This is a genomic window from Methanoculleus sp. 10 (genome assembly GCF_913757945.1).
Classification (GTDB): domain Archaea; phylum Halobacteriota; class Methanomicrobia; order Methanomicrobiales; family Methanoculleaceae; genus Methanoculleus.
The window spans coordinates 1-113535 of record NZ_CAJYDP010000006.1 but is presented as its reverse complement, the minus strand read 5'-3'; the positions used below and the strand labels follow the sequence as shown (position 1 = coordinate 113535).

124 protein-coding genes and 1 tRNA gene (1 of these 125 only partly in view) are annotated in these 113535 nt (G+C 55.1%); 61 read left to right on the top strand and 64 right to left on the bottom strand.

Annotation, left to right across the window (positions count from 1 at the left end):
* Window positions 1-126: the start of a thioredoxin gene (gene trxA / locus QZ408_RS08505; protein WP_292490868.1), read on the bottom strand. 291 nt of this gene lie to the left of the window's left edge; only the first 126 of its 417 coding nucleotides appear in the window; its start codon is at window positions 124-126; its stop codon lies beyond the left edge, outside the window.
* 112 nt (window positions 127-238) lie between these two features.
* Here trxA and QZ408_RS08500 point away from each other — a divergent pair.
* A tRNA-Met gene (locus tag QZ408_RS08500) sits at window positions 239-313 on the top strand.
* An 802-nt stretch (window positions 314-1115) separates the two neighbouring features.
* Here the strand turns inward: QZ408_RS08500 and purF are convergent.
* Genes purF through QZ408_RS08485 form a run of 3 tightly spaced genes read right to left on the bottom strand, consistent with a single transcriptional unit; the run spans window position 1116 to window position 2983 of the window.
* Entirely contained in the window at window positions 1116-2549 is a 1434-nt protein-coding gene (gene purF / locus QZ408_RS08495; RefSeq protein WP_292490867.1) for an amidophosphoribosyltransferase, read from the bottom strand.
* Between the two features lie 9 nt (window positions 2550-2558).
* Window positions 2559-2741: a 50S ribosomal protein L37e gene (locus QZ408_RS08490; RefSeq protein WP_292490866.1), complete on the bottom strand. Its 183-nt coding sequence runs from the start codon at window positions 2739-2741 to the stop codon at window positions 2559-2561.
* Between the two features lie 14 nt (window positions 2742-2755).
* Window positions 2756-2983: an LSM domain-containing protein gene (locus QZ408_RS08485; RefSeq protein ID WP_292490865.1), complete on the bottom strand. Its 228-nt coding sequence runs from the start codon at window positions 2981-2983 to the stop codon at window positions 2756-2758.
* Between the two features lie 108 nt (window positions 2984-3091).
* Between QZ408_RS08485 and QZ408_RS08480 the strand changes: the two genes are divergently transcribed.
* The 4 genes from QZ408_RS08480 to QZ408_RS08465 all read left to right on the top strand — a co-directional run bounded on the left by QZ408_RS08480 (window position 3092) and on the right by QZ408_RS08465 (window position 4855).
* Window positions 3092-3589, top strand: coding sequence for an RNA-binding protein (locus QZ408_RS08480; protein ID WP_292490863.1), 498 nt, complete (start codon window positions 3092-3094; stop codon window positions 3587-3589).
* 50 nt (window positions 3590-3639) lie between these two features.
* The gene (sepF, locus tag QZ408_RS08475) at window positions 3640-4017 is read left to right on the top strand and encodes a cell division protein SepF (protein ID WP_292490861.1); all 378 of its coding nucleotides are present in this window, start codon (window positions 3640-3642) and stop codon (window positions 4015-4017) included.
* A complete protein-coding gene (locus QZ408_RS08470; RefSeq protein ID WP_292490860.1) occupies window positions 4017-4544 on the top strand; it encodes a ZPR1 zinc finger domain-containing protein in 528 nt (175 codons plus the stop codon). The genes sepF and QZ408_RS08470 overlap by 1 nt, the downstream gene beginning before the upstream one ends.
* Before the next feature lie 74 nt (window positions 4545-4618).
* Window positions 4619-4855, top strand: coding sequence for a hypothetical protein (locus tag QZ408_RS08465; protein WP_292490859.1), 237 nt, complete (start codon window positions 4619-4621; stop codon window positions 4853-4855).
* A gap of 122 nt (window positions 4856-4977) precedes the next feature.
* Here the strand turns inward: QZ408_RS08465 and purM are convergent, their stop codons facing one another.
* On the bottom strand, window positions 4978-5970 hold the full coding sequence (gene purM / locus QZ408_RS08460) for a phosphoribosylformylglycinamidine cyclo-ligase (RefSeq protein WP_292490858.1): 993 nt from the start codon (window positions 5968-5970) through the stop codon (window positions 4978-4980).
* Window positions 5963-7351, bottom strand: coding sequence for an aspartate kinase (locus QZ408_RS08455; RefSeq protein WP_292490857.1), 1389 nt, complete (start codon window positions 7349-7351; stop codon window positions 5963-5965). The genes purM and QZ408_RS08455 overlap by 8 nt, the downstream gene beginning before the upstream one ends.
* A 72-nt stretch (window positions 7352-7423) precedes the next feature.
* On the opposite strand from QZ408_RS08455, the gene tfrA reads away from it, so the two are divergent.
* Both tfrA and tfrB read left to right on the top strand, forming a co-directional pair.
* Window positions 7424-9061, top strand: a complete 1638-nt coding sequence (tfrA, locus tag QZ408_RS08450) for a fumarate reductase (CoM/CoB) subunit TfrA (protein WP_292490856.1) — start codon at window positions 7424-7426, stop codon at window positions 9059-9061.
* Window positions 9058-10521 carry a fumarate reductase (CoM/CoB) subunit TfrB gene (gene tfrB, locus QZ408_RS08445; protein WP_292490855.1) on the top strand — a complete coding sequence of 488 codons (1464 nt, stop codon included), beginning with the start codon at window positions 9058-9060 and terminating at the stop codon, window positions 10519-10521. The genes tfrA and tfrB overlap by 4 nt, the downstream gene beginning before the upstream one ends.
* 99 nt (window positions 10522-10620) lie before the next feature.
* On the opposite strand, the gene QZ408_RS08440 is transcribed toward tfrB, so the two are convergent.
* A complete protein-coding gene (locus QZ408_RS08440) occupies window positions 10621-10833 on the bottom strand; it encodes a KTSC domain-containing protein (RefSeq protein WP_292490854.1) in 213 nt (70 codons plus the stop codon).
* Window positions 10834-11691: 858 nt separating this feature from the next.
* On the opposite strand from QZ408_RS08440, the gene QZ408_RS08435 reads away from it, so the two are divergent.
* The 6 genes from QZ408_RS08435 to QZ408_RS08410 all read left to right on the top strand — a co-directional run bounded on the left by QZ408_RS08435 (window position 11692) and on the right by QZ408_RS08410 (window position 15447).
* Entirely contained in the window at window positions 11692-12774 is a 1083-nt protein-coding gene (locus QZ408_RS08435) for a DegT/DnrJ/EryC1/StrS family aminotransferase (protein ID WP_292490853.1), read from the top strand.
* Complete coding sequence (locus tag QZ408_RS08430) at window positions 12774-13688, top strand: Gfo/Idh/MocA family oxidoreductase (RefSeq protein WP_292490852.1); 915 nt, start codon at window positions 12774-12776, stop codon at window positions 13686-13688. The genes QZ408_RS08435 and QZ408_RS08430 overlap by 1 nt, the downstream gene beginning before the upstream one ends.
* Window positions 13689-13850: 162 nt before the next feature.
* Complete coding sequence (locus QZ408_RS08425) at window positions 13851-14045, top strand: hypothetical protein (RefSeq protein WP_292490851.1); 195 nt, start codon at window positions 13851-13853, stop codon at window positions 14043-14045.
* Window positions 14046-14478: 433 nt separating this feature from the next.
* Entirely contained in the window at window positions 14479-14712 is a 234-nt protein-coding gene (locus tag QZ408_RS08420; RefSeq protein WP_292490850.1) for a hypothetical protein, read from the top strand.
* Window positions 14709-14981 carry a type II toxin-antitoxin system RelE/ParE family toxin gene (locus QZ408_RS08415; protein ID WP_292490849.1) on the top strand — a complete coding sequence of 91 codons (273 nt, stop codon included), beginning with the start codon at window positions 14709-14711 and terminating at the stop codon, window positions 14979-14981. Before QZ408_RS08420 ends, QZ408_RS08415 begins: the two co-directional genes overlap by 4 nt.
* Before the next feature lie 220 nt (window positions 14982-15201).
* Complete coding sequence (locus tag QZ408_RS08410; RefSeq protein ID WP_292490848.1) at window positions 15202-15447, top strand: type II toxin-antitoxin system MqsA family antitoxin; 246 nt, start codon at window positions 15202-15204, stop codon at window positions 15445-15447.
* Window positions 15448-15826: 379 nt separating this feature from the next.
* Here the strand turns inward: QZ408_RS08410 and QZ408_RS08405 are convergent, their stop codons facing one another.
* The 13 genes from QZ408_RS08405 to QZ408_RS08345 form a co-directional block, all read right to left on the bottom strand.
* Complete coding sequence (locus tag QZ408_RS08405) at window positions 15827-16120, bottom strand: hypothetical protein (RefSeq protein WP_292490847.1); 294 nt, start codon at window positions 16118-16120, stop codon at window positions 15827-15829.
* Complete coding sequence (locus QZ408_RS08400; RefSeq protein ID WP_292490845.1) at window positions 16117-16302, bottom strand: antitoxin VapB family protein; 186 nt, start codon at window positions 16300-16302, stop codon at window positions 16117-16119. Before QZ408_RS08400 ends, QZ408_RS08405 begins: the two co-directional genes overlap by 4 nt.
* Before the next feature lie 1024 nt (window positions 16303-17326).
* The gene (locus tag QZ408_RS08395; protein WP_292490844.1) at window positions 17327-18697 is read right to left on the bottom strand and encodes a transposase; all 1371 of its coding nucleotides are present in this window, start codon (window positions 18695-18697) and stop codon (window positions 17327-17329) included.
* 196 nt (window positions 18698-18893) lie between these two features.
* Window positions 18894-19223 (bottom strand): type II toxin-antitoxin system PemK/MazF family toxin, encoded by a 330-nt coding sequence (locus QZ408_RS08390; protein WP_292490842.1) that lies wholly within the window; start codon window positions 19221-19223, stop codon window positions 18894-18896.
* Entirely contained in the window at window positions 19220-19411 is a 192-nt protein-coding gene (locus QZ408_RS08385; RefSeq protein WP_292490841.1) for a hypothetical protein, read from the bottom strand. The genes QZ408_RS08390 and QZ408_RS08385 overlap by 4 nt, the downstream gene beginning before the upstream one ends.
* Before the next feature lie 104 nt (window positions 19412-19515).
* Window positions 19516-19749 carry a hypothetical protein gene (locus tag QZ408_RS08380; protein WP_292490840.1) on the bottom strand — a complete coding sequence of 78 codons (234 nt, stop codon included), beginning with the start codon at window positions 19747-19749 and terminating at the stop codon, window positions 19516-19518.
* 304 nt (window positions 19750-20053) lie between these two features.
* Entirely contained in the window at window positions 20054-22963 is a 2910-nt protein-coding gene (locus QZ408_RS08375; RefSeq protein ID WP_292490839.1) for a hypothetical protein, read from the bottom strand.
* Window positions 22960-23277 carry a hypothetical protein gene (locus QZ408_RS08370; protein WP_292490838.1) on the bottom strand — a complete coding sequence of 106 codons (318 nt, stop codon included), beginning with the start codon at window positions 23275-23277 and terminating at the stop codon, window positions 22960-22962. Before QZ408_RS08370 ends, QZ408_RS08375 begins: the two co-directional genes overlap by 4 nt.
* Window positions 23270-23446, bottom strand: a complete 177-nt coding sequence (locus QZ408_RS08365) for a hypothetical protein (RefSeq protein WP_292490837.1) — start codon at window positions 23444-23446, stop codon at window positions 23270-23272. Before QZ408_RS08365 ends, QZ408_RS08370 begins: the two co-directional genes overlap by 8 nt.
* A gap of 460 nt (window positions 23447-23906) precedes the next feature.
* A complete protein-coding gene (locus tag QZ408_RS08360; RefSeq protein ID WP_292490836.1) occupies window positions 23907-25061 on the bottom strand; it encodes an ORC1-type DNA replication protein in 1155 nt (384 codons plus the stop codon).
* A gap of 85 nt (window positions 25062-25146) precedes the next feature.
* Window positions 25147-25479, bottom strand: a complete 333-nt coding sequence (locus tag QZ408_RS08355; protein ID WP_292490835.1) for a hypothetical protein — start codon at window positions 25477-25479, stop codon at window positions 25147-25149.
* Window positions 25476-25697 (bottom strand): hypothetical protein, encoded by a 222-nt coding sequence (locus QZ408_RS08350; protein ID WP_292490833.1) that lies wholly within the window; start codon window positions 25695-25697, stop codon window positions 25476-25478. Before QZ408_RS08350 ends, QZ408_RS08355 begins: the two co-directional genes overlap by 4 nt.
* A 183-nt stretch (window positions 25698-25880) precedes the next feature.
* Window positions 25881-26123, bottom strand: a complete 243-nt coding sequence (locus QZ408_RS08345) for a type II toxin-antitoxin system HicB family antitoxin (protein ID WP_292490831.1) — start codon at window positions 26121-26123, stop codon at window positions 25881-25883.
* 224 nt (window positions 26124-26347) lie between these two features.
* Between QZ408_RS08345 and QZ408_RS08340 the strand changes: the two genes are divergently transcribed.
* The 3 genes from QZ408_RS08340 to QZ408_RS08330 all read left to right on the top strand — a co-directional run bounded on the left by QZ408_RS08340 (window position 26348) and on the right by QZ408_RS08330 (window position 30205).
* Window positions 26348-27337, top strand: coding sequence for an ATP-binding protein (locus tag QZ408_RS08340; protein WP_292490830.1), 990 nt, complete (start codon window positions 26348-26350; stop codon window positions 27335-27337).
* 135 nt (window positions 27338-27472) lie between these two features.
* Window positions 27473-29731: a S8 family peptidase gene (locus QZ408_RS08335; RefSeq protein ID WP_292490829.1), complete on the top strand. Its 2259-nt coding sequence runs from the start codon at window positions 27473-27475 to the stop codon at window positions 29729-29731.
* Window positions 29732-29896: 165 nt separating this feature from the next.
* Window positions 29897-30205: an NAD-dependent epimerase/dehydratase family protein gene (locus tag QZ408_RS08330; RefSeq protein ID WP_365995876.1), complete on the top strand. Its 309-nt coding sequence runs from the start codon at window positions 29897-29899 to the stop codon at window positions 30203-30205.
* Between the two features lie 292 nt (window positions 30206-30497).
* Here the strand turns inward: QZ408_RS08330 and QZ408_RS08325 are convergent, their stop codons facing one another.
* From QZ408_RS08325 to QZ408_RS08305, 5 genes are all read right to left on the bottom strand, one after another.
* A complete protein-coding gene (locus QZ408_RS08325) occupies window positions 30498-30788 on the bottom strand; it encodes a hypothetical protein (protein WP_292490827.1) in 291 nt (96 codons plus the stop codon).
* Window positions 30785-31036, bottom strand: coding sequence for a hypothetical protein (locus QZ408_RS08320; RefSeq protein WP_292490825.1), 252 nt, complete (start codon window positions 31034-31036; stop codon window positions 30785-30787). Before QZ408_RS08320 ends, QZ408_RS08325 begins: the two co-directional genes overlap by 4 nt.
* Window positions 31037-31332: 296 nt before the next feature.
* Window positions 31333-31767 carry a DUF86 domain-containing protein gene (locus tag QZ408_RS08315; RefSeq protein ID WP_292490824.1) on the bottom strand — a complete coding sequence of 145 codons (435 nt, stop codon included), beginning with the start codon at window positions 31765-31767 and terminating at the stop codon, window positions 31333-31335.
* A 2-nt stretch (window positions 31768-31769) separates the two neighbouring features.
* A complete protein-coding gene (locus QZ408_RS08310) occupies window positions 31770-32198 on the bottom strand; it encodes a nucleotidyltransferase domain-containing protein (RefSeq protein WP_292490823.1) in 429 nt (142 codons plus the stop codon).
* Window positions 32199-32239: 41 nt separating this feature from the next.
* Window positions 32240-32503, bottom strand: coding sequence for a hypothetical protein (locus tag QZ408_RS08305; RefSeq protein WP_292490821.1), 264 nt, complete (start codon window positions 32501-32503; stop codon window positions 32240-32242).
* A gap of 343 nt (window positions 32504-32846) precedes the next feature.
* Between QZ408_RS08305 and QZ408_RS08300 the strand changes: the two genes are divergently transcribed.
* The gene (locus QZ408_RS08300; protein WP_292490820.1) at window positions 32847-33965 is read left to right on the top strand and encodes a PDDEXK nuclease domain-containing protein; all 1119 of its coding nucleotides are present in this window, start codon (window positions 32847-32849) and stop codon (window positions 33963-33965) included.
* 70 nt (window positions 33966-34035) lie between these two features.
* Here the strand turns inward: QZ408_RS08300 and QZ408_RS08295 are convergent, their stop codons facing one another.
* From QZ408_RS08295 to QZ408_RS08275, 5 genes are all read right to left on the bottom strand, one after another.
* Window positions 34036-34350: a hypothetical protein gene (locus QZ408_RS08295; protein WP_292490819.1), complete on the bottom strand. Its 315-nt coding sequence runs from the start codon at window positions 34348-34350 to the stop codon at window positions 34036-34038.
* A 121-nt stretch (window positions 34351-34471) separates the two neighbouring features.
* Entirely contained in the window at window positions 34472-35731 is a 1260-nt protein-coding gene (locus tag QZ408_RS08290; RefSeq protein ID WP_292490818.1) for a transposase, read from the bottom strand.
* On the bottom strand, window positions 35709-36140 hold the full coding sequence (gene tnpA / locus QZ408_RS08285) for an IS200/IS605 family transposase (RefSeq protein ID WP_292490817.1): 432 nt from the start codon (window positions 36138-36140) through the stop codon (window positions 35709-35711). Before tnpA ends, QZ408_RS08290 begins: the two co-directional genes overlap by 23 nt.
* 5 nt (window positions 36141-36145) lie before the next feature.
* The gene (locus QZ408_RS08280) at window positions 36146-36694 is read right to left on the bottom strand and encodes a PIN domain-containing protein (protein ID WP_292490816.1); all 549 of its coding nucleotides are present in this window, start codon (window positions 36692-36694) and stop codon (window positions 36146-36148) included.
* Entirely contained in the window at window positions 36694-36879 is a 186-nt protein-coding gene (locus QZ408_RS08275; RefSeq protein WP_292490815.1) for a hypothetical protein, read from the bottom strand. Before QZ408_RS08275 ends, QZ408_RS08280 begins: the two co-directional genes overlap by 1 nt.
* A gap of 537 nt (window positions 36880-37416) precedes the next feature.
* On the opposite strand from QZ408_RS08275, the gene QZ408_RS08270 reads away from it, so the two are divergent.
* The 7 genes from QZ408_RS08270 to QZ408_RS08245 all read left to right on the top strand — a co-directional run bounded on the left by QZ408_RS08270 (window position 37417) and on the right by QZ408_RS08245 (window position 43322).
* A complete protein-coding gene (locus QZ408_RS08270; RefSeq protein WP_292490814.1) occupies window positions 37417-37719 on the top strand; it encodes a hypothetical protein in 303 nt (100 codons plus the stop codon).
* Between the two features lie 546 nt (window positions 37720-38265).
* Window positions 38266-38571 carry an NAD-dependent epimerase/dehydratase family protein gene (locus tag QZ408_RS08265; RefSeq protein ID WP_365995874.1) on the top strand — a complete coding sequence of 102 codons (306 nt, stop codon included), beginning with the start codon at window positions 38266-38268 and terminating at the stop codon, window positions 38569-38571.
* 302 nt (window positions 38572-38873) lie between these two features.
* On the top strand, window positions 38874-39878 hold the full coding sequence (locus QZ408_RS08260; RefSeq protein ID WP_292490813.1) for a DegT/DnrJ/EryC1/StrS family aminotransferase: 1005 nt from the start codon (window positions 38874-38876) through the stop codon (window positions 39876-39878).
* Window positions 39879-40664 carry a Gfo/Idh/MocA family oxidoreductase gene (locus tag QZ408_RS08255; RefSeq protein ID WP_365995822.1) on the top strand — a complete coding sequence of 262 codons (786 nt, stop codon included), beginning with the start codon at window positions 39879-39881 and terminating at the stop codon, window positions 40662-40664.
* The gene (locus tag QZ408_RS14880) at window positions 40651-40794 is read left to right on the top strand and encodes a hypothetical protein (protein WP_365995820.1); all 144 of its coding nucleotides are present in this window, start codon (window positions 40651-40653) and stop codon (window positions 40792-40794) included. The genes QZ408_RS08255 and QZ408_RS14880 overlap by 14 nt, the downstream gene beginning before the upstream one ends.
* Complete coding sequence (gene wecB, locus QZ408_RS08250) at window positions 40791-41855, top strand: UDP-N-acetylglucosamine 2-epimerase (non-hydrolyzing) (RefSeq protein ID WP_292490811.1); 1065 nt, start codon at window positions 40791-40793, stop codon at window positions 41853-41855. The genes QZ408_RS14880 and wecB overlap by 4 nt, the downstream gene beginning before the upstream one ends.
* Before the next feature lie 21 nt (window positions 41856-41876).
* Window positions 41877-43322 (top strand): nucleotide sugar dehydrogenase, encoded by a 1446-nt coding sequence (locus tag QZ408_RS08245; RefSeq protein WP_292490810.1) that lies wholly within the window; start codon window positions 41877-41879, stop codon window positions 43320-43322.
* Window positions 43323-43864: 542 nt separating this feature from the next.
* Here the strand turns inward: QZ408_RS08245 and QZ408_RS08240 are convergent.
* The 5 genes from QZ408_RS08240 to QZ408_RS08220 form a co-directional block, all read right to left on the bottom strand.
* Window positions 43865-44446: a PIN domain-containing protein gene (locus QZ408_RS08240; RefSeq protein WP_292490809.1), complete on the bottom strand. Its 582-nt coding sequence runs from the start codon at window positions 44444-44446 to the stop codon at window positions 43865-43867.
* Complete coding sequence (locus QZ408_RS08235) at window positions 44446-44871, bottom strand: hypothetical protein (RefSeq protein ID WP_292490808.1); 426 nt, start codon at window positions 44869-44871, stop codon at window positions 44446-44448. The genes QZ408_RS08240 and QZ408_RS08235 overlap by 1 nt, the downstream gene beginning before the upstream one ends.
* A gap of 128 nt (window positions 44872-44999) precedes the next feature.
* Window positions 45000-45413 carry a hypothetical protein gene (locus tag QZ408_RS08230; RefSeq protein WP_292490806.1) on the bottom strand — a complete coding sequence of 138 codons (414 nt, stop codon included), beginning with the start codon at window positions 45411-45413 and terminating at the stop codon, window positions 45000-45002.
* A 34-nt stretch (window positions 45414-45447) separates the two neighbouring features.
* Window positions 45448-45765 (bottom strand): hypothetical protein, encoded by a 318-nt coding sequence (locus QZ408_RS08225; protein WP_292490805.1) that lies wholly within the window; start codon window positions 45763-45765, stop codon window positions 45448-45450.
* Window positions 45766-45840: 75 nt separating this feature from the next.
* Window positions 45841-46347 carry a hypothetical protein gene (locus tag QZ408_RS08220; RefSeq protein ID WP_292490804.1) on the bottom strand — a complete coding sequence of 169 codons (507 nt, stop codon included), beginning with the start codon at window positions 46345-46347 and terminating at the stop codon, window positions 45841-45843.
* A 182-nt stretch (window positions 46348-46529) separates the two neighbouring features.
* On the opposite strand from QZ408_RS08220, the gene QZ408_RS08215 reads away from it, so the two are divergent.
* The 3 genes from QZ408_RS08215 to QZ408_RS08205 all read left to right on the top strand — a co-directional run bounded on the left by QZ408_RS08215 (window position 46530) and on the right by QZ408_RS08205 (window position 48849).
* Complete coding sequence (locus tag QZ408_RS08215; RefSeq protein WP_365995815.1) at window positions 46530-46748, top strand: hypothetical protein; 219 nt, start codon at window positions 46530-46532, stop codon at window positions 46746-46748.
* A gap of 230 nt (window positions 46749-46978) precedes the next feature.
* Window positions 46979-48292: an HD domain-containing protein gene (locus QZ408_RS08210; RefSeq protein WP_292490802.1), complete on the top strand. Its 1314-nt coding sequence runs from the start codon at window positions 46979-46981 to the stop codon at window positions 48290-48292.
* Window positions 48289-48849 carry a hypothetical protein gene (locus QZ408_RS08205; protein WP_292490801.1) on the top strand — a complete coding sequence of 187 codons (561 nt, stop codon included), beginning with the start codon at window positions 48289-48291 and terminating at the stop codon, window positions 48847-48849. Before QZ408_RS08210 ends, QZ408_RS08205 begins: the two co-directional genes overlap by 4 nt.
* 87 nt (window positions 48850-48936) lie before the next feature.
* Here the strand turns inward: QZ408_RS08205 and QZ408_RS08200 are convergent, their stop codons facing one another.
* Together QZ408_RS08200 and QZ408_RS08195 are read right to left on the bottom strand one after the other, a co-directional pair.
* Window positions 48937-50064 (bottom strand): hypothetical protein, encoded by a 1128-nt coding sequence (locus QZ408_RS08200; protein ID WP_292490800.1) that lies wholly within the window; start codon window positions 50062-50064, stop codon window positions 48937-48939.
* 5 nt (window positions 50065-50069) lie between these two features.
* Window positions 50070-50342 carry a hypothetical protein gene (locus QZ408_RS08195; RefSeq protein ID WP_292490798.1) on the bottom strand — a complete coding sequence of 91 codons (273 nt, stop codon included), beginning with the start codon at window positions 50340-50342 and terminating at the stop codon, window positions 50070-50072.
* A gap of 189 nt (window positions 50343-50531) precedes the next feature.
* On the opposite strand from QZ408_RS08195, the gene QZ408_RS08190 reads away from it, so the two are divergent.
* Window positions 50532-52337 carry a hypothetical protein gene (locus tag QZ408_RS08190; protein ID WP_292490797.1) on the top strand — a complete coding sequence of 602 codons (1806 nt, stop codon included), beginning with the start codon at window positions 50532-50534 and terminating at the stop codon, window positions 52335-52337.
* A 64-nt stretch (window positions 52338-52401) separates the two neighbouring features.
* On the top strand, window positions 52402-57480 hold the full coding sequence (locus tag QZ408_RS08185; protein ID WP_292490796.1) for a hypothetical protein: 5079 nt from the start codon (window positions 52402-52404) through the stop codon (window positions 57478-57480).
* Window positions 57481-57658: 178 nt separating this feature from the next.
* Here the strand turns inward: QZ408_RS08185 and QZ408_RS08180 are convergent, their stop codons facing one another.
* Window positions 57659-58393 carry a hypothetical protein gene (locus QZ408_RS08180; protein ID WP_292490795.1) on the bottom strand — a complete coding sequence of 245 codons (735 nt, stop codon included), beginning with the start codon at window positions 58391-58393 and terminating at the stop codon, window positions 57659-57661.
* Between the two features lie 194 nt (window positions 58394-58587).
* Here QZ408_RS08180 and QZ408_RS08175 point away from each other — a divergent pair, with 194 nt between their 5' ends.
* Window positions 58588-59016: a RyR domain-containing protein gene (locus tag QZ408_RS08175; protein WP_292490794.1), complete on the top strand. Its 429-nt coding sequence runs from the start codon at window positions 58588-58590 to the stop codon at window positions 59014-59016.
* Here QZ408_RS08175 and QZ408_RS08170 read toward each other — a convergent pair.
* Window positions 59001-60929: an NAD-binding protein gene (locus tag QZ408_RS08170; protein ID WP_292490793.1), complete on the bottom strand. Its 1929-nt coding sequence runs from the start codon at window positions 60927-60929 to the stop codon at window positions 59001-59003. The genes QZ408_RS08175 and QZ408_RS08170 overlap by 16 nt on opposite strands.
* A 201-nt stretch (window positions 60930-61130) precedes the next feature.
* Window positions 61131-61532 (bottom strand): TIR domain-containing protein, encoded by a 402-nt coding sequence (locus QZ408_RS08165; protein WP_292490792.1) that lies wholly within the window; start codon window positions 61530-61532, stop codon window positions 61131-61133.
* A gap of 419 nt (window positions 61533-61951) precedes the next feature.
* Here QZ408_RS08165 and QZ408_RS08160 point away from each other — a divergent pair, with 419 nt between their 5' ends.
* From QZ408_RS08160 to QZ408_RS08140, 5 genes are all read left to right on the top strand, one after another.
* Window positions 61952-62674 carry a glucose-6-phosphate isomerase family protein gene (locus QZ408_RS08160; RefSeq protein WP_292490791.1) on the top strand — a complete coding sequence of 241 codons (723 nt, stop codon included), beginning with the start codon at window positions 61952-61954 and terminating at the stop codon, window positions 62672-62674.
* Between the two features lie 69 nt (window positions 62675-62743).
* On the top strand, window positions 62744-62968 hold the full coding sequence (locus tag QZ408_RS08155) for an NAD-dependent epimerase/dehydratase family protein (protein WP_292490790.1): 225 nt from the start codon (window positions 62744-62746) through the stop codon (window positions 62966-62968).
* A gap of 262 nt (window positions 62969-63230) precedes the next feature.
* On the top strand, window positions 63231-63527 hold the full coding sequence (locus QZ408_RS08150) for a glucose-6-phosphate isomerase family protein (protein WP_292384074.1): 297 nt from the start codon (window positions 63231-63233) through the stop codon (window positions 63525-63527).
* Window positions 63528-63556: 29 nt separating this feature from the next.
* Complete coding sequence (locus tag QZ408_RS08145; protein WP_292384071.1) at window positions 63557-64990, top strand: ATP-binding protein; 1434 nt, start codon at window positions 63557-63559, stop codon at window positions 64988-64990.
* 98 nt (window positions 64991-65088) lie between these two features.
* Window positions 65089-66000 carry a hypothetical protein gene (locus QZ408_RS08140; RefSeq protein WP_214076871.1) on the top strand — a complete coding sequence of 304 codons (912 nt, stop codon included), beginning with the start codon at window positions 65089-65091 and terminating at the stop codon, window positions 65998-66000.
* 223 nt (window positions 66001-66223) lie between these two features.
* Here the strand turns inward: QZ408_RS08140 and QZ408_RS08135 are convergent, their stop codons facing one another.
* On the bottom strand, window positions 66224-67165 hold the full coding sequence (locus QZ408_RS08135; protein ID WP_214076872.1) for a hypothetical protein: 942 nt from the start codon (window positions 67163-67165) through the stop codon (window positions 66224-66226).
* Window positions 67166-67320: 155 nt separating this feature from the next.
* On the opposite strand from QZ408_RS08135, the gene QZ408_RS08130 reads away from it, so the two are divergent.
* Window positions 67321-67869 carry a hypothetical protein gene (locus tag QZ408_RS08130; RefSeq protein WP_214076873.1) on the top strand — a complete coding sequence of 183 codons (549 nt, stop codon included), beginning with the start codon at window positions 67321-67323 and terminating at the stop codon, window positions 67867-67869.
* Window positions 67870-68015: 146 nt separating this feature from the next.
* On the opposite strand, the gene QZ408_RS08125 is transcribed toward QZ408_RS08130, so the two are convergent.
* The gene (locus tag QZ408_RS08125) at window positions 68016-69644 is read right to left on the bottom strand and encodes a DUF6398 domain-containing protein (RefSeq protein ID WP_292490789.1); all 1629 of its coding nucleotides are present in this window, start codon (window positions 69642-69644) and stop codon (window positions 68016-68018) included.
* Between QZ408_RS08125 and QZ408_RS08120 the strand changes: the two genes are divergently transcribed.
* Window positions 69558-70190, top strand: a complete 633-nt coding sequence (locus tag QZ408_RS08120; protein WP_349680900.1) for a reverse transcriptase N-terminal domain-containing protein — start codon at window positions 69558-69560, stop codon at window positions 70188-70190. The genes QZ408_RS08125 and QZ408_RS08120 overlap by 87 nt on opposite strands.
* Here the strand turns inward: QZ408_RS08120 and QZ408_RS08115 are convergent.
* The 7 genes from QZ408_RS08115 to QZ408_RS08085 form a co-directional block, all read right to left on the bottom strand.
* Window positions 70103-70492 carry a type II toxin-antitoxin system VapC family toxin gene (locus QZ408_RS08115; RefSeq protein ID WP_214076875.1) on the bottom strand — a complete coding sequence of 130 codons (390 nt, stop codon included), beginning with the start codon at window positions 70490-70492 and terminating at the stop codon, window positions 70103-70105. The genes QZ408_RS08120 and QZ408_RS08115 overlap by 88 nt on opposite strands.
* A complete protein-coding gene (locus QZ408_RS08110; protein WP_292490788.1) occupies window positions 70489-70818 on the bottom strand; it encodes a hypothetical protein in 330 nt (109 codons plus the stop codon). Before QZ408_RS08110 ends, QZ408_RS08115 begins: the two co-directional genes overlap by 4 nt.
* 98 nt (window positions 70819-70916) lie before the next feature.
* Window positions 70917-71150: a hypothetical protein gene (locus QZ408_RS08105; RefSeq protein WP_292384064.1), complete on the bottom strand. Its 234-nt coding sequence runs from the start codon at window positions 71148-71150 to the stop codon at window positions 70917-70919.
* Window positions 71151-71505: 355 nt separating this feature from the next.
* Window positions 71506-71766: a type II toxin-antitoxin system HicB family antitoxin gene (locus QZ408_RS08100; RefSeq protein ID WP_292490787.1), complete on the bottom strand. Its 261-nt coding sequence runs from the start codon at window positions 71764-71766 to the stop codon at window positions 71506-71508.
* Window positions 71767-71814: 48 nt separating this feature from the next.
* Window positions 71815-72033, bottom strand: coding sequence for a type II toxin-antitoxin system HicA family toxin (locus tag QZ408_RS08095; protein WP_292490786.1), 219 nt, complete (start codon window positions 72031-72033; stop codon window positions 71815-71817).
* 270 nt (window positions 72034-72303) lie between these two features.
* Window positions 72304-72504, bottom strand: coding sequence for a hypothetical protein (locus tag QZ408_RS08090; protein ID WP_292490785.1), 201 nt, complete (start codon window positions 72502-72504; stop codon window positions 72304-72306).
* Window positions 72505-72699 carry a hypothetical protein gene (locus tag QZ408_RS08085; protein WP_292490784.1) on the bottom strand — a complete coding sequence of 65 codons (195 nt, stop codon included), beginning with the start codon at window positions 72697-72699 and terminating at the stop codon, window positions 72505-72507.
* Between the two features lie 469 nt (window positions 72700-73168).
* Here QZ408_RS08085 and QZ408_RS08080 point away from each other — a divergent pair, with 469 nt between their 5' ends.
* The 12 genes from QZ408_RS08080 to QZ408_RS08025 all read left to right on the top strand — a co-directional run bounded on the left by QZ408_RS08080 (window position 73169) and on the right by QZ408_RS08025 (window position 87183).
* Window positions 73169-73471, top strand: a complete 303-nt coding sequence (locus QZ408_RS08080; protein ID WP_292490783.1) for a hypothetical protein — start codon at window positions 73169-73171, stop codon at window positions 73469-73471.
* Between the two features lie 29 nt (window positions 73472-73500).
* Window positions 73501-74853: a mannose-1-phosphate guanylyltransferase/mannose-6-phosphate isomerase gene (locus QZ408_RS08075; protein ID WP_292490781.1), complete on the top strand. Its 1353-nt coding sequence runs from the start codon at window positions 73501-73503 to the stop codon at window positions 74851-74853.
* Window positions 74854-75194: 341 nt separating this feature from the next.
* On the top strand, window positions 75195-76226 hold the full coding sequence (gene gmd / locus QZ408_RS08070; protein ID WP_292490780.1) for a GDP-mannose 4,6-dehydratase: 1032 nt from the start codon (window positions 75195-75197) through the stop codon (window positions 76224-76226).
* Entirely contained in the window at window positions 76211-77290 is a 1080-nt protein-coding gene (locus tag QZ408_RS08065) for a hypothetical protein (protein WP_292490778.1), read from the top strand. The genes gmd and QZ408_RS08065 overlap by 16 nt, the downstream gene beginning before the upstream one ends.
* On the top strand, window positions 77287-78225 hold the full coding sequence (locus tag QZ408_RS08060) for a GDP-L-fucose synthase (protein ID WP_292490777.1): 939 nt from the start codon (window positions 77287-77289) through the stop codon (window positions 78223-78225). The genes QZ408_RS08065 and QZ408_RS08060 overlap by 4 nt, the downstream gene beginning before the upstream one ends.
* A complete protein-coding gene (locus tag QZ408_RS08055) occupies window positions 78222-79490 on the top strand; it encodes a UDP-glucose/GDP-mannose dehydrogenase family protein (RefSeq protein WP_292490776.1) in 1269 nt (422 codons plus the stop codon). The genes QZ408_RS08060 and QZ408_RS08055 overlap by 4 nt, the downstream gene beginning before the upstream one ends.
* Window positions 79490-80356 (top strand): UTP--glucose-1-phosphate uridylyltransferase GalU, encoded by an 867-nt coding sequence (gene galU / locus QZ408_RS08050; RefSeq protein ID WP_292490774.1) that lies wholly within the window; start codon window positions 79490-79492, stop codon window positions 80354-80356. The genes QZ408_RS08055 and galU overlap by 1 nt, the downstream gene beginning before the upstream one ends.
* Entirely contained in the window at window positions 80353-81279 is a 927-nt protein-coding gene (locus QZ408_RS08045; protein ID WP_292490773.1) for an NAD-dependent epimerase/dehydratase family protein, read from the top strand. Before galU ends, QZ408_RS08045 begins: the two co-directional genes overlap by 4 nt.
* A complete protein-coding gene (locus tag QZ408_RS08040; protein ID WP_292490772.1) occupies window positions 81276-82112 on the top strand; it encodes an ABC transporter permease in 837 nt (278 codons plus the stop codon). The genes QZ408_RS08045 and QZ408_RS08040 overlap by 4 nt, the downstream gene beginning before the upstream one ends.
* 1 nt (window position 82113) lies before the next feature.
* On the top strand, window positions 82114-83370 hold the full coding sequence (locus tag QZ408_RS08035; RefSeq protein WP_292490770.1) for an ABC transporter ATP-binding protein: 1257 nt from the start codon (window positions 82114-82116) through the stop codon (window positions 83368-83370).
* An 8-nt stretch (window positions 83371-83378) separates the two neighbouring features.
* On the top strand, window positions 83379-86072 hold the full coding sequence (locus QZ408_RS08030) for a Coenzyme F420 hydrogenase/dehydrogenase, beta subunit C-terminal domain (protein WP_292490769.1): 2694 nt from the start codon (window positions 83379-83381) through the stop codon (window positions 86070-86072).
* Between the two features lie 91 nt (window positions 86073-86163).
* Complete coding sequence (locus QZ408_RS08025) at window positions 86164-87183, top strand: glycosyltransferase family 2 protein (protein ID WP_292490768.1); 1020 nt, start codon at window positions 86164-86166, stop codon at window positions 87181-87183.
* Window positions 87184-87341: 158 nt separating this feature from the next.
* Here QZ408_RS08025 and QZ408_RS08020 read toward each other — a convergent pair whose 3' ends face one another.
* Window positions 87342-88406 (bottom strand): IS5 family transposase, encoded by a 1065-nt coding sequence (locus tag QZ408_RS08020; RefSeq protein WP_292490767.1) that lies wholly within the window; start codon window positions 88404-88406, stop codon window positions 87342-87344.
* Between the two features lie 503 nt (window positions 88407-88909).
* Here QZ408_RS08020 and QZ408_RS08015 point away from each other — a divergent pair.
* The 5 genes from QZ408_RS08015 (at window position 88910) to QZ408_RS07995 (ending at window position 94024) form a co-directional block, all read left to right on the top strand.
* Window positions 88910-90037 (top strand): IS256 family transposase, encoded by a 1128-nt coding sequence (locus QZ408_RS08015; RefSeq protein WP_292490765.1) that lies wholly within the window; start codon window positions 88910-88912, stop codon window positions 90035-90037.
* 350 nt (window positions 90038-90387) lie between these two features.
* Window positions 90388-90813: a hypothetical protein gene (locus QZ408_RS08010; RefSeq protein ID WP_292490762.1), complete on the top strand. Its 426-nt coding sequence runs from the start codon at window positions 90388-90390 to the stop codon at window positions 90811-90813.
* The gene (locus QZ408_RS08005; RefSeq protein WP_292490761.1) at window positions 90810-91919 is read left to right on the top strand and encodes a DegT/DnrJ/EryC1/StrS family aminotransferase; all 1110 of its coding nucleotides are present in this window, start codon (window positions 90810-90812) and stop codon (window positions 91917-91919) included. Before QZ408_RS08010 ends, QZ408_RS08005 begins: the two co-directional genes overlap by 4 nt.
* Window positions 91920-91940: 21 nt before the next feature.
* A complete protein-coding gene (locus tag QZ408_RS08000; protein ID WP_292490759.1) occupies window positions 91941-92702 on the top strand; it encodes a class I SAM-dependent methyltransferase in 762 nt (253 codons plus the stop codon).
* Window positions 92703-92767: 65 nt separating this feature from the next.
* Window positions 92768-94024, top strand: a complete 1257-nt coding sequence (locus tag QZ408_RS07995; protein ID WP_292490757.1) for a hypothetical protein — start codon at window positions 92768-92770, stop codon at window positions 94022-94024.
* A 3-nt stretch (window positions 94025-94027) separates the two neighbouring features.
* Here QZ408_RS07995 and QZ408_RS07990 read toward each other — a convergent pair whose 3' ends face one another.
* Window positions 94028-94240 carry a hypothetical protein gene (locus QZ408_RS07990; RefSeq protein WP_292490755.1) on the bottom strand — a complete coding sequence of 71 codons (213 nt, stop codon included), beginning with the start codon at window positions 94238-94240 and terminating at the stop codon, window positions 94028-94030.
* On the opposite strand from QZ408_RS07990, the gene QZ408_RS07985 reads away from it, so the two are divergent.
* From QZ408_RS07985 to QZ408_RS07975, 3 genes are all read left to right on the top strand, one after another.
* Window positions 94151-94540 carry a glycosyltransferase family 4 protein gene (locus tag QZ408_RS07985; RefSeq protein WP_365995872.1) on the top strand — a complete coding sequence of 130 codons (390 nt, stop codon included), beginning with the start codon at window positions 94151-94153 and terminating at the stop codon, window positions 94538-94540. The two genes, QZ408_RS07990 and QZ408_RS07985, sit on opposite strands and share 90 nt — an antisense overlap.
* 174 nt (window positions 94541-94714) lie before the next feature.
* Entirely contained in the window at window positions 94715-95551 is an 837-nt protein-coding gene (locus QZ408_RS07980; RefSeq protein ID WP_292490752.1) for a glycosyltransferase family 2 protein, read from the top strand.
* Window positions 95541-96467 (top strand): glycosyltransferase family A protein, encoded by a 927-nt coding sequence (locus QZ408_RS07975; protein ID WP_292490751.1) that lies wholly within the window; start codon window positions 95541-95543, stop codon window positions 96465-96467. Before QZ408_RS07980 ends, QZ408_RS07975 begins: the two co-directional genes overlap by 11 nt.
* Before the next feature lie 213 nt (window positions 96468-96680).
* On the opposite strand, the gene QZ408_RS07970 is transcribed toward QZ408_RS07975, so the two are convergent.
* The 9 genes from QZ408_RS07970 to QZ408_RS07930 all read right to left on the bottom strand — a co-directional run bounded on the left by QZ408_RS07970 (window position 96681) and on the right by QZ408_RS07930 (window position 106703).
* A complete protein-coding gene (locus QZ408_RS07970; RefSeq protein ID WP_292490749.1) occupies window positions 96681-98339 on the bottom strand; it encodes a hypothetical protein in 1659 nt (552 codons plus the stop codon).
* Window positions 98340-98662: 323 nt separating this feature from the next.
* Complete coding sequence (locus QZ408_RS07965; RefSeq protein WP_292490748.1) at window positions 98663-99529, bottom strand: glycosyltransferase family 2 protein; 867 nt, start codon at window positions 99527-99529, stop codon at window positions 98663-98665.
* A gap of 125 nt (window positions 99530-99654) precedes the next feature.
* A complete protein-coding gene (locus QZ408_RS07960) occupies window positions 99655-100731 on the bottom strand; it encodes a polysaccharide deacetylase family protein (RefSeq protein ID WP_292490747.1) in 1077 nt (358 codons plus the stop codon).
* A gap of 99 nt (window positions 100732-100830) precedes the next feature.
* On the bottom strand, window positions 100831-101880 hold the full coding sequence (locus tag QZ408_RS07955) for a hypothetical protein (protein ID WP_292490746.1): 1050 nt from the start codon (window positions 101878-101880) through the stop codon (window positions 100831-100833).
* The gene (locus QZ408_RS07950) at window positions 101868-102908 is read right to left on the bottom strand and encodes a hypothetical protein (RefSeq protein WP_292490745.1); all 1041 of its coding nucleotides are present in this window, start codon (window positions 102906-102908) and stop codon (window positions 101868-101870) included. The genes QZ408_RS07955 and QZ408_RS07950 overlap by 13 nt, the downstream gene beginning before the upstream one ends.
* A 204-nt stretch (window positions 102909-103112) precedes the next feature.
* Window positions 103113-104066, bottom strand: coding sequence for a Gfo/Idh/MocA family oxidoreductase (locus QZ408_RS07945; RefSeq protein WP_292490744.1), 954 nt, complete (start codon window positions 104064-104066; stop codon window positions 103113-103115).
* Window positions 104067-104097: 31 nt separating this feature from the next.
* Window positions 104098-104577: an acyltransferase gene (locus QZ408_RS07940; protein ID WP_292490743.1), complete on the bottom strand. Its 480-nt coding sequence runs from the start codon at window positions 104575-104577 to the stop codon at window positions 104098-104100.
* Window positions 104577-105650, bottom strand: a complete 1074-nt coding sequence (locus tag QZ408_RS07935) for a DegT/DnrJ/EryC1/StrS family aminotransferase (RefSeq protein WP_292490741.1) — start codon at window positions 105648-105650, stop codon at window positions 104577-104579. The genes QZ408_RS07940 and QZ408_RS07935 overlap by 1 nt, the downstream gene beginning before the upstream one ends.
* Window positions 105651-105665: 15 nt before the next feature.
* Window positions 105666-106703, bottom strand: coding sequence for a DUF354 domain-containing protein (locus QZ408_RS07930; protein ID WP_292490740.1), 1038 nt, complete (start codon window positions 106701-106703; stop codon window positions 105666-105668).
* A 66-nt stretch (window positions 106704-106769) separates the two neighbouring features.
* Here QZ408_RS07930 and QZ408_RS07925 point away from each other — a divergent pair, with 66 nt between their 5' ends.
* On the top strand, window positions 106770-107912 hold the full coding sequence (locus QZ408_RS07925) for an ATP-grasp domain-containing protein (protein WP_292490739.1): 1143 nt from the start codon (window positions 106770-106772) through the stop codon (window positions 107910-107912).
* Here the strand turns inward: QZ408_RS07925 and QZ408_RS07920 are convergent.
* From QZ408_RS07920 to QZ408_RS07910, 3 genes are read right to left on the bottom strand one after another with little or no spacing between them, the layout of a single operon-like run.
* Window positions 107900-108580 (bottom strand): PHP domain-containing protein, encoded by a 681-nt coding sequence (locus tag QZ408_RS07920; protein WP_292490738.1) that lies wholly within the window; start codon window positions 108578-108580, stop codon window positions 107900-107902. The genes QZ408_RS07925 and QZ408_RS07920 overlap by 13 nt on opposite strands.
* A complete protein-coding gene (locus tag QZ408_RS07915; protein ID WP_292490737.1) occupies window positions 108577-109341 on the bottom strand; it encodes a hypothetical protein in 765 nt (254 codons plus the stop codon). Before QZ408_RS07915 ends, QZ408_RS07920 begins: the two co-directional genes overlap by 4 nt.
* Window positions 109338-110891: a glycosyltransferase family 2 protein gene (locus QZ408_RS07910; protein ID WP_292490736.1), complete on the bottom strand. Its 1554-nt coding sequence runs from the start codon at window positions 110889-110891 to the stop codon at window positions 109338-109340. Before QZ408_RS07910 ends, QZ408_RS07915 begins: the two co-directional genes overlap by 4 nt.
* 979 nt (window positions 110892-111870) lie before the next feature.
* Between QZ408_RS07910 and QZ408_RS07905 the strand changes: the two genes are divergently transcribed.
* A complete protein-coding gene (locus QZ408_RS07905; RefSeq protein WP_292490735.1) occupies window positions 111871-112020 on the top strand; it encodes a hypothetical protein in 150 nt (49 codons plus the stop codon).
* Window positions 112021-112029: 9 nt separating this feature from the next.
* Window positions 112030-112593, top strand: a complete 564-nt coding sequence (locus tag QZ408_RS07900) for a GNAT family N-acetyltransferase (RefSeq protein ID WP_292490733.1) — start codon at window positions 112030-112032, stop codon at window positions 112591-112593.
* A gap of 233 nt (window positions 112594-112826) precedes the next feature.
* Here QZ408_RS07900 and QZ408_RS07895 read toward each other — a convergent pair whose 3' ends face one another.
* The gene (locus tag QZ408_RS07895) at window positions 112827-113096 is read right to left on the bottom strand and encodes a type II toxin-antitoxin system HicB family antitoxin (RefSeq protein WP_292490732.1); all 270 of its coding nucleotides are present in this window, start codon (window positions 113094-113096) and stop codon (window positions 112827-112829) included.
* Between the two features lie 91 nt (window positions 113097-113187).
* Between QZ408_RS07895 and QZ408_RS07890 the strand changes: the two genes are divergently transcribed.
* Entirely contained in the window at window positions 113188-113334 is a 147-nt protein-coding gene (locus QZ408_RS07890) for a hypothetical protein (RefSeq protein WP_292490731.1), read from the top strand.
* Window positions 113335-113535 lie beyond the last annotated feature (201 nt).

The window sequence follows — 113535 nt, the reverse complement described above, 5'->3', positions numbered from 1 at the left end:
CTGAAACGTACCGTCGGTGATCTCGATGACCCCGCCCCGGCCGCCCTGGATCCGGGCCTCGAGCTCCCTGAGGCGCTCTTCCCGGAGGCGCTGCAGTTCGTCGTCCATCGGTCGGTTCTCTTCCATGCGGCGGAGGTATGATGCACGCCCTATTAAAGATTGGGAGGGCGACGGCGGCCGGAACCTCAGATAACTATATATCCCCGGAAGCACAATGGTATATACCTCACAGATGAGCAGCGAGGTGGGGTAGTCAGGAAATCCCGGCGGGCTCATAACCCGTAGACCGATGGTTCAAATCCATCCCTCGCTATCTCCTGTTTTGCACACGCTTTCCCGGTATTGCGCCCGCTCTTCTCCTCCCCCAGGACGTCCCCTCCGATGAGCCGGCGCGCACGCGCCCGGCAGGCCCGGAACCGGTCCGGCCACGCGCGGGATCTCGCGGTTGCAAGCGATGCCCCGGACAAAATAGTACCCAAAAGTCCCGCTCCGGCAGCCCCCGCCCTGGCCGCGCTTCACACCGGTAGCATACTCATACGCTTCTCCGGCAGCCCCCACCCCTCCCGGGGGCGAGGGCAGTCAGGGCGATACCCGGTGGGAAGCCGTGCCCGGGGAGCGGCGCTGACATCGGTTTCCCGGGAAGGATGAGGAGAGCCGACCCGGGGTGGGATCTTCCCGGGATCTCCCCGTGCACTGGACCGTGGTGGCTATCGCCACGGGGGGAGGGGCTGACGGGGAGGGGGCTCGTCCCCTCCCCTGTCTCTGGCTCGTGTCTTCAGCGTCCAGACTCAAATTCTACAGATTGCCATACGCCTGTAACCCCCTCCCGGGGGCGAGGGCAGTCATGGCGATAGCCAGCGGGAAGCCGTGCCCGGGAGCGGCGCTGACGCCGGTTTCCTGGAAAGGGCCGGGAAGGGCCGGGAAGGGCCGGGAAGGATCGAGAAAGATCAGCAAAGATCAGGAAAGGACCGGCAAGACCCGGCCAGAACCTGGCTCCCCGGGGGATCTCTCCGCGTATCGAGATTGAGCCGCGAAAAGGGAGAGCAGGCGCGGGCACCGCCGGGAGCCCCCCCGCCCACCGGGAACGGGAAGCGCCCCGCCGGCACCTGCACAGGCTACGACGTCTGCTGCTTCCCGAAGGTCGAGAGGTTGGACTGGTGCGTGCCGGCCACGTAGTCCACGGCACAGTGGCAGCTCTTCTCCCCGTGGATCTCCACCGGGTAGCACCCGGTCAGGCACCCGGTGCAGAGGTCGCGCTCGCCGCACCCGATCGCGCCCATCAGGTCCTCAAGCGGTATGTAGGTGAGCGATGTCGCCCCGATGCTCTCCCGGACCGCCTCGACGTCCCTGCTGCTCGCGATCAGTTCCGTGCGGGTGGGCATATCCACACCGAGGTAACAGGGGGCGATGATCGCCGGAGAGCCGACCCGGAGGTGGATCTCCTTTGCTCCCGCCTCGCGGATCATGTTCACGATCCGCCGCGACGTCGTCCCCCGGACGATGCTGTCGTCGACGAGGATCACCCGCCGGCCCTTGAGGTTCCTGCGGACGGTGTTGAGCTTGATCCGGACCGCCCGTTCCCGCTGCTGCTGGGTCGGCATGATGAACGTCCGGCCCATGTAACGGTTCTTCATCAGCCCCTCGACGAACGGGATGCCGGACCGTTCGGCGTAGCCGGCGGCGTAGGCGGTCCCGGAGTCGGGGACCGGGCAGACGATCTCGCCCTCGACGGGATCTGCATCGTAGAGTTTCTGCCCGATCCGGCGCCGCACGTCGTAGACCAGCGTCCCGTCGATGACCGAGTCGGCGCGGGCGAAGTAGATGTACTCGAAGATGCAGTGCGCCCGCCGGTTCGCGGTCGCGATCTGGATCGAGGAGAGCCCGTGTTCGTCGATCCGGACGAGTTCTCCCGGCCGCACGTCCCGGACGAGCGTGCCGTCCAGCGCATCGATCGCCACGCTCTCCGAGGCGACGATGTACCCCTGGTCGATCCTCCCGATACAGAGCGGTTTGATGCCGAGCGGGTCGCGGAAGGCGTAGATGGTCCCGTTTAACAGCGCGACGGCGGCATAGGAGCCCCGCAGGCGCCGCATGCAGAGCCGGACGGCGTCCTCCATGCTTTTTGAGGTCCGGAGCGCTTCGGCGATGAGGTTCCCGATGATCTCGGTGTCGGTCGTCGTGCAGAAGATCTGCCCCCGGCGCTCGTACTCCTCCCGGAGTTCGGCCGTGTTGACCAGGTTGCCGTTGTGGGCGATCGCGAGGTTGAGCCCCTGGTACCGGAAGTTGAACGGCTGGACGTTCTCCGGCACCTTCGACCCGGTCGTCGGGTAGCGGACGTGGCCGATCCCGACGTTGCCCCGCAGTCCCTGCAGGGTGTGGCTGTTGAAGACCTCGGCAACGAGCCCCTGCGCCTTGTGCGTGTACAGGGTCGTGCCTTCAAAAGTAGAGATCCCCGCGCTCTCCTGCCCCCGGTGCTGGAGAGCGTACAGGGCATAGTACAGCGGAAAAGAGACACCGCCAGCATCGACGATGCCAACGATACCACACATGATCCAGCTCTAATGCGTCGGTACCTTTGCCTTCTTCTCCGTCCAGCGGTAACTGCGGATCCTCGGGCTCCTGCCGAACCCGCAGGACGCACAGACCTTGTGCTGTGCGTGGAACGATATCTTGCCGCAACGCCTGCAGGCGATATGGGTGCGCTTCTGCCGTTTGCCCATCGAGGGTGTGCCTTTTGACATGAACTCTCACCTACTCATTCAACTGAAGGGGTTATGTAAATTACGTTGTCGCCGCGGACGATCAGCGTGCCGAGTTTCTGCGCCGTGCCGCCGGTTTCTTCTTCTGCCTTATCCAATACCAGATTCATGTGAACGTCGTATCCCTGGAGGATCCCCCGGATCTCCCTTCCACCTTTGAGGCTGATGATGACGGGCTGACGATTCAGTACCTGATCTAAAATATCCAACGGTCTTGGCGTCATATGATTACCCTGTGCCGTCCTTTCTGGAGTAATATATTTGAGTGAGGAAGCTACTTAAATATAACCGCACTGTTGCGGGGAGCAATCCGCCCCCGAGGTCAGGGTTCCATGCCGAAGTTCACCGTAAAAAAACGCCATGTCATCAGGAAAACGCAGATAGCCGGGCTTCTCGACCGACTTAGCGGCGAGATCGGTCCGTCGGCCGAACAGTTCCGGTCCGACCGGATCGAGCGGGTGGAGACGGATGCCCCCGTCGAGGTCTACCTTGTCGATAAAAAACCGCTCCTGATGGCCTCCGGGGACTGGGCTTTCCCCACCCTGCGGGGCCTCATCGAGCACCCGCTCCCCGAGCGGCGGGTGGTGGTCGATGCCGGCGCGGTCAGGTTCGTTGTAAACGGCGCGGACATCATGCGCCCCGGGATCATATCGATCTCGCCGGACGTCCGGGAGGGGCGCCCGGTGCAGGTCGTCGAGGAGCGCTACGGGAAACCGCTCGCTGTCGGGGTTGCGCTCTCTGACGCCGCCGATATGGAGCGGCAGGAGAAGGGCAAGTCGGTCAGGAGCCTCCACTATGTCGGGGACGATCTCTGGAATCTTGAGATCTGACGCGGAAATCAAAAGATACTATTAAATAAAATTCTTCCCTCATTTTTTCTATGGTTAAAAAGCTCTTTGACAGCATCCTCGGTAAAAGCCCCGTCAGGGATCAGGACGAATACATGGAGCTCGACCTCGCCTCCTACGAGAGTGCGACCGAAGAAGAGCCGGCATCCATGTATATCAAGATCGCCACCATCGCCGACCTCAAGGATACCCCCCGTGTCAAAGACGAGGTCTACAACGGCAACATCGTCATCGTCGACATCGGGCGGCTGAAGATGGACAAGGTGACGTTCGAGCGGGTCTTAAAGGACCTCCGCGACGTGGCAAAGGATGTGAACGGCGACATCGTCGGTCTCGGCGAGCAGAAGTACGTCGTCATCACGCCGATGTCCGTCAAGGTCTCCCGCGAGAAGATCGGCGGGGGCCTGTAGTGCGGGAGACCAGCCCGGGAACCTGCCCGGCGTGCGGGGCCGGGATCCAGATCGTGCACCACCGCATCGATATCCCCCACTTCCCCGACCTCCTGCTCGTCGCGATCGCCTGCGACGCCTGCGGCTACCGGCACACCGATACCATCATCCTCGGGGAGCACGACCCCGTCCGGTGGACGGTGCGGGTCGAGGAGCCCGGCGACCTCGCCACCCGGGTGGTGCGGAGCACGACGGGGACGATCCGGATCCCGGAACTCGGGCTCGCGGTCGAGCCCGGGACCGCCTGCGAAGGGTTCGTCACCAACGTCGAGGGGGTCCTCTCCCGCTTCGAGCAGGCGGTGGCGACCATCCTCGCGAACCCCGAGAGCGACGACGAACTGGCCGCCGCGCTCCGGATGCAGGAGACGCTCGCCGCCGCACGGGAGGTGGCCTTCCCCTTCACGGTCGTCCTCGAGGACCCCGCCGGGAACAGCGCGCTCGTCGGTGAGAAGGCCGAAAAGGTGCCCCTCGATCGGAGCGAAGCCTGAATTTCTCTTTTTTCTCCAGCAGAGGGTTAATCTAAAATAGGACCTCCCCCCATACCCGGCGCCGGGTGAAAAGAATGGCACGAACGATATCTGTGCTGAAGTGGGAGAGCGAACAGGACGTCGATAACGCCATCCGCGACATCAGGGCGGAGATGGACCAGAAGGGGGGGCTCACCAAGGATACCGAACGGGCGATGCAGCACTCGTTCCAGGTGGCCGATCCCGACCTCATGAACTACTTCCTGCGGACGGTCAGGGAGCAGGTCCCGGGGGCGCTGCACTACTTTGAGGAGCGCGGCGGCGGGGCGTGAGTAGCGGGGCGAGCGACGGCCCGTAGGACTGCGCGTGTGACCGGAGGGAGGGTGAGCGTTGCGGATAGCGCCGCACGGGCACCCGGCACGCAAAAATCAGAAGACGAGAGGGACCCTTGCAATCATCGGATCTCGACGCCCTCGAGCCGGACCCCGGGCTCCTCCGTCACCTCGCCGACCACCCGGGCGCCGGGGACGATCGATCGGATCGCGGCCACGCTCTCCTCCGGGGCGACGAACGCGTAGCCCATGCCCATGTTGAAGGTGCGGTACATCTCCCCATCGCCGATGCCACCGGTCTCCTGCAGCCAGCGGAAGATGGCCGGGACCTCAAGCGGGTCGGTGAGGGAGAACCCGTATCCCGAGAGCCTCCCGAAGTTCAGGAGACCGCCGCCGGTGATGTGGCACATCCCGTGGACGGCGCAGGCCTCCGTCACCCGGAGCACCTCGGCATAGATCCGGGTCGGCGTCAGGAGTTCTTCCCCGAGGGTCTTCCCGTTTGAGAGGCGCGTGTCGTAGGACGCGTGCTTCTCGACGACCCTGCGGGCGAGCGTTAAACCGTTGCTATGGATGCCGCTTGACGGGACGCCGACGATCACGTCGCCGGGGACGATCGATTCACCAGTGACGACCTTCTCCTTCTTCTGGACCCCGAGGCACGTCCCCGCGAGGTCGAGGCCGTTCACGAGCCCCCGGAGGGTCGCGGTCTCGCCGCCGACGATGTTCATGTTCGCCTGCCGGGCGCCTTCGTTCAAACCCTGCCCGATCTGGGCCATCTTCTCGACCGAGAGGGCGTCGGTCGCTATGTAGTCGACGAACGCCACGGGTTCGAGGTTCATCACGTAGAGGTCGTTGACGTTCATCGCGATGCAGTCGATCCCGACCGTCCGCCAGTCATGGAGCGCATCGGCGACGAGCATCTTCGTGCCGACGCCGTCGACCGCGAGCGCGAGGACGAAGGGGCCGCAGTCGATCAGCCCGGCAAAGTGCCCGACCTTCCCGAGCATCGGGAACGTGCCGGTCCTCCGGTAGGTGAGGGTCTCGATCAGCGCCCGCACCGCCCGGGCCTCGAGGTCGATATCGACCCCCGCCTCGCGGTAGGTATGTTCAGTCATCAGAGTTCTCCGAAAGCCGGAATTCGTCGTGCAATACCTGGAGCGCCCGTTTGCCGTCGCCGCCCCTGACGACGAACGAGACGTTCACCTCCGAGGAGCCCTGCGAGATCATCATGGTGTTGATTCCCGCCCGCCCGAGCGCCGAGAAGATCCGGCCGCCCGTCCCCGGGGTGCCGGCCATCCCCGCGCCCACGACGGCGACCGCGGCGACGTCCCGGTCGTACGTGACCTCCCGCACGACGCCCTGCTTCGCGATCGGGGTGAGGGCCGCGATCGCGGCCTCAAGGTGGGACTCGTCGACGATGAGGGAGATGTTGGCCTCGCTTGAGCCCTGCGAGATCATCATGACGTTCACCTCCCGCTCCGCGAGCGCGGAGAAGATCGTCTTCGCGACGCCGGGGCGGCCGATCATCTGCGCACCGTTGACGTTGACCAGGGCCACCTTCTCGATCAGGGCGATGGCCTTGACCACCCTTTTTTCCCGGTGCTCGTCACGGAGGATGATCGTCCCGGGGTGGTCGGGCCGGAAGGTGTTCCGGACCCGGATCGGTATATCCTTCTGCATCGCGGGTTCGACCGACCGCGGGTGGAGGACCTTCGCGCCGAAGTAGGAGAGCTCCATCACCTCAAGGTAGGAGATGTCGTTGAGGACCCGGGCGTCCTTGATGATCCGGGGGTCCGAGGTCATCACCCCGTCGACGTCCGTCCAGATCCAGATCTCGTCGGCATCGATCCCGGCGCCGATGACGGCGGCCGAGTAGTCGGAGCCGCTCCGCCCGAGGGTGGTGACGACCCCCTGCTCGGTCGCCCCCATAAAGCCCATGACCACCGGGACGGAGTCGGCAAGCAACGGCACGACCCGGCTCCGGATGCTCGTCTCGCTCGCGGGAAGGGCACGGGCGTCCCCGTGGTTTGCCGTCGTGACGATCCCGGCCGCGGCACCGTCGAGGGCGACCGACGGGATCCCCCGCTGCCGGAGGGCGGCCGCGACGATCGGGGCGGAGAGCCGTTCTCCAAAGGAGATGATGTAGTCGCGGGACCGGGGAGTCAGTTCCTTTAAGGTGTGCACGGCGGTGAGGATGTTCTGCAGCCGGGTGAGCCGGTCGTCGATGACCGCCGTCACCTCGCCGGCGTAGTCGGGGGCCACTTCCCCGAGGAGCCGGGTGTGCCGGGCCCGCATCGCGGCGAGGAACGTCCCGAGAGGGGGCTGTTCCTTGCTTTTTACGACTTCATCGGCCATCGCGATGATCTGGTCGGTGATCCCCGAGCATGCTGATACGACCAGGGCGACCTCGTCGCCTGCCCTGTGATGTGGTTCTACGATATCTGCAACCCGCCGGATACAGTCGGCTTCCCCGACGGAGGTGCCGCCAAACTTCATTAAAAGCCTCATTCTGGCTCACGCGTCCCCTGCAATTACTTTATGATAGTATACAACGCACAGACTAATAAGATGCTTGTAGACGAGATAGTGGACGCGCACGTGCTGGTTATCGGAAGCGGCGGCGCCGGGGCGCGGGCTGCGATCGAGGCCTCACGGTACGGCGGCGTGGTCCTGGTCTCCAAGACCATCGCCGGAAAAGGCGGGTGTACGACGATGGCAGAAGGCGGTTTCAACGCCGTGTTGCGGGATCAGGACTCGATCAGCGTCCACCGCGAGGATACGCTCAGGGGCGGGGCGTACCTCAACGACCCGGCGCTCGTGGACGTCCTCACCCGGGAGGCGCCGGAGCGGCTCACGGACCTCGTCCGGTGGGGGGCGGTCTTCGACGTCACGGAAGATCGGCAGGTCGCGCAACGGCCGTTCGGGGGGCAGCGGTTCCCCCGGACCTGCTACGCCGGGGACCGGACCGGCCACGAGATGATGATGACCCTCCTTGACCGCCTCGACGCGACGGATACGCAGCTGTACCAGGAGGTCTCGGTCGTCGACCTCGTAACGGACGAGAACGGTGCGGTCGCGGGCGCCGTCGCCCTCGACCGGGACGGGGACGCCGTCCTCTTTTTGGCCGACGCGACGGTGCTTGCGACGGGCGGCGGGACGCAGGCCTACGATATATCCACGAACTCCGCCGCCGGGACCGGGGACGGGTTCGCCATGGCCTACCGCGCAGGGGCGGAGCTGATCGATATGGAGATGGTCCAGTTCCACCCGACGGGCGCGGTCTACCCCTACGACGCCCGCGGCCGGCTGGTGACGGAGGCGGTCCGGGGCGAAGGCGGGATCCTCTTGAACGCGCGAAGGGAGCGGTTCATGCAGCGCTACGACCCCGACCGATTGGAGCTCTCGACCCGGGACGTGGTGGCCCGGGCGATCGCGACCGAGGTGCTGGAAGGGCGCGGGACGAGCCGCGGCGGGGTCTACCTCGACGTGACCCACCTCCCGGCGGAACGGATCGAGGCCCGGCTCCCGGTGATGCTCGAGCAGTTCCTCGCCTACGGCGTGGATATCCGGCGGGAGCCGATGGAGGTGGCGCCCACCGCCCACCACATCATGGGGGGCCTCCGGATCACGCCTGAATGCCGGACGACCATTCCGGGCCTCTTCGCCTGCGGGGAGGTGGCCGGCGGGGTGCACGGTGCAAACCGCCTCGGCGGGAACGCGCTCGCGGATACGCAGGTCTTCGGGAAACGGGCCGGCGAGTTCGCCGGAAAGGCGCCGGAACGGGGCGGCCACCTCGACCCCGCCCGGGCCGACGGGGTGCTCCGGATGCTTGACGCCTTCTTTGAGGGGGCCGTGAGCCCTGCGGACGTGCGCAAGGACCTGAAACTGACGATGTGGAACCAGGCCGGGATCTTCCGGAGCGCCCCCGACCTCCGGACGGCGCTCGGGCATATCAAGCGGCTCGCCGACCAGCGGCTCTTCGCCGCCTCGGCCGCGAACCTCCTTGACTGCTGTACGGTCCGGAACATGTGCACCACGGCATCCCTGATCGTCCGGTGCGCCCTGCTCCGGCCGGAGAACCGGGGAGCCCATGTCCGGCGGGACGCTGAAGTCGTGACCGTGGCCGACCCGGCGACGTCGCCGTTCGGCCACACCTACGTCTCGCTTGCCAGGGAAGGGATCGAGCGGCGGGAGGTGCCGGCATGAAGGCGATCACGATCCGGGTCTCCCGCTACGACCCGGCCGTGGACGCGGAGCCGCACTTCAAGGAGTACACAGTCCGGCTCAACGAGGGCGCCCGGGTGCTCCACGCCCTCCACGCGGTCCGCGACGGGCACGACCCGACGCTCGCCTACCGCTACTGCTGCGGGTCGGGGCAGTGCGGGAGCTGCGCCGTCAGGGTGGACGGGACGCCCGTCCTCGCCTGCATGGCGGAGGCCCGCGACGGTATGACGGTCGAGCCGCTGGCTCTCCCGGTCCTGCGGGACCTGACGGTGGATATGACCCCGGTGATAGCAAAGATCGCCCGGATCTGCCCGGCGCCGGACGCAGAGCTCCCGACACGGGAGGAGATCGAGGCGATCAAGCCGCTCCGGGACTGTATCGAGTGCCTCTCCTGCGTCTCGGCCTGCCCGGCGCTCCAGGTGACGGAGTTCGCGGGGCCGACGGTGCTCCGGCAGGAGATGCGCCTCGCGCTCGATCCGCGGGACTCGGGGGACCGGATCTGCGACGCGATCGAGAAGGGGCTCTTCTACTGCACGACCTGCAAGCGCTGCCTGGAGGTCTGCCCGAAGGAGATCGACGTCCCGGGGAAAGCCATCGAGAAGCTCCGGGAACTCGCGAACCGGCGCGGGCTGACCCTCCCCCGCCACCAGGAGGTGGCGCGGCTGATCCGGGAGACGGGCCGGAGCGTCGAACGGACCGAGCCGACGTTCCTTGAGCAGGTGCCGGAGGTGATCGAGCCCGACGGCCCCGTCCGCGGCGAGGTGGGGTTCTTCGTCGGGTGCATGTTCAACGGCCGGGTGCCGCAGACGGCCCTCGACGCGATGGAGGTCATGAAGCGCAACGGGATCCGGGTGATCGTCCCCCACGACCAGGTCTGCTGCGGTTCGCCGCTGATCCGGACGGGGCAGACGGCGGACGTCGCGGACCTGAAGAAGAGAAACATCGAGGCCTTCGCCCGCCGGGGGATCGCGACCGTGATGACGATCTGCGCCGGGTGCGGGGCGACGCTGAAGAACGATTACGAGACGCCGTTTGCGGTGAAAGACGTCACCGAGATCCTGACGGAGTACGGGATCGAGCCCCCGGCGAAGCTCGACGTCCGGGCGACCTACCACGACCCCTGCCACCTCCTCCGGGGCCAGGGGATCCGCGAGGAGCCGCGGGCGCTTCTCGTCCAGGGGGTCCGGGAGTTCGTGGAGATGCCCGCGGAGTGCTGCGGCGCCGGCGGCGGCGTCCGGTCGGGGGTGCCGGAGGAGGCAAGAGCCCTCGGGGCGAAGCGCAACGAGGCCGTGAAGGCGACGGGTGCGGATGTGGTGGTGACGGTCTGCCCGTTCTGCGAGTTCCATATTGCGGATTGTACGGATACGCCCGTGAAGAACCTGGTGACGGTCCTCCTCGAGGGCTACCGGAAGAAGGATGCGGAGCAGAAGGGCTCCGCCTGAATCTTTTAACTCTGCGGTCTCAACAAAAAAGACCTTTTTTTATCTCCGCGGGGTTCTCGGGTCGGAGCGTGTAGACCCCCGGCGCACGCGGGGGATAGTTCACTCAATCTTCCGGTAGGGGTAGCGGTCCCTGATCTGCCGGGCGAAGTAGTCCCTGTGGGAGGAGGCGGTCACCAGTCCCTGGTGAACCGTTGCAGGGATGTCCAGGTACTGGTAGACAGAGCCGTTCGTGAACTCGATCTCCAGGGTGCCGGGCCCGGGGTCGTATCCGACCGACCGGAGGTTGGTGGAGTTAACCGGTTGTCGTATCATGCGCTGGGAATATATCTTTCGGGCATACATAGTTTTCCTTTTGTCCTTTTAGCGGCAGTCGCAACATTTTTGCCCCTCATCTCGATTGCCCGGCAATATTACGTCTATACCGTTTTTTTGGTGGTACACGATCAGTCCTTAACCGACCAGCAGCCTCGGGTGTGGCCGGCGTAATTGTGCGTGTTCCCGGGAGCATGCAGGTGTGCGCTGTCCGGAAGCCCGAACCGGCCTTTGCGGAGGGAGGGGACTGCCGGCGGTTGACCGGGACGATCTCCCGGGTTTCCCCTTCGACCCGGCGAGCCGTTCTTTGAGGGGGCGACCGCGGCGGAGGTTGTGCGCACGACGAAAACGGGCGACTTGAGGAGACCGTATCGATGGCATACTACAGCAGGTGCTACATGGTGCTGGCCCTCCTCTGTGAAACCGGCGTGAACTACCCCACCCTGAAGGGTGGGGTCTTCCCGCGCCGCCCCCTTCACCCCCGCAAGATAAAAGAGAGCCGTGTGCGGGCTGAAAGTGAACGGGACGCCGTACCGTGGAGTCGGCGCGCTCATGACACTCGCATCAATATTGGGTCGCGGCAGCCGCCATCATGGTGCGTCCGGGCAGTTCAAATGCGCCCGTATCTTCAGTGCGCTTTTTCTATGGGCATGATGTGGGTGGTATAGACGAGGTTGTTGTCCGGATCGATATTGTAGATCACTGTGAGTGAAGCGCCGGCAAGGCGTAATGAACCCTCCGTTCCCGTCTCATTCGGAGGGTTAAGGGTTTCCCCATAACTTTTCGGTCAAAAATGCAAACTCACATATAAACGTAAGCGAAAGAAACATGACATCTGCTTCCGGAGTTGGAAATTCCATGCACATCCCTATCGCCCAACCAACCCTCGGGGACGAGGAGAATACTGCTGTTCTCGCCGTCCTCGCCTCCGGCATGATCGCCCAGGGCCCGGTCACCGCCGCGTTTGAGGACGAGTTCGCCGCCTACTGCGGTGTCCCGCACGCCGTTGCCACGAGCAACGGGACCACCGCCCTCCACGCGGCGCTGCTCGCGGCCGGGGTCGGGCCGGGGGATGAGGTGGTCGTCCCGGCGTTCACGTTCTTTGCGACCGCATCAAGCGTCTCGATGTGCGGGGCGGTGCCGGTCTTTGCCGACGTCGATCCGGCGACCGCCACGATCGACCCGGCCGACATCATCGTCAAGATCACCGAGAAGACAAAGGCCGTGATCGCCGTCCACCTCTACGGCCAGCCCTGCGACGCCGCGGTGGTCAACAAGATCTGCGATGCTCGGGATCTCATCTTCATCGAGGACGCCGCCCAGGCCCACGGGGCCACCTACCGGGGGCAGAAGACCGGCAGCCTCGGCGACCTCGCCTGCTTCTCCTTCTACGCGACGAAGAACATGGCGACCGGGGAAGGGGGGATGGTGACGACGGCCTCGGCCGAGTACGATGCCCGCCTCCGCCGGATCATCAACCACGGCCAGAGCGAGAAGTACCTCCATACGGAGCTCGGCTACAACTACCGGATGACCGACATCAACGCCGCGATCGGGAGGGTGCAACTTGCGAAACTTGACGGTTTCAACCGCCGCCGGCAGGAGAACGCCGCCTATTATAATGCTCACATCACGGCGCCGGGGCTCGTGCTCCCCTCGGTCGCGCCCGGCCGGACCCATGTCTGGCACCAGTACTCCCTGCGGGTCACCGGCGCCTTCCCTCTCTCGCGGGACGAGCTGATGGCCTACCTCCGCGAGCACGGGATCGGCTGTGCTGTCCACTATCCCATCGCCCTCTCCCGGCAGCCCTTCTACGCCGGGGCTGTCGCCTGCCCGGTCGCTGAATCGCTCGCGGCCTCGGTCCTCTCGATCCCGGTCCACCCGGGGGTTACCGACGAGGGACGGGCGTATGTCTGCGAGACGATCAACGGGGTGGTCTAATGGACGCAGGCGTCATCGGCACCGGGACGATGGGCAAAAACCACGTCCGGGTCTACTCGGAGCTCAAAGAGGTCGGGACGACCTATGTCTACGATCCAAACACAGAGGCCGCAGAAGAGGTCGCTGCCGCGACGGGGGCGGAGGTCTGCTGCTCGATGGAGGAACTCCTCGCGAAAGCCGGGTGCGTCTCGGTCTGTGTGCCGACCCCCTACCATTTCGCGACGGCACAGCGGGTCCTCGCCGCCGGGGTGCACGCCCTGATCGAGAAGCCCCTCTGCCCTACGTCGCGCGAGTGCGAGCAGCTGATCGGGCAGATCCCGGAGGGGCTGACCGTCGGCATCGGGCAGATCGAGCGGTTCAACCCGGTCGTCGCTGAGGTCGCGCGGGTCGTGGAGGACCCCGTCTACGTCGCCTTCCACCGGCACAACCCGGCCTCATCAAGGGTGAACGGGAGTTCGGTCGTCGAGGACCTGATGATCCACGACATCGACGTCGCGTTCAACGTCCTCTTCCCCGGCCGGGCATACACCGCCCACGCGAGCGGCACCGGGGACGTCGCCGCGGCCCTTATGTCCTTCGGAAGGACGCCGGTCTACCTCTCGGCCTCCCGCAAGGCCTCGAAGAAGGTCCGGTCGATCTACATCGAGGAGGAGGACCGGACGATCGAGGGCGACTTCATGACCCAGGAGGTCTATGTCTACCGAAAGCCCGAAGCCTACGGGCAGGAGAACGGGCTCTACCGCCAGGAGAACATCATCGAGAAACTCCTGGTGAACAAGGTTGAGCCGTTGAAGATCGAACTCGCGACGTTTGTGCGGGCCGCCCGCGACGGGAAACCCTTCCCGGTGACCCCGGAGCAGGGGCTCGGAAACGTCCGGATCTGCGAGGCGATCTACCGAGATCTCTCGGCATGAAGGTCCTCCCGGTCGTCGGGGCCCGGCCATGAGTCTTGCATCGCCCATCGAGGAGCACGACCCGATCCGGCGGACCGCGGCCGGCGCCCTTTGCGGATGTTCCGACGGTCGAGCACGTCTACGGCCTCCGGCGGGACTCCCCCGCCGGGGTATAAGGTTGCGATGCCCGACCGGGGGAAGCCGGAACTGCTCGGGAAGGTCGTCGGTATGGGGAGGTTCCCCTGCACCCCGGACTTTGCGAAGGCCATGGCATGCGGCGTGGTGACCCTTGCCACCCAGACGCCGTTTGCGGAGAAAAAGGATCTTCTGCCTGATTCTTTGCTGCTTATCGCCGGGGGTGCCCCGGGTCAAGGGTAGTTGATGCGGGATGGAGAGAGTGCCTCAGACCTGGATGCCTGCCCGGGCAAGCCCCTCCTTGATGGAGACGAGCTCCCCCCGATATCCCCGAACTCGTCATCGAGGTGCTTCCGGTATCGCTCCGGAGCCCGACAATCTCTTCTTTTGTCTCTCTCGCGATCTGGAGGGTCTGGTCCTGGTTATCCAGCATCCGGTCGAATTTCACATCCATGCTGTGCAGTACATTCTCGGCGTAACCCATCCGCTCGAATATCTCCTCCCGGATGCCTCCCCGGATGATCCTACTGGACCCGGACACCGTCTCCTGCGCCGACATGACTACCGAACCTTCAGGGGCACTCAATTATTGTTATCGATGGAGTCTCCACCAGTCTACTGTGTATCCGTTCACATCGTGGAAACCTTCATCGTGTAGACATGAGTATACGTCTGTATGACAAGCGTCACAGTCAGGATCGACTCCAACCTCCGGGACCGGCTCAACGCCCTGAAAACCCATCCCCGGGAGTCATATAACGAGGTGATCGGGCGCCTGGTTGATATGGCGGTCGATGAGGAGCCTCTCAGCGACGAGGCGATCCGGGATCTCGAACGGTCGCTTGAAGATCTTCGTGCCGGGAGAGTCTACACCCTGGATGAGGTCATGGCGGAGCTGAAGGGGGAATGACCTATCAGGTGGTCATCACCGCGACGGCCCGCCATAATCTCAGGAACATTCCACGGTCCATAGCAATCCGGATAGGTGAAGAAATTGCATCGCTCGCCGACGAGACCGACCCGAAAGCACACCTCAAAAGACTGAAAGGTCCGGATAACCCACCGTTTTATTCGCTCCGGGTCGGGGATTACCGGGCGGTTCTTTCGATCATAGATGACCTCCTGGTGATCAATGTCATCGCTGTCGGACGCCGAAGCAAGATTTACCGGAGGTTCTGACCGGGGTATCGCTACAGGGGTGCCTGCGGACTCAATTGGTGCCCGGACCCGCGGGGAAGAGATTGCTTCGCCGCAAGCCTCCGGCGATGCGGATTCTATCAGAAAATCATATCCACGCAATGAAATTAACGCAAAAACCCAGAATATCCTTCAATATCCCGGTCATCCCCGCCTACGTGCCGGACGACGAATACCGGATCGATATGCGAGCGAGGAGAGAGTGATTCCTGAGCGGTGCACGTTCTGTAAAGGGACCCTGCAGGAAGGAAAGACCGAATTTATTGCACGGGCCGGGGAGGGGGTCATCGTCATCCGGGATGTCCCTGCCTACATCTGCGACCGGTGCGGCGAGGCGTATTACACTGCAGAGGTCTCCCGGAAGATCGATGCCGTGATGGTGGATGCCCACAGCGGCAGGCTCTGCTGCCGGCCTCTCGCGGCAGGCGAGGTTGAACTCACCGGGTGAAGAGGCCGGCAGATTCGCCGGGAGATACAGTACCTTCTGGACCGGCGGCAATACTCAGCAGCCGGTCGCAAGGCAAGCATTTTTCCACCGGGATTTCTGCATATAGTCCTTACGGTCAGCCTTTTTGGGTCTTCCTCCCTATAGTCCTCCGGGAGGGTTATCAGGATGACCGATGCGAAGACCACCCGGGAGCTCGGTCTTACGAGACGAACCGGGACGTGAAGTGGATCTGTGAGACGCGACGGGCCGCAGGGTGCGATGGTCCGAAGGAGCGGAGCTTGAGCACCGTCAGGTGGGAACGGAGTTCGAGCACAGGAGGTGCGAAGGTGCGAGTTGCGACTTGAGGAGTTCGAGAGCCGGCTCCATGCTCCATGGGAGGCTAGAGCCTGCCGTAGTGTTTATGCGCCTGCTCGATGGTCATCAGGTGGGTGATCTCGACCCAGTCCCTGTCGGCATCGGTATGGACGATATAGAGCGCGGTGAACGATCGGCCGATATGGAGGCGAAATACCTCCATGCCATCCGTATTCAGGCGTTCTTTATCTCCCCCGCTGCCGGGATACGGATCGGTCTGCAAAACAGCAAGTTTTTCCGTGACGATGCGTTGCGACTTCTCAGGTAGCGCATTCAGGAAGTCAGCCGCCGACCGCCTGAACAGAACGGCGAACGTCACAGTGAGATCTCCACGAGTTCCTCCGTCTCCTGGATCCGCTTGATATCCTCGACAAGCCGCCGCTTCTTTTCATGCTCGATCATCTCCTCTATCAGTTCCGAGAAGGTCATCCCCGGCTCCCGCATACCGGAGAGGGCGGCCCAGACCTCTTCCCTGACAATGATGCGCTTTGTGGCATTCATGGCATCTATGACATACGTACTGTCGACGGAAAAAGATTGCTGCTGGAGCGGTACTCTCCGGCAGCTTCGCCATTCGGTCGCCAGAACGAAGCCGGATACTCTTTAGTACAACACCACGACGTCATCATCGACAACCTCGCCACCAGCTGGCGGGAAAATATCGGGCACCTTCTCGCCGGGTGACGTTCGTCGAGGGGAGCATCACCGACCTCGCTCTCCTCACGGAGACGCGATGGCCCAGGGGGCCGGAGCGGGAGCACCGGTAGGAACGACGTTCCTTCAGGATGCGACGGTTCGTCAGAATCGGAGCTGGAGAAACCCGGAAGGGTTTCGGGAACGGAGTTTGAGCACCGGAGGTGCGAAGGTGCGAGTTGCGACTCGCGATGGTTCGTGAATGCGACTGCCGTCCCGGCAGGAGCTTGAGCACCGAAGGTGCGAACGGAGCTTGAGAAAACGCGAAGCGTTTTCGGGCCGGAGTTCGAGCACCGCCAGGTGCGAGAGAATCGTGTTTCCATCATCAGCGCCGGCGCCGGCGGGGTCGTGGGCGGGGTGGTGGCGGTGATCGTGCGGGTGCTCGGCGGGGGGGTGAGATATTGAAAGGCCGAATGATTATAGGAGGAATAGAAGGCATGAGAAACTCTAATCGCCTTGCTCGCGCTCCCAAATAGGTTATATGTATTCGCAAAATTATAGTTCAGAAACGATAAGGGGTACTATTAGTACAAGTGTCACAATCAATATGTAAAATGTATCAAATGAACTCATCCCAAAACTCTCCAGACCATCACGGTACATGCTAGCTGAATCAACCCGAAGAATGAGGTCTCATAAGCGTTCATATCGGGGAGTAATCTTCTTAAATGCCTCAATCCAACTGAAGAATCGTTCAACCGCACTGCGCTTCTTGTAGAGTTCCCGATCAAACCAGAATGGCCTCCCTCGTTTTGGATGAAGGCGGCGCGTGGGAAAGACAACGCTCCTTGCCCGATTCCTGCAGACTGTCCCGGGTTTTTACTTCCTGGCCTCAGAAGAAGGGACGGCAAGGAATGTCCAGGATTTCTCCCACTATGCAGGGGAGTACCTGAACGATCCGGATTTCGAGCGGAGTCGATATCCCGACTGGGAGACCGTCGTGAACTACCCCCCGCTTGCGCAGGGGGCTTCCTGCGAGTGCCCGGGTCTCGGGGATCCTCGGGCCTGTTTGTCGCAGAGTACCGGCGAACTGCCGGTAGCCCGTCCACAAGGCATTCTGTGATAGGAACCGTACCATGATGTTGACCGCACTGTTGTGGTCGCGATCGATGCAGTTCCCGCAGGCACAGTCCATAACGCGTTTCCCGAGCGGCATCTCGTGAACCGCTCCGCAGACACAGCAGGTCTTCGTCGTGTACTGTTCATCGATTGGTATTACTCTCTTACCTGCAAGGGCTGCCTTGTAGGTTAACAATCCGATGAACCGTGAGAGGTGTCCCGCGTTCTGGGTGGCGCGGTTGAGCCCGGGCGTGGCCTGCTTTGACTTCGGCATCTGCTTGACGGAGAGGTCTCCGACCAGGATCGTGGCGGCCCGGGTGTTCGAAACGAGGTTCCTGCTCAGTTTGTGCTGGAAGTCTCTGAGCTGGTTGCTCCGCTTCCGCTCCATCGTCCGCTTGACGCGGTTGAGCCGCTGCCACTTCCGGCTCTTCCTTTTGCAGTGGTCCCTCCGGGCCTGCACGGCATCGATCTTCGGGTTCCAGTACCTGTCGGGCCGGGCATTCCTGACTTCAAGAAACCTGCCGGAGGTGTTGACTGCGACGTGCTTCGTGACCCCGAGGTCCCAGGCCTGGTAGATCCCGTTGTCAACGTACTTCTGGTCCGGCTGAACCTCGTGGACGATGGAGACGTAGTACGCTTTCTTCAGGTCATCGTAGAAGAGATCCACTTGTTTGACGTTGAGGAACGTCCGATCTTCGGGCAGATCGAACGCCAGCGGTACATCGTTGTAGAAGTGCGAGAACCGGATCCGGCCCCCGGCGATCGCAAACCCGCTCTGGTTGTAGCGGAGCGTGCAGAAATGATCTCTCCCCTTGAACCCCGGGGGGTTGGCGTCTTCGTCGCCGTTCTGCCGGAGCGCGAAGAACGACTTGAAGTTGTCGTCCAGCGATTTGAGGGTGGTCTGCAGAACTTTGGAGTAGACCCACTGGTACTCGGGATACTTCTTCTTCAGGTCGGGAAGAGCGTTCGCCTGCTGCACATACCCGATGTACTGCTTGTCGGCCCGATCCTTGTTCTCCTGATAGTTCTGGTTCCGTTCGGCAAGAGCGAAGTTGTAGAGTAACCGGCACTTTTCGGAGAGGTGCCAGAGCACATCGGCCTGATCGGGTGTCACCTGAATCTTGATCTTGGTGGCAAGGTGCATCTGAATACTCTCCTGTCGGTTATCCCATGAGGAATCTCTCGTTCTTTGCTATAAAGAAGAGCCGTGCAGGGTGAACGTGAAACAAAACGAAGGGGCGCCGCTCCCATCCCCCCGCGTGCGCAGGGGGTCTTCCCGCTCCGCCCCTTCAACCCCGCAGAGATAAATGAAAGTCTGAAAGATCGACCTTCGCCCCGGATTAGATCCTGAACAGTTTGGCGAATTTTCCATTGACCTCTGCCCGGAGGCCGTCATCAAGTTCTCCAAGTTCGCCGACCATCAGGTCTTTCAAGACCGTTGCGATCTTGTCCAGTCGGATCACCGAATCAACTTTGAGACCGCTCTTCAAGAAACCTGCGTGGGAGGTGGTCACCATAACCCCTGCCGGACCCGCTCCGGCATAGATCTTTGACGAGATGAAGGCAAGGACAACGTCGCGGTCACCCTCATAGAGGACAAGTGCAGGGCGCAGCTTGGTTGCCGTGAGGTCAGTGAAAGGAAACGGTACCAGAACGATCGTCCCTTTCATCGGTACACAGCCCTGATATCCCTGATGGTATAGAGGTCGGGCTCCTCGGAGAGAAAGGCAGAGAGCGACCGCTCAGAGAGTTTCATCATCGCCATGCTCTCCCGCTCATCGAGGAGAAGCTCGATCTTTTGGTTGAGCTCCCTGATGCTCTCCTTGATCTCCCTGAGGTCTGCTTCAATGCTGGTCATGAGTCTCCTCACAAGAATTATACAGATGATCGGTGAGGTATCCCATCAACCTTTGCGTCCTAGGATCGCCGATACAACCTGCCCAATTCCAGGTCCATTTCTTTTCAAGGAGACGCTGAGCGAGGGCTATCCTCGATCTCTGTCAGGGCAAACGTGAGCACGGTTGCGGTGCCTCCGGCAGGCTCCAGGTCAAACTCCGGCGACTTACCCTTTGCCCAGGGGATGACCCCCCCCAGATCCAGCATCCATCTCCCGATCGTTGAACTCCTGAGTTCAGGGCAGGTTGTCCAGAATTTTTCAGACAGTGAGACGTCGACAACCTCCCCGTTATCGAGCACGACCTCTACCGAACCCCACTCCCTCCGGAAGTGGCGGTCGCGGTCATCGTATGGGATCCGGATGCCGTATCCCGTGCCGACATGCTCGTTTTGGGTACCACGGGACCGGATACTCTCATGGTCCCTCTATGCAGGGATATACCCGGCCCGCCATAACCGCAGGGTATGCTGTTACAATGGTGTAACACCCCGGTGGAGTATCCGGTTGACGGATTCTCAACAGCCCTTCACCTTCTTTCGGGGCCCTCCGGCTCGCTCATCCGCCTTTGAGCCCCTCTGGTGAGGCATCTTCCGCTCTACCGGATCACCGCACCCCCGCCCGCCCGTTCCACTCCCGGACGAGCCGGGCGTAGCAGCCTTCGCAGACCTTTGCCTCCCGCGACCGGTAGACCGCCTTCAACTCCTTGCAGATGTCGCACCGGCCGAGGTCGACCTTCGTCCGCTCGAACGTCCGGTGGTCGAGGACCCCGGGGAGCGGTTGCACTCTTGACCGTTTTGCCGCTTTGAGGCAGGCGTAGCAGAGGTACTTCTTCTCGCCGCCGCGTTTAATGGAGGATGTCGGCCGGCGGCCGCAGATGTGGCAGGATTCGTCCTTCTCCACCGGGAGCGGGATGTAATCGGCGGGGTTGACCGGAGCAGTCGTTTGCACCTTTGCACCCATGTTGCACCCAACTTTGCACCCGGGAGAACCGCGGGATGCGGTCGGCTCCGCGATCGACCGGATGTTCTTTGATATCTCCGGTATGGTTGCACCAGTGCGGATTTCACAGGGACCGGAGGCCGGGTCACCCGCCCCTGCCGGGATGCTCTCCGTTCCCGGCAACGGGTGCAAATGACCGCCCTGATCGGTACATATCTCTGTACATCCCTCTCCAATACCAGAATCCTCCCCACTATGGCCGCTCTCTTCGCTTGCACTTTCCCCGGAATTCTGGTGCAAGGTGGGTGCAAAGGTGCAACCATGCGGATCGCCGTCTCCATCACCGGGGTCGTCGTCCAGCCAGACGGAGGCCCGGTTGCTCCAGGCCCGGTAGACCTCGGGGTTGAACGTGAAGTACTGCTCCCGGCGGCGGACCGTGACCCCGTACTCGCCGCCCTCCGTCACGGTGGCGTCGTAGAGGCTGATCGCGGGGCACTTCTCCAGGAGGCCGGCATACGCGGCCCGGCTGTTGTTGTAGCCGTGGAGGAGCCGCCGGGTCTGGTAATAGGAGAGGCCGAGGGCGTTCTGGAGCTCCCGGACGGTGAAGACCTCGACCCCCATGCTCCCGACCGTCGCAAGCGCCGCGGCCTCGTTCTTCGTCAGTTTGGTCTCCTGGCCGCCGGCTTCGCCGTTGAGGGCGCCGTAGAGGTTGGCCGCCGCCGCGAAGTCTTCTTCCCGGGCGATCACCGCCCCGTCGCCGTCGCGGTCCCGCTGGAGAAAGAAGAGCCGGGCCCGGCACTTGATCAGGTCAAAGAGCATGCCCGGGTTCCGGCGGTTCTGGGTTGTGGAGAACTGGATTCTCCGGGCAAACGGGATCCGGACGGGGAGGACCTCCTCTTTGACGACCTCCCAGATCGCCCGGCAGGTGAGGACGTCGTCTTCTCTATGGGACTGGCCGGCCGCCTCGGCCTCTTTCATGTGGTCGAGCACCCTTCGGTCCTGGCCGGCGGTGTCGTCGATCCAGACGGTGAGCATCCGGTTCATCACCTGGTCGTCGCCGATATCCTCGACCTTCGCGAGCCACCAGACGCACCTCTCGGGGATGGTGCAGACCCGGAGTTTCCTCTCGGTCGTGAGGGTCCGGTGCTCGATCGGCTCGCGGAAGTTCGTGGTTGCGGATTTGAGGACCTCCTGGAGGTCGTCGGAGAGCGAGACGTCGTCGAAGAGGAGGACGGTCCCCGGCCGGAGGCTATCGTCGTAGTAGAGCGCTTTGTCGGAGACGGTGCCTTTGAGTTTGTAGGCCGCCGGGATGAGGTTCTGCATCGTTGCGCAGGCGTGGGTTTTGCCCTTCCCGGAGTTGCCGGAGACGGCGACGTGGAGGCCGTTCGTGTTCTCGACGGACTGCGAGGCGATGGAGATCGCGAGGCACTCCGCGACGGTGCGGTCGCCGACGTGGGCTTTGTTGAAGGTGTCAAGGAGGAAGGCGAGCGGGTCGCCGGTCCGGAGGATATCGAGCGCACGCTCGCGGTGCCCGTCGGGAGGGGAGTACTGGTTCTCTGTATCCGGCGGCGTTCTCCGGGTCTTCTCCCGGGGCTCATACATCCCCCGGAGCTCGGGCCAGCGCTGCGCCCCTCCGCCGCAGGTCTGGTGGTGGCAGCCGGCGAAGACGGCACCGTTTGCGAACTGGATGGCAAACGCGCCGTCGTTATGGGCCGACGAGAACGGGCACTCGGCGAGGGCGTAGAGGGTGCCGCCCTGGTAGGGTTTCGTGCTCCGGACGGCGATGCCGTGCTCCGCGAGCCAGAGGCCGAGGTCGATGCCGGCGGTATTCTTCGATCGGAGAGGTTCCTCCCGGGGGAGGAGCCCGGCGAGGTGCCGGAGCCGATCTACCGGGACGATCTCGATCGCTTCTGGAACCGCGAGGACCTTCGCCCGCCGGTGCGGCCGCTCCGGGGTGTTGTCGCCCTTCCGGGATACGGTCCCGTAGAGTTTCCAGATCCGGGCGGCGTTGTGGTTCGCGGTATCGACGGTGATCACATCGTTTGAGAAGAGGGCGTCGAGGGTCGCGAGCGCTCCTTTCACGAGCGCGGTCGAGGGTTCATCGTTCGGGAGGTCCACCCGGTAGAGGAGGTGGGCGCCGTTCCCGGAGTCGGCTTTGATGGGTTCGCCGAACCCCTGCTCCGCGAGGTAGCCTGCGATCCTCTCCGCGGCAGCGATGGCCGCGTCGTGCTCGGCGTCGGTCGACGAGACCCCGCTCGGCCGGACCGGGTCGATGTCGATTGGGAACCAGCGGCGGCGGAGGATGTCGGCGTCGGCCGTGGTGGCGTCTTTCCGGGAGAGGCGCAGCTTGATCCGGTTCGCCCGCCGGGCGAGGAGGGCGGGGTTTGGGGTGTTTAAGGTGACGTAGATCCCGGCGACCGCCGGATCGGCGTCGAGGGCTTCTGCGGCCCGGGCGAGGGCCGCGTAGTCGTCGAAGTAGCCGGAGTGGGTGACACCGTCGGCGAGCGCCCGGACCTCGACCACCCCGCCGCCGGGGGCGAGGATCTCCACCGTATGGTGAAGGTCGCCGTTCATCCCGTCACCCCCGGCACGAGGGGAAAGAGCGGAGCGCTCGCCGCCTCCCCGCGGGCGACGCGCCGGAAACTGACGAGCGGGATGATGCAGGAGCCGACGCGGGTGTGGAGCACCACCGCCCTGCCTGAGGGGTTCATCGCTGCGTGCCCCTCGATGGCGATCCCGCTCTGCGAGCGGTCCTCGTAGACCGGGACCACCCTGCCGGAGGAGAGCAGGCTCCTTGCGTCCTCCGCCTCGATCCGGTAGCGTTCGGCATCGACGGCGATCCGGAGCGCTCCCCCAGTCCCGTGGGAGAGGGTGCCGGGCTCAGTCATGGCCGGCCGCCCCCTTTCCGGTCACGGTCGTGACCGTGTAGAAGTGGCATCTCGTCCGGACGATATGGATCTCCCGGATTGCCCTGCCGTGCCGGTTGATCTCGTCGGCCGTGACCCGCGGCACCAGGTAGAGCGGGACCCGGTCCGGTCTGCACTCCCCCCGGCTCATGGGGGGCACGCTCCCGGGGTGAGCATCCTTATATCGTTGCAGTGCCGAGTACCATTGGCGGCCCGGTGCATCCTGGTGCTGTGAACATTTGGTTGTGCCTGGTTGCCACCGCAGATCTCGTCGTGCTCTCTTCTCGATCCCACCGGGGTCCGGATGCCCCCGCGGATCATCGGTCTCCCGATGCCCCGGCACAGGGGATACCGCTTCGCGAAGGTGTCGTCCCGGGTTACGGGTCGTAATTTCCGTTTCATGCGTAACCTCTCTCTTGCAGTTTCGCGGCGCCCTTCGGGGAAAAGACGCCCGCATGCACCGCGTAATTCAGCGTGAGGGGGAGGGGCTTAAAAACGTATGCTACGTAGGGCGATGGTGAAACGAGGCGCTATTTAACCGTTTCTTTATGGGAAACCCATGATGTGGCCAAAAAAGAGGCAGATCGGGTATTCCCCGACAAAAAGGGGCATTATGGTGCGCCGGTTTTCCCGGTCCTTCCGCAGGCGGCGAGCACCTGCTCGGGGGCGAAGCGGAGCAGGACCTCCCGGGTCCGCCCCCGGTCGGTGCGGAGTGCGAGATCGATGAGGCCCGCTTCCTCAAGCCGCCTCAACCGTGTCCGGTAGGTCGTCTCCCCGGTCGGGATATACTCCTGCGTCGCCTCATAGATTGCTCCCGACGTCATGTCCGCACCGGTGTTCTGCGCCAACTCCGCGATCCGGTAGAGCAGGGTACGCTCGCCCTCCGAGAGGTCCGCGGCCCGCTTCTGGAGGGTGGGCGTGATGATCGACCGGGAGGCATCCATCACATCCTTCCGGGTGGCGGTCCGGCGCCCGGCATTCTCCGCGTTCTCGGCCGCCACCCGGACGAGGTCGATCCCGATCCGGATATCCTGTTCTCTCGCGGTGAGGTCCGCGATGAGGGTCACGTTCGCCTTCGGCATCACGTTCGGATAGAGGCCCTGCCGGATCCGGTCGCCGAGGATCTCGAGGATCTCGGGCTTTGCGTAGGGCGGGAAGTTGACCTCGGTCGGGTGGAAGACCGACCGGACCCGCTCGTCGACCCCGGTGGAGAGGTTCAGGCGGAGGTCGCTGGAGATGGCGAAGACGCCGGGCTTCCTGACGTCCCACCCTTCGTAGAGGCGGAGGATCCGGTAGAGGAGGTCGTTGAACTGCCGGGCCTCGTAGAGGTAGTTCGCGTCGTCCAGGCAGACGAGGAGCGCGGCATCCCGTTCGCTGAGACGTTTGGCCGCCAGCCGCACGACCTCGTCGATGTGCTTGCCGGTCGAGGGGGGCGTGTAGCCGACGACCGCCTCAAAGATGCACGCAAAGACGGCGAACGGCGTCCGGTGCTGCTTGCAGTTGATGTACACGGGGGCGATCTGCTGTGTCGTCTCCTCGATCTCGGCAAACAGCCGGCGGGCGGTGGTGGTCTTCCCCGTCCCCGGCGGGCCGCGGAGGACCGCGCTCCTCGGGCTGCCGCCCCGGAGGGCCGGCCGGGCGAGGAGGGCGAGTTCGCGGATCTGGGCGTCGCGGTGGTGGAGAACGTCGGGCATGTAGGTGAACTCGAAGACCTCGCGGTCGCGAAAGAGCGTCTGGTCGTAGCGAAGGATCTCTCTCTGCCTCATAGCTACGTGATCAGGAGACGGGGGTATATGTGCCCGCGCCGTGCGGGGTGAAAGTGAGAGTGAGGGGTTGCCGGAAAAGCCGCCCTCAGTACCCAAACCGGCGATCGTAGCCGGTGTGGTCCAGCCATTCGATGATGACCGCGATGGTGTCGCCATCGCTGGTCACGGTATACATCAGCCTCCAGGATCGGGAGAGGTTGTACTTCCAGAGGTTCTTTATCGGCGGGTATCGCTGCCGATAGATCTCCGGGATCTGCCTCTTTGGAACCTGGACGCCGCAAAATGCGTTGGCGGATATCGCCTCGAAGGCCCTGTTCAGGAGGGCGGCCAGTTCCCGATCGTCCTGTCGGGTTGACGCCGACAGGGTCTCGAAGGTTTCTTTCACCTTCGTATCGGCAAAGAAGATTGCCGCCTTCATCGGACCCGCAGGTCTTCACGGGCCAGGTACCACCGGGTGAACTCCGGGTCGTAGATCCAGCAGACCTTGCCCTGTGCATCGATGGCGATCTTACCCGACTCCAGGAGGTACTCGATGATCGTCTTGAACGTCTGGTACATGACCTTCCGCGGCAGGCGTTCCCAGAGGGCCCGGCGGCGGTAGTCACCGCTATGCTCCCGGATGAAGTCTTCGACCATTTTGATCGTATCAAGTGTGGGTGAATGGGCAGATCCGGCGCTCGCAGACATGATCTCACGATTGTTGTATGAAGATATATAACAAGGGGTTCCGGCCGCGGTCATCTCTTGAGGGTCGTCACGCTCCCGGGATAGCGAGTACTGCTTCCCGAAAAGGCGCCGGCACCGTCTGGTTGTACGATCTCAGGTCCAGGTTCGTGTGCCCCGACCGCCCGGTTCCGGGATCTCCCGCCCCTCCCCCGGGGCGGTATCGAGCCAGAGGCCGATAGCCACCTTCACTTCAGAGAGCGCCTCTTCTTCGGTCTCGCCGAAAGAAGGCGGGCGAGGAGCGGCGGCTCTCGACGCTCGGCGCCGGGGCCGGGGGTCGTGGGCGGGGTGGTGGCGGTGCTGGTGCGGGTGCTCGGCGGGGGTGAAGGAGGGGATCATGGATCCCTTCGTTAGTCAGGAGGAGGAGTTGCAGAAATACAATGGCCATCGTAATGAAAAAGAATATAAGTTAGGGATTGCACGCAATTAAATCGCAGCACTGGTAAGCACAATCTAACCTCTTCGCATTAAGATAGATATATAATTATTAAACCCATTCACATCATTTAATAGACAGAACGTTTGGTTCACCCGTTTAGATAGCCGGATCAGGTTGAGACGAAATGAACTCTGATGACATCGAAAGATTGTTTCAAGCCTTCGTTACGAAAAATGAGGAGTTATTCCATCAAGTAGCTCAGAGCATAATTGAACATGAAGAGCAACTGAACCACCACCTCGTAGCAACGAAACTGAGGACAATTATCAATAATCAATCGGTACATCAAAGTGCCCTTCCATATCGTACGCTGCCCATCCCCCGCGATAATGAAAAAGGATTCCAGTTATTGGAAGTTAAGCGACCATTTAGCGATTGGTCGGATTTGATCGTTTCCACAGAGTTAGAAGAGAGACTTCGGGAGATCCCGCTTGAAATTAAGAATCGAGATTTATTATCCAACTATGGATTAAAACCCAGAAGTAAGCTGCTATTTTATGGACCTCCGGGAACGGGGAAAACACTCTGTGCAAAAGTTCTATGCTCAGCCATTGGCTACCCACTGATAGTCGTAAAATTTGAATCGGTTGTTTCTTCATTTTTGGGTGAGACCGCTGCCAACATAAGAAAAATCTTTGATTATATTGATAAAGGGAAGTGGGTTGTACTTTTTGATGAGTTTGATATTATCGGTAAAAAACGTGACGACCCAAGTGAGCATGGAGAGATTAAACGCGTAGTCAATAATTTCATGTTAATGCTTGAAGATTATCAAGGCGGCAGTGTACTCATTGCCGCTACAAATCATCCCCAATTATTAGATAGGGGGGTCTGGCGGCGGTTTGACGATATTATCCGGTTTGAATTGCCAGATAAACAGTTGAGGACACGCTTATATGAGAAGAAGCTGAGTGTAATCCCTGTCGATTCTGCAGTAGACTTTGATGTATTTGCAGGCGAAAGCGAGGGTTTCTCAGGTGCAGATATTGAACAAGTTGCCATCCGAGCAATGAAAAAAACATTGCTGAGTAAAAAGAAAAGAGTTTCAAAGGAGGACATTGAAGAAGCAATACTAAGGCAAAAGGAAATTGTTTCGGCTCAAGAGAAGGTATAGTTAATGTCAGAGCATCTTCGATTACCGTTGTATGGGGGGCATGCGCTGGCGAAAGGGGGAGGAGGGGGAGCTCCCCGGCCCGATCGAGAGGAAAAAAAGGATTTCGCTGAAGTTCAGGTTTATAATCTGAATCAGATGCAGAGTGAGCATCAAAAGAGAAAGACACAGTTCTCAGAGTATTTTGACCCGAACCTGATATTTAGAATTGAGCTCCGATCTGAGATCGGTGAGAAGGAACTGAGCGAGTTCCTGAGTCGTTGTGATATCCAATACATCTCTCCATCTCCTGCAAAAGATGGTGGTCTCCGTTACAGGGTGTCTCTGGCGGAGAAGGGGGATTTTGGGAAAATAACTGAGAAACTTGCCCGGTATGGTCAAGAATCTAAGAACAAGACTTTTTTTAATGTTGTAGAGTCGTTTGAACCGATTCCTCCAGAGGATAAGATAGGCGAGAGATTGGCCGAGAGACCGCTGGTTGGTGGCGAGATTGCGTATCTTGATGTCGAACTCTGGAGGATGGAAACCCCCCGGCTTAAGGATGTTCTCAAGGGAATTGAGAAGTTACTCAATGAAAAAGGCGGTGAGGTCACCGATCAGATCACCACACAAAGTTTCTGCCTCATGCGGGTGAAGATAGACAAGGAAATGCTAAATGAGTTACTGTCCTTCCCCGAGGTGAGTTGTGTTGATCGACCTCCCCGTCCCACCTACTTTCGTCCGGGCGAACTCCGCATATCGTTGAGTGAGGTCGATACCGGTTCTCCTCCCGACCCGGGAGATCCGGCGATCATTGTCCTTGACAGCGGTATATTATCGGGCCATCCTCTCCTCAAAAATGGTGTTGGAGATGCAATAAGTCTGTTTTCAGGATATGACGGGATAGATGACGTGGGTCATGGCACCATGGTTGCAGGTGTCGCGCTGTATGGTGATATCAAGGAGTGCGCTGACACAGGGTGTTTCCACCCGCCTGTGTGGATACTGTCAGCGAAGGTGATGCGGGGGGTAAGAGACCCAGAGACTGGAGATATAGTTGCAAGCTATGATGAGGAGCACCTTCTCGAAAATCAAATCCTCCAGGCGCTCCAGTCATTCACAGAACGATACAATAACGCGCGTGTAGTAAATATCTCGTTTGGCGATCCCGCACTGTGTATATCCGGGGGGAAGCAGCAATCGATGCTTGCATCTTTTATCGACGAGCTGGCTCATGAGCACCATCTTATGTTCGTCATTGCAACCGGGAATAACGACGAGATGGATTTCCCGGACAAATACCCTCATTATCTCTACGAAGATGGCGAGAGGTGCAGGATTGTAGATCCAGCATCGTCCGTATACGCCCTGACTGTCGGGTCTATAACACAGGATTACGTCTCATATAAGGCCGAGGGAATTCTTGCTCCGCACCAAGGTTATCCATCTCCGTTCACCCGAGCAGGACCCGGTTTGAACGGGATGATCAAGCCAGAACTCGTTGAAGCAGGTGGAATGCGGCCATACAACGTGCAAACTCCTTATCTCATGGAGATTGCAGAAACAGGTATCTTTGTGGTGAACCCACAGTGGATGGAGGAGAGTAGCCTGCTAACTACGGAGTGTGGGACCAGCCTTTCTGCTCCGAAAGTCGCCAACTACCTGGCCCGGTTGTGCAAGAGATATCCCGGCTATACCTCAAACACGATCAAGGCGCTCTTACTCGCTTCTGCCCGTATCCCTGATGATCGCCCTAAATCTCTAGACATTAATGTACATGGAGCCTCCACAAAGGAGGCTGAACCAATTTATAACGTTTATGGCTTTGGTCAACCAAATCTCGCGTATGCTGGAGATTCCGATTTTAATAACGTGCTCCTTTTTGCAGAAAATAAGATAAAAGTCAGAGGGGTTCACTACTACTATCTTTATCTCCCTGATACATTCATCGGTATGGAAGGGGAGCGTGAAATTTCTGTAACACTCGTATACAACCCGCCCGTCAGAAGAACTCGCATGGGGTATATGGGGACACAAATGGAATTCACCCTATATAGGAACACAGACATCCAGATCATTGCAGCTCGCTCTCCAGAAACCGTGTTCTCAGAATCAGCGAATGATGAGGAGGTGGAAGATAACGAAGGCAGCGGTAAAATTCCTAAAATAGAACTATACCCTAAAATGACTCTCCGCTCAAAGGGCATCCATCAAAAGGGTACGCGAGTCTATAAGAAGACACCAAAAATTGATGTAGCAAAACCCCTGGTTCTTGAGGTCTTGTGTAGAAGTAAGTGGGTGGACAATGAGGAGTTCAGACAAGACTACTCTGTGGTGGTCACTCTTCGCCACTCTGCACGCATCGATCTGTATAACCAGATAAGGGAGAGAGTTGCGCCAAGGGTCCGGATACAATGAAGTAATTATGAGGATATGCGGATGGGGGCAGTCCACCCCGCCAGCCCCATTCAGAAAGCCCTAAACCAGCCCCCGCCATAACCTCTTTATGCGCTCCATCGTCACCGGCGGGGCCGGCCTGGCTCAAACCTTGCAGACACCTTAGCACAGCACCACGCCGCCGCCATCATCGACATCCTCGCCACCGGGCCGGCCGGGAGAAGATCGAGCACCTCCTCGCCGGGTGACGTTTGCCGGGGGAGCATCACCGACCTCGATCTTTTGATGGAGACCTTCCCGGGCGCGGACGGCATCTTCCACCAGGCGGCGATCCCCTCCGTGCCCCGGTCGGTGAAGGACCCGCTCGCCTCGAACGAGGCGAACGTGACCGGCACCGTGAGCGTGCTCGTCGCGGCGAAGGACTGTGGGGTGCCCGCCGTGGTTGCCGCTTCGTCCTCCTCGGTCTACGGCGACACCCCGGTCCTCCCAGGGTGAACGGGGCACGAAGGCTGTTTTACATTGGTGATAGTGGAGCATGCGACCGCCACATGCCTGCTGTCCGCAATTGCCCGGATACTGCTATCGGGATCAGGGCACTTTCCTTCGATCTTTGACAGTTTTGCTCGTTGAGTATCGGTTTTACTCATCTCCCTCAGTCAGGCTTCTGTCCGGGATTGTCCGCAATTAACCGGAATGATGGATTGAGTGGATATTTCCGCACCCACCCCTCCCGCTTCACTACAAGTATGCCTAGCTCAGCAAGGGTGGATAGAGTGCGCCAGGGGGTTCAAATTCGTCCGTATCTCCGATGGGCTTTTTCGATGGACATGATGTGGGTGATATAGACGAGGTTGTTGTCTGGATCGATAGTGTAGATGACCGTGAACGAACGTGCGACATGGAGCCAGTATGATTTCCGTCTTTTATCTGTATGGAGGTTTTCTTTATCTCCATCCTGACCGGGGTATGGATTATCCTGCAAAATTTTCAGTTTTTCTTTGATGATACGTTGATCTTTGGCCTCGAGGGAGTTTAAAAAACCAAGCGCACGCTTATCCACCATGAGGCGGAATGTCACAGATCTAACTCCACGAACTCGTTTCGTGCCATGACTTCTTCGATATCATCCGTGAGCCGTTGTTTTCGTATGAAAATGGCCCACGATCTTTTCATCCGGTATGCCTGTGGCCCCAGGGGCCTCATGTAGTTTTTTACCTTCTCCACCAGCCTCGCAAGAGTCTCGTCGAGTGTCTCGCCCGGGCGCCTGAGATCCAGGATCTGGTTATAGGTCTCTTCCGATACGGGGATGTTCTCCGCAACAGACATTGAACCATCTCCTGTGCTGATCATGGATATACTTTCTTCAACCGGGAGGAAGAGACGGCGCGCGGAGAGGGCGGGGGAGGAGCGACAGGCCGCAGGGAGAGCGAACGTTTGAGCACCGCAGGAACGACGTTCCTGTGGAATGCGATGGGCCGGAGCATGAGCGCCGTCAGGTGCGAGCCGGAGCGTGAGAAGCCATCAGGCTTCGGGAAAGGAGCTTGAGAGACCCGAAGGGTTTCGAGGGCGGAGCAGTGAAAGGGGTGAGGAGATCCTCCCCGGCTCACTCCAGCGCGCAGCCGTCACTCCGGGAGGAGGCGATCCCGGAGCATTGCCCGGACCAGATCCCGGTATCGATTCACCACCGGAAGGTCGTCCTGGAGCACCCCGTAGACCTCGTCAAGATCCAGCCGGCAGTAGAGGTGGACCAGAACATTCCGAAAGCCCGCGAGGTCTGAGAGCTGGGCCCCGAGGTCTTCCGGGATCAGCCCCTCATCACAGAGAATTGTAAAACTTTCCCGGTAGGTTTCGGGCCGCCGGGAGCTCGAGGCCGCGACCAGATGGTTGGCGATATCGATCGATGCCTGGATGTTGACGAGGAGCGCATGCAACACCATATTCCTCTTATCGCGGTCGGTCCTCAGGTCTTCGAGGCTGATGGACCGGTAGCGTTCCCAGTCTCGAGCTGCCTCGTCCAGTTCCCGGAGGTGAGCGAGGACCCCTTCGTCCCTGACCATTCTCAGGCCCTCGTGAGCAGAACCCGGTCGAACCAGTCGAGCGTATCCGCATAGTCGAGGTACCGGGAGAGCACGCCCGCCTCGTACCGGACCCTCCGCTCCCTGTCGCGCAAGAATACGGGTCGGCCGCTCTTGATGACCTCGTACTGGAAAGAGACCGGGGCGGTGTTGAGGATCTTCACGTCAGCCTCAAAGCGGTAACAAAACCCTCGCTCAAGTTCCCGCTCGATCTTCCGCGCGAACCGCATCGCCTGGTAGGGGGTGGGCTCGCCGGTGACGAGGATTGCCACGTCCACGTCGCCGAAATCCCCCTGCGAGAACGTTCCGAAGACATATCCCACCTCGATCTCGTCAAATCCGGCGAGGACCGTGTGGATGGTGCGGAGAACTGCTTCTCTCTCCTCCGCATCCAGCAGGTGGCGTCGTCTCATATCGTTGTATCTCTTCCGCATCGCATATCATTCTTTCCCGCTTACCGGCAGATCCCCCCCTTCCCGTCGCAGGAGAGGGGCCGGCAGTTGACGTAGACCGGGACGACCTGCCGGGTCTCCTCCCCGAACGCGGAAAAGACCCGGCGGACGGTGGTGGTCTTCCCGGCCCCCGGCGGGCCGCGGAGGAGGAAGGCGAGTTCCTTGACCTGGGCGTCGCGGTGGTGGAGGTGGTCGGGCATGGAGGCGAAGTCAAAGACATCAGGATCTCTGAAAAGGGTCTGGTCGGCGCGGAGGAGACGTTTCATAGGAGAGGCTGGAGAAGGGGGGGATTGATAAAGGCTGGCCGTGCGCGGGTCGAAAGTGAAGGGGGGAAGAGTCCCCTTCACGCCAGGGCGGGCACGCCGTCGGGATAAACGCATCCGTCATCGGGAACAGAGGGCATCTCACCGCCACGTTTATCGGTTCTCCTCTCGATCTCCTAGTAATCGGGTGAAACCGGCGATGCTGATGGGAGTGGGAGGAACTGCTCGGGGCAAGATCCCCCGGCATTACGCCGATGAGGACCTCGATCGAGACACTCCTGGGGCCAGGCCCCAATGGAGCCTCAACCGCCTGTCTTGAACGGGAACGGATAGAGGAGGAGATACATTGGAAAAGCCAGCAGGGAGAACGGCCGGAAGAGAACTGGAAGTGACTATTTCTCCTCTCATCAGAGAGATCCGGGATATCGTCCAGAAAGCCCGCCTGACCGTAGCACAGAACGTCAACTCGATACAGGTCGTCACCAACTTCGAGATCGGCAGGCGGATCGTCGAACATGAGCAGCAAGGGAAGCCGAAGGCGGGGTATGGGAAACAGACCGTGCAGGAGCTTTCACGCCAGCTGACCGAAGAGTTCGGGAGAGGGTTTTCCAAAAGAAATCTTGAGTATATGCGCCGATTTTACCTTGAATACTGCGGATCGGCTTCCCCGGCAGTGCCGTGTCAGTCAGATACGGCCGTTTCTGCCGGGCAACCAATTGCGCAAACACTGTCTGCGCAATTCACCCCCCGGTTTGCTCTCAGCTGGTCCCACTATGTCTTCCTGATGAACATCGACAACCGGGAAGAGCGCCGGTTCTACGAGATCGAGGCTCAACAGAACCGCTGGTCGCTCTCGGAACTCAAACGGCAGTTCGACGCCGGCCTGTATGAGCGGCTTGCGCTCAGCCGGGACAGGAGCGGTGTGAGGGCCCTCGCCCACACCGGCCACGTCATCGAGAAGCCACAGGATATGCTCAAAGACCCGTATGTTCTTGAATTTCTCGGCCTGGACGAGAAGGCCCGCTACAGAGAGATCGATCTCGAATCGGCCATCATCGACAAACTGGAGACGTTTCTCCTCGAGCTGGGCAAAGGCTTCCTCTTCGAAGCGCGACAGAAGCGGCTTACCTTCGATGCCGACCATTACTTCGTGGACCTTGTCTTCTACAACCGTATCCTCCGATGTTACGTCCTGATCGACCTCAAGATTGGAAAGATTACCCACAGCGATCTCGGCCAGATGCAGATGTATGTCAACTACTATGACAGGGAAGTCAAACTCGATGACGAACATCCGACCGTCGGGATCATCCTGTGCAAGATGAAGAACGACGCACTGGTAGAACTCACTCTCCCGAAAGATGCCAATATCTACGCTTCCCGGTATCAGGTCTATCTTCCTTCAAAAGAGGAACTCAAGAAAAGACTGATCGAATGGTCGGAAGACGCGCCGGGGGCAGAGTGATTACCTGATGATGCTGACCCGGTTCAATTAAGGTTACATAGGGTCGAAAGTGAAAGGGGGGTCTCCCCTCTCACGCCAGCGCGGGCACGCCATCGGCCCAGGTCTCGACCGCGGTCCGGATGGCGTCGTCCTCTCCGGACGAGATCCGGACGGTCTTTTTGGTGAAGGTGACGTAGTAGTCGTCACCCGAGGTGTCGTGGCACTTGAGCTGGGCGTAGTAGGTCTCGCCGGGGCCGTTGCGGAGGGCATCGGTTGCACCCATCGCGGTCGCAAGGGCCGCGTTATCCAGCACCTCCGCGGCGTTCGCCTCATACGCGGCGATCGTCGGGGACTGGAGCGAGACAGTCCCGAGGCGCTTGCCGGTATCCTCGTCGACGAAGTTCACTCATCAAGGTGTAGTGCTCGCGGTTCCGGACGACCGGGTCGACGAGCACGCCATCGGACCCGGTATACCCGATGCACCCGAAGGGGTTGTCGGCGATGACCGACTGGACGAGGGTGGTGAACTACCCCCCGCTTGCGCAGGGGGCTTCCTGCGAGTGCCTGGGGATCGCGGGGACCCTCAGACCTGTTTGTCGCAGATTACCGGTGAACTCCCGGTAGCCCGTCCACAGGGCATTCTGTGATAGGTATCGGAGCATGATGTTGATCGCGGCGTTCCTGTCGCGGTCGAGCACGGTACCACACTCACAATGCATAACACGGTCTCGAACGGTCATCTCTGCGTGGATCTTCCCACAGCAGTAGCACGTCTTGCTCGTGTACTCTTCGCCGATCTCTATTACCTGTTTACCTGCAAGGATCGCCTTGTAGGTCAGAAATCCGGCAAACCGCGCAAGGTATCCGGTTCCTTGCGTAGACCTGTTCATCTGCCTCGTTGCCGACTTGGACTTCGGCATCTTCTTCACGGAGAGATCCCCGATGATAATCGTGCCAGCTTTGGTGTTCTCGACAAGTTTCTTACTCTGTTTGTGCTGGAAGTCGTTGAGCTGGTTGCTCCGCTTCCGTTCCATCGTCCGTTTGGCCGCATTGTAACGGATCCAGCGTCTGCTTGGCTTCGGGTCTTTGCTCTTCTTCCGGCAGTGGTCCCTCCGGGCCTGCACGGCCTCGATCTTTGGGTTCCAGTACCGATCCGGTCGACTGTTCTGCACCTCGATGAACTTACCCTGGCTGTTGACCGCCGTCTGCTTGATCAGCCCGAGATCCCAGGCCTGATACTGCCCGTTCTCGACGGGGGTCAGGGGGATGACTTCTTCGACCACGGCGAGGTACCATTTTCCTTTGCAGTCCCGAAACACCTCGACCTGTTTGACCACCCCGAACTCCCGCTCGGGGATCGGGAAGGACAGTTCTCCCTGATCGGGGAGGTTGTGCGACAGCCGGATCGCAGCGTTGGTGACCTTGAACCCGGACTGGTTGTGCTTCAGGGTGGTGAAGTAGTGTCGTCCCTTGAAGCCCGGCGGGTTGGCGTCTTCGTCGCCGTTCTTGCGGAGCTCGAAGAATGACTTGTAGTCGGCATCAAGGGTCTTGAGCGTCATCTGCAAAACTTTGGCGTTGACGAACCGTAACTCGGGCCACTCTTGCTTCAACCCGGGGAGGTCGTTCTGCTGTTTGATGTAGTTGACCCCCGTGACCCCGGCAGCATAGGCATCCCGCCGCTCGTTGAGGGCCCGGTTGTACAGTTTCCGGTTGATCTCGGATAACTCCCACAGGACGGCTTCCTGCTCCGCAGTAGGATAGATCCTAATCTTCCGGGTCAACTGCATACCGGTCCTCGGCCTGACGGTCTACATACTTCTTCAGGATATCGAGCGTCACCTGCCCAGTCGTGGCAAGGAAATAGGATCTCGACCAGAACGCATCGCGCCAGAGCACCTGCTTGACTTCCGGGAAGTTCCGCCGGATCTCCCGGGAGGTGATGGTCTTGAGGGCGTTGATGTACTTCGGGAGATCCAAGGTGGGACCGGCTTTGAACAGCATGTGGAAGTGGTCCGTGCTGCACTCGATGTTGGTGACCTCAACCCCGAAGGTCTCGGATATACCGTGGATCTTGGTCTTCAGGAGATCCACATACCGGTCATCGACAAAGACCTTTCTCCGGTACTTGACACACTGTACCAAGTGGTAGTGCAGGGCGTAGACCGAATGGGCCCCCTTGTCAAGCCGGTAGTCCATAGTTGCTATTTGGAAGGGGTAACTATAAAGATTCCGGTTGGCACGAGGACGGCTCTCATCCCCCAGCTTGCGCAGGGGGACTTCTCGCCTATTAAGTTAAAATCCCGGTCGTTCGTCGCGAAATAGTCGATATCGTGCTTGCGTGCAGCTGCAGCGTGCAGTGCGTCAGAGAATAGCAGTCCATACTGCTGTGAGATCTGGAGTGTATCGCTCAGGAGATCGGATGTATCGAGAACTATGAGGTTATACTGTTCCAGCACTTCTCTGGTCATGACGTACGGGGTGCTTAATTTGGTCAAAACGCCCGGATGTTTCTTCATATAGGCAATCGCCTCCCGTGGTGAGAGATGCTTCTCAATATACATCTGGGTGAGAAGGGCTTTGTGAAAGAACTCGTCGACAACAGTGGAATTAATATAGCCCGTAATATCTTTGGTCTGCACTTTTTCGAGAAGTGTCTCGCACGATGAAGAGAACCGCGTGGTGGTATAGGCATAGAGGAGGATATTGGTATCAAGAAATACCGATCCCTCCTCCAGTTCGGAGAGGTTCATCAGTACAACTCTTCAAGATCTTTTTCGGCCAGTTTCAGGACATATTCCTCAGGAGCATAGAGTTTTGTCATCGATTTAGGCCGTCTTTTCAACCTGACTATCACTCTCTCTTCCCCCGGTTTCAGGGGTTGATCGAGCCGGATTGTCGTATTATCGATCAATGTTCCCTCGACCTCTACCGGCATAGGACTACTCCATGAGATCACTATGAGAGCCGGGAAGATAAAAGGTTCTTTCGTTATCGTGCCTGGGTGTATATGCTTCTCTTCGCTGGATAGCCAGAACGACATTGGTTCATGTGAGGTGCACACTCAACTGCGGCATCAACGACTGTCTGGGCGTAGGCATCACCCGACAGGGTCGGCGCTCGCCCAAGGCCGGGAAAGGGATTTAGAGGCGCAAAGATCGCCCGGAACACGCCGGGCGGGTCTGTCCCGTGAGGCGGCCCTCGCCACGGGGGTCGGGGTTGCCACGGGACCTTGGGGAGTTCTTTCCGGCGCAGGTACGGTGGTTTTGCCGGAGACCGGGGAGGGGAATACGAAAGGCCGGGCCCGGAAGCATCTGCTCCTGGGGGCATTCCCGTAGCGGTTGTCACCCGGGAGAACGCTCCGCTCACCGCACCCTCCCACCCGTTCCACTCCCGGACCAGCCGGGCGTAACCCTGCAGGATCCGCCGGACCTGGTGGTATGACAGCCCGGTCGCCTGCTGCAGCATCCGGACGGTGAAGGTCTCCCAGCCCATGCGGGCGATGGTGGCAAGCCCCGCAGTTTCGTTCCTGGTCATCTTCGACTCCTGGCTCCCGGTCTCCTGGTTGATCGCGCCGGAGAGCCGGGCGGCGGCGTTAAAGTCCTGCCGGGCGCTCCAGCGAATGGAGGCGCAGGACGCGAGGGTTCGTGAGTGCGACTGCCGTCCCGGCAGGAGCTTGAGCACCGCAAGGTGCGAGAGCGGCGGCTCTCGACGGTCAGCGCTCGCGGGCCGGCGGGGTGGTGGCGGTGATTGTGCGGGTGCTCAGGCGTGGGGGTAGATCGCTCTTCGCGTTCTGCAGAGGTTCCATCACCCGAGGTCGATCCTGGCCGCCGGGGTTGACCGGTTTCCCACTTTTACACTCGTTTGCACCTCATTTGCACCCTGATTTGCACCATACAAAACCCCGTATTGCGCCCTATTCGCCGATCTGGTGGAGATACTCGGGTATCCCCGTGATGTTTGCACCAGCGTGGATTTCACAGGCACCCCCGCCCGGGTCACCCGCCCCTGCAGGGAGGCTCTCCGTTCTTGGTGTAAATGGTGTAAATGACTACTCTGATCAGTACCTATCTCTCTCTATCTCCCCCCAATAGAACAATCCTCACCGTCCCTGCCGGCATCTTTGTTTGCACTTTTCCCGAAATTCCGGTGCAAACCTGGTGCAAAGGTGCAACCATGATTGCGGGAGGATTTCCGGTCCCGCCCCATTCAGAAAGCGCTAAACCGGCACTCAACATAACCTCTTCATGCGCTACATCGTCACCGGCGGGGCCGGCCTGGCTCAAACCTTGCAGACACCTTAGCACAAAACCACGACGTCGTCATCATCGACAACCTCGTGACCGGCCGGCGGGAGAAGATCGAGCACCTCCTCGACCACCCAAGGGTGACGTTCATCGAGGGGAGCATCACCGACCTCGACCTCCTCATGGAGACCTTCCCCGGCGCGGCCGGCATCTTCCACCAGGCGGCCATCCCCTCCGTGCCCCGGTCGGTGAAGGACCCCCTCGCCTCGAACGAGGCGAACGTGACCGGCACCGTGAGCGTCCTTGTGGCGGCGAAATACTGTGGGGTGCCGGCCGTCGTCGCCGCCTCTGTCTACGGCGACACCCCTCTTCCGGGATCGTGAAACGTTCGGGTTCACGTCCGTCCTCCACCACCCACCGGAGGTGAAGAACACCGGGCATCACCCCGGAACCTAAGTACCCGCCAGACCGCTGCCCATATACGCTCTCCATCCCCACTCCATTCCAGGGAGCGTTAAGGATTTCTACATAACTTTTCCATCAAAAATGCAAACTCCTATATTAACATAAGCGAAAGAAACATGACATCTGCTTCCGGAGTTGGAAATTCCATGCACATCCCTATCGCCCAACCGTCCCTCGGAACGAGGAGAACGATGCTGTTCTCGCCGTCCTCGCCTCCGGCATGATCGCCCAGGGTCCGGTCACCGCCGCCTTTGAAGATGAGTTCGCCGCCTACTGCGGTGTTCCCCATGCCGTTGCCGTCTCGAACGGGACCACTGCCCTCCATGCGGCACTGCTCGCCGCCGGGGTAAAGCCCGGTGACGAGGTGATCGTCCCGGCATTCACGTTCTTTGCGACCGCGTCAAGCGTCTCGATGTGCGGTGCCCGTCCGGTCTTTGCCGACGTCGATCCGGCGACCGCCACGATCGACCCGGCCGACGTCCTCGCAAAGGTCACCCCGAAGACGAAGGCCGTGATCGGCGTCCACCTCTACGGCCAGCCCTGCGACGCCGGGGCGGTCCGGGATATCTGCGACGAGAAGGGTCTCGTCTTCATCGAGGACGCCGCCCAGGCCCACGGGCGGAGTACCGCGGGAAGCGGGCGGGGCGCTCGGCGACCTCGCCTGCTTCTCCTTCTACGCGACAAAGAACCTGGCGACCGGGGAGGGGGGATGGTGACGACGGCATCGGACGAGTATGATGCGCGGTTGCGCCGGATCATCAACCACGGCCAGAGCGAGAAGTACCTGCATACCGAGCTCGGTTACAACTACCGCATGACCGATATCAACGCCGCGATCGGGAGGGTGCAGCTTGGAAAACTCGACGGCTTCAACCGCCGCCGGCAGGAGAACGCTGCTTACTATAATACCCATATCACGGCGCCGGGGCTGGTGCTCCCCTCGGTCGCGCCCGGCCGGACCCACGTCTGGCACCAGTACTCCCTGCGGGTCACCGACGCATTCCCCCTGTCGCGGGACGAGTTCATGGCCTACCTCCGCGAGCGCGGGATCGGCTGCGCCGTCCACTACCCCGTCGCCCTCTCCCGGCAGCCCTACTACGCCGGGGCCGCTGCCTGCCCGGTCGCGGAATCGCTCGCGGCCTCGGTCCTCTCGATCCCGGTCCACCCGAACGTCACCGACGAGGCCCGGGCCTACGTCTGCGATACCATCAACGGGGTGATCTAGATGGACGCGGGCGTTATCGGCACCGGCGTCATGGGCAGGAACCATGTCCGGGTCTACTCCGAACTCAAAGAGGTCGGGACGACCTACGTCTACGACCTGAACACGAAGGCCGCCGAGGAGGTCGCCGCCGCCACCGGGGCGGAGGTCTGCCGCTCGATGGAGGAACTCCTCCGGAAGGCCGACTGCGTCTCGGCCTGTGTACCGACCCCCTACCACTTCAAGACCGCGGGAGAGGTCATCGCCGCCGGGGTGCACACCCTCATCGAGAAGCCCCTCTGCCTCACCGTGCGCGAGTGCGAGCAGTTGATCGGGCAGATCCCCGACGGGCTGACGGTCGGCGTCGGGCACATCGAGCGGTTCAACCCGGTCGTCACCGAGGTTGCGCGGGTCGTGCGGGACCCCCTCTACGTCGCCTTCCACCGGCACAACCCGGCCTCATCGAGGGTGAGCGGGTCCTCCGTCGTCGAGGACCTGATGATTCCACGACATCGACGTCGCGTTCAACGTCCTCTTCCCGGGGCGGGAATACACCGTCCACGCGAGCGGGACCGGGGACGTCGCCGCGGCCCTCGCGGCCTTCGGGCGGACGCCGGTTTACCTCTCGGCCTCCCGGAAGTCCTCAAAGAAGGTCCGGTCGGTCTACATCGAGGAGGAGGACCGGACGATCGAGGGCGACTTCATGACCCAGGAGGTCTTCGTCTACAAAAAGCCCGAGACCTACGGGCAGGAGAACGGCCTCTACCGCCAGGAGAACATCATCGAGAAGCTCCTGGTGAACAAGGTTGAGCCCCTCAAGATCGAACTGGCGACGTTCCTGCGGGCCGCCCGCGACGGCAAGCCCTTCACGGTCACGCCGGAGCAGGGGCTCTCGAACGTCCGGGTCTGCGAGGCGATCTCCCGGAGCCTTGCGGCATGAAGATCCTCTCGGTCGTCGGGGCCCGGCCCCAGTTCGTCAAGTGCGCCCCGGTCTCCCGGGAGCTCCGGAAGGTCCACGAGGAGATCCTCGTCCACACCGGCCAGCACTACGACTACCTCCTCTCGGAGGTCTTCTTCCGGGACCTCGGGATCCCGGCGCCCGACTACCACCTTGAGATCGGGTCGGGGAGCCACGGGGTCCAGACCGGCCGGATGCTCGCCGCGATCGAGGAGGTGATCGCGAAGGAGGAGCCGGAGATCGTGCTCGTCTACGGGGACACGAACTCGACCCTCGCGGGAGCGCTCGCTGCGGCGAAGATGCACGTGCCGGTGGCGCACGTCGAGGCGGGGCTCCGGAGTTTCGATCGCAGGATGCCCGAGGAGGTGAACCGGGTCCTGACGGACCATTGTTCGGATATTCTCTTCTGCCCGACGGCGACGGCCGTCAGAAACCTCGCGGCCGAGGGGGTCACCGCAGGCGTCCACCTCCCCGGGGACGTGATGGTCGACGCGCTCCGAGAGAACCTTCCCCTCGCCAGGGAGCGCTCCACCGCCCTCGCGGACTTCGGCCTCTCGCCGAAGGGGTATTTCCTCGCCACGGTCCACCGGGCGAGCAACACCGACGATCCGGCCGCGCTTCGCGCGATCATGGAGGCGTTTTCGCGCCTCGATGCCCCGGTGATCTTCCCGGTCCATCCCCGGACGAGGAAGAAGTTTGCCGAGTACGGGATCGCGCCCGCGGCAAACGTCAGAATTGTTGAACCGTTCCCTTACTTCGACATGCTCGCCCTTCTCTCCGGCGCCCGGGCGGTCCTGACCGACTCCGGCGGCGTCCAGAAGGAGGCCTACATCCTCGAGGTGCCGTGCGTGACCCTGCGGGAGAACACCGAGTGGGTCGAAACGGTCGAGGACGGCTGGAACATCCTTACCGGCGCGGATACAAACCGGATCGTCGCGGAGGCAGAGAGGGCCGGCGACGCGCGCCGGCGGCACTCCGCCCGGTTCGGCGACGGGCATGCAGCGGAGCGGATAGCCGCGATCATCGCAGAATATGAACCCTGAATACAAATTAGGATGCAGACAATGACAGAGAACCTCGCAACACTTATCCAGAAACGCGGCCCGATCCGGAAGGTCGGCGTCTTTGGGATGGGCTACGTCGGCATCCCGGCGGCAGCGCTCTTTGCGGATGTGCCGCATATCGAGCACGTCTACGGCTTCCAGCGAAACTCCCCCTCGTCGGGCTACAAGATCACCATGCTGAACCGCGGCGAGTCGCCGCTCAAGGGCGAGGAGCCCGGGCTTGAGGAACTGCTCGGAAAGGTCGTCGGTGCGGGGAAGTTCTCCTGCACATCGGACTTCGCGAAGGTCGCGGAGTGCGATGCCGTGACCCTCGCGATCCAGACGCCGTTCCTCGACAAGAAGGATCTTCTCCCTGACTTCACTCCCCTGATCGAGGGGCTCCGGAACGTCGGGCGGCACCTGACGCCGGGGACGCTCGTCGTCCTCGAGTCGACGATCACCCCCGGCACGACCGCCGGGATGGCCCGCGAGATCCTCGAGGCGGAGTCCGGGCTCGTCGCCGGGAAGGATTTTGGACTGGCGCACGCCCCCGAGCGGGTGATGGTCGGGCGGCTGCTCAAGAACATCCGGGAGCACGACCGGATCGTCGGCGGGATCGACGATCTCTCCACGGCACGTGCCGTGGAGCTCTATGCCCCGGTCCTGACGACCGGGGAGGTCATCCCGATGACCGCGACCGCGGCCGAGGTGACGAAGACCGCCGAGAACACCTTCCGCGACCTCCAGATCGCGGCCGTCAACCAGCTCGCCCTCTACTGCGAGGCGATGGGGATCAACGTCTACGACGTCCGGGCCGGGGTGGCGTCGCTCGAGGGCGAGGGGATCACCCGGGCGATCCTCTGGCCGGGTGCCGGGGTCGGCGGCCACTGCCTGACCAAAGATACGTATCATCTGGAGCGGGGGGTGCAGGTGCTCGGGGGCGATCTCGACTACCCTCCCGGCCGGGAGTCGCTCTACACCCTGGCCCGCGGGATCAACGACTTCATGCCCGAGCACATGCTGCATTTGACCGAGTCGGCGCTGGCACAGACGGGGAAGACGTTGAAGGATTCGACGATCGCGCTCCTCGGCTGGGCATTCATCAACGACTCCGACGACGCCCGGAACACCCCGGCGGAGCCGTTCCGTGACGCGGCGCTCGCTGCCGGGGCGGAGGTGAGGGTGCACGACCCCTGGGTGGATCCAATGACGTCGCCGGACGCGCCGCCGGGGATCTCGCGGGACCTCGATGGGGTGCTTTCGGGTGCGGACGCCGTGGTGGTCTTTGCCGGGCACAAGGAGTACCGGGGGCTGGTGCCCTCCGAGGTCCGGCGGTTGTGCGGGTGTGAGCAGCCGGCGATCGTGGATGGGCGCAACGTCGTGGACCCGGATGCATGGATCGGTGTGGGTTTTGCCTACCGCGGGATCGGGCGGGGCGACAAAAACCGGCACGCGTTGCGGGAATAATACCCTAATTTTTGACCTGCGATTTTACTTGTGGGACGGCAGGAGGTTGCCATTATCTTCGAAGGAACTTCAAAAGATCTTTGCCAAAAGGAGGAGAGCCTCAAGACCCTTTGACCCGCTCAGACTCAGCTTCTCGCATTCATGCGGTGCTCACGCTCGCTCACGCCTCGAAACTCTCTAAGTTTCTTATGCTCGCTACACTTGTCCCTCCAAGACCTTCGGTCTTCTCGAACTCACATGCTACGAATGGTCGTCCCTCGAAGACCTTCGGTCTTCTCGAACTCGTGTGTTACGAACAGTCGCCCCTCAAAGACCTCTAGGCCTCTCGAACTCTGTCCCTTCAGGACGTCGTTCTAACGAACCCTCACACCCGCTCCCGTCAGTCGCTCTTCCCTGCATGGCGACGTCCGGGTAACAGCCGTCCCTCCATTCTGACCTCAGTCATTGCATGGGAAAAACCCCCTGAGCGCATGTATCTCATACTGTTTTGGGGCGATACCATCTGCACCTTCCGGGATAATCATGCTGTTGAGGGGGAGTTACTACTGATAGATTAAAAATCTCACTCCTTCGAACGCCCGATCGTTATCCAGCCTGGAAAACCCCTGATCAAATGTATACAGGGCTCTCGCAGAGAATTCTTTGGCGGTGAGGGCATGCTGGATATCATAGTGCCCAACACCCTGGTATCTTAGAGCAGGATTTCCTCTACGGTCGGGGGAGTAATTACGAGCGGAAATATCCCCGGAAGAGGATATGTATATTGAGTAGGTCCTCTTAAACCACTTGTCTACGGGTTCCTGAGAGTCTATCAGTGCAACTTTATGCTCTTTTATGAGCTGAGAAAGGCTTTTAAGAAATACATTCGTCTTTTCCTGGATCTTAGCCATAATTTCCTTCTTTTTCTCGTCATTAAGTTCCGAATACGGCTCTTTTTCAGTAACCCGTTTTCGGATGACTTCAAGCACTTCCAGCAGGACGAGATGGGAGACAAGGATTACCTCCTCGTCCTCTTTAATCTGATCGAGCAGTTGTTGGACTGTTTGCGCCCTATTATTCCGCTTCTCCTGGAGAATATGAGAGACCCATATGGAGCTATCGAAGTACACCCGCCTCGTTTCCATCACTTCCCTCGTACAGCATCGACCAGTTCAACAGAATCAACTGTCTCGTCAGAATATTCACTCAGCAGGCCCTTTAAAGCACCAAAAGGGTCCTCTTCCGGGAGCCCGCTTATAGGTGTTGGGATACCTAGTAGTTCTTCGAGGGTTGCCAGATTATCATCACTGATCTCCCACAGATCATCGGCAGCCGGCTCTCTGGTTAACTTCCTTTCCAGGGCCGAGATCCTTGCTTGCAGAGCAGCGTTAGACTCTCTGAGGTCCAGAATATCCTTGCGCAATTCTTCTATCTCCCGGCTGAGCTCACTCACCGGAAGAGGGGCATTGTCAATAGAACGGTTGATATGCCATGGCCTGGGCTCGACGGTACTCATCCATCTCCGCGTTACCTCGGCAACGATCTCGTCCAGAGGGTATCGAACCGACATCTCCCTCGTATCCCAGGTTTCCTCCGGGGTTTGCCCGCTCGCGGTACCAGAAGTGGGTCTTCTGCTCTCGCACTGATCCCGGGCATCCCATCTCTTTCCCGGTTGAAGGATTACCATCGTTAAACCTTCTAATAAAATTTATCCCCGATGTTCAGTCTCGTCTGTCGCTGCACCTTTATTGGCCTGGATCTCATGCATTTGATCTGGAATTTCGTGGCGATAGAACGGAGATCGCGCAGAGCCTGGTAGAGGATATTCTTATCCTCAGCACGATACGAACCGGCGATGATCTTCATCTGCGCGGCCAGTTGCTCATTTATCGATCCGATCTCCTCCGGATTCAGTTCTTCTGCAAAAGGACCGACCTGTGAAAACACCCCCTCCAGTAGTTCACTGATGAGAATTCCGTCCTCATAATCCAGCAGTGTTGAGAACAGGGTGAGGTTTGAAGAGTAAACAAAAGAACCTTTATAATTCCCCTGTCCGACCATCCGGGTGATCTCCTCGAATCCCTCATTAAATACATCGAATATACTCTTCATATTGCTTCTCCCTCTCGTGGCATGTCATTTACCGTTATTTTGAACCCTGACGATAAAGGTTGTTTTTTGTTACTCCAGTATATGGATTGACAAACATAAACATAGTGTCTTTGAACTGCTCAGGGGAGTCCCTGCCCCAATGAGACATCAGCACATTTAAACTCCAGATTGTTCGTTCGCTGCACGTTCCGACAGTCGCATCCTTCAGCCCGTTGTCACCAGGAACCTTCTCAAGGAGTTCCCTGACCAGGGTGTCGCGGTGGTGGAGGTGGTCGGGGACGAACATGAGTTCGAAGACGTCAGGATCTCTGAAAAAAGTCCGGTCGCTGCGGAGGAGAGGCGAGTGCGTCATAGGAGAGACTGGAGAAGAGGTAGTAGATAACAAGGAGCCGTGCGGGGGTTGAACGTGAAGGGGGGGTCTCCCCTCTCACGCCAGTGCGGGCGCGGCGTCGGCCCAGGTCTCGACCGCGTCGCGGATGGCGTCGTCCTGGTAGGACGAGATCCGGACGGTCTTCCTGGTGAAGGTGACGTAGTAGTCGTCACCGGACGGGTCGTGGCACCTGAGCTGGGCGTAGTAGGTCTCGCCGGCGAAGTTGCGCTCGGCCACGCCGCCCATCGCGGTTGCGAGGGCGGTGTTGGCGAGGACTTCCGCCGCGTTCGCGTTGAAGGCGGCGATCGTCGGGGACTGGAGCGAGACGGTTCCGACCTTCTTCCCCTCGCCGTCGACGAAGTTCACCTTCGCGGTGTAGTGCTCGCGGTTCTTGATGATGGGGGCGATGGTCTCGCCGGCCCTGGTCGTATACCCGACGCACCCGAAGGGGTTGTCGGTGATGACGGCCTGGATGATGGTGTCAAACGACTCTACATCGGCGATCGGGACGGCAAGGTCCCGGAGCGCCGTTTTGTTGACGGTAGTCTGCACGAAATCTGCCATGGTTGGTAGTTCCTGCCTGCCAGGCTTCCCGGGAATATGACAGACGATTATAGGGTATACCCGGGAGGGGATTAGCCTGACTTTATCGAGGACGCTGAATTGGGCTCAGATTCTGAAATATAATCGTTACGGTCAGCCTTTTTGGGTTCTCTGTCCCACTGTCCTTCGGGAGGGTTACCAGGATGGCCGAGGAGAAGACCACCCGGGAGCTCGTCTACGAGACGAACCGGGATGTGAAGTGGATTTGCCGGATGTTGCGGCAGATGGAGGCGCAGGATGAGGAGTTCGAGGGCCGGATCCGGGCGCTGGAGGGCTGGCGGGCGGAGAAGGCCGGGGAGGAGCGGCGGCTTTCGACGATGAGCGCCGGGGCCGGCGGGGTTGTCGGCGGGCGGTGGCGGTGATTGTGCGGGTGCTCAGGCGTGCGGGTGATCTCCAGAATCCCGGGTATGACCCGCCCAGGACCCCAAGACCCTCTCTTCTGAGAAGAAGTCTGCCATATATCGCCGTAGGGGCGATCTGGCATGTTAAACGCGTATCAAAAGATATATCCCAATCGATTCTCCACACATACCTTAAGGAAAGTTAATATTCAGGTTTCGTTTTTTGGAGACGGGGATCGCTTGAGAAGAAGGTGAGGGGAACGGCAAAGAAGAACAACCACGAGATCAGGGATCCGATCTACGCGTTCATCCATATGAACTCTAGCGAGAGAGAGGTCTTGAACTCAGCGCCGGTCCAGCGCCTCCGCCATATCCACCAACTTGCGTTGACCAGCCTGGTTTATCCGGGAGCAACCCACAGGCGGTTTGAGCACTCGCTTGGTGTCATGGAACTGGCCACACGGATCTATAACGCCGTGCTGGAGAGCGGAGAGACCGAGATCCTGGGGATCGACCGTGGTGAGTACGATGGGATGTACTATCGACGTGTCCTGAGAATGGCGGCTCTCATCCATGACATCGGTCATGCCCCTTTCTCCCATGCTTCAGAAGACCTCTTTCCCGGGGACTGCAACCATGAGGCGATGACCCTCCGACTCATCGAGAGCGACGAGATGGAGAAGATCTGGGTAAAGTTGAAGATCCAGAGCGAAGATGTGGCAAAACTCGCGCTGGGTCGAAATCACCCTAAAAAGAAGACTTTTTCCAATACTGAAGCGATACTCTCAGAGATCATCACGGGAGATGCGTTCGGTGCCGATCGAATGGACTATCTCCTGCGGGACTCACACCATACCGGGGTCGCATACGGTAGGTTCGATCACTATCGCCTGATAGAGACCCTTCGGATCCTTCCTAAAACCTATGAGGGCGGATCAAAGGAACCTGCCCTTGGCGTGGAGTCCGGGGGTCTTCAATCGGCAGAGGCACTCCTGCTGGCACGATACTTCATGTTCAGTCAGCTATACTTTCACCCCGTGCGGCGGATCTATGATATACACCTGAAGGAGTATCTTCAGGCATGGCTTCTCGGGGGTCGGTTCCCTGGTGATGTCACAGGGCTGCTCAACCTCACCGATAACGAGGTGATGGCCGGCATATGGAGAGCCAGCAGGGATCCAGATCTCCCGGGCCATGATGCTGCAGAGAGGATCGTGATGCGAAACCATTACCGGGTGCTTTATACGAGAAACCCGGACGATGTCCTGAAGTGCAGGGAGGCGGGGCTGGCAATCTATACGGTCGCGTGTGAAGTGTTTGGAGAAGAAAACGTACGCCACGATAGGCCGAAGGTATCTGCGAGTCAGGTGGCGTTCCCCGTTCTCGAACTGGATGAGAGGATCGTATCCTCCCTCCTGAAATCGGATGTGCTTCGGCATATTCCCGAAGTTGCGGTGGATACGGTGTACATCCACCCGGAGTTGCTCGATGCCGGAAGGGTATGGCTGAACGAGAACCGCGAAAACATTATCGAGTCTGGATCAGAACCGGAGGATATGACATGAAGCAGATACAGAGAGACGGACTGCTAGTTGAGCTCATCGATGAGCTCACGAGCTACGGGAGCTGGTGCGGGGAGACACATATCCAGAAGGCCACCTACTTCCTCGAAGCGATGATGGGTATACCCCTTGGGTTTCCCTATGTGCTGTACAAGCACGGCCCTTTCTCCTTCGACCTCTCAGATGAGCTGGCATCGATGCGGGCCGATGCTCTTCTGGAATGGGAGATCAAGCCCGAGCCGTACGGGAATGCCCTCAAGACAACGAACGTGAGTGCCGGGTTAAAGGCAAGGGTGCCCCGGGCGCTCGCGAGATACCGGCCTGCGATATCCTTCGTTGCCGGGAAGTTCGGGACGCGCGGGGTGAAAGACCTCGAGAAGATCTCCACGGCCCTCTACGTGACAAACGAGGCACCGGGCCGGGGGTGCGAGGCCAGGGCACGGCGGATCACTGAACTCAAGCCTCATATCACCCTTGATGAAGCAAAAGAGGCGGTCAGCTTCGTTGATGAGATGTTTCGGGAAGCGGAGCCGGTGATCAGGGAGATTGGGGAGACCTGAGACTCTGGAGTTTGGCGGCCATCGGTGTTCAGGGTGAGGTGCATCGCCACTTTGTTCCACTATCTACCGGGGAGGAAAACCCCCCTATTACCTATCATTGTGGTTTATTCGAGATTTTGCCACCAGACAACCTGTGAACATGAGTTCAGTTCCGACATCCGGAATCCTAACATCGCCATCCTCCGAGAAATACGTAGAACAGAACCAGTTGTGGTAACAGGCCAACCAGAGATACTTTCGAAAGATCGCAGGATTGTCCTTAAACTCCGCCAACCGTTTCTTGATATGATCTCTATGCTGATGGAGTTGACAGAGTGCTTCGGGATGGTAAGGTCCACCATACGCAGGGATTTCTTCTTCACAGTATTCCGTCCAGTCCATCATATCATCACTGAACCACCTGAGGACGTACAAATAGTTGATAAACCATGTGCCGTCAGGATCGATGACGACCATATCATTAAAGTGACAAAATGCCGGGTTGTTATACCATTCCAGGTACCTTCTGAGCTTCTCTCTAGCAGAATCCTCAAGAATAATACGGGGAAAGAGAGCTCTTTTTTCAATACCCGCTGCATCCATGAGAGCGGGACTGAAAACAGTCACTTCATCACAGTAAGCTCTCTCGATGACAGCTCCTCCTCGGGTGAAGAACCCCTCTATGGCCAGTTCCAACTGGTACATCGCTATCTCATCGATTGTTCGCCCAAATTCCGATTCACCGCCAGTTTGCCACCCCAGTTCAGAGACAAACAGTAAATTATCGGTATATACGCGCACGTGAGAGATCCTCTTCCAATCGTACTTGTGCCTCATCTCTGTCACCGATTTGATCCTGGAAAATGCAGATCTCAAGGCCTTATGATAGTGGTTGAGCAGCTCATCAAATCGCAATTCGCTTTCTTTAGCCTCATCTAGTAGCGATTTAAATCCGAGGATGTCCACATGGGCGATGATTGATTCTTTGCCCGAGACGGATATCGCTCCTTTTAACCTCTCAGTGAACTCTTTCTCAAGGATTCTACCCTGAATGAGAGCAGATCGTAGGACCGCTCTATGGACCCTGGCTCTGTTTGGAATCGTGATCACTGTGCGGTCATCGAAACGCCAGAGGTGAATATAGCGGTCACTTTTAGGCACCTCAGAATAATCAAATTCTCCCAATAGAGAGAGTACATTCTGAATGGGCAGGTTATGAGGCAGATCAGAAGACATCTTTATCAATGATCCCCTGCGTCTTCCCGAAATGCTCGATCAAAATCTCTCATCTGTTCGAGAGTATTTTTGACGACATTGATATGTTCCCTGATCGCCTGTCTTAGATTATTAACTGCCTCGGCCTCTGTCGAGCCCACTTCTGCTATATGGGTGAGATGATCAACTGCGACAAAACATTCACCATCTCTTGATACCCGGATCAGATCGCCGAACAAAAGATCGACTGTGTCGAGATCTGATAGGGGATTTGTGTCATATTCATCGTTTAGACTCATAGAACACCAGTTTCAACTGAGTTAAACAGTTCAGGAGCATCCATGTTGCGTTAAAATAGAACCGGACTGATAAAATAACTTAATGTGCAGCAACCCCAACGATTTCATTGTTACTCACATGCCTAGATCTCTGGGTATCTTCAGAGGAATGGTTTGTCCCCGTAGTCGCAAACATCAGGTCAGATGTAAATGCTTGAATACGTCATTGAACTTGAGCAAGCTATCGTAACCGGGAACTACCTCCGGATAGTATGGATCTACCTCGGTATACTACTAGCAGTAGGAATAACGCAACGGAAAACTCTAATTCTGCCCAAATATCGGTTGAAATATCTCATATTTTGCCTGCTATCAATTACTGCGCTGGCACTATGGGCCCTAGGCCTTCTAACATGGCCCACATCGGGTCTCATGCTATTATTGCTCGTGGCTCTCGCTGTAGTACTCGGCCATTCCTCTCGTGGGAAACTCTTATGGCCGTGTTCATCGATTCTCCACGACGTTTCCGGTCATATCAAGGCAAATGAACCCGAGAAAGCAGAACAGATCCTCTACCGTTACAAGTGGTGCTTTTTGGATCCTACTGAGAAATATTCGTATTACCTTACGCAGGCAGCTGTTGCATTTGCAAAGGATGAGGCTCGCCGATCGATAGAAGTGCTGAGTTGGATAGATGTAGGTACACTCAATGCAGATGAGAAAGTTCGTCTTGATCTGCTGCGGGCAGGGTCTTTTACACGCCTGGGGGATCACAAGAAGGCATTACAGATCATTGAGCGTCTTTCAAACCCTTCAGATGAATATCTATCTCAAATCGCCCTTATTAGAGCGTCAGCTGCTGAACATGAAGGTGACCTTGCGAAGTCTTCAGAGATTTTGCTCAACGCCATTACCGCTACTTCAGACCAACTGAAAAACGCTGATTATCAACGTTTACTAAACAATTACGGGAGAATACAGAGGATTAATAAGAACAGTACGGATTCTCTGCATTATTATCGTAAGGCACTGAGATTGGCAAAGGATCTCAAGGGAAAACCTTTGCTGCACGCTGCATATCAAAATGTCATTCATTCGCTTCCTTCGTCGTCTGGACAAGATGAGGTACGGCAGTTAATTTCAGAATATAAGTCTAGGGTTGATTTTACCAATCCACACGATGTGCTGGAGTATTATAACTATCTCGTAGAATTCTACAGACAATTCAACAATCGAAACAAATTGTTTGAAATAATGGATGAAGGAAGGGAGAGGATTTACCCACTCATATCTCGCAAGGAGCAGATTGTCTGCGACATATCGCAGTTGAGGATGAGATGGAATGGGGGAGTGTTATCACCCGCTTTTCTCTACCAGATCGAAGATCAGTATCCTGAATACGCAAATTTACCTGCAGTGGAACAGTTCCGGTGCTACATGGAGATACATCATGTTCTCCAGCGGTTGAAGGAAGGAGGATCGTTGACCTTATCCCAAGAGGACTTTTTTGCCCAAAACCGTGAAAATATCCGCAATCTTGTCCCTGCGCTGGAGGACTACCTCTGCACAGTTCCCGAGTATTGCGTATTTGAGAAGTGTCAGGTGATCTGGGACATCATACGGGGAAAGAAGTGTGGCACTGATGATTACGATAAGGAAGAAGTCCTCCGGATGCTTGAAGATATCAAAGAGATCCATCTCGTGCACGGGAATTTCATCGAAGCCCTTAAGGCGGGGCTGGATGTGAGCGACGAGGCTCTTGGGCAGAGGCAATATGAGAAAATGTGGGAATACACTCAACTGGCAATGGATGAACTGCAGGAGATCCAAGGTCATCCTGCTGAAATCCCTGCATTCATACAAATTGCATGTTATGCATACAATGCAGGGAAACACGATCTCGCGAGAGAATATTTAGATCGATTTGAGCGTACGGGTGAGCATATCTCTCATTATGCGGATTGGATTCAGGGCTATTACTTTGGGCTCAAGCAAGAACTCGGTAGTAGCGCATAATCTGCAGCTCATGTGGGTGTAACAAGCAAGGTTTATCGGGATCCGTATCGCCCGTTATAATAAGATGAACAGCGTTCACGGAGATCCAGAGGTAGCCAATCCATTCTCCACGGGCGGTGGTGGAGATGCTTTTGAGCACCTGATTGGAGTCTCCTATCTGGTGACCCTTCTAGCCGGGGATATTCCTCGGGGGCTTGATTGGGGCACCTGTACGAGAGTAAGCTTCCAGCAGAGGTGGATGGGGTGTGTGCTTGATGATATCGTCGTCACCAGCAGCAACGGGCAGAAAGAACGGCGACTTGCTGTGCAGATAAAGCATGACCTCAAATTTTCTGATGCTAAGTCAAACGATGTCTTCGCCAGAGTGGTCGATGACTGCTGGAAGGCATTCACCGGAGCCTATGGATGGCAATTCAACACCGAGACGGACCGGATCGGTATCGGGATAGGGGTTTATCAGAAGGCTATAGACGAGCATCTGCGGCCGGTGCTGGAGCAGGCAAGGGCCTCCCAGGATTCGGATGAATTTTTCAGAAAGGTATCGACACCGCGGTTTATCCACGAGAAGAAGCGAGAGTATGTTGATGTCTTCAAAAACCTCCTCACAAAGGCAAAGGGCAGCCCCATAACCGAGACCGAACTTTGGAGGTTTTTGCGGTGCCTTGTAATTCTCTACTTTGACATTGAGCATGCAGGATCACGTGACACGGTACAATCCTGGAATCGGGTGAGGGACCTGATAAAAAACGAAAATACGACGAAAGCGCTGTCACTCTTTAAGATCCTGAGAACTGAGGTGGCAGATTCTGCAAAGAGGGCGGGATCTATAGACAAAGAGAAGATAAGAGGAATCGCTCTCGATCATGGTATCTATCTTCGGGATGAACAGGACCTCTCCCAGGATCTTTTCCATTTAAGGAATCATTCAGATACTGTCCTTTCTTCCATCCAAGACACCATAGGAGAATCACTTCATCTCCAGAGAGGACACCTGCTGGATCAGTTAGAGGAAGAGATCAGAAACCACGAGGTCGTCGTCATTTCAGGCGAACCGATGGTTGGGAAAACCGTTATACTCAAGCGGCTTGCAGATCGATTGCGACAGGAGGGTGAAGTAATTGTCTTTGCTGTCGAGCGGTTCTTTGGAGCTTCGCTTGAGCATTTTCTCCATAGTATCCATATGGAAAACGACTTCCAGAGGGTACTTTCGGCTATAGGTACCGCCCCACTCCGCTGTATCCTGATCGACGGTCTGGATTGGGCGGGCATCGATCAGGATAAGAAACGCATTCTAAACGATATCATTCTCGCAGTTCAACGTTACAATGAAGAGCACAAAAAACGCGGGGGAGTGGGCGAATATTGTTGGAAACTTGTATTTACCGTCAGAAAAGAGAGCGCTGAAACGATAGTGAAACATTTATCACTCCGGAAAAATTTGGCTGACCGGACTATCAGTTTCTACGAGGTGGGGCCGCTTACCGAGGAAGAGGTTGCCACAGTGGTCGACCAGTTTCCCAAGTTGAGGAGTTTGGCATCGGAGGGACATCTAAATGACATCCTCTCAAGGCCACTGGTCCTGGATATCCTCACCCTCCCGGGGATCAGCCTCTCCCTAAAAGAGGCTCCGTCGGTGCTCACCGAATCCTGGCTTTTAGACCTCTTCTGGGAGGAGATTGTGCGATTGGCTGAAGGGGCCAGACATGGGAGAGGCACTCCGGACCAGCGTGCTCGGTTTGTTGCTGCTCTCGCACAGCAATCTACCTTGAGCGGAGAGCACCTCCAGGACGATCCGCTCTATTCTGAGGCTATAGCAGGACTGATCTCTGATCGTATCATCACACGAGAGAAGGGAGAGATTCGTTTTGTTCATGAGGCATACGGTGAGTGGACCATTGTAAAGATGCTGATATCCCACAGGAATGTTCCGGGGTTTCTAAATTCCTGTAATGAGTCCCTGACTCTGGTCAGGCCCTTTCGCTTATATGCCTCCCATCTTCTTGAGGTTGAACGAGCCCCCGAGTTCTGGGCGGAGCTGCTGGATAGCCTTGAGCAGCAGGAGGGGTCTCTCTCGCCACGATGGTACCAGGATGCACTGGGGGTACCCCTCTCCTCGCCGCTCCAGGATGAGATCCTCCCTAAGATAGGACCATACCTGCTTGAACGGAACGGGTATCTGCTCAGCAAGTTTTTGAAGGTGATGAGGACTGCCCACGTAAAACCCGATCCAGTGTTGTCATCTCTCTTTTCACATCTTCCAGCAGCAGAGGCTGAGAAGTATGAGGCTCTGTGCACTGTTCCTATCCATGAGCAATGGGCCCCGACACTCAAGTGGTTGTTGTTCCGCCCGGATAGTATTCGGGGTGAGGTTCTGGTCGAGTTTTCGGAAATTGCCAAGATTTGGATGAAGGATCGAAGAAAACAGGATCTTCGCAGAGAGGTTGCAGAGTTCTGCTTCAAGATATGGGAGAATCCTCCCTCGGAACGGTGTGACAAAGAAACCAAGAAGAGCATCATCGAGGCCATCCTGTGGGCGTCTGACTGCATGCCAGACGAAGTGGACAAGTTTGTCAGGTGGAATGAGCCAATAAGAGCAGACCTCAGAGATGTTATTCTCACCTATGGATGGCTCCCTCTCTGCCGGGATCTTCCCAAGACCGCAGTGGAGATTATCAGCAAGATCCTCTGTCGTGAGATTAAACCTGATCCCTATGGAGGTCACTACCATATTCTCAGTGACTACGGGATTCGATGGACCGAATGGGATCCACCAACTCGAATTAAGGGGCCATTTCTCGCACTTCTAAGGTTACACCCAGATGAGGGGCTGGCACTCATCCACAATATAGTCAACCACGCAACCCGATTCTGGAAGATCCATGAAGAACAGGTGGAAAGAAGACATCCTCTTCCCCAGAAGATCCGTCTTGAGTCCGGAGAAAAGAACGTCTGGGGAGATTGTCGTGTATATTATTGGTGCCGTTTCTCAAGCGCTGCCCCTTCCGCCCTAACCTGCGCCCTGATGGCTCTCGAATACCAGATGCAAGAAGAGATAAAAGAGGGGCGGGATGTTAAGGAACTCTTTGAGACCGTTCTCCGCGATACATGCTCTGTTGCGATCGTAGGGGTCTGCGCATCCGTGGGGCTTGCACACTGGAAGACTTGCCCTGAGTTACTGGTCCCGCTCCTCGAAAACCCGGCATTCCTGGAGATGGATTCCCATCGGTATGTGCAGGACTTGCAAGAGGAGACGCATATTGAGATTAGTTCAAAATATCTATCCAGGGGTCAGGATCGGGCAGACTACAGGCTCTTAAAAGATGATGCACGGCAAGAACACCGTAAAAATTTCCTTCGAAACCTAATCCTGCCGATTCTCGTAATGGGTTCCACAGAGGCACGGTCAAGACTTCAATCGGCGATGCGAAAGTTCCCCGAGCACCCACCCCTCTACTACGAGGAGGAAAAGAGCAATAAAGGTCTACTTCAGGAACGGATCGAAACCTGCAAGATCTGGGCCGCACAGGCTGAACTCGAGAATTATCGGACCATTGAGCACGAGACGGAAGGGACGATCGGCATCGAGTTTGTTATGCCGGCCGAACTCAGGGAGCAACAAGTTAGAGAACGGGAAGAAATTGAGAGCCAGAACCAACTTGTGAAACTTCTCCAGTGGTCGAGTGCATTGTTGGAAAAGAACGAGATCAGTCCAACATTTACAATTGAGGTCGCGATGGAGTACGCCCGGGAGCTGAGTGCCAGCGATGATCCTGTCCAGCCAGCGGAGGGGGGCCTGGATGGACTCGAATGGCGGGCTGATGCCGTTGCACTCTTTGCCGCTGGGGTCGTCATCAAGCAGTGGGATTGGGTACAGCGCAACAGCCATACCACCTGGTGCAGGGAGCAGTTGCTCATCGCCGCAAGGCGACCCGGCCCCCACAGGGTGGGGGAGGAATTCATGAAGTACCCCTATGGTCACGCCCGGTCTGCGGCACGGGCCCTGCCCATACTCCTGACGAAGTATCCCGACGATGGAGAGATCAAAAAAGCCCTGTTTGGGTTGATAACCCACAGAAATAATGAGGTTCGGGGGTACCTCTTCTGGGCTCTTACCTCCCTGTGGGAAACCGACCAAAAAACGGTCTGGAAGTGTATTGAAGAAACCATTGCGCTTTCCAGAGGTAGCGTTGGAGCCGGGGGACGGCGGCACAGGCCTTTTGAAAAGCCACTCTGTGACTGCTCTTCGCGTGATGTTAAACTCCATTTCCTGTGCTCTCTCCTTTCCTGCCTTCCAGGAGACGCACGGATCTCAGTGATTAAGCCTCGGGAAAGATTGGTGTCACTCCTCAGCGGCCTTCTGGCCTTCACCATAAACAACACTATAAAATCCAGCAAAAAGGGGTTCAAGAGCGACAGTATGGTGTTTATAGAATGGAACCAGATGATCTTCCCTGTCGTCGCCAATGCCATTCTGCGGTTGCCAGAAACAGAGGTTTACCCGGCTCTCCTTGCCCCCATCTGCAGCAATTGGGAGAAGGCTCCGGGGTTGATGGAAAACCTCCTTTGGGGCCTTCTGTTCGTTGGCCTCACGCCGGAATGTGAAGGCAGGCTTGTTGATGTCTGGCATCGGGTGGGGGATGTCGTCCTCTCTTCAGAGATCTGCACCTCATCGAGCAGATGTTTGAAGGAAGACATCCAGAATATCCTCGGCCTTCTCATATTCTCAGATCGGAGGGGGATCTTGACCGCCACAGTCAAGGACTGGTCACCCCCCCAGGAGATAACTGATATCATCGAACGTTGGTGCTCGACCGTGGGTTCGCACCCCGAATGTTTCCCGAACCTCGTCAATCTCCTGAGGACGATTGGGTTTTCGTATATCCCTAGCCACGGCATCAACTGGCTCTATAGTTGTATCAGAGGGTCATCGAATCCCTCAGCCATGCTAGAACAGGTGTGCAGACTGAATACACTCCCAGAGTTACTCCACAATGTCTGGGCGGCGTACCACTTGGTCATCAAGCAGGACCCCGACCTGCAACAGAAGTTTATCTACGTCGTCGATGTCACCGCGGCACAGGGGGCACCGATAGCACTCCAGCTGCAGCGCAAGATTGAGGAAGATATCAGGAGGGGCGGGTGAGGTACGAGGCGATCCTGTGGATTGCCACTCAGCACTGATGGCATATCTGAATTCAGGCCGGCACTGAGATGCGACTTATCAAAGGAGGAGAAGCGGTTTTTCGCGCGCCTGATGGGACCGACCCGGGCCGAGTGGTTGCAGCGGATACTCTCGGGGAAAAATGAGGAGCAAAGGCAACCTACTGATCAGGAGAGCCCTCGATGAATTTCAGAAATTCCTCACCAAAGGGCGTTATTCTCAAGTTGGTGTAGGGTTTTATCTCTCCACCGAACAGTGCAATAGCTTTATCCAGTAACAGCGATTTTGAGATCAGATCCTGGACATAAAAGAGGTACTCGGCCTCATCGAACCCCAGGAGATTTGCTTTATTTTTGAGAGAGACCTTGGCACCTTCGCCATCAACGACTCTCTGATCAGAGTTGCCTTCAGATTCACGATCTTGAACTTCCCGAAAGTGGTTAAGGATCAGGATCTGATCTTCATTGATACGGGAGACGATATCGAGGAACGTCTCTTTAAAATCAGACGTGTAGGTATGCGCCATTTCATTTAGCAGGATCTTCTTAAACCGGTGCATCTTCTCCTCGGATGCAGTATGCACGACCCTGCGAAGTATGGACTCAAATATGTCTCCAAACTCCTCGCTCTTCAGGTGTTCTTGATCAATGTCACCAGAACACATTGATCTCAAGTATTTCTCCAACTCCTCGACAAACCGGTTTAATCGCTCCTGTTTTACCCGACTCCGATATTCAAAAAGGACCTCATCGAGAATAGTACCGAAGAAGGGAATATTGGAGAAGATTACATTTTTACCGGATATTGCGGCCTGCTTTAACTGAATTTTTGAATCCTCGCCCATGAATATTAGTCTACCAAAGTTGTCATAATACTCTTCTGCTGAGAGAGACACCAGCCCTGCAGCGGCTCTATTCGTTGAGGAATCAAGTTAATACTCTTGATGAGAAAGGACAATCTCAAGAAAGTACAGAGATTGGAAAAGAGGGCATATCCGATTGCCATGGTCACCGGGATCTTGAAATGATAAATCAAATCGACAAAACCTCCTTCAAACGGATTATCGAACCGCTAGCCCGTGCAATCCACATGGAGTACCTGGCCCATGTAAAGCCAGACCTCAACGGCCGCCTGCCACCGACGGCGGTTCCCTGGGATGCTCTCCCAGAGGATTTCAGGGAGTCTAATCGTGATCAAGCGCGGGACATCTGCCAGAAACTGTGGGTGTTAAACTGCAGAATCGTGTCGAAGACCATGAGCGCTGATCGGGCGGTGACGGCATTTAACGACGAGCAGATCGAGTTGCTCGCGCAGATGGAGCATAACCGCTGGGTGGAAGAGAAGCAGCGGAACGGCTGGGTTGTGGGCACACCGCGTGATAACGAGAAGCGTGTGCATCCCGATCTCATCCCATGGGATGAACTTGACGAGGCGGCGAAGGAAAAGGACCGGAACGCCGTCCGCAGGATCCCAAAGCTTCTCGGGGACTCCGGATTCGCGATCTACCCGATGCCCTGATCCTCGTTTGTGGACGGTTTTTCTGCGAGAGGATAATACTCAAGCTTGAAGTAGACCTGGGCAAGACGACCAGGCAATTCGAGTATGGTCTGAATATCTTTCTCCTTTTCATCGTTCGGTAGGGCCTCCCAGTCAACCAGTGTGCTGTTGATCTTGTTCTTCTTGTCGTTTTTAGGTCCCCATCGGTACCCTTGCTCCGACTTCATTTTCACATACCGGTCATGTTCCCGGATCGCAAGAGCCTCGATCATAGGGTCATCCTTATCGAACTTCAGATACGGCTCGTCCCAGTAACGCATCGGAACGACCCGGTAGCCGTAATTGCGAAGGTTCCAGATTAGTGATTTTGCCTGCGCCCGGTTCTGATCCTTCACGTCCTCAGCCAAGCCCTCCCACGAGACAGCAGATGGGTTCTCCTCCTCAGTGATTCCTTTCCCATATTCCCGCTCAAGGTAATTCTGGTGCGTAGCCTTGGCTAGTAACTCTGCGATCTCGTTGCCATACCCCTTCTTTTCACAGAAGTCTGTCAGGACGGGAAAGGCATAGATGTTCCAGCCGAGGGTCTTGCGCAGTTCCCGGATCACCCGGGTCATTCCGTGCTCCTCAAAGGTTCGGACGATGATCGGGGGAGCAGTGCAATCAACGCTCATCAAACCGAATCGGTTACAGAGAAGGTTGTGGAGCGTGATGGCAACAGAGGTGGCGTCCCCCTCATCGCGAAGGCAGATATAAACCCCGTTCAACGGTCTGGGATATATCGCCTTCAGGAAGTCACCCTGGAGGAACTCTGCGGAATGGACTTTCATCACAAACGGCATGAGGTCACAGTATTTGTTTAGACTTGGGAAGTGTGCCAGGAGAGACGCAACACGGGACTCTGCCTCTTCATCGACGACAACAACTGTGATCTTGCTGTTGTTCTCAAGTCGTATCTCGCGCCACCGCTTCACAAGGTTGACCAGGAGACTCTTTCCGAAATCACCGAGGCCGACGATGAGGATCACCGGGGCGCCTTTCGACGTTTTCATGATATCGCGGAACCCGCATGTGGCCACATTCCGACCGGCAACGTGATAGAGGTTGAAGAACGCAAAATGAGCCTGATCGTGCTCGGACAACTCAAACTCCAGCTGGCGGAGGGTGAAGCTGAGATTCTGGTCCTCGATGTGGATGTGGCACGTAAGTGGCGGGAGGTAGGCCGGTCGTTCCCGGGCAACCTCTGCACAGGCCAAGGCAATGTCGACGTTCAGGCTGTCGCTACCGGTCAGGGCAAAGACCATTGCGGCGTCTTGCACTCTGATGCTCCTCAGTATCTCTGGACTTCTGGCGTCTTGATGAAGCACCAAAGCTCCATCCTCGCGGCAGATCTTCACCTCCGGCAACTCCTTATCCATTTCAAGGACAATGACGTTCCGACCTTCCCTCTGAAAATGACACGTCATCACAGATCCAAGAAATCCGGCTCCGCAGATGACGACATGCCCTCCGGGTGTATCGACGGAGGGAAACAGGTACTGCCAGATGGGAATAATAAGGATGCGGCCTCTAAGGCAAAGCAAGCGAATTTGCTCATTGAGGGTGCGATAGAAGATAAAGATGGTCGAGAGAGCAATGATCACAACAGCCAGATAACGTGCGATCTCGACCTGGGGGACCGGGTCGAGGTACTCCGATCCAGAGTTGATGACAAAGAGCTGTACCGCCAGGTAGAGCGCATCGAGGGCGGTACCGCCATTCTGTTCGAGAGTAAACTGGACTAGAAAACCCCACCATCCGAGAAAGAGGGTTCCGAGACCGATCACGAGGATGGACAGCCCAGGGTTGCGGCGCATCCACGCCCAGAGCATTTCCAGTTCGCATGGTTTGCCGGAAGTGTTGGAACCCTGTGTTTCAGTTGGTGGAACTTGCGCCATTTTTTGACCTTCTGAAGGTTTTCCTCAACGATATTAAGGGGATAGCAACATTAAAGGAGTTAATATGCGCATTCTGTTAAGAGCCTCAATTCTCCAGATTTTTAAAGAATACAAGTATAATGGCCTATCAAAAACAGGGGCATATCCACCCTAGTGCTCCTTGCACTATTCAGCGAATATTTGGGGGATTTATTCTACCCCTTATATCGCCCACTTTCTGATGGCAGCTACGATTGATGATGTGTTCCATCCAACAGTTTCTTTTGCTGCTTCAGTCACTGCTGCAGGGACTCGTTTGCTGCCCCAGGGTTCCACACCGATGATGGGTTTATTCATGGCGTTGGCAATCTCAATTTCAGTTAAGATCCATTCACTGTATGCGACATACATACCTGCTAGAACGATAACTACATGGGTGGGACGAATCTGGTTTCTGAGTTCATCTTCAAGACTTACGCCAGGCTTTGGATCGGTTTTTGGGACGCTGTAATTGCGCCAAGAGAAATTTGGAGCATCATTTAAGAATTCTACCATCCGACAATATGGCTTATGATAGTCCCAAGCATGACTGATGAAGACACTGTAGGTTCGTAGAGCAGGCATTTTCCGACCTCATACAATGAAATGTCCCTCCAGCATATATTTTTTCCCATAATGAAGAGCCTTTGGAAACTAAAATGAATATAAATCTACCATCTAAAGCCATTGCATACCACCCAGAAACAATACCGTCTCGCCATCATCATCGATAACCTCGCCATCGGCATCTCTAGGATCGTCCCGAATGGCGTTTTTTCAAAGGGAGCATCATGGACCAGCCTCATGGTATAGATGCGATGAGCCAGGGGAGTGAGGAGGAACCACCACCCATCGTTCACCCGCCCCGCATTTACCCGATATGCGTCTCCATTCAAACCCATCCAGCAGACCAGCAGTGCATCGTGGCGCATTAGCTAGAGAATAAGGAATACACCGGAATCAGATCGCGCAGATTATCACCGGCCACAGCAGAATATGGATCGATGAACAGTTACTGGCCCGGCCCCCTCCCTGAGCCCTCCGTCCGGACCCTCGACGATATGCGCTGCGTGCTCGCGAACCCGGACCAGTCCGGCGACATACCCCTGTACTACATGTACCGCGACCTCGCCCTCACCGCCGGGGACCGTGCGTATCTTCGTGAGCAGAACGTCCGGTTCGATATCACCGTCATCCCCCCGGGAACCGTGGGCGGGGAGTACGTCAAGACCAAAGGGCACTACCACCCGCTCAGCCCCTCGGGCATCGGTTACCCCGAGCTCTACCAGGTGCTCGCAGGGGAGGCGCTCTACCTTCTCCAGCGAAGCAATCTCGGTAATATCGTCGTTGTCACCGCGAAGGCAGGGGAGTTCGTCCTCATCCCGCCCGGCTACGGGCACGTGACCGTCAACGCCGGCAAGGAGGAACTCGTGATGGCGAACCTGGTCTCGGCCGGCTTCGCAAGCGAATACACGTTCTACGAGCAGATGCAGGGCGGGGCGTACTACCTGACGGAGGAGGGCGGGTGGGTGCGGAACCCGCGGTACCCGGCGGTTCCTCCAGTGAGGGCGATCCCCGCGGGGGAGGTGCCTGAACTGGGTATCAGACATGGGAGGGGGATCTACGAGATGGTGTCGCAGAGGGAGGACCTCTCGTACCTGAATGCGCCGGAGGAGGTGCCGATTCAATTGTACAATCCGCTGCCCGAGGGGTTGACATGCCGTTGATACAAGAGGGCAGACAGTCTCCCAGCCCCATTCAGAAAGCCCTAAACCGGCACTCAACGTAAACTCTTCATGCGCTACATCGTCACCGGCGGGGCCGGCTTCATCGGCTCGAACCTTGCAGACACCCTGGCACAAAATCACGACGTCGTCATCATCGACAACCTCGCCACCGGGCGGCGGGTGAACATCGAGCACCTCCTCGATCACCCCCGGGTGACGTTCATCGAGGGGAGCATCTCCCTAGAAGTTCCAGCACTTCGCCTCCAGAACCGTAAAAGCCCGCTCCACCGGTAACAGGCCTACTTCAGAGTTCCCATTTTCATTGAAGCCCCCCCTCGTGATGACGGTGTTAGGATCGCATCGCGTAAATTATCACCAGTTATAGCAGAATATGGATTGATGAACAGTTACTGGCCCGGCCCCCTCCCTGAACCCTCCGTCCGGACCCTCGACGATATGCGATGCGTGCTCGCCGACCCAGACCAGTCCGGGAGCATGCCCCTATACTACATGTACCGCGACCTCGCCCTCACTGCCGGGGATCGCGCGTATCTTCGTGAGCAGAACCTCGGTTCGAGATCACCGTCATTCTTCCGGGGAGTACGTCAGGACCAGAGGGCACTACCACCCGCTCAGCCCCTCGGGCATCGGCTACCCCGAGTTCTACTACCAGGTGCTCGCCGGGGAGGTGCTCTCCCTCCTCCAGCGGAGCGACCTCGCCGATATCGTCGCCGCGAAAGCGGGGGAGTTCGTCCTCATCCTGCCCGGCTACGACCATCAACCCGGAAAGGGGGTGCCCGTCTGCGCAGCGGCCATCTCCGGTCCGGCTACCGGCGCTTACCGATTATCTTAAGTTGTTGTTGACTATAAAGTAGTATACTTATGATTCAACATTCTTTTGTAGACCGGGAAAGTGAACTGCAGTTCCTCACCGATCGATATCGTTCCCCGGTTCCGGAGTGCCTGATCCTGTATGGGAGGCGGCGCGTGGGCAAGACGACGCTTCTTGCCCAATTCCTGCAGACTGTCCCGGGCTTTTACTTCCTGGCCTCAGAAGAAGGGACGGCAAGGAATGTCCAGGATTTCTCCCACTACGCAGGGGAGTACCTGAACGATCCGGACTTCGAGCGGAGTCGGTATCCCGACTGGGAGACCGTCATTAAGGCGCTGGTCAGGCACCGGAATTTTTCCCCTTCCCAGGGGGAGAAAGTGGTGATCGTCATCGACGAGTTCCCCTACCTCATCGCACGCGACCGGGCCACGCCTTCCGTCTTTCAGAAGGTGTGGGATACGGTGCTCTCCCGGGAGCCGGTGATGCTCGTGATATCGGGTTCATCGGTCAGCACGATGGAGACCGAGGTGCTGGGGTACACAAGCCCGCTCTACGGCAGGAGGACGGGGCAGTGGCAGCTCGAGCCTCTCTCCTACCCCTACCTTCGCCGGTTCCTCCCCTACGACGAGGAGGAACTCGTCATGACATGGTGCGCGATCGGTGGAGTTCCCGCCTATCTCCGTCTGTTTCGCCCCGACCGAACATTCTGGGAGAACGTGGAGGAGCAGATTCTCCGCAAAGGTGCATACCTGTACTCCGAAGCCGAGATCCTGATGCAGTATGAGTTCCGCGAAGCAGGGAACTACATGGCCATTCTCCGCGCTCTCGCCGCGGGGTATACCACGAGCGCATCCCTCTGCCAGGGGACCGGGCTTGATAAAGGGTTGGTCTCCAAGTACCTTGCCGTCCTCTCGCGTATGCACCTGATCAGAGATGAGGTTCCGGTGACCGCCCATGCCGGCTACCGGAGAAGGCATTACCGGCTGACCGATCCCTACCTCAGGTTCTGGTTCCGCTTCGTGTATCCCCGGAGGGCGGAGACCGAGACGGGACAGAGCGGGGAGGTGCTCGCCTCCATCAGGGAAGAGATCGCGCCCTATTGCGGAGAGATGTTCGAGCAACTCGCTCTCGACCTCGTTCGCAGGGGGATTCTGTTTGGCTCCTCGTACTCGCGGCTGGGGCGATGGTGGCAGAAGGAGACGGAGATCGATCTCGTAGGCCTGAACGAGGTCTCCGGGGATGCCCTCTTCTGCGAATGCAAGTGGTCCGTTCTCAACCGCCGCCAGGCCCGCGGTATCCTTGCGGCACTCCGGGAGAAGGCCTCCATGGTGAGATGGCGAAACGAGAGCAGGAACGAACGTTTTGCCCTGGTAGCAAAGAGCATAGAGGGCAAAGAAGATCTAAGAGAAGACGGGTACCTGGTCTGCGACCTGGAGGATATCGCCCGGCTTTCGCGGGAGTACCTGGCTGGAGCGGGCGGGTGAGAGAGGGGTCTCTCTCGCCGCAAGCCTCGCTTGAAGCGTTCCCACCCAGATACTGACACGCTGATTTCCGTTTGATGTGAAGATGAGAGTGCGCACCCATGACCGACGGATCGGAGATTAAAGGGCTCTTGGACTCACTGGAGCGTTTGATCGGCGAGGCCGAAAGACGCAACAGAACGTGGAAAGAGGTATGGAATGAGATAAAGAGTATCAATCAGGCGTTTAAAGGATCGAAGTTTCCAACCGTCCGGGAGAGGCAGGCGGCATGGGATCGCTTTCAAACAATCATTGCAGAGGTAAAAGCGTCCCAGGAGAGGGCAAAGGAAGAATTTACAGCAAGAGTGAGCGAATCGAACTCTCACTTATCGGAAATCCTTTCGCTTGCACGGAGGGCGACTCCGTCATCGGAGTCGGACGATGTGTTTCTTGCGCTCATCACCGGAGGACTCTCGATCGTCATCACTCAGGTCCTCGATGCGATACTTGGCCCGTTCGACGACCGGAAGTTCGAACTTATAGCGTGCAGCAAGACCATGGGAGAGGGATGGGCCTACCTCTCCCGGAACAAGGGCCGGATGTCCGGCAGGGATAAACAGGAGGCGTTTGAAGCCCTGACGAGAGCATCGGAGGCCCTGAATGTAGCGTGGGACGAATGGAAACGTGCAAGGAGCGCGGTGATCGAGCGGTATCATGCCGAGAAGCAAGCCGCATGGGAGACCCGTCAGGCCAGAAGGCGGGAGGCGATAGCCAAGAAAGAAGCGTGGGAGGAGCGGACGAGAGAAAACATTGCGAACCTGACGGATCGCCTCGATAGCCTCGAGTCTGCTCTGGACCGGAGACAGAGGAACCTCTCCAAGTTGGAGGAGATGAGAGACTCGGCATGGTCTGACTCCTACCGCGACCGCGTAGAAGGATGGATTGACGAGGAGAACGAGCGGATTTCCGACATTCAGAGCACGATCGACCGGGTCAAGGGATGGATAGCGGAGATGGAGGCGAAGTTGCGATGAGCGAAGGTTCTCCCGCCGTTGTGCGGGTACGCAGGACGCCCCGCGGAGCGGCGGGAGCAGGAACGGTTTGAGCGGGGTGCAGTCCGGTGACTACTAACTCTGTACCCCTATGTCAGCGACTTACTTCTGGTAGATACTTATTTTGCATGGGTTCGGATGTATTCTGTGGAGAGAGAGAGGCGGTTTTGGCTGTCGGAAGGATGCCTGTAGGTGCCCGGGTGCGTCACGCCAACCGGTATCCCGCCCCTTTTCTGCGGATCACCCCGATCCTCCGCATATCGTCGAGCAGCCCTTTCACGAAGTCGAGGTCGAGATCCAGGGTGATTTCTTCGATCTTGCCCGGTATTTCAAAGACGTCGCTCTGCAGGACAGCAAAGATCTCCTCGGCCGGAACTGTTCCGCGTCCTTCGAAAATACCTATTACCCTGGAGGCGACCGTTCTTTTTGCATAGACGCTGTCCCGGAACAGATCATATGCGTCGAGATCGATCTCCATCTCGTTGACGAGTTCATCCAGATCCGCGATCTGTATCATACTGATCGCCTCCGGGTTGAATTCCAGGCGGTAATCAGGCTCGGAGATGATCGTCATGCTGGTCTTGACGGCATGTCTTTTCAGGGTTTCGAGTCCGATTTCTTCGATAATCTCCCCGGAAAGCGCGGTAACCAGATCTGCAGGATCGGCATGCCCGTGCAGGATTGCTTCTTCGTCTTTGGTCCATTCGATCAGCCCGTTTCGTTCGAGAAGCGCGAAGATCCTGCGGCTCTTGAGGATCTTCGCGATCTCGCCACTCACCTCTTCCTCACCGGCTCCCTCCGTCCGGAACGCTTGATAGAGTTCGAGCAGGTTTTTCTTCGGCATAACCGGGGTGACTGCTTTGCCGGGAGGATGCTGCTGCAGGAAGGTTGCAATCTCCTCTTCGTCCTCTCCCAGTGAGGCGAGAGTTCTCTTGAGCCGCGGCCTGGCATCGTCGTCCTCCCCAATCTGCGCGATCCCCTCCTCGATTGCGGCTTTGAGGTCCCGGATCCTGCCGATAACGTCGATCGACCGTACCAGGATGTCCTTGCGCACGATGCGGACCGGTATCCCCTTTTTCCGGAGCTCGCCAGCAATCCTCCTGGCTTCGTCCGGATCGTACACCACCAGCGTCTCTTCGAGCACCATGCTTACCCCTTGCTCATCAGTCATTATAAGACTGCAGGTGCCGCTCTCCCCGGAACAGCCCGTCCCGGTGAAAGCTCGTTGCGTTGCAAACCTCACGTCCCTCCCGCCGCTTCGGCTCCGGCAATGCTATCTGTCCTCCGCGGGTACCGATCTGTATGCCGAAACGAAAGAAAACCGCATCCGTGACTCCCCTCCTCGACTCACTCAGCGCCGAACAGGCGCAGGATGTCCTCGCACAGTTCATCCGCGACGACCCTACCCTCGCGTCACGGGCGGAAGGCGTTGCCCGTGACGTCCTCCGGATCGTCGGCAGCGAGGAGATCGCCGACTCGCTCGCGGGCGACCTCGCCGGCATCGAGATCGAGGACGTCTGGAAAACTTCGGGCAGAACCCACGACGGCGGCTACCTCTATCCGTCCGAGCGGGCATGGGAGATGATGGACGAGATTGTTGCGCCCTATAAGGAGGAGATGGCAGCCTACCTCCGGCGCGGCATGGCCGACGAGTCGCGCCTCTTCTGCGCGGGCATTCTCCTCGGGATCCGACGGTTCGAGCAGGATTCGGGTTCCGCGCTCCTCGACGAAGCGCCCGACTACTGCGACGATGCATTCTCCTCCATCCGGGAAGAATGGGAGACGGCCGTCGGCGATCCCGGACAGGTGCGGCTGATCGCCCGGCTCCTCGATGAGAAAGGATTTTTGTAACCGGCCCTCGCCCGGGATCATGCAGACAAAAATCGCGCGGGGACGGCCCTCCAACAGCGCCGGCGCACCCGAAGGGGTTGCCATCGACGGGAACCGGAATCGTACGCCGGTTCGCATCCCGCCTGCGCGTGTGCTCCCGGCACGGCTCAGTCTTCCGCTCCTGGCGTACCCGTGAGATATTTTTTAAGCGCGGCCACCTTGTTCCGAACCGATGACGGTTCGAGATCGAAGAAGGAACCGATCTCCCGGGCCAACGGGGTCCCCCCCTTTCCCGGCCGGATCAGGCCCACGTCCCGGCATGCTGCATAGACGACGGCCGCACTCCAGAGGTCTTCGTCCCCCCGCGAGAGCGGTGCTGCCGGGTGGGCGGCCAGGTCGCCGACGATGGCCCCGCAACGTCCCGGGATCGTGTCGTCTTCAAGCCGGGCACAGAATTCCTCGCACCTGAAGAGGATCGCGGAGACCCGCAGATCCCCGGAATTCGGGGCGATTCCGTCGTCCTTAAATAGATATTCGATTTTTTCGATGAGATCCGCATCGTCCGGGTCCATCCCGGCCATTACTACGACTTCGCGCTGGACGAAGTTCATCAGGGCACGCTCATCCTCCGGGTCGACCCCTGCGTCGAGCGCCCGCTGGAAGATACGACCGGAAAGGTCGCGATACTTCTCCGGGCTCGTGGCCGCGGCCCGGAAGGCGGGTTCCGCCTCTTTGAGTACTGCGATCAGTTCCGCGGCATTCTGCAGCCTGCCGGCCGCCTCCATGGAGGAGAGGAACCGGCAGAGGATCGGGACGGCGTTCTCAAGCCACTCCTCGGGGAAGATCGGGTTCTGCGCCATCTCTTCGATCAGGCACGTGCGTACGAGCCGGGCATCCCACTCCCGGATAGTCTTTCCGCGAAGGCCGTACGTGAAGACGCAGAACTCCATAACGGTCTCTCCCGCCAGCGCACCGTAGAACTCCCCGTGCGCGGCCCGCTCATCGGCGATGAACGCCTCAATCTCCGGGCCGATATCCGCACAGACGGCATCCATCATGGCCTGCACCTCTGCGTCCCCGGGCGGGTCTTCGAAAGTATATATGCAGTCGTCCGGATCGAACTCCGGGAGTTTCTTCAGGATCTCTTCGAGTTCCGGGGATGCGAGATCCTCCGCGTTCCATCCCGGCGGATACCAGTACACCGCGGCATCAGGGTCCTCAACGTAGCCGCAGATACCGGTTCTCGGGGAGTTCTCGATGATCTCCGTGCACTCCGGATCGGGTTCGGCCGAGACGAGGCATTCGCGGCAGAAGAAACGGAGGGTACCGTCTTCATCGTCAAACAGGCTGAATTCCGCCTGATTCCCACAGGCGTCGCAGGGGAACGGCGGGGGGTTGTTCCTCGCGATCAGGCAGATCGGTTTCTCCGGAGGCATTATGGGTATTGCACCGATCACCTTCAGGTCCAGCTCCGTCGTGGAGCCGAAGTCGTATTCGTAGGAGAACGTGCTTCCCGGCGGGACCAACCCGGAGAGGGGGATTGCCATGCTCGTTCCCGGCTCGTCCTCGCCGCTCAGGTAACTCTCTTTGCCGATGGAGAACGCGCTCATGTGCCCGCAGCATTCCACCCATACGTCGCGGATCAGGGAGTCGAGGTCTTCGAGCGTGGCGTCGGGCCGCGCAAGAACCACCAGCCAGTAGGATCTGTCGTGCCGCCCCTGTATCGTGATGATGAGCGACGGCTTTTCCCCTGCAGGCCAGCCCGACGACCGGAGGCAGCCCTCGACGTGCCGCAAAGCCCCCCTCCTGCTCACCGGTTCCCTGCAGAGCATGCAGGTCCCGGGTACGTTCCGTGGTGCCATCCAGAGGATGTTTCACCTGTGACTACATATGATCTGCTTCGACGATCACACCGGAAACATATTGCCGCTCTGTATGCCGAAACGAAAGAAAGTCGCCCCCTCACTCCGTCTCACGACGATCTCGGCGGGGATCGTGAATCCATTGTTAACGGGCTACAAACCCGGATTGCAAAGGCAACGCACGAAGGAAAATGGAATATGGTCAAACGTCTCAGGTATCTGCTGACGCATACCTACTCCGCGAAACTCCTCGCGGTGCGGATCGTCACACAGAACAAAGGCAAGCGAACTCCTGGTGTTGATGGGGTGCTCTGGACATCTGCATCGGACAAGATGCGAGCAGCCCTGAGTCTCACTGACCGCCAGTACCACGCGAAACCACTGCGCCGCATCTACCCGCCGTCGATCGGGTTTACGACCTCAAGCGTGCAGATCCCGGAAAAATCACGTTCATTTCGGGTGACCAGTACACATTCGTGAGCCAGAGCGGTGGCTGCAATGACCGCGTCGGGGAGCTTCATCCCGCAAGTTCGACGCAGGTGGATAGCGCGGTCCGCAATTGTATCGATCAGAGGGTATACTTCCGCAGAACGGATAAAGTCCTCGGCTATCGCATACCCTTCCGGAGTATGCTTCTTCCACCCGAGAAATTCGATCTTTGTGATGATTGAAACACGAAATGAAGAGGTGAGCATCTCTTCGATCTCATTTACTCTCGCCGGCGGAACGGCATCTGCAAGGTAGTAGATGAGGATGTTCGTATCGAGCAGGTACCGACTCATATCCGGTTCCATTCATCCCGCAGGTTCCGGATCTCGGCCTTTAGATCGACGTTTAAGTTTCTGTATATGCCCCGATATTTTCCGGGATCCGGAACCCCAACCCGTTCACCGGCAGGTTTTTCGGCATTCAGGCTGTCCCAGAGGTCGATGGGCACGATAACGCCAGTCTTTCTTCCTTCTGCATCACAGATGTATTGCACTCCCATGCCGCACACTCCAGAATATGGAGATATGAGTGCTCCCGGCAGATGATACTTTTCCCGCTCCGATCCCTTCTTCGCCGGCGAGGGTACTCTCCGGATCTCCTCCTCTCCAGGAACATCCACCACCGCCCGGAAGACAAAACGTCCCCCACAGGTAGGGGAGACGCCCCGGTTGCCAGGCTCCCGGCGCGGGGAAGAGAGTGGGGGCAAAAGACCTCCTCTCACTCCAGCGCGATGACGGCGTCGATGAAGTCCACCTTCGCGGTGTAGTGCTCGCGGTTCCGGATGACTGCCGCGACCGGCTGCCCGTCGGCACCGGTATACCCGACGCACCCGAAGGGGTTGTCGGCGATGACGCTCTCGATGAGGGTGTTCAACGACGTTACGTCGGCGATCGGGACGGCGAGGTCCCGGACCGCCGTCTTGTTGACGGTCTTCTGTACGAAGTCTGCCATGGGTCTTACTCCTTGCCTGCCAGATGCCCCAGATCGGAGATCTGAGGCAGTTGCACTTGCAGTGCAACTCTTCCCGGGAATATGACAGATAACTACAGGGTGGACGGGGGAGGGGATTAGCATGACTTTATCGGGGATAAGACGGAAAAAGGCCACAACATAGGTGTAGGCCATGGAAACGGTCCTCATAACAGGTTACCAGAATGCGGCGATCAATGTTATGAGACTGCAATCTCTGGGTTGAAATACCCTGGATGCCCCCGACTGAAGTCGGGGGAGCAGTCACCTATTCTCACTGTGGAAAAGATTCAACGTTGAGCGTGTGAGAAACCGAGGGTGGAAGCCTCTACAAGGTCTACGCTATTTCCCGTGGTTCGCACGCAACGCCCTTGCCCGCAAGGATCTCCCGCAGCTGCTCCCGGCCGCTCGGCTCCGGGATCTCCCGCCCCTCCTCCCGGGCGGTATCGAGCCAGAGGCCGATAGCCACTTTCACTTCAGAGAGAGCCTCCTCTTCCGTCTCGCCGAACGCGGAACAGCCGGCAAGCTCCGGGACGACGGCGATGAACCCCTCGTCCTCATCGCTGTAGAAGATCTCGATTGCATATTTATGTGGCATCTTCATCCACGAGCAGAGTATAGTGCTCAATAATCTTAAGAAGTTGCCTTACCTGGTACGGTTTTTGCCCTTCACGTTCTGGAAATTGAGGATATCAGGAATCCCGTCCCGCACGTACACGGTGTGGCTGCCCTTCCCGCCCTTCCGGCGAAACCCGAAGGTTTCCGCCGCACGGCAGAGGTCTTTGAACCGCACGTTCTTTGGGTTGTGCTTCAGGTGCTCGTACGTCTCGCGCCGGTTCATGTGGAGCACCCTTGCAAGTATCACCTCGCTTGATCTTCTCCTCGATCAACCTGTCCTGCAATATCCGCATGAGCTCCGGGTTCTCAGGCAGGCCCTTGCCTATCGTCTCCTGTGTGTCCACCCCATTGCGGTGATCGCCGGGCATGTGGGTGAACTCGAAGACCTCACGGTCGCGGAAGAGGGTCTGGTCGGCGCGGAGGAGGGGGGAATGCGTCATGGATGAGTCTGGAGAAGAAGAAGTAGATACATGAAGGCCGTGCGCGGGCTGAAAGTGAAGAGAGGGTATTCCCCTCTTCAATCCAGTGCGCCGGCGGTGTCGGCCCAGGTCTCGACCGCGTCCTTGATCGCATCGTCCTGGTAGGACGAGATCCGGACGGTCCGGCGGGTGAAGGTGACGTAGTAGTCATCACCCGAGGGGTCGTGGCACTTGAGCTGAGCGTAGTAGGTCTCGCCGGGGCCGTTCCGGACGGCCTCGCCGCCCATCGCGAGTCGCACCTACGGTGCTCCCGCTCCGCTCCAGTCAGAGCATCGCGCAGCAAAGGCCGCATTCGCGAGCACCTCCGCAGCGTTCGCCTCGAAGGCGGCGATCGTCGGGGACTGGAGGGAGACGTTGCCCACCCGCTTGCCCTCGCCGTCGAGGAAGTTCACCTTCGCGGTGTAGTGCTCGCGGTTCCGGATGACAGCAGCCACCGGCTGCCCGTCGGAGCCGGTATACCCGACGCACCGAAGAGTTGTCGGCGATGACGCTCTCGATGAGGGTTGTTAAACGACGTTACGGTGGCGATCAGGACGGCGGGTCCCGGACCGCCGTTTTGTTCACGGTCTTCTGCACGAAGTCTGCCATGGTTGGTATCTCCTCACGGCACAACACTCCTGCAGTCAGTGCCTGGCAGGAAGATGCGATGCATCTTCCGTAGCCTCTGTCTCCCGGGAATATGACGGACGATCATAGGGTATGCCCGGGAGGATTAACCCTGACTTTATCGGAAAGGCCGGATCGGGTTCCGATTCTCCGATATAACCCTTACGGTCAGCCTTTTCTCTCCGGCATCCTATTGCTCTCCGGGAAGGTTACCAGGATGACCGAGGAGAAGACCACCGGGGCTCGTTGCAGAGACGAACCGGGACGTGAAATGGATCTGCCGGGCGCTCCCGGCGGATGGAGGCGCAGGACGAGGAGTTCGAGGCCCGGATCCCGGGCGCTGGAGGGCTGGCGAGCGGAAAGGCCGGGGAAGAGGAGGATCTCGACGGTGAGTGCCGGGGCCGGCAGGGTCGTCGGCGGGTTGGCGTGATCGTGCGGGTGCTGGGCGGGGGTGAGGTACCCACTCTCGATCTTCAGTACTTGCTCGAAACCGCTCAGAGATCCGTTACGCTGGATCTTTTCAACACCTTCGGTGTAATATTTCTTAATCAGCCTCTCCTCGAAATGATCATCTTCATATTCCGTGCTGGAAAATACTAACCACTGAAATTTCGGAGCGCACTGATCAGATGAAGACACTCATTCTCGCGGGAGGAAGCGGCACCCGCCTCTTCCCGCTCTCACGCGAGCATTATCCAAAGCAGTTCATCAAGCTCTTCGACGAGGAATCGCTCTTCCAGAAGACGATTAAGCGGTCTCTCCTCCTCTCCACTCCGAAGGATATCTACATCGTCACCAACAAGGACCACAAGTTCATCATCCGCGACCAGCTCGCCGAGATCGGGTGCGACTGCACCGTGCTGGTCGAGCCGGAGGGAAAGAACACTCTCCCCGCCATCTACTACGGGGTGAAGGCGATTGCGGAGGGGAACGGCTCCTCCCCGGTCGCCGTCCTCTCCTCCGACCACCTGATCGATGCAGACGATCGGTACGTTGAAGCCTTCCGGAAGGCGGAGCGGCTCTCCCGGGACCGCCTGGTGGTCTTCGGGGTGCGGCCGACCTCGCCGCACACCGGCTACGGCTACATCAGGCCCGGGGAGGTGCTCGAGGACGGGTATGCCGTCGATGCCTTCGTGGAGAAGCCCGATCTTGTGACGGCGGAGCGGTACGTCGCGGACGGCTACCTCTGGAACTCCGGGATGTTCCTCTTCAACTCCGAACTCTTCCTCGCGGAATGCGCGTCCCTTGCCCCCGATGTCGTCGAAGCGTTCAAGAACCCGGCCGAGCAGGCCTACGAGCAGACACCAAAGGTCTCCATCGACTACGGGATCATGGAGAAGACCCAACGAGCGGCGGTCGTCCCCTTCGAGGCCGACTGGAACGATGTCGGGAACTTCGACGCCCTCTACGGCTGCCTACCAAAAAACGGCAACAACAACGCCGTCCGGGGCGAGCACATCGGCATCGACTCCCGCGACAACCTGATCATCAGCGACCGCCTGGTCGCGACCGTCGGGGTCGAAAACCTCGCCATCATCGAGACGAAGGACGCGATCCTGGTCGCCAACCGGGACGAGGCCCAGCGGGTGGGCGAGATCGCAAAGGCCCTCCACGAGCGGGGCGACGCCCGGGCAGCGTTCCACACCGAGGTGCACCGGCCCTGGGGCTCCTATACAAACCTCGAGGAAGGCCGGGCCTACAGGATCAAGCGGGTGACCGTTCCCCCCAAACGGCGGCTCTCGCTGCAGATGCACCACCACCGCTCCGAGCACTGGGTGGTCGTGACCGGGTGCGCCGAGGTGACGGTCGGTGATGCGACCTACCTCCTCCGGAACGGCGAGAGCACGTTTGTCCCCGCGGGGACGGTGCACCGGCTCGCGAACCCCGGGATGCTGCCGCTTGAGTTGATCGAGGTGCAGATCGGGGAGTATACGGGCGAGGATGATATTGTGCGGTTTGAGGACGACTTTGACAGGACGTGAAGAGGCTTACATGAGAGTAGTCGCTCAACATACGGACTGATTAAACGGCCCGGCATTCCAGACTATAGTCCGATCGAGCATCCATCCAATAGCACTGCGCGACTTCTGATGCAACCGCCAAGAGGGCGCAGTGGGATGGGGTGTATGGACGGATACTGAGCCATCGCTTCAATCAGTCTTTTTCAAATTTAGGGAAGATGGCAGATTGATTCTATCGTAATGACTCATCCGCTGGAAATAATAAATCCCCAATTTTAAATACAAAATCCATATATGTCGATTATACTAATTATTTACAGATTCCCAAACACAGGAGAGTGGGCACTATTCCGAAAAAAGCTTTGATAACAGGCATCACAGGACAGGATGGCTCTTACCTCGCCGAGTTCCTCCTCCACAAGGGCTACGAAGTACACGGCATCATCCGGCGGTCATCGACTATCAATACTCCCCGGATTGATCATATCTATACCGACCCCCACGATGCCGGTGCACGCCTCTTTCTCCATTACGGCGACCTCACAGACGACGAGCAGATCTCGCACCTCATCTATAACATCAAACCCGATGAGGTCTACCACCTCGGCGCCCAGAGCCATGTGCGGGTCAGCTTCGACACCCCTGAATACACCGGGAACGTCACCGGTCTCGGGACGACCCGGCTTCTTGAGATGATCCGGCGGAGCGGAAACGGGGTGAAGTTCTATCAGGCCTCGAGCAGCGAGATGTTCGGGGCGACGCCGCCGCCGCAGAAAGAATCTACGCCATTCTGGCCGCGGAGCCCGTATGCCTGCGCAAAACTCTATGCCTACTGGATGACGCGGAACTACCGTGACGGTTACGGGATGTTTGCCGCAAACGGGATTCTCTTCAACCACGAATCCCCACGCCGGGGCGAGACGTTCGTGACGAGGAAGATCACGCGGGGGATCGCCCGAATCCTTGCCGGCAAAGAGAAGTATCTCTACATGGGGAACCTGGATGCCCGGCGGGACTGGGGTTTTGCCCCGGAGTACGTCGAGTGCATGTGGAGGATCCTCCAGCAGGAAGAGCCCGAGGACTTCGTCATCGGGACCGGGGAGAGCCATTCTGTCCGGGAGTACCTTGAGACCGCCTTCTCATATGCGGGCCTCGACTGGGAGGAGCACGTCCGGATCGATCCCCGGTATTTCCGGCCGACCGAGGTCGAAGACCTCATCGCGGATGCCGGGAAGGCCCGGGAAAAACTCGACTGGAAACCCTGCGTGACGTTTACCGACTTAACGAAGATCATGGTCGACGCGGACCTGAGGGATGCCGGGCTTGAACCCCCCGGCGAGGGGGACGCGTTCCTCGCCCGGAAGTATCCGGATCGGTGGTGGACGAAGGATTGAGGCGGCCGCGAATCTGTCTCTACACGAGCGACTTCGGTTACGGTCATGCGGCGCGGGATATCGCTCTCGCCCGGGAGCTGCAGGAAGCCCTGCATGCTGATGTGGTCGTCAGGACGGGCTCGCCTGCTGCGTTCATGTCCCGCTCACTCCCCGGTGTCGAGGTTATCCCGGGGCCAAATGACCCGGGGGTTGCGATGGACGGTGCCGCCGTGGCCGGGGAGAGGACGCTTGCGGCGGTGGAGCAGTGGGTCGCTTCCTGGGAGGAATGCATCGCCGCCGAGATGATCTTCCTCCATGACCGCGGGTTCGATCTCGTCCTCTCCGACATCGCCCCACAGCCCTTCCTTGCCGCGGAAGAACTCGGAATCCCGTCGCTCGGTGTCTCGAACTTCACCTGGCACCTCATCTACACCCATCTCTTCGGGAAGAACGAACTGACCGACCGGATTGCCGAAGCCTACCGTGCCGCAGACGTCGCTCTTCTGCTCCCGCTCCACGAACCCATGGAGGTCTTTAAGAATCGGCGGGAGGTGGGGCTCGTGGCGCGGGCAGTGACCCGGGACAGGATGGAGATCCGGCGGTTGTGCGGCCTTTCGGAGGAGGAGCCGTTCGTCTACCTCGGCGGCGGGCAGTCTCTTGACCCCACTGTCTTCCGGGGCGTTAGATCCGCACTTGCCGGGTGCACCCTCCTCGTCCCGTCGTGGACTGACCTGCCCGGCGCGGTCAGGATTCCGCCCGGCGAGACCGAGACGCAGGACTGGATCGCCGCCTGTGACCTCGTCGTCTCAAAGCCCGGTTACAGCACCATCGCCGAGGCGATTCAGGCCGGTGTCCCGATGGCCCTCTTCAGCAGGGGGGGGTTTGCCGAGGACGACTACCTCATCGGGGGCGTTAAGGCTATGCGGATCGGGATAGAAGTCCCGGAGACGGCCGTACTCGACGGTTCGTGGGCGGATGACCTGGAATCCCTGATGGGACTCCGGAAGAACTTCGGACGGATCGATGGCCTCTTCAGGAGTGACGGCACAAAAGAATGTAGCAGTATAATCGGTGAGATCCTATGAGGTTTGGGGACGGGATGGAGGTCCTCGTCACGGGTGGTGCCGGGTTCCTCGGCTCATCCCTCGTGAGGACGCTTGAGAGGCACGGATTTACGAAAGAGAGTATTCGGGTGCCCCGGAGCCGCGACCTTGACCTGCGGCGGTGGGAGGACTGCGTCACCGCGGTCCAGGACGTCGACCTTGTCATCCACCTCGCGGCGAAGGTCGGGGGAATCGGCTACAACATGGCAAACCCGGGCTCCCTCTTCTACGACAACGCCATTTTGGGGGTCCAGCTGATGGAGGCTGCCCGGCAGGCAGGCGTCGCGAAGTTCGTCGCCGTCGGGACGATCTGCGCCTACCCGAAGTTCACGCCGGTTCCGTTCCGGGAAGAAGACCTCTGGGAGGGGTATCCCGAGGAGACCAACGCCCCCTACGGCCTCGCAAAGAAGATGCTCCTCGTCCAGGCCCAGGCCTACCGGCAGCAATACGGGTTTAACGCGATCTACCTCCTCCCGGTGAACCTCTACGGTCCCGGTGACAACTTCGACCCTGCGAGTTCGCACGTCATCCCGGCCCTGATCAAGAAGTTCGTCGAGGCGGTGGAGACCGGTGCGGAGAGTGTCGAGGTCTGGGGGACCGGGGCGGCGTCGCGGGAGTTCCTCTACGTCGACGACGCCGCCGAGGGGATCGCGCTCGCCGCCGAACGCTACGACAGGCCCGATCCAGTGAACCTCGGGGCGGGCTTCGAGATCACCATCCGCGATCTCGCAACCCTCATCGCCGATCTCACCGGGTTTACCGGCGAGATCGTCTGGGATACGGCGAAGCCGGACGGTCAGCCCCGGCGGTGCCTGGACGTCTCGCGCGCGGAGCGGGAGTTCGGGTTCCGCGCGAAGACGGGCTTTGAGGATGGGTTGAGGACGACGATTGAGTGGTACAGGAACGAGCGGGCATGAAGATCTCCGTCATCGGCTGCGGATATGTCGGGTGCGTGACCGGGGTATGCTTCGCCGACATGGGTCACGAGGTGGTCCTCGTCGATCTCGACCCGGCAAAGGTTCGGGCGATCGGTGCAGGGCAGTCTCCTATCTACGAACCCGGGCTTGAGGATCTAATCCGGAAGAACCGCGACCGGATCAGCGCGACCACGGACCTTCGAGTTGCTGTTGGATCGACCGACATCACCTTCGTCGCGGTCGGGACGCCCTCACGGGAAGACGGGGCGATCGATCTATCCTACATCCTTACCGCGTGCGAAGAGATTGGGCAGGCCCTCAAGGAAAAGGAGGCTTTCCACACGGTCATCATCAAAAGCACGGTCTTTCCCGGGACGACGAAAGAGATGGCCGGCCCGGTTCTTGAGAGGGCCTCCGGGAAGATGGCCGGGAGAGACTTCGGCCTTGGCTCAAACCCAGAGTTCCTGCGTGAAGGAAGCGCTGTCCGGGACTGCCTCTCCCCGGACCGCATCGTCATCGGGGCCGATGATCCCAGGACTGCCGGGATCCTTGGCGACCTCTATGCGCCGGTCGGGGCCGCGGTGCTTGTAACTCCCGTCACGACGGCAGAGATGATAAAATACACGAGCAATGCCGTCCTCGCGGCGAAGATCAGCCTTGCCAACGAGATAGGAAACCTCTGCAAACGGCTTGGCGTGGACTCACGTGAGGTCTTTACGGTGGTAGGGATGGACGGCCGGGTAAGCCCGGCATTCTTTAGGACGGGGATAGGGTTTGGGGGGTCCTGCTTCCCGAAGGATGTCCGGGCTCTCATCGCCGGGGCGAGAGCGCATGGCGAAGACCTGAAGATCCTCAGAGCTGTCCTAGAGGTCAACGAAGAGCAGCCCAAAAAACTCCTCTCCCTCCTTCGGCGACATATCCCCGATCTGGAAGGGAAGACGATAGGGGTTCTCGGACTCGCGTTCAAGCCAGACACGGATGACGTCCGGGAGAGTCGAGCCATCCCGGTCGTTGCAGAACTCCTAGCCGCAGGGGCCCAGGTGGTCGCCTACGACCCGGCAGCGATGAAAAACTTCCGCCGGGTCTTCCCACAGGTTACGTACGCACCTGCCCCAAACGAGGTGCTCGAGGCTGATGCCATACTCATCCTCACCGAGTGGAGGGAGTTCGAGGGGCTCGATTACCGGGAAAGGATCGTCATCGACGGCCGCCGGCTTGAGAAGGCAAAGGCTGAAGCAGCCGTCTACGAAGGGGTGTGCTGGTGATGGAGGTAAAAAAAGCTGTTATTCCTGCGGCCGGCCTTGGCACTCGGTTCCTCCCTGCAACAAAGGCCATGCCCAAGGAGATGCTTCCCCTCATCGACCGGCCTGTCATCCAGTACGTCGTCGAAGAGGCGATCGCTTCAGGGATCGACGATATCCTGATCATAACCGGCCGGGGAAAGCGTGCGATCGAGGACTACTTCGACGACTCGCCGGAACTGGAACTTCACCTGAAGGAGAACGGGAAAGAGAAACTCCTGAAAGTGGTGCAGGATGTTTCGTCTCTTGCGGATATCCACTATATCAGGCAGAAGGAACCGAAAGGACTTGGCGACGCGGTGCTTCGGGCAGAGAAGCACATCGGGGACGAGCCCTTCGCCGTCCTCCTCGGCGACGATATCATCAGGAATTCGACCCCGTGTACACGGCAGCTGATCGATATCTCCGGGCGGTACGACGCATCGGTGCTGGCTGTCGAGGAGGTTCCCCGGGAGAAGATCAGCAGTTACGGGATCATCCGGGGCAGGGAGTTTCTGGACTCTCTCTACGTACTCGAGGATATCGTCGAAAAACCCTCTGTTGAAGATGCTCCTTCGAACATCGGCGCAATCGGGAGGTATGTCTTCACCCCGGAGATCTTTGACTGCCTGAAGCGTACGGCGGCAGGGGTCGGGGGGGAGATCCAGTTGACGGACGCGATACGGATGCTTAAGGAAGAGCAGGAGGTGTATGCCTACGCCTTCGAGGGGAAGAGGTACGACACCGGGGACAAGGCAGGCTATGTGCAGGCGATCATCGACTTCGCGCTCGAGAGGCCGTCGCTGAGGGAGGGGGTCATGTCTCATCTCCGGGAGGCGATGCTGCGATGAAGGCGCTGGTTACCGGGTGTGCGGGTTTCATCGGGAGTACGCTCGCCGACCGGCTCCTTGCAGAAGGGTATGAGGTCGTCGGCATCGACCGGTTTTCCGATTATTACCCCCGGGAGATCAAGGAGAGGAACCTCTCCGGCGCCATCGGCCACCCACACTTCACCCTCATCGAAGAGGAGATCCTCCAGATGGAGGCCTTCCCGGGGGTCGACTATGTCTTCCACCTGGCCGCACAGGCGGGGGTCAGGGCTTCGTGGGGGAAGAGTTTCGAGGTCTACACCCGCGACAACGTCCTAGCGACCCAGCACCTGCTTGAGTGCTACAAGAACACCGGCATCAAAAAGTTCGTGTACTCTTCCTCTTCCTCGGTCTACGGGGACGTGGAACTCCCCATGCGGGAGGACCGCCCGGTACAGCCGGTCTCCCCCTACGGGGTGACGAAACTTGCCGCTGAGCATCTCTGCTACCTCTACTGGAAGAACTATGGTGTTCCGACTGTCTCGCTCCGGTATTTTACCGTGTACGGCCCGCGCCAGCGGCCTGACATGGGGATCAACAAGTTCGTCAGGGCGGTCCTGAACGATGAGGTGATCACCGTCTACGGCAACGGCACACAGACGCGGGACTTCACCTATATCGACGATGTCGTTGAGGCAAACGTCCTTGCCGCAACGAGCGATGTCAGGGGCGAGGTCTTCAACATCGGCGGCGGGAACCGGATCAGCGTCAACGACCTGATCGCCGCGATTGAGGCGGCCACCGGGAGGAGGGCCGTCGTCGAGCACAGTGCAGAGCAGAAGGGCGACGTGAAGGACACCCGGGCCGACACCCGGAAGGCGGCGGAACTCCTGGGTTGGCATGCCCGCACCGGGATTGCCGCAGGGCTGGAACACTACATCGACTGGATCCGGGAACAACCATGACCGAGCACACATCAGACTTCGAACTGGTCATCCGCCCGAAGTACGGTCTTTTCGACCTGAACTGGAAGGAATTGAAGGAGTACCATGAACTCCTCTACTTCCTCGCGCTCCGCGAGATCAAGATCCGGTACAAACAGACCGTCATGGGTGCGTCGTGGGCGGTGCTCCAGCCGCTATTCACGATGATCGTCTTCACCCTGATCTTCGGCGGCCTTGCACAGATGCCCTCGGAGGGGATCCCATACGCCCTCTTCTCCTACTCGGGCCTGCTCCTCTGGACCTACTTCCAGAATGCGCTGACCAACTCGGGCAACAGTCTTGTCAGCAACGCCCAGCTCCTCTCGAAGGTCTACATGCCGAGGATCTTCATCCCGACGGCACCATGCCTTGCCGGGATCGTGGACTACGGGATCGCCATGACGATCCTTGCCGCCATGATGATCTACTACCAGTTCATGCCGACGGCCGCGATCCTCCTCCTGCCGGTGATCGTCCTCCTGACCCTCCTCCTCGCGGCGGGGACCGGCTACTGGCTTTCATCGATCTGCGTGAAGTACCGGGACGTCAAGTTCGTCCTCCCGTTCTTCGTCCAGCTGCTGATGTTTGTCTCGCCGGTGATTTACCCGGCAAGCATCCTCGGTGAGAACCTGCAGTGGCTCCTCTCCTTAAACCCGCTCACCGGCCTCCTCAACGCGCACCGGGCAGTCCTCCTCGGCCACGTCCCGGTGGACTATGTTGGCCTCACCGTCTCGGCGGTGATCACCATCGTGATCTTCATCAGTGGCATCCTGTACCTCCGCCGGACAGAGAAATACTTCGCGGATCTGGTGTGACATGACATCCCGAAAAGAGAAACCGATCATCGAGGTGAAGAACCTCTCCAAGCAGTACCAGATAGGGGTGGACAGGACGTACAAGACGCTCTCGGAGAGTGTTATGACCGGCCTCCGCCACCCCATCAGGACCCTCCGGGATCTCAGGGCACCGAAGGAGACATTCTGGGCGCTCAAAGACGTCAACTTTGAGGTCGAGCGCGGCGAAGTCCTCGGCATTATCGGGAGGAACGGCGCCGGCAAGAGCACGCTCCTCAAGATCCTCTCCCGGATCACCTACCCGACCGAGGGCGAGATCGTCATGCGGGGCCGGGTCGGCTCCCTCCTCGAGGTCGGGACCGGCTTCCACCCCGAACTCACCGGCCGAGAGAACATCTACTTCAACGGCGCCATCCTCGGCATGAAGAAGCGCGAGATCGAGGAGAAGTTCGAGGAGATCGTGAAGTTCTCGGGCGTCGAGAAGTTTCTAGACACACCAGTGAAGAGGTACTCGAGCGGGATGAACGTGCGGCTCGCGTTCTCGGTGGCGGCGCACCTGGACCCTGAAATTTTACTGGTGGATGAGGTGCTGGCGGTGGGGGACGCAGAGTTCCAGAAGAAGTGTTTAGGGAAGATGGGGGAGGTGGCGAGCGAGGGGAGGACGGTGCTGTTTGTGAGTCATAATATGGCGGCGATAAGTTCCTTGTGCAACCGTGCGATCCTATTGAATTCTGGACAGATCTATTCCGATGGTCCAACTGATGAAATATTATCGATATATTTGGACAATCAAAATAGTCTAGGGATTTGTGAAAAAATATATGACTATTGCAAAGCCCCTGGCAATAATAGAATTAAGTTGCTATCTATGACATTACATTCAGATAATGGGGAAAAGAAATCAACATTTTGTATGGATGAGCCAATAATCGTTAAAATTAAGTATCAGACTCTTGAGACAGTGATGAACTTTCACTTGTATCTTATAGTCCATACCGTTGATGGAATACTAGCATTCGCCTCTGCGGACTGGGACACATTAGGAATGCAAAGTGGATCTGCGGAACCCGGGACGCATACAACAACCTGTGAGATACCTCCGTACTTACTGAATGCAGGTATTTTCAAGTTATCATTGAATGGACTTATTCCTGACATTTGCTTTATATTTAAAGAGGCTGATGTACTTCAGTTTGAAGTTTGTCCTAGTCGAGGTGCTGGAGGATTTCAAAGTACTGAGAGGAAAGGAATATTCCGTCCGCTCTTAAAGTGGACTTAGGTAATTTGATGATTGAACAGAGAATTATGTTTCAAGTTGGAAGTATTTCATCAATTCCACAGAGCCACCTGTGCATTAGCTGCGGCAGCTGTGCTGGTATCTGCCCTAAAGGATGTATTTCTCTCGAGATAAATCGCTCAGGCACGCTTCTTGAACCTAAAGTAAATGAGTTTCAGTGCATCCATTGCGGTTTATGCACTTCTGTCTGCCCGGGGGCAGGATGGGATGCAGGAGGATTAACCCCGAATACGCATATCGGGGAATCTGTCAATTATCTAGGTCGGGTTGTTAGTTGTTACGTAGGTTGTTCCTTAGATGAAGGAATAAGGATGAACTCCGCCTCAGGAGGGATAGTTACAGAACTTCTTATATATCTATTAGAGAATGGATGTGTTGATGGTGTTATCGTTTCCAGAATGAAAAAGGGCTCCCTTCTTGAAACAGAAACGTTTATTGCAAGGACAAAAGCTGAAATCATTAGCTCGCAAAAATCTATTTACTGCCCAGTACCTGCGGGGAAAATTCTTTCGGAAATATTAACTGAAAAAGGGAAATTCGCCTTTGTTGGGCTCCCATGTCACATAGCTGGTCTTAAAAAGGCACAAAGAATTAACAAACCATTGACTGAACGGATTGTTATCACCATAGGGCTGTTTTGCAGTCGTACTCCAAACTACAAAGCAACAGAAAATCTACTAAAAAATGTTGATGTAAATAAAGACCAAGTGCACACTCTCGAATACCGAGGGCGGGGCCACCCGGGAAAACTTCGGATCGTGTTGAGGGATGGGTCTGAAATATTCGTTGATCATTTAGATAATCGTTATTGGGGGTACGCATTTCTGTATTATTTTAAGCCTATCAGGTGTTGGGTATGTCATGACCACAGTGCAATGTTAGCGGATATAAGTTGTGGCGATAATTGGATTGGCAAAGATCCCTTTAAGCACGACCAAAAGGGTTCTTCAATACTGGTCGCTAGAACTCAGTTTGTTGAGAGTATCCTATCTCAAATGAAAGAAACTCAAAAGATACTAATTGAAAGAGTATCAGCTCAAGAAATTGTGAATTCACAAGATTTGAAAAATAAATCCAACCTGATGCCCAGAATGAATTTAATGCATCTATTGAAAAAGGAAGTGCCCACCAATAGTCCCTTAGTTGATGATCAGGTGAGTACTATGTATTTTTTACCATCATTGTTCGAATATATCACTATCCGTATTTCAAACAGTGGATTAAATGACAGTGTGATGAACTGCTACATTCATTTTTCGTATATGACATATAAATTAAAACATAACAGTATACTAAAAAAAGGTTCAAAATTGGTCGATATAATGAAAGGAGGAATTAATGCTTTGAAAACAGAGAAGTTAGATATCCAAGGATGTGAAAAATACCGAAACAAAATTGTAATTATCGGAGGCTTCGGATGGAAAGATATCGGAGATGAAGCTATGCCCCATGGCGTTATACATAATCTCAGAAAGCGATTGAAGGATTTGGACATTGTCATGTTATCACCTGACCCTGAGTTCACCGAGTCGTTTCACAAAGAAAGATCTATTCAAGATGCAAATTTCCTTTCGATCGGGCGCAATTCGAATTTTTTCGGAAAATTAAAAGTATTTTGCGCCACATCACTCTTTATTTTTGGGGCGTATATGCAAAGATATAATATCCGTCTAAAATTGTGGCCCAATGCTCGGAGGATTCTCGATGAAATTTCAAATGCTACACTTTTATTTAACAATGGCGGGGGAAATCTCAACAGCATTATGCCAGAAGAATTATATAAAAAATGTTCATTGTACTGGGCGACGAAAATATTAAAAAAGCCGGTCATAATATCAGGTCAGACAATTGGCCCATTTTATCACAGGTTTGATAAAATATACGCTAAATTCTGTCTCAATCAGGTTGATTTTATATCATTTCGAGATAAAAATACATCGCATAATCGTCTACAGGACATTGGTGTAACAAAACCTATTATGGTCGACGCTGCTGATGATGCAATGACAATTCCAAAGATTTCAAGGGAAAAAGCTATAGAATTGCTAATGTCTGAGGCTCCAAACGAATGGCTTGAGTCTGATGCACAAAATTGTGTTGTTATGAATCTCAAAGGATCAATGTCGTTATTTCAAGTAAGTAATCAAAAGATGCAAGAAGATTCAATAATAAAAGTGATGGCTCAAATAAGTGATGCTCTGATAGAAAAGTTCAATTCTAAAATTTTCTATTTGCCAACAGATTATAGTGAAGGCGTTGACGATCGGGTACTACACCAGCAGATATGGTCACAGATGAAGCATAAAGAGAGGGTTTTCTGTATTGAGAATGAATACGATGATAGTACACTGAAAGGACTGGTGTCATTAGCAGATTATGCAATAGGTTCAAGGTATCACTTCTGTGTTTTCGCTGCGAGTGAAAATATTCCATTTTTGGGGATAGCTCATGGTATATATCAAAAGACCAAGTTAAAGGGTCTTGCAGACTTATGTGGTACCGCTCAATGTTATTTTAGTGAAGATATCTCTCTGGAGAATTATGAAGCGATCTGGGGCGCTGTAGTTCAATTAATAGAGGATTCAGGCACTATTAAGGAGGCTCTCTCTCATACTGTCCCAATACTCAAGGAAAAGAGTTTACTTGGTGTAAAAAAGGCTGAAGAAATTATTCATGCGAGATAGGAAAATCAGAATGCCGAGTAAAATTACTGATGTGTTTCAAGTGTGAATTGCGAGGCAGATTCTAATTTCATGAGTTTGAATAGGTTGAAGAATGAATCTTTCTGTAATCATCCCCACAAGAAACCGCTCCTCATTGCTTGAGAAGGCAATCCAATCTCTGATTGCGCAAACCTATTCTTCAGACGATTTCGAGGTCATCATCATCGATAACGGTTCAACAGACGGAACCAAAGACATTGTAGAATCATATAAAGCAAAAATACCACACCTCATCTATGCCTATGAAACAAGCCCCGGCCTCCATGTCGGCAGGCATGCCGGGTTGAGGATCGCTCGTGGGGATATCCTTGTTTACGCCGATGATGACATCGAGGCGTTCCCGACCTGGCTGGAGGGGATAGCAGAGTCGTTTGAAGACCCTTCTGTTGCACTCGTTGGCGGAAATAATCTACCACGTTATGAAACCTCTCCGCCACCATGGGTAGAATTACTGTGGAGTAGTACGTCATTCGGCAGGGCGAATGGTATGTATAGTATTTTAGATTTCGGAAGTGCTATACAGGAAATCTCTCCCTACTATGTCTGGGGATGCAACTTTTCCATTCGCAAAGAGGTTCTCCTCAAGGTGGGTGGCTTTCACCCGGACGGCATGCCTGATGAGTTTCTGCGGTATCGGGGAGATGGAGAATCTGCCATATCCCAGGCAGTATTAAATACTGGATATAAAACGGTCTTTAATCCGAAAGCATCGGTATATCACTTTGTATCGGCAAAAAGGATGACAACTGATTATATCTATAAAAGAGGATACATACAGGGAATATCTGACTCCTATACATCCATAAGGCAGAAACGCAAGGTGGATCCTAAACGGATGATCGGAGCGTCAATACTAGATCGGGCTCATCATTTTAAAGTGCGAATGAAGGGCTATGTTATCACCAGTATGCAACCCTATGATCATTATCGCTCTGGCTGGCTGAAGGGATATCTCTATCACCAGCATGAAGTTTCAAGCGATGATGATTTGTTGGCATGGATACTGAGGGACAATTATTTCGATGAAAATGGCAAGATCCCTAGATGTGGGATCAAATTAGCAAGATTCTGATATTCAAAGAAAAACAAGGAGATGAGGGACATAATCCTCATCTCCCTTACTCTCGTTAAAGAATGATTAGAGTGTACTTAATCGAAATAATAATTTAACTTATTCCATCTGGTATAATAGCATATAATGACAATATATTCTCTGATCTGGACAACTCTCTAGCAGTTAGAGTAAATTTCTATAGTAAATAGTTTTACGGACATATTATCTTGAATATAAGTATAAATTCTTGTTTTAAGGGAGCCAGGAGAGTGATGCCGTGAGAATAGAACTTTACATCCATTATTTCGCCAAGCCCTCTTTGCTCTCTTATCGATAAATACGGCTCTGTTGAATTCCTTCCAGACAACGACAATCACGACTGTTTGTACTGCCTTCGTTAGGTTATGGAGGATCACTTTGATCTTGATCTCTTTGACCTGGTACCAGTATTTTCGTGCCTTTAGTTCCTCGCCGAATCTTCTTTTGAGCACGGAGAAGGCTGTTTCGACCTTGTTTCGCTCCCGATATCGTTCATCGTCGAAGTTGGCGTACATTTCCTGGCGATAGGTCCCGGATCGGATCCTTCCCTGCCAGGTTCTGACCGGGATGACCGAATCGGCACCCAGTTCTTCCCGAATCTGGCGATGCAAGGTCTCCGCATCGTATCCTTTATCCATGACATAGCATGCAGTTTTTCTGACCCGTTGGCACTGTCTCAACAGTGGTACGGCATGATTGACATCGTGTACGGGGTGTTGGGAGATTTTGACACACAAGATCACCTGCTTGTGGGTGTCCACAGCAATCGAGGTTTTCAGGAAGTTCTTTCGCGTTTTACCCGTTCTCCAGGAGTAGTAGTGACTGGCATACGCGCTGGTGAACCCTGAAGCATCGATGGCCGTTAGGGGGATTATATCTCCTGTTGAATAAAAAAGTAAAAGGGTCTTCTTGAGCATTCTCGTGAAGATTACGGAGGGAATCCGGGTCATGAACTTGTGGATGGTCGAATAGTGGGGTACCCGCTCGAGCTGAAGCAGGTCTCTGATCGGTTCCAGCAGTTCAACGAGATCCACTGTGTCCCGATAATTGGTGCCCAGAACCTCACGCACGAGCAGGATTGTCATAAGTTGGTGCTGAGTATACGTTTTCCGGGAGTATTTACAGGAATAGAGCGGTAAATGTGAAGATCGTACGGTGGTGAGGATCGCTTTGGTAAGGTTGATATAGCCATTCGTCGACACTAACTCTGCTCCTTGTTGTTGGTTTCGTCATTAACACAAGGAGCAACGGTTTTATAGATCTTTCCCCTCAGATGGAGCCGACCCTCGACTAGAGGGTTTCAACAGAGCCATAAATACGTCTTTCTGGTAACAGTACAGGCTGATTGCAATGAAATATGCACCTTCCAGATACAGGAGTATTATCGCATAGGGTCCACCGCTGCCCAAGACCCTCTCGTTCTCTCTGATGAAACGAACCTTGGTATCTCCCTATAATGTACTCATATGCACATCGGGTGGAGAACACAATGGCAAAACCTTCCACAGACCTGTGAGAATGTCTACCCTCTTTTGAACTATTCTGGAACTCAAACCATTGCGGGATCAGGGGGAGCATCTCCTGCACCACTTCCTGGACCAGCACCACGTCCTAGACCTCGCTGCAAAGGTAGCGTAACGAAAGTTCTGTAAAATTGAATTGGCCCTGGATCCAACCTAGATTTGGACAAAGGAGAAACAGGGCCATGGATCCCTTAGCGTTAATCGAAGATTATCTTTCCGATCAGGAGAACGGCATGAAGACGCTCATCACCTGGTTCCTCAACCAGGTGATGCTCCAGGAAGCTCTCCAGCAGGCAGGAGCCGCCCAGTACGAACGCACCGATGCGCGGAAAGCGCATCGAAACGGTTACAAGGACCGATCCCTCAAGACCCGATACGGGGAGACGATCCTCCGGAAACCGCAGTTTCGGGAGTTCCCGTTCGAGACACAGGTCTTTGGACGGTATGCCCGGGTGGAGAAGGCTCTGGTGAATGCAATCGTCGAATCCTACCTCCAGGGCGTCTCAACGAGGAGAGTCCAGGAGATCGTCAGTCATCTGGGGATCGATCAGCTCTCTCCGGCTTCGGTTTCCCGGATGGCCAAGGATCTCGACGATCAGGTGCAGGCATTCCTCCTGCGGCCGATCGAACAGGCTATCCCGTATCTCTTCGTGGATGCTTCCTACTACAAAATCCGGGACGGAGCACGGTACGTCACCAAGGCGGTCCTGGTGGTCGCCGGAGTGCGCGAGGATGGTTACCGGGAGATCTTGGGCGCGAGAGTCACCGACTGTGAGAATGAAGAATTCTGGTCGGGACTCTTCGAGGACCTCAAAGAACGAGGACTTGCCGGGGTTCAACTGGTCATCTCGGATGGGCATACCGGCATCCAGAAGGCGGCTGAAGCCGCCTTCCTCGGTGCATCCTGGCAGATGTGTCAGGTTCATTGTACCCGAGCCGTCTTGAGGAATATTCCCCGGAAACACCAGAAGGAGGTTGTAGAGGGGCTGAAGGAGGCCTATGGGAATGAGCAGAGACTCCAGGATCTCGCTGATGACCTGAATGCCCGGGGATACCGAAAAGCCGCAAACACCATCGAACGGTTCCTCCCGGGGCTTATGAGTTACACGGCATTCCCAAAACAGCACGGGAAACGGATCCGAACCACAAACCTGATGGAACGGGTCAATAAGGAACTCAAACGAAGGACCAAAGTCGTAGGAGCGTTCCCGAACGAGGAATCCCTCCTCCGGTTGGTCGGATCCATCCTGATGGACATCAACGAGGAGTGGGTCACCGGCAGAAGGTATTTGACCATGGAGAAGGAATGATCAGGCAAGGAGACGGGGCTCAGGCAAATTACAGAAGATCTGAGACGTTACCCTGCAAATTCGGTTTTGAGCAAAGTTTTTAAGACATTTTCTTGAAAAAGCTCAGCATTATTTAGGGAGAGGGTGATGGCAAATAACCGTTACGAACTAGAATGGCAAGGTAATATGTTTCTCAGATTTGCCTGATTAGCGGGCAAATTCCGATCAGATATCCTCTATATCCAAACAAATACTATACAACGCCCGCAGACTCGCACGAACATAGAGTATGTATTTATCAAAGGGGCGACGACTAATAATAGTATCATCAAGAAGATCGTTTCCGAAAAGAGCAGTGATATGGAGTTCTGGTGGGAGAGATGGATCCGATAGAAAAGATACTATGTAATGGTGATTGCCTCGCTATCATCGTCTATCACAACTATACAACGGACAATATTGCCTTCTTCACCCCCGGCGACTTCTCGCAACAATTAGGGTACATGAAGCATAACAAAGGCGACATCATCCAAGAGCACGTCCATATTCTCCATCTCCGGGAGATCAAATATACTCAGGAGACCCTATTCATAAGACGCGGGCGGGTGAAGGTCAACTTCTATACCGAAGATCAGCAGTACCTCACCAGCCGCGAGCTCGCCACCGGGGACGTCATTCTTCTGGCCTCTGGTGGGCATGGGTTCGAATTTTTAGAGGAGACCGAGATGATAGAGGTCAAGCAGGGGCCCTACTGCGGGGATCAGGACAAAGTGCGGTTTAACGGGGCAACGTCATGATACCGGTCAATGAACCCCTGTTTGATGGGAACGAAAAGAAGTATCTGAGCCAGTGCATCGATGAAGGGTGGATCTCCTCTGAAGGCCCGTTCGTGAAGGAGTTTGAAGAGAAATTCAGTTCATACCTCGGCTCCAGGTATGGGATCGCGGTCTGTAACGGCACAGTCGCTCTTGAGACCGCACTCTTTGCGGCAGAAATCACTAAAGGCGACGAGGTGATCATGCCCACCTTCACCATCATCTCCTGCGCGATAGCAGCTCTCCGCCTGGGGGCAACACCGGTGCTCGTCGATTCCGAACCAGACACCTGGAATATGGATGTCACGCAGATCGAGGGGAAGATCACGAAGCGGACAAAGGCGATCATGCCGGTGCACATCTACGGCCATCCGGTGGATATGGGCCCGGTCATGGAACTGGCGGAGAAGTATGATCTGAAGGTTATCGAAGACGCTGCAGAAGTCCATGGCGCGCTCTATAAAGGAAAAAAAACTGGCAGCATTGGTGATGTGGGGAGTTTCAGTTTCTATGCCAATAAGATCATCACCACCGGAGAGGGGGGCATGGTAGTCACCGACGACGAGGAGATCGCGGAGAGAGCCCGAAATTATAGAAACCTCTGTTTCAAGCCCGGACGTCGGTTCTACCATACAGAACTTGGTGAGAATTTCCGCATGACCAACCTTCAGGCCGCTGTAGGCGTGGCCCAGCTGGAACAGATCGATCGATTCATCGAGATCAAGCGAACGAACGCGCAGAAATACACCGAGGGGCTGAAGGCAGTCCGGGGTATCCGAACGCCCGTTGAGAAAGAGTGGGCGAAGAACGTGTACTGGATGTATGCTGTTGAACTTTCCGAAGATCTTGGGATAACTGCAGAGCAGATGGCAGAGCGTCTTGCAGAAAATGGCATTGGAACCCGCCCGTTCTTCCTGGGTCTTCATGAGCAGCCGGTGTTTCATGATATGGGGCTGTTTATCGGAGAACACTATCCTGTAGCAGAGCGGATCGCACGGCAGGGGCTGTACTTGCCAAGCGGGCACACATTGACCGAGGAGCAGATAGAATCTGTCTGTGAAGCAGTACGAACAGTTATCGAAGTATAAATACTCGAGGGAAGTGAAAGTATGGATGTTTTCAAGAAATACGCCGATTTTTATGATCAATTATATAGAGATAAGGATTACCAAAGAGAATGTGAGTTCATCAGGGACATCTTTGCTACATACAGCACAAGGAAGATTACATCAATTCTCGATCTGGGGTGTGGGACAGGTTCTCATGCTCTCATCTTTACCGATATGGGGTATGATGTAACCGGCGTGGATCAATCTGAAACCATGCTTGACATCGCCCGGATGAAAGCAGTAGAAAAAAATAAGAATATCCAATTCAGGAAACAGGACATCCGGCATCTTGATCTGCCTCAACAATTTGATGCTGCAGTTGCAATGTTTGCGGTGATGGGTTACCAGACGTCAAATAGAGACTTTGAAGATGCTTTGATCTCAGTGTATAAGCACCTCTCTCCTGGAGGGCTATTTATATTCGACGTGTGGTTTGGCCCCGCGGTGCTCATGCAAAAGCCTCAGGATCGTGTTAAAGAAGTTGAATTGCAGGATAAAAAGATAATCCGATACGCGCATCCTACTTTAGATATCATCAAGCAGACTGTTGAGGTCAACTACACAGTACTTGAAATTAAAAGGAACAAAGAGCTAGCAGAGGCAAAAGAGCATCATTTAATGCGATTTTTCTTTTATTCAGAATTAACTTATTTCTTGAATATGGCTGGATTTGATGCCCTGCGAATCGGCCAATTTATGCATTTAGAGAATGCGCCTGACGAAAGTAGCTGGAATATCGTGGTTATTTGTGAAAAGAATTAGTGCATTTTTACAGAGATTGGAAGGAAAGCACACTTACAAAAGGACAATGAAATTCAGTTGAGATCATGTTTAAAAACAAAGTTGCGATTTATTATCCTTGGGACAACTTCGATACTGTCCCATCGTTGTATAATGCGGCACAACTATTAGCATATGAAGGATATTTGGTAGATATATACACCCTCTCAAGTCGAGCATATAGGTTGCCCAATTTTAATACAGATAAAATTTCTTTAAAACTTCTAAATCACGAATCTAGGTTCGATAGGTGGTTAGAACAAACAATAAACGCTTTCCCATCCGGAGGTCTGGCAGGGGTATTTCGGAAAGGATGTCAGGCGGTGCTTTATATTAATAACATGTTAGATTTAGTAGCGTCTTTAAAACGACTAAAAACAGAAATAACATCCTTGGGGCATCCAAATTCATACTTGTGCTTTATAGCGGTTGATCCTAAGGGATTAATTCAGACTGAGTACTTAGTAAAAGAAAATGAAATTCCAGTAATTTACTATTCTTTGGAATTACTGATATCCGATGAGCTAAACAGTAGAAGGGAACATAAATTGAAAGAGCAAGAAATCAGGCTAAGTCAAAAGGCTAAACACGTAATCATTCAAGATCTGGAACGGGCTGATATATTGGCAAATGATAATCAGATTTCTAGAGACAAATTCATCTTGGTTCCTAATGCCCCCATTGGTAATGCTAAAAGAGAGAGATCTCACTATTGGCACAAAAGGTTCGAATTACCATTAGATACAAAAATTGTCCTCTATTCAGGGTCTCTCGGAAGCTGGACAGGTACGGATAAAATTGTATCTTCGGTAAGCAAATGGCCTGACAATTGGGTCCTAGTCGTACATACGCGATTTGACTCAACGCAATCCGCAGAAGTTAAACGATTACAATCGTTAGCAACGCCGAATAAGGTATTCTTCTCTCTTAATCCGGTTTCGAACGAACAGTATATAAAAATACTTGATGGTGCAGATATAGGCATCGCATTTTATATCCCTGACACCAGTTCGACATATACTCAAAAGAATATTCAGTCAATAGGCTATTCTTCAGGAAAAATTGCATATTACCTACATTCTGGGCTCCCTGTTATAGTCAATGATTTTTCATCAATCGGAGAAAAACTCCAAAGGGAAGGGTGTGGTATTATGGTAAAAGACGGAAGTGAAATTCACATGGCTATATGTGGAATTGAGCAAAATTATACTGAATATAGTCAGAATGCCCGCAGATTTTTTGATCAGCATTTAGAATATGAACGAAATTTTAAAAAAGTTATTGAAAAGATAAAAACAATATGAACATCATTTTATATATGCTTGATATATCAGGGCTACAAGCCTATTTAGTTTACCTCGCAGGAAATCGCCGCCTTCGGAACAAAAGTAATCTGTATCGCCCTCGGCGAAGCAGCCCCGCCGGAACGGATTGGCAATATCGAGATCCGGTTCATCTCCTACCAGAAAGACCCCCGAAAGGTCGCCTGCTACTACCTGGCCGCCGACCTCTACCTCCATCCCGCCCGGGCCGAGACCTTCCCGAACACCGTCCTCGAAGCCCTGGCCTGCGGCACCCCGGTTGTGGCGAGCGCGGTCGGCGGCATCCCTGAGCAGATCGTGGAGGGGCGGACGGGGTGTCTCGTACCGGTGGGGGATGCCCGGGCGATGGCAGGACGGGTCCTCGACCTGCTGGCGGATGAAAGGCTCCGGCTGCGGATGGGCCGGCTGGCCGCGGGGGATGCGGCGCGGCGGTTCGGGCGGGAGCGGATGGTGGGGGAGTATCTTGCGTTTTACGACGAGATACTGAGTGATCAATAAAGACACATCTGGAAAACTCTATCTCTGTGATTCACGCGGTGGCCAAGGGGAGGGAGAAAACAAAAAACATAATGTCATGTGTGTAATAACCTAAAGCAACGTTAATAAGTCAGTAGTATCAAAAAATAATATGATCCATAAATACAGCGTTTCATAACCCTTCGGAGGGTTATTGTGGTAGATAATAAGATATCGATAATAACTGTTTGCCTCAATTGCGGAGGACTTATAGATAGAACAATAAAAAGCGTAATTGATCAGACATACGCCAACGTTCAGTATATCGTTATTGATGGCGGATCCACCGATAATACGCTCAATATTATTAGAAAATATGAAGATAAAATCGACGTAATATTATCTGGGAAGGATAAGGGAATCTATGATGCCATGAATAAGGGATTAGAGTATGCAACCGGCGATCTAATTTATTATTTAAACGCCGGAGATTATCTTTGCGATAATGATGTCTTGAAAAACATCATTGAGGGATTTAACGCCAATTCTGACAGTGATATACTATACGGGGATTATATTTATTATGACGATGACGGTGAGCAGCGATGCTCTGGTTACCGTGCCGGTATTCCTGACTTGCTCCGTAGGGGATATTGCCATCAAACAATATTTGCTAAAAAATCCGCCTTCGTGAAGTGCGGGAAATTTAACACCGATTACAAAATATATGCAGACTTTGACTGGCTACTCCGGGCATTAGTTAAATTTGGGCAGAAAATGAGTTATATTAGCATCCCAATAGCATATTACTTGAAGGGAGGGGAAAGTGAAAGTCATGGTGATAAATATGATTACGAAAGGATAGAGATAATACAAGAAACTGTAGGTTATCAGGGACTGTTCTCCTTTGCTATTTCCTATCCAACATCCTTTTGTGGATATCTCATGAAAATATCAAGAAATAAGGGAGAACCGGCAAAAATCCATGAAATTGAGATGAGAAACCGGATGCCGTGCATAGAATCGAGGGCCGCAGAAGAAAATGAACCCTGAAGTCTCGGTCGTCATCCCCCTCTACAACAAAGGCCCCTACATCGCCCGTGCCCTGAACTCGGTCCTCGCCCAGACCTTCCAGGACTTTGAGGTGATCGTGGTGGACGACGGCTCCACCGATGACGGGGCAGAGGTTGTCAGTGGGTTTCGCGACCCCCGGATCCGGCTGATCCAGCAGGAAAACCAGGGGGTTTCGGCGGCGAGGAACCGGGGGATTGAGGCAGCCGGGGCGGAGCTGGTTGCGTTTCTGGATGCGGACGATGAGTGGGCACAAAACCATTTAGAAACACTCTACGGTCTTAGTTGTAAGTACCCGAGGTGTGGCCTCTATGCAACTAGTTGTTTCCGCATCATTGATAATAAAGTTTTGAAATCTGAAATAAAAGGGGTTCCTAAATACCCTTGGGAAGGTGTGATTAACAATTACTTCTATATTGCAAAACAAAGTGGAGCACCTCTCCTGACATCGTCATCCGTGGCAGTTAAAAAAGATGTGCTTATAAGCATTGGTGGATTCCCACTTGGAGTCAAGCAGTATGAAGACCCAGTTGTTTGGGGGAGAATTGCTTTAAGTTCCGATATAGCCTTTAGCTGGGTTGGAGAAACTTTCTATCATTCCTCAAGTGGTAGTGCCAGTAAACAATTGCTGCCCATCAAAGAACACCCTTTTCTTAAAGATGCAAAATTAGCTTTAAACAAAAATATTTTACCATTACCAATAAATAGAGATTTGGAAGATTACATTGTAACATTACATATGCAAGTTGCCTGCAGGAACATTCGTTGTAAGAGCTATCACTACGCTCTAGTTAATCTCAGATATTGTGGATTACAAATATTCAAGCCTTCAAACATGTATTCAATATTCTGTGCGTTCGGGTTATCAATCATTTCAACTCTAGGTTTGCGTAACTAATAAAATGTCAAAAATACAATGCCAAAATGGTCGTAGAAAATTTCGATCACATGTAGTGTAGAGGTTATCCCAGAGGGATGCTCGGGGGAGAACCCTTCATGCCCTCGGCAGCTTAGCGGTATACCTGACCAGTTACCAAAATTATACGATAGGAATTAATGTTATACTATATTTGCAATCAAATCGAGAAAACAGCAGATATCTCCCCCAGATTTAACATGACAGATATCCTAAAACATAGGAGTTACTATAAACCAGATTGAAATGGTGCGATTCGAAGCTATCAAAAAAACTCTGAGGGATAATTCGGGCCATCGAATCTCCATAGAGATGAGACGCCTTGACAGTAACCGGCTCGTAAAGAGTGCAGGTTCTTAAGACAAATAAATTATTGGCTCCTATCAGGTCATTATTACCCGATATATCTAATTGGGACACCTGTTTGGATACCGCAATTTCTTTTTCAGATATGACCGGGTCTGTATGATATACATACGCGCCTAAAAACGTTGAATCCACATACGTATCCCCATCAAACACTGACTCAATTGTTTCAGCAGCCTGTATCTCACTATAAGTAAACTGGTTCCTTATTGTTGTGTCCTTACTAACCAGTGGATTGTCTTTATTGATCCCGGGAGTTGTGATCATTAAGAATGCGAAGACGAAAACGACCAGAAACACAGAACATATCTTCCCCGTTCTGGACGACATCAGATGAACTGAACGCCAGATAAACGCTGCTGCGAGGATAGCCAGAAAAATACATAACAGAGGCATCCATCGGCTTGTGAGCAAGTTCCGGATACCTAGCAAGGGAATACCATAGACCAGAACAAACAGGGCAGCTGCAACCACAGCAATAGAGAATCTCTTTCGATTCTCTGGAGACATCCACAACAGTAGCCCGCCTATCGCAAAGAATGGCAGAATAAGGTAACTAGATTGAAGAATCAGGAGATCAAATAGAGGTCGCTCATATGCGTGACCCACGATCAAAAGGTCACTCCCATATTCTCCCCCTGCTCTGATAACATCAATAAAGGGACCCAGCACAAAATCAAAAAATGTGGAGCCACCAGGAAACTCTATGCTAATCCAGTGCGCGACGATCGCTATTCCAAAGAGCATGAGATATATGATGGAGCGACTTTTCTGAAAGTGAACACCGTGAATGTATGATATAATTGCTTGAGAGGATATGAGAGTTAACAGGATAAGAAAGACTACAAAGGTGCTCAGCTGGTGTGTTATCACCAGAAGGAGAGAGAAAAATATTAGCAGTGAGTCTCGGATGTTTATATGAACGGTATCAGCGAAAGTTAGATAGAGCATTGCCAGTAAATAGCATACCACCAGGGAATCCGCGGTAATATTCGTGATACCCCGTACAATAAGATCATTTGTTATATTTGCCAGAAGGGCTGCGAGCAAGCCAATCTGCGGCCCTGCAATGTTTTTCCCGATTATGTAGAGGAAGAGAGTGCTTATCACACTTCCGACGCCTATGGATAAAAAGACCGTACATTTAACTGGGATCTGGCACAGCACTCCTACATTTGCTATTAAGATGTGTACAATAGGGGCATAGGCATATTTATCGCTGATCTCAAACGGTGGGACAGAACCCGTGAGCATAATAATGTCTGCGATTTTTGTGTGGAAGTAAGCATCATAGCCCATGATGCTGGGATAATTGAAATAAATGCCTCCCCGGATAACAAGCGATAAAATAACTATTTTTACAAATATTGGCCAAAAATCACGTGAATCATCGGATGAGAATATTTCTAAGGCGATTATTGCAGATAGTATCGATATAATGATAAAGTAAGAAGTGGGGCGATAATACAGATTAAAATACCATATCAATAGCGCGACCGAGAGGAGAGACCAGAATACGATGTTCAGTACAGATAGAATGCGAGGGGAGATCGGTATAGGAGCGATCTTACGCGGCGACCTAATTTTCGATCTTACTAAAACATATATTGATGATACACAAAGGATAGTTAAGCCTATCAAAAACTGATTGATTACCCCAAAAAATGATAAAATGGCTATAAGTAGACCTAGAACAGTTCCAATGAGTCCACATAAGAGATCCATATTTTTTAGGTACGGTTCAAAAAAAGCCTTACCAACCATAATAAATCATCGTTTGCCGCATGTACGTCCGCCTAGCGTAGATATCCTCAGGATAATTTGATATACTCTTTTAACCGTTTATTCCAATAATAATCTCGAATTTCGGGATCATTTATCTTCGGTGATCTCCTGAACCATTCCAGAAGGTACCCATACAAATACGCAAGGCCGATATAATAGGGTTTCTTCTGGAAAGAATAAGAAAATGAGCCAAATAAAACAAGCACTGGATGCTTGTTTAGGTAATATGCCATTGCGCCATTTGTTCGATATCCATTCCAGAGGCCCTGAGCACTACTCGTTATCCTTCTCTCCAGTGCAATTGCACTTTTGAATTTTTTAATTTTCCATCCACGCAATACTGCTTTTACATTTGATATAGAATCAGGTGATGGTTCGACAACGTACCCATTCGTCTGGAAAAAACATTCGCTTCTCCATAATCTCCCTGTTCCAGCAGGTAAATCTTCATTACTCTGACCCAATTCCAACTTCCCATTCACGATATGATAAATCCCACCGCTAACAATGCCCAATAAAATGTCCTTTTGCATGGCATCCATTAAAGATTTAAAGAAATTATGCGATATTTCTGTATCAGCATCCAGTAGACCAATGTAGTGATATTCTATTCCATTTCCAGCACAGTATGAGATAATCTCATCAAACCCTGTTTTACAAACAAAAGAATAATGAAAAGTAATATCCCTGGGATGCGGGGCTAATCTGATACTTTTGATCCAGTCATATTTTGCTTTAGCATTTTGGATAATCTGAGAAGTATTATCAGTACTACCATCGTCAACAATCAACCAAACTTTAGGCTTTGTAGTCTGCTCGGTTACAGATTTCAGAACGAAAGGGAGATTTTCTCCTTCGTCCTTTACTGGAGTAATTAGAATATAGTCATACATTTACTAGACAACTCCGTTCATTGTAATTAAACTAATAACGCAAGTAAAATGTAACACAACAAACATACCTTGTAGATACTATGTCTATAGGAACTTCGACTAATAAATGTACCTGGGATCTCTTTTCACCGAGTAGGTTTAAAATCATTGTATCGCCACCATTTGCAAATTTCAATACCACTCGTCATCCAAGCGTTTTTGCTATCGCAATATTGGAGTATTTTTTCATAAAGACGCGACCATGACCCCCTGAACGGACAACCAAAACTGTTAGAATGCCAGTTCAGGGTCAAAACACCATGGCAGGATACCACAGTGTCAATCAAAGCTTTTGCCATCTGCCATGCCTCACTATAAGATCTCGTGGAGTTGAATAGTGTGACATCCATTATAACCATTGGAATCTCCAAGATGCCGACTTCCATATTATTACGCAGATTATAGGGCCAGAACGGGTGGCACATACCATTCCTGAACCCAACCATATCTGAATAGCCCAAAGTCGTGTCATACTGAAACCCTGCCTTTTCTAAAGTTTCCCAAGAATTAGGTACCTGAAATCGCAAGTAATGATTCCGATAACCGGTAACCTTCCTGCCCAGTATATGCTCTAGTTGACCCTTCTCCAGCAGGATCTCTTCCAGATCGTTACAGGCATAGTACCCACCATGGAGTCCAACTTCCCACCCCCGATCTACGATAAAAGCTAGTTCATCCTCTAAATCGGTTATATTATATCTGAAGCGCCTGATGTCAGTATCAGTAGCAAGGAAGTAAAATGAGGACTGTGCACCATATTTCTCCTCTAGGTTCATGATATCCTGAAAGTTCCAGTAGGGACTCTTCTCTTTCCCATGCCTTTTCCAAAAAGCCTGTCGCTTGAGTCCATTGAAATCCAGTCCCTTGAGACAGGTCAGGGCGGATAGCAATGTGTGCTTATGGGGAGGGTAGATCTCGTCGACATCATGGGTAAGGCAGACGGCGAATTGCTTATGAGCAGGGTATTCTATTTCATATCCATTATTTACGAGATACCTTGAGACCGCTGGCTCAAGGATGTTCGGATTTTCACTATAGCCATATATAAAAAGCCCATAGCGGTTCAACTGTGGGGGAGAGTACTCCTCCTTTCGGGTATAGAGATCCCACAGGCCCTTACTTTTTTGGATTTGCTGGAGTATATCATTTGGGTAAAACATCACTATCTATTTCCCTTGATTTCAGACGCTGAGAGATACGGTTGGAGTTGAGGACCTACAGATAATAAATAGGTTTCTGAGTGGCGTAGCGGGTGCTATATATCACCGCTCCAGAATAATGTCCTTCGCAAGCGTGTTAAATGCCATTTGATCATATTCGAATGGCAAAATTATCTCTTGCATTGGTGTATTCATAACGATACCCTTGAGCCCTTCCCTCATTCGATCGAAGTGTTTCTGCAGATCATTATCAGGAAATATTAGTGAGTACACCTGGACATACAAGTTATATTGTCCTATAGGCGAATGCTTTGTTGATTCCACGTATTCGGCCATGTTATTCGTTATCAGCCTTTGAAGGGCTTCTTGAGGTATCACAGGGTCTGTCTGAATTGTATGGTTGGTCTTTCGTGATACAAATATCAACTTCTTTATTGCGCTGCAGTTGGCTACTGGATTTGTAGAGATTGCTTCGGTCTTATTTGTCAGGACACGAACAAGGAGTCTGAAGTTGTCGAGGGCATTTCGTTCCTCGGTTTTACCCTTGTTAAGAGTGAAGTCGAACAGGAACAGACTCGTAGGGAAAGACAACATACTCCCATCTCCTTTGAGGATTATGCGATCGTCTCCGAGGAATTGGTAATCACTGGTCCGCACGAAATCCATGAGTAAAGAAGTCTTCCATACACCGGGCCTCCCCGTTACAACGTACCCCTGAGAGTCCTTACAGACGGCGCCACCATGGATGAGAAAGTGATTTTTTTTAGCCAGTTTATATTCAATGAATGGTATCAAGAATTCTTGGGCCATGAAAGTGGGGAATACAACACCCCTGACTCCATGTCTTCTTCCGTCAAAATTTATTACAGTTTTACCCGTTTCAAAACCGAATACTTCTATCTTCCAATTGGATCCGCTCCCCTTCTCAGCGCAATAGAAGTAATTTTCTTTAACATAGTACTTATGGGCGATGACTTCTGCCCCTTCATGTGAGGGCTCAAAGGGACCGATATTTAAGATAATGTCCGGTTCAGCAGGATCATCAGCAGTAGCAAAGTAAGAGTATCGTAAATTCCGTGTTGGATCTCGCATCCCATTACCCTGAATCTTGACGGTCAGCAGATCGTGAATATTGTAGTTTAATTGCCACATTCGAGTGCCTCCCGGAATTCTTCAAATACCTCTCTGCTGTACTGACGAGGCACGCTCACATTGTGGAGTTTTGTGTCGCTGTTCAAATTGTTCTTGAGGTTTGCTGCACACGTCATCCAGAACCGGGCGATATTGCTGTTGGGGAACACATATGAATATTCCAACAAATACTTAAAAAACGGATATGATTCCATTTTCTGGTTTATGGCGAGACTGTTTAGGATTACATCAGGTTCAGCATCAGTGATCTCCAGGCGATCCCCCTGCGCGAGAAGATAAACTGCCTTCAACGTTGACGCATCAGTTATATTCAGACCAGGAATGTCCTTTGGATTCATTTTGGTGAAGATTTTAATCCGCCGCGCCGTTAACTTGTAAAGTGCATCTTTCAGTTGGAGCACTGCCCTATCATAGGCTGGAAGATTCTCTCGAATAGCAGGGTTTAGATTATATGCAAAAATGTTGAGGGCTGTTGGATAACTAAGAACCTGCCCTTCATGAAGTATGACAAAGTCATCCCCGAGGTAATCATAGCCACTTTCTGCGAGGTAAATAGCGGTGGACGTCTTTCCAGCACCGCTCTGTGAGGGGAACAAGAAAGCTTGACCCCCTTTGCTCATTGAAGAGGCATGAACAACGGAGTATCCCTTTGATTCAAATTTAAAGCGGATGAAAAAGTCAATAACATAGGCGCAGATGAACATGTCCGGAACAAGAGTACCGATGGCATTTGTTGAAAGTTTGATGTGCGTCTGGTCAGAATCTAGGCCTGACACTTGGATCATCCATTTTCCGAACTTGTAAGAATCTTTACAGTAAAAATAGCCATCTTTTATGTAATAGGTATGATCTATAATATAACAGTCATCATTTGAGGGCTTAAAATTTCCAATCTCAATGATAAAATCAGGATTGTTAATATGATCGGTTTCAAAGTTTGCATATTCTATTGCCATTCTCTCGGGTATATTCTCTGACCTGATCCTAAACTTGACAATCTCATGAATGCTATAATTCTTTTCTATCATCTTGTCAGTCCTCCGTTTAGAAAGTTAATATATGAGATGAACGTTCGTTCTGATCAGTGAAGTTGATCTGCACAAAGCACTCTCCGACGCAAACCATGGCCTTCGTCGCAAGAAAAGAGAGAAACGAGTGCCAACGCCTCCCATACCACGGGTGCGGGATCCTCGACAACCTTGTAGTTCCTTTCCAATTCACCCACTGCATCCTTAATCCCAATCTAATTTTAGAACTCTCTTCTCCGTTAGTGAATCGTTGCATATTTCAATCATTTTCAAGATATCTAATCCAACATATCCATTTGAAATATTTTGTTCGTATTCAGCAGTAGTGCAGTTCAAAAAGGTACGTAATTCATCCCTAAGAGTATTATTTGGAATGATTTCTAAATTATATGATCTGCCGTCATTCTCTACGATTGTAATGGTTTGCGAAGTACAATCCACCAGTGCAGATCTTTTTGATCCAACAATAACAAGAGAACGAGTTTTCGGTGGGGTAAGCCAACTTAACTCAATATTGATGATTGTCTCGTCAAGATTACAATTAATAAAGACCGCTTCTACTCCTTTCGCTTTGCTTCTTCTATACGCGTTTCCAATGCAGGAGACCTCATCAGGGTTCTTCTTAAATATATAATTTATAATATCAAATGGATGAGGGGCCAAATCAAATATCACGTCTCTATCTTCGAACAACGGCTCTATGTTCGTCCACTTTAACTTCATCAGGCGAATATCACCGAACTCGTAATTTTCAACCATCTCTTTTATCTTCGTGATTGCATTATTGAATCTAAATATATGACCCACAGAAAGAATAACACGGTTATCTTTCGCGATATCAATCAACTGACGCCCTTCATCAATTGTCATTGCTAACGGTTTTTCCACTAGAACATTTTTGTAAGATTCTAGAAACTCCTTTGCCAGAGGATAGTGAGTGTTGTTAGGTGTACAAATACTTACCGCTGTGATACTGTCGTCGAGTAGTAACTCCCTGTAATTTCTAGTAGTTTTAACACCGAATTTTTGGGAACAATAGTCTAGATTTGTTTCGAGTAGATCAGCAACAAACACATCGTTCCCAAGTGCAACATATTCTTCAACATGCTTTCTACCCCAGTAGCCCCCCCCTATCACTGCAACTTTTGATGAAACCATCTTAAACACCAGAATAATAAAGGATAAACTTTTACTTATAATATGGTTTTGCCGGAACGCCTATAACAACTTGCCCATCTTCCACATCTTTAGTAACGACCGAGCCAGCCCCAACCATCGACCCTTTTCCTATGCTTACTGGTCCAATTATCGTTGAGTTCGCCCCAATCGACGCCCCTCTCTTTACAACTGTCTGTTCTAATTTCCAATCTCGCTCTTTCTTCAATTCGCCGTTTTCATTCGTGGACCTGGGAAATTTGTCGTTCGTAAAAACAACACAAGGTCCAATAAAAACATTATCTTCTATAGTAACCCCACTCGGAATAAATGTGAAAGCCCTGATCTTACAATTATCTCCAATCTTCACATTACCCTCAATATATACAAACGAATCAATCTTACAGTTTTTACCGATATCGCACCCATAGAGGTTGACTAAATCTTTAATGCTAGTCCCTTCACCTGAAGTAACATTATTTATGATTGAATATCGACTCTCTTCATTATTCATCAAACAATCACCTCAGATATGCATTCACAAACATACTTCACATCATCATCCCGAATTCCAGGATAAAGTGGTAGAGACAACACTTCGTTACTGAATTTTTCAGAAATGGGATACTCCCCTTTCTTATATCCATATAAATCTCTGTACGCTGGTTGGAGGTGAATGGGTATCGGGTAATGCACGCCAGTTTCAATACCGCACCCATTTAAATGCTCACTGACAACATCTCTATTCTTCAATTTTATTGCAAATATATGATGTACTGAACCTACATTTTCGTCTAATAGATACTCCCTCGGAATAAGAGAACGGTAGAGCGAAACGGTGTTCCTTCTTTTTTCGTTCCAATCATCAAGATATTTTAATTGAACCAACCCTATCGCAGCATTTATAGTATTTAGTCTAGCGGTATAACCAACAACAGAGTGTTTGTATTTATCGATTCTACCGCAATCACGTAGCACCCTAACACTCTCTGCAATCTCCTCGTCGTTTGTAGTGACCATCCCCCCATCTCCACCAACGGTCATATTTTTAATCGAATAGAACGAGAAACAACCAATGTGCCCTATACTTCCTACTTTCTTTCCCTGATATTCGGCACCATGTGCCTGGCACGCATCTTCGATAACAAAAACATCGTCATCTTTCAATTGATAGATCTTCTCCAAATTGCATGGGTTTCCATACAAATGAACGGGCACTACCCCCTTCACTCCCCTTATTCCATCACCAAAGAGATTAGGATCAATGTTTCCTGTGTTTTCCTCGATGTCCGAGAAAGTGGGTTTGCCACCAGATTGAACAACCGAGTTTGCGGTTGCTATGAATGACATAGGAGTTGTTAATATTTGGTCGTTTTTATTAACACCCATAGCAATAAGTGACGAGGTCAACGCAAAAGTCCCAGAATTTACAGAAACAGCATATTTGGTACCAATATATCGAGCAAATTCTTCCTCAAATTTGAATACACTCTCACCCATTACCAGCTTTTCGTTTTGAAGTGCCTCAATGGCAGCACCCTTCATTTCATCAGTAATTATTGGGCGTGATAGCGGTACCCTAACCATAGGATAAAGTTGCTGCTATTTTGAATTATAACTTTCGATTAACTCCGCCATATACTTGCTGACATCAAGGTTATCCCGTAGCATTTTTTGACGCTTTTGTGCCCAGATGTCCTTAACATCCGGCAATTTCAGCAACCGCTCAATAATTTCTAAAACTTGGTCAAAGTCCTTATAGCAATAGAGAAGCCCATATTTCTTGGATAATTCATCAAAATTTCCGCATGTACAAGCCCACGATGACATGCATATAGCAGGGGTCCCTAACATCGCAGATTCGGTGGTCATGGTTGGACTCTCTCCAACGTACATGCTTGAGTAGTATAATATGTCATGTATTTGCATTTTTGCGTTTTCAGGAACTTCGTATTGCTTAAGGACGTCAGGAAGCTCTCCTTCAGAGGAGATAAAAATTTTATATCGTCCTTCAAGCAAAGACACCAGCCTTATTTTCATATCTTGATCAAAACCTGTCTGACCAATATCATGCAATGCATTCCAAGATACAAACCGGAAGAAAGCATATTTTTCGTCTTTATGTAATCCCAGTTTTGCAAATATGTCTGGATTCGGGACAAAGTGATCCGGATGCAAATATGCGAGCTCAAAATAGCCATTGAATCGAACTTGTTTCAAACCCAGATCATCCAAATAACAGTTAGGAGTTACGATTTTGGTTGCAAATGGGAAACAAAATTTCTGAACTAACTTTGCGGACTCTGTATCTTCAAAGATGATATACGGTTTTTTCAACAATGCACTAACAAGTGCAAAATGAGGTAAGGCCTGCCCGATAAAGATATCAGGATTATATTCTCTTGCAAATTTTAACGTTGAATATGCCCATATGAGGCTGTATACTGGTTTTTTCCAGGCCGCTGCAGGGTTTGTCCCGACATGGGTGTAAGGAATGCGCAACTTATTTAACAGAGTTCCAGTAATGTCCTTTTCAATAGCTATAACTCTTGTTTCATGGCCTTTATCCGCCATTATTTGGATGAGATTTTTGAACATGTAAACATGTTTGGGATGCATGATACCAATTAAAATCTTCATAATTGCTTCCTCAACTAGTACTACAAATAGAAATGCATATTACCTCAATAAATGAATTATTATTCGATGTCGGCGATAATAACTTCAGCAGACAGCCTTAAATCATTGCCCATTATAAGAAGTCTGGGAGAAAAAGGAGTTTACATAACAACCGCGGATTACAAACCCAGTGCACTTGGTGCAGCATCAAAATATTCTAAAAGTTTTTTCCAATATCCGTCTCCAGCACAAACTCCACTTGAATTCATAAATGCGCTACAGAAATATTTGAAAAAGCATCAGCAAGAAGTATTAATCCCTATCCACTCCCAGGACACATATATCATTGCGGAATACCGACAGGCACTCCAGCAGTTTGCCAAAATACCAGTACACGATTACTCGATCATTAAGCGTGTTAATGATAAGGGCAAATTAATGCTTGCTGCTGAACAACTAGGGATTCTAATCCCTCAGACATATCAACCCGGCGATATTAACGAAGTCCACCATATTGCCGATATAATTGATTATCCTGCTGTAATTAAGTTGAGGAATACATCTAGCAGTATTGGTTTGTCATATGCATATTGTAAAGAAGAACTAATTTCAAAGTTCAAAAAGACCATCGAAAAATTTCGCCTTCCCCAAACAGACTACCCCTTGATTCAAGAATATATTGAAGGAGATGGATGCGGCGTATCGGTATTATTTAATGACGGTGACTTGCGGGCAAAGTTCACCCACAAACGACTCAGAGAATATCCGATCTCTGGAGGACCCAGCACGTACAGAGTTAGCATAAGAGATCCAAAATCAGAAGATGCCGCAATAAAGTTGCTCAAACACTTCGATTGGCATGGCGTTGCCATGGTCGAGTTTAAACTGACAAAAGATAATAAACCTGTATTAATGGAGATTAATCCGAGATTCTGGGGCTCTATCAACCAGGCAATCCAATCAGGCGTAGATTTTCCGTACCTATTGTATACCATGGCATCGGAGGGAGATGTCGAACGGGTCCTAAACTATAAAGTGGGGGTCAAAACTAAAAATCTCCTCACCGACTACGTTGCACTGATGAGTTATATCAAAAAAACAAAGAATATACGCTTATTGAAGGAATTCGCAGCATTACCACATAATGATGATATCATTTCACTCGATGATCCGGTTCCTCTCTTTCGCTTTATTCGAAGGGGTATTTATGAGGTCTGTCATCCTCGATAGGATAAACTCAAGTTCTGCAATAGTTTAAGTCCGGCGCTCGAATAAATTCCAGCCTTCCGAAGGAAAATATTCAATGATTTACCATACATTTGGATATTTTCCCTAAGGAGCATATTTCGAATCGCGTCATCGTCTGGATCCAATGGACCATTGTAAACATTATACATCCGCCCAAGTTCAAAGGAGAAATGACTGTCACTACCAGAGAGAGGCTTCTTCTTAATTCTTCCAGCTAATTCGATTGCACATTGATTACTCTCAGCCGAAGATCTGCCATTAACACCTTCTAAGAGATCTACCATGCTCAGCAAATCATCATTCAAGAATCTCTTTCTCCTGTATGGATGAGGCAGCACCACAATGCCGTCTTGATCCCGGATCTCATCAACCACCTCTTCAAACACCCGCGATCTGATATCTTCACTCAAAAATAAACCAATTATATCACCATAGTCTGTCGAGATCTCGGAACCAATAATGACATGAACCCTGTCTTGTTTAAGAGACCTGGCTACAACACTCCCCTTAATTGTATTATGATCGGTTATTGAAACCGCATTTAATCCCCTTGAATATGCTATGTCAATGATCTTTTGAGGGGACAGAAGTGAGTCCAATGAATATTTGCTGTGAATATGTAGATCAAAGCAATAGGTCTCGAGCTTCACCGCATCGCCACAAGAACAGCCTTTCCGGCATTCATTACAAGATCCGTGAGAGACCCAACAGCCCACTCTCCCTCACTCACCGCCCACCGCTCCGGGTGCACGGTCAGGTACAGCCCCTCCTCCCCGGCAGACCCGATCCAGCGGGCAAGGTCATCCGTGGTCGCAACTGAAGGCGGGATCTCCCCGGCGCCCGGCATCGCGTCCCGCACCGAGTGCTTCCCGCCCCAGTTCCGGCCGGTGTCGGTGAGGTACCGGAGATCCTTCCCGGCCATCGAGAGGTAGGCCTCCCCCGCGATCCCGAACTCCCCAAAATCATACCTCTTCCAGAGGTCGCGGTTGTCGTAGCGGGAGAGGGGACTCCCGTGCATGCAGACCGTCCGGACGTCGCAGAGAGTCCTGAACTCCTCGAGTTCGCGGGCGAAGAGGGCGATCGCCTCCTCGTAATCGCCCTTCGCTTTCGCAAGCACCTCGTAGTGGTAGCCGACCTCGTGGCCGAGGGCCTGCACCCGCCCAATCACCTCCGGGACGAAGGTCGCGGGGTGCCGGAAGTAGTAGGTTGCAGTGATCCCAAGGGCGTGCTCGAGCTCGGCCATCTTCAGGGCATTCTCCGGTTTCCTATCCACGTCGTGGCGGAGGACGACTGTCCGGCCGCCGGGAGGATCGGTAAGATACTGATAGACTGTCACCGGCGTATAACTGGCGCCGAGGAGCACACGGCAGAGCTCCCCGTACTTCGCCATCGTAAAGTCCCGCACGCTCAATGGCTCACCGCCGAGTTCGCCTGCATATCAAACAGCATCGCAAAGAACAGGAACTGCATCCCCATCATGAAGACCAGAAGCGACAGTACCCCGTGCACGAAGAGCACCGGATACCCCATCACGAACTTCTCCCAGAGCGCGATCAGCCCCCCGATCATCCCGATCGGCGTGAGCACCGCCCCGGCGGCGTAGAAGAACGCGAGGGGGTGAAAACCCATCTGGATGTACTTCGTCTTCAAGCGGAAGAGGAAGTTCCCGAGGAGGAGCTTTGAGACCCGGGGGATGTAGGTCGAGTAGCGGATCTTCGACTTCTCCCGGCCGTAGCGGGCCGGGATCGCGACGTCCGAAACCCTGCACCCGCAGATGTTCAACCAGATCAGGAGGTGGTTGCAGTAGCCGTAGCCCTGGTAGACCTCGGTGAGCGGGAGGGTCTTGAGGGTCTTTATCGAGACCGCCGTGTAGCCGTTCTGGGGGTCCATCATCTGCCAGTAGCCCGAGGCGACCTTGGTGAGGAAGGTGAGGAGGGAGTTGCCGAAACTCCGCCAGGGCGGCATCCCCTTCCGGTAGGCCTGGTTGATGAGGCGGTTGCCCTTGGTGTAGTCGGCCCGGCCGTCGACGATCGGGTCGAGGAGGTCGGGGAGGTAGGTTGCGTCCATCTGGTTGTCCCCGGCCATCACCGCGGCGATATCCATCCCGTCCTCGACCGCCTGGAGATAGCCGGTGGTGATCGCCGCTCCGACGCCCCGGTTCGGGTTGTGGTGGATGGCGACGAACCGGGGGTCGCGGTGGGCGTAGTCGTCGATGATCGCCCCGGTCATGTCGGCCGAGCCGTCGTCCACCACATAGATCTTCGCGACGTAGTCCGGGATGCCGTCGAGTGTCTCCCCGATCAGGTCCTCTTCGTTGTACGCCGGGACGACCACGGCAATCCGTTTCCCGCGATAGCGGGGCTCCGCGGCCGGGCTCCCGGAGCGGACCCCGGCGACCTTCAGGTGGTGGTCGGCGGCCAGGACCCCGGCGTCGAACGCCCCGCCGGCCAGGACCGCCTCGATCGCCCTCTTCCCGTAGGCCCCAAACCCGCTCTCCGGGTCGGCAGCCGGGAGGACGACGTCGTTGCCCTTCCTGAGCTCGGTAAGCAGCCGGGGGATCTCGGCCGGGTCGTGCCGGGCGTCGATGATGACGAGCTCCTCCGCGCCGATTTCGCGGGCGGTGGCAAAGATCGTCTGGAGCGCCCCGCCGTAGCCCTTGTTGGTCGTATGCCGGACAACGATCGCCCCAAGCGCCTCGGCGATCGGGACGGTCTCGTCCTGCGAGCCGTCGTCGACGACGAGCACCCTATCCGCGTGCTGCCGGGCGCCGAGAACCGTCTTTGCGATGTAGGCCTCCTCGTTGTAGGCCGGCATGGCGACGAGGGTCCGGATGCTGCCGGCCCGCTCCCCCTTCGGCCGGGTTGCCACGCCGTCGACGAGGAGGATCGTCCCCTCGTCGTCCTCGACAACCATCTCGACCGTGCGGGCAGGAGGAGCCGGCGTGCGGGTCCGGGTGGTCACTCTCGGTCCTCCCGGGCTATGGTCTGGATCGCCGGCTCGGCGGAGGGGGCTGCACGGGCGCTCTCCGGGCGGGAGAGGCTCTGGGGGTGACTGGTTGCATCATGGGTATGCCGGAATCCGGGTCATCGAAATCCCCCCCGAGGGGGGGGCGGTACGACTGTTCGCGGGCGGTGCCGGGGCCGCTGTTTCTGTTATGTAAATTGTCATGAATGAAGGAAAAAGATGCCGATTCAAGTCAGGGAATGTTACATGAACATCACTGGAAACTACCCGATTTGGGAGTGGGAACGGCGGTGCCGTCCCGGGGGTGGGGGTGGGGCTGCGGGAGAAAATGCAAGTATTAGTATAATAATTTATCTAAATAATACCGTTGGTTAGAGGGGCTAATTCTGGATAAGCACGGACGAAAAACGGTCTGGGGGAAAAATCCTTTCATTTTTCGGGCTGCACAGCGGCCGGATGGGATCCAGCCGCGGGGATCGCGTGTCCCGGCTATCCGCGGCTTCCAGAGGTCATTCACCCAACCCCGCCCGGGCCGGGATCGCCGCCCCGGAGGTCCGCGGGCCGGGAGAGATAAAAAGCCCATGGCGGCCCGGATTTCCGGTGCGCGTCATATCATCTACCCTGGCCGGAAACGGAGCGATCACAGAGCACCCCCGCGGCCGCCCGGAAGGCTCCGGGGCGGCAGACGGGACAAAAGAGCGGTCCCGCACCCCCTGGTGCCCGCAGGCGCATACCCCGGGGAGCGGGTAGTGGACCGGAATAGAACTGGAAATGTCTTTCATAGAATCCGACCATACGTTGAGCAACGCCCGGCGTTTATTGGCGTGCTTTTATGAGAATTCAAAACGTATATACATTAGAAAGGTAATAGTAGGCATATCGGCAGTAGTGGGTAAGATGCGATATTTTCAAGCAGAAGAATAACCCCGATACCCCACTGCTCCATACCCTGAGCTCATGAGGAGGTGTTGAAACCATGGCGAAACCGCTGGAAATTGGACTGGAACTGACCGGAGAAGATGCACTGCGTTTTCACCGGTATATGGAGGGGCACGAAGAACTGCCGCAACGCGGGCATGAGATGATGTGGGTAGCAATTCGGCTCGCCGAGAAGGAACAACTTTAACAGTAGAGCATGAAGATCCCTCTGAATGAATTGCGCTTCGATTTCCTCTCGGAGGGATCGGATCTTTATTCTTTTCGATCTTCGGATAATGACTTAAACAAATTTTTCCGTGAAGATGCACTGTACTATCAGCAGGAAAGACTGGCATCGACAAGGCTTGCTTACTATCAAGATACCCTGGTAGGATACTTCACCCGGGTAAACGACAGTATATTTGCAGATGCAATAACGAGCGGGGATGGCGATGAAAGGTTCGAGGCAAGGAGATACCCAGCAATAAAAATCGCAAAACTTGCAACCCACGACGGATATACGGGCAGGGGAGTTGGCACGAATATGGTCGCAAAAGCGATCAGCATCGTGCTAAAGCTGTCAAAATACACAGGCTGCAGAATCATAACTGTGGACTCAAAACCAGGAAAAGAGTCTTTTTATGGGCAGTTTGGATTTAAAAGAGCACACGCGAAGGCTCAGGATACAACCCCCATGTACTTCGATTATCATAAGTATCTGACAGGTGGCAGGAGGCCGGAACAGCCGATATCCTATCCTGACGAACGGCTTAACATCTGAGGTCATCTCAGAAGACGGTCGTGCCTCAGAATAGAGCTGAACATCTCTTTCATAGAATCCGACCATTGTGTTGAGCAATGCCCGGCGTTCACGTCAAAAGATCACATTGGGGGAGTTTTTCTAGTACCAGTTGTTTCTTGGGGCACTACCGTTTTCCCATCCGAACATGGCTCCCGGTTTGCCGAAGAAAAGAATACCCGATCGACTCGAGCATTCTGATCACCTTCTACCCGCTAACAACTGGCTGTTTTGGCAGCAATATCAACCTTGTACTCGAACTTGATAACCGGCATATCAGAGGTTGTTTCTGCTGAAGATTTGGGCGTGGTGATGATGGTAATCAGTTCGCCTTTCTCGATCTCCTCTTCAAAATGAAGTTCAGTTGCTTCTAGGATATTATCGATGAGATCACCGACGGTTTTTCCCTGGGTATAGATGGAGTGTTCGGTTGCGTGTGCGCCCCACCATCCGTCGCAAAAATACGTTTTGAACTCGACGATCATGTTTGATCACTTCGATAAGTGTGACATATGTTTGGCAACAATACAAAATGATGTTTGTGTGGGTAATGCTGTGAGAATGTATCTCCCCGGGGTGAAAGAAACGGAACTTGAGCACCGGAGGTGCGAATGGCAGAGCGGGAAGACCCTGCACAAGCAGAGGGTAGTTCACCTAAACCGCCACGTCCGGAGCCCCAGCCCGTTCAACCTCCAGGCACTTGCCGAAGGCGTCCGGGTGTGAACGGGAGCAGGTGAAGAAGGTCGACCCGATCCTGCGGTAGCCAGGGTGCTGCCTGTGTACACATGTCATGAACCATATGCTCGAAGACAGCATCTTCCCCGTCGTGAAGGACGCCACGCGGAAGTGCATCGACCGGGACATACCCGCGGCGGGAAGGCGGCATTGTTTGCCGGCGATATGATTGCAGTCCGATCCCCATTC

Coding starts and splice junctions, on each gene's coding strand:
- purF (WP_292490867.1), bottom strand. CDS start 2,549: ATGTGTGGTATCGTTGGCATCGTCGATGCTGGCGGTGTCTCTTTTCCG.
- QZ408_RS08490 (WP_292490866.1), bottom strand. CDS start 2,741: ATGTCAAAAGGCACACCCTCGATGGGCAAACGGCAGAAGCGCACCCAT.
- QZ408_RS08485 (WP_292490865.1), bottom strand. CDS start 2,983: ATGACGCCAAGACCGTTGGATATTTTAGATCAGGTACTGAATCGTCAG.
- QZ408_RS08480 (WP_292490863.1), top strand. CDS start 3,092: ATGCCGAAGTTCACCGTAAAAAAACGCCATGTCATCAGGAAAACGCAG.
- sepF (WP_292490861.1), top strand. CDS start 3,640: ATGGTTAAAAAGCTCTTTGACAGCATCCTCGGTAAAAGCCCCGTCAGG.
- QZ408_RS08465 (WP_292490859.1), top strand. CDS start 4,619: ATGGCACGAACGATATCTGTGCTGAAGTGGGAGAGCGAACAGGACGTC.
- purM (WP_292490858.1), bottom strand. CDS start 5,970: ATGACTGAACATACCTACCGCGAGGCGGGGGTCGATATCGACCTCGAG.
- QZ408_RS08455 (WP_292490857.1), bottom strand. CDS start 7,351: ATGAAGTTTGGCGGCACCTCCGTCGGGGAAGCCGACTGTATCCGGCGG.
- tfrA (WP_292490856.1), top strand. CDS start 7,424: ATGCTTGTAGACGAGATAGTGGACGCGCACGTGCTGGTTATCGGAAGC.
- tfrB (WP_292490855.1), top strand. CDS start 9,058: ATGAAGGCGATCACGATCCGGGTCTCCCGCTACGACCCGGCCGTGGAC.
- QZ408_RS08440 (WP_292490854.1), bottom strand. CDS start 10,833: ATGATACGACAACCGGTTAACTCCACCAACCTCCGGTCGGTCGGATAC.
- QZ408_RS08435 (WP_292490853.1), top strand. CDS start 11,692: ATGCACATCCCTATCGCCCAACCAACCCTCGGGGACGAGGAGAATACT.
- QZ408_RS08430 (WP_292490852.1), top strand. CDS start 12,774: ATGGACGCAGGCGTCATCGGCACCGGGACGATGGGCAAAAACCACGTC.
- QZ408_RS08425 (WP_292490851.1), top strand. CDS start 13,851: ATGCCCGACCGGGGGAAGCCGGAACTGCTCGGGAAGGTCGTCGGTATG.
- QZ408_RS08420 (WP_292490850.1), top strand. CDS start 14,479: ATGACAAGCGTCACAGTCAGGATCGACTCCAACCTCCGGGACCGGCTC.
- QZ408_RS08415 (WP_292490849.1), top strand. CDS start 14,709: ATGACCTATCAGGTGGTCATCACCGCGACGGCCCGCCATAATCTCAGG.
- QZ408_RS08400 (WP_292490845.1), bottom strand. CDS start 16,302: ATGAATGCCACAAAGCGCATCATTGTCAGGGAAGAGGTCTGGGCCGCC.
- QZ408_RS08395 (WP_292490844.1), bottom strand. CDS start 18,697: ATGCACCTTGCCACCAAGATCAAGATTCAGGTGACACCCGATCAGGCC.
- QZ408_RS08390 (WP_292490842.1), bottom strand. CDS start 19,223: ATGAAAGGGACGATCGTTCTGGTACCGTTTCCTTTCACTGACCTCACG.
- QZ408_RS08385 (WP_292490841.1), bottom strand. CDS start 19,411: ATGACCAGCATTGAAGCAGACCTCAGGGAGATCAAGGAGAGCATCAGG.
- QZ408_RS08375 (WP_292490839.1), bottom strand. CDS start 22,963: ATGAACGGCGACCTTCACCATACGGTGGAGATCCTCGCCCCCGGCGGC.
- QZ408_RS08370 (WP_292490838.1), bottom strand. CDS start 23,277: ATGACTGAGCCCGGCACCCTCTCCCACGGGACTGGGGGAGCGCTCCGG.
- QZ408_RS08365 (WP_292490837.1), bottom strand. CDS start 23,446: ATGAGCCGGGGGGAGTGCAGACCGGACCGGGTCCCGCTCTACCTGGTG.
- QZ408_RS08360 (WP_292490836.1), bottom strand. CDS start 25,061: ATGAGGCAGAGAGAGATCCTTCGCTACGACCAGACGCTCTTTCGCGAC.
- QZ408_RS08355 (WP_292490835.1), bottom strand. CDS start 25,479: ATGAAGGCGGCAATCTTCTTTGCCGATACGAAGGTGAAAGAAACCTTC.
- QZ408_RS08350 (WP_292490833.1), bottom strand. CDS start 25,697: ATGGTCGAAGACTTCATCCGGGAGCATAGCGGTGACTACCGCCGCCGG.
- QZ408_RS08345 (WP_292490831.1), bottom strand. CDS start 26,123: ATGATCCCCTCCTTCACCCCCGCCGAGCACCCGCACCAGCACCGCCAC.
- QZ408_RS08340 (WP_292490830.1), top strand. CDS start 26,348: ATGAACTCTGATGACATCGAAAGATTGTTTCAAGCCTTCGTTACGAAA.
- QZ408_RS08335 (WP_292490829.1), top strand. CDS start 27,473: ATGCAGAGTGAGCATCAAAAGAGAAAGACACAGTTCTCAGAGTATTTT.
- QZ408_RS08320 (WP_292490825.1), bottom strand. CDS start 31,036: ATGTCTGTTGCGGAGAACATCCCCGTATCGGAAGAGACCTATAACCAG.
- QZ408_RS08315 (WP_292490824.1), bottom strand. CDS start 31,767: ATGGTCAGGGACGAAGGGGTCCTCGCTCACCTCCGGGAACTGGACGAG.
- QZ408_RS08310 (WP_292490823.1), bottom strand. CDS start 32,198: ATGAGACGACGCCACCTGCTGGATGCGGAGGAGAGAGAAGCAGTTCTC.
- QZ408_RS08305 (WP_292490821.1), bottom strand. CDS start 32,503: ATGAAACGTCTCCTCCGCGCCGACCAGACCCTTTTCAGAGATCCTGAT.
- QZ408_RS08290 (WP_292490818.1), bottom strand. CDS start 35,731: ATGCAGTTGACCCGGAAGATTAGGATCTATCCTACTGCGGAGCAGGAA.
- tnpA (WP_292490817.1), bottom strand. CDS start 36,140: ATGGACTACCGGCTTGACAAGGGGGCCCATTCGGTCTACGCCCTGCAC.
- QZ408_RS08280 (WP_292490816.1), bottom strand. CDS start 36,694: ATGAACCTCTCCGAACTGGAGGAGGGATCGGTATTTCTTGATACCAAT.
- QZ408_RS08275 (WP_292490815.1), bottom strand. CDS start 36,879: ATGCCGGTAGAGGTCGAGGGAACATTGATCGATAATACGACAATCCGG.
- QZ408_RS08260 (WP_292490813.1), top strand. CDS start 38,874: ATGATCGCCCAGGGTCCGGTCACCGCCGCCTTTGAAGATGAGTTCGCC.
- QZ408_RS08255 (WP_365995822.1), top strand. CDS start 39,879: ATGGACGCGGGCGTTATCGGCACCGGCGTCATGGGCAGGAACCATGTC.
- wecB (WP_292490811.1), top strand. CDS start 40,791: ATGAAGATCCTCTCGGTCGTCGGGGCCCGGCCCCAGTTCGTCAAGTGC.
- QZ408_RS08245 (WP_292490810.1), top strand. CDS start 41,877: ATGACAGAGAACCTCGCAACACTTATCCAGAAACGCGGCCCGATCCGG.
- QZ408_RS08240 (WP_292490809.1), bottom strand. CDS start 44,446: ATGGAAACGAGGCGGGTGTACTTCGATAGCTCCATATGGGTCTCTCAT.
- QZ408_RS08235 (WP_292490808.1), bottom strand. CDS start 44,871: ATGTCGGTTCGATACCCTCTGGACGAGATCGTTGCCGAGGTAACGCGG.
- QZ408_RS08230 (WP_292490806.1), bottom strand. CDS start 45,413: ATGAAGAGTATATTCGATGTATTTAATGAGGGATTCGAGGAGATCACC.
- QZ408_RS08225 (WP_292490805.1), bottom strand. CDS start 45,765: ATGACGCACTCGCCTCTCCTCCGCAGCGACCGGACTTTTTTCAGAGAT.
- QZ408_RS08220 (WP_292490804.1), bottom strand. CDS start 46,347: ATGGCAGATTTCGTGCAGACTACCGTCAACAAAACGGCGCTCCGGGAC.
- QZ408_RS08215 (WP_365995815.1), top strand. CDS start 46,530: ATGGCCGAGGAGAAGACCACCCGGGAGCTCGTCTACGAGACGAACCGG.
- QZ408_RS08205 (WP_292490801.1), top strand. CDS start 48,289: ATGAAGCAGATACAGAGAGACGGACTGCTAGTTGAGCTCATCGATGAG.
- QZ408_RS08200 (WP_292490800.1), bottom strand. CDS start 50,064: ATGTCTTCTGATCTGCCTCATAACCTGCCCATTCAGAATGTACTCTCT.
- QZ408_RS08195 (WP_292490798.1), bottom strand. CDS start 50,342: ATGAGTCTAAACGATGAATATGACACAAATCCCCTATCAGATCTCGAC.
- QZ408_RS08190 (WP_292490797.1), top strand. CDS start 50,532: ATGCTTGAATACGTCATTGAACTTGAGCAAGCTATCGTAACCGGGAAC.
- QZ408_RS08185 (WP_292490796.1), top strand. CDS start 52,402: ATGAACAGCGTTCACGGAGATCCAGAGGTAGCCAATCCATTCTCCACG.
- QZ408_RS08175 (WP_292490794.1), top strand. CDS start 58,588: ATGGAGTACCTGGCCCATGTAAAGCCAGACCTCAACGGCCGCCTGCCA.
- QZ408_RS08170 (WP_292490793.1), bottom strand. CDS start 60,929: ATGGCGCAAGTTCCACCAACTGAAACACAGGGTTCCAACACTTCCGGC.
- QZ408_RS08165 (WP_292490792.1), bottom strand. CDS start 61,532: ATGCCTGCTCTACGAACCTACAGTGTCTTCATCAGTCATGCTTGGGAC.
- QZ408_RS08160 (WP_292490791.1), top strand. CDS start 61,952: ATGAACAGTTACTGGCCCGGCCCCCTCCCTGAGCCCTCCGTCCGGACC.
- QZ408_RS08155 (WP_292490790.1), top strand. CDS start 62,744: ATGCGCTACATCGTCACCGGCGGGGCCGGCTTCATCGGCTCGAACCTT.
- QZ408_RS08145 (WP_292384071.1), top strand. CDS start 63,557: ATGATTCAACATTCTTTTGTAGACCGGGAAAGTGAACTGCAGTTCCTC.
- QZ408_RS08140 (WP_214076871.1), top strand. CDS start 65,089: ATGACCGACGGATCGGAGATTAAAGGGCTCTTGGACTCACTGGAGCGT.
- QZ408_RS08135 (WP_214076872.1), bottom strand. CDS start 67,165: ATGGTGCTCGAAGAGACGCTGGTGGTGTACGATCCGGACGAAGCCAGG.
- QZ408_RS08130 (WP_214076873.1), top strand. CDS start 67,321: ATGCCGAAACGAAAGAAAACCGCATCCGTGACTCCCCTCCTCGACTCA.
- QZ408_RS08115 (WP_214076875.1), bottom strand. CDS start 70,492: ATGAGTCGGTACCTGCTCGATACGAACATCCTCATCTACTACCTTGCA.
- QZ408_RS08105 (WP_292384064.1), bottom strand. CDS start 71,150: ATGGCAGACTTCGTACAGAAGACCGTCAACAAGACGGCGGTCCGGGAC.
- QZ408_RS08100 (WP_292490787.1), bottom strand. CDS start 71,766: ATGCCACATAAATATGCAATCGAGATCTTCTACAGCGATGAGGACGAG.
- QZ408_RS08080 (WP_292490783.1), top strand. CDS start 73,169: ATGGAGGCGCAGGACGAGGAGTTCGAGGCCCGGATCCCGGGCGCTGGA.
- QZ408_RS08075 (WP_292490781.1), top strand. CDS start 73,501: ATGAAGACACTCATTCTCGCGGGAGGAAGCGGCACCCGCCTCTTCCCG.
- QZ408_RS08060 (WP_292490777.1), top strand. CDS start 77,287: ATGAGGTTTGGGGACGGGATGGAGGTCCTCGTCACGGGTGGTGCCGGG.
- QZ408_RS08055 (WP_292490776.1), top strand. CDS start 78,222: ATGAAGATCTCCGTCATCGGCTGCGGATATGTCGGGTGCGTGACCGGG.
- galU (WP_292490774.1), top strand. CDS start 79,490: ATGGAGGTAAAAAAAGCTGTTATTCCTGCGGCCGGCCTTGGCACTCGG.
- QZ408_RS08045 (WP_292490773.1), top strand. CDS start 80,353: ATGAAGGCGCTGGTTACCGGGTGTGCGGGTTTCATCGGGAGTACGCTC.
- QZ408_RS08040 (WP_292490772.1), top strand. CDS start 81,276: ATGACCGAGCACACATCAGACTTCGAACTGGTCATCCGCCCGAAGTAC.
- QZ408_RS08035 (WP_292490770.1), top strand. CDS start 82,114: ATGACATCCCGAAAAGAGAAACCGATCATCGAGGTGAAGAACCTCTCC.
- QZ408_RS08030 (WP_292490769.1), top strand. CDS start 83,379: ATGATTGAACAGAGAATTATGTTTCAAGTTGGAAGTATTTCATCAATT.
- QZ408_RS08025 (WP_292490768.1), top strand. CDS start 86,164: ATGAATCTTTCTGTAATCATCCCCACAAGAAACCGCTCCTCATTGCTT.
- QZ408_RS08015 (WP_292490765.1), top strand. CDS start 88,910: ATGGATCCCTTAGCGTTAATCGAAGATTATCTTTCCGATCAGGAGAAC.
- QZ408_RS08005 (WP_292490761.1), top strand. CDS start 90,810: ATGATACCGGTCAATGAACCCCTGTTTGATGGGAACGAAAAGAAGTAT.
- QZ408_RS08000 (WP_292490759.1), top strand. CDS start 91,941: ATGGATGTTTTCAAGAAATACGCCGATTTTTATGATCAATTATATAGA.
- QZ408_RS07995 (WP_292490757.1), top strand. CDS start 92,768: ATGTTTAAAAACAAAGTTGCGATTTATTATCCTTGGGACAACTTCGAT.
- QZ408_RS07990 (WP_292490755.1), bottom strand. CDS start 94,240: ATGGAGGTAGAGGTCGGCGGCCAGGTAGTAGCAGGCGACCTTTCGGGG.
- QZ408_RS07975 (WP_292490751.1), top strand. CDS start 95,541: ATGAACCCTGAAGTCTCGGTCGTCATCCCCCTCTACAACAAAGGCCCC.
- QZ408_RS07965 (WP_292490748.1), bottom strand. CDS start 99,529: ATGTATGACTATATTCTAATTACTCCAGTAAAGGACGAAGGAGAAAAT.
- QZ408_RS07955 (WP_292490746.1), bottom strand. CDS start 101,880: ATGTGGCAATTAAACTACAATATTCACGATCTGCTGACCGTCAAGATT.
- QZ408_RS07950 (WP_292490745.1), bottom strand. CDS start 102,908: ATGATAGAAAAGAATTATAGCATTCATGAGATTGTCAAGTTTAGGATC.
- QZ408_RS07945 (WP_292490744.1), bottom strand. CDS start 104,066: ATGGTTTCATCAAAAGTTGCAGTGATAGGGGGGGGCTACTGGGGTAGA.
- QZ408_RS07940 (WP_292490743.1), bottom strand. CDS start 104,577: ATGAATAATGAAGAGAGTCGATATTCAATCATAAATAATGTTACTTCA.
- QZ408_RS07935 (WP_292490741.1), bottom strand. CDS start 105,650: ATGGTTAGGGTACCGCTATCACGCCCAATAATTACTGATGAAATGAAG.
- QZ408_RS07930 (WP_292490740.1), bottom strand. CDS start 106,703: ATGAAGATTTTAATTGGTATCATGCATCCCAAACATGTTTACATGTTC.
- QZ408_RS07925 (WP_292490739.1), top strand. CDS start 106,770: ATGTCGGCGATAATAACTTCAGCAGACAGCCTTAAATCATTGCCCATT.
- QZ408_RS07905 (WP_292490735.1), top strand. CDS start 111,871: ATGGCGAAACCGCTGGAAATTGGACTGGAACTGACCGGAGAAGATGCA.
- QZ408_RS07900 (WP_292490733.1), top strand. CDS start 112,030: ATGAAGATCCCTCTGAATGAATTGCGCTTCGATTTCCTCTCGGAGGGA.
- QZ408_RS07895 (WP_292490732.1), bottom strand. CDS start 113,096: ATGATCGTCGAGTTCAAAACGTATTTTTGCGACGGATGGTGGGGCGCA.